Below are 99,462 nucleotides of genomic sequence, written 5' to 3'. Positions count from 1 at the left end.
GCATGGAAGAGAAGCGCCCCGGGGGTCGTTGCGCCCCCGCCGCTCAGCAGGCTCGCCGTACGGTTCATGTAGCTCATGAGCTGCCCAAAGTGTGCAAACTGGGGGTTTTGGCCATGCGCATAGAAATGCGGCGGGCAGTCCCAGTCGGGGAAGGCGGCCATGCTAAAGGCATGCGGCACAAACCAATTGACGCCGCGCACCAAAAAATGATCGGCGATCCACTTCATCTCGCGTAGGCCTTCGTGCCATCCAAATGCGCCAAAGACCTCGGCCATGCAGCGCCCCTGCTTTTTGGGGTCGAGGTGCGCTGCCGAGGAGCCCAGCTTGGGCAGCACGTAGTTATAGAACTCGAGGTCCCACACGCCGCGTCCGTAGCTGTGAAGGCCGCGGTCCATGCCGGGTACCAGCTGGTTGATCACGATGTCGACGCCCGCCATGTCCTGACCGCCCACGGCGCGGAAGTAGTGCCCGGCGCCCACGCCCAGGCGCGCGTGGCAGTCCTTGTCCTCGATAACGTGGCCGATGTACTGCACGCCGCGCGCGCGGCACCAGTCTCCGAGCTGGTCGCAGAAGCACTCCTTATAGAGGGTGCTCGCGATGTCCATATAGACGTGGCGTACGTGCGCGCCGGCCGGCTCGCGGTCCCACAGGTGCGGGAGCTCGGCCAGGTAGCGCTCGCCCAGTGCCGCGCGTAGGCGACGCTCAAGCTCGGCCGACCAGGGTAGGGGCGCGGTGGCCTTGCCGATGAGCGTGTCCGAGATGCCATCGGGGCCCGTGGTGCCCTTCTCGTTGGCAAATCCGGGCTCATCGGAGAAAAAGCCCAGGATCGTCTTGCCAAACTCATCGCCCAGATGCTCAAAATGCGGCTCGTAGACAGCATCGATGAGCTGCGCCACCGAGGCGCGGTCGACCATATTGATGTAGTCCTCGTTGTAGGAGGTCTTGCCGCTCGTGAACATCACGCATGCCTGCGTGAGGCCCGCAGGTGCATCGAAGACCAGGCGGCTGGGGTTGCCGTCTGCATCGTCGATTACTCGGTAAGCGACGTCGACGGGGCTGCCGTCCTGCATAAATGTCACGCCGTAGAAGCGCTCCGTTTTGTCGAGCATGTTGGCGAGCGCGATGCTCGCGGCGGACGTGGGGCCCACGATGTCGAACGTGCGGTGCGTGAGCACGATCTTGCGGAGCTCGGGCACGGCCTCCTTGACGGCGCCGTTGGCAAAGCCCGTGGGGAAGTGTGCGTCGTCCAAGATCCAGAGCTTAAGGCCCAGCTGCCTGCACTCGTCAATGACAAAGTGCAAGTCGCGCCACCAGCCCTCGCCGCAAAAATCGGGGTGTGGGCGGCTTTCGAGACAGACCTCGTGGATGTCGGCGCCGGCGATCTTTTCCAGATACTCGGCAATGGTCTTATGGCTCTCGCCCTTCATCCACAAAAACGGAAGCACGTGGTTGTCGTATGTGCCCTCGAGCACCTGCTGATAGTACGCGGTCATGGATCCTCCTTGGCTCGATCGATCTGCTGCATAGCACAGATTATGGACGCGTCGGCGCGTTCTGCTAATATCTGAATCACGACGAACTATGACTAAATCAACGATTGGCAAGCCATGGAGATCGACGAGCTCGAGCGTAGGCTCAGCGAACTGAGCGCCAGTGAGATCGCTTATAAAGACGGCATGGCATTTGATTGGTCGATTATGACCGAGCATGTCGAAATCGACGGATGCCCAGTGCGCAAGATTGGGCAGCCAGGGTTTGCCTATGCCCAGCCCGGCATGCCGCGCGGCCTGACGATAAGGAAAAACTCGCGCTTTAATGCAGTTCCCGAGCACGTGCATGATTACGTGGAGATGAGCTATGTGTATCGCGGGCGCTGCCCGCAGACGGTGGCGGGGGAGAGGCTCGAGTTGCGCCGCAACGAGGTGCTTTTGCTCGACGCCCTTTGCCCTCATGCCGTGGCGGCGCTCGGCGAGGACGACATCATGCTGAGCATGACCGTTTCACGCTCTTTTTTGCGCCGGAGTCTCGAGTCGAGCCTCTCGCGCGAGAGCGCGGTCTCGCGGTTTTTGTTCAACGCGCTCAACAGCGAGACGGACCATCGGGGCCATGTCCGTTTTCATTGCGGCGAGAGCCGTCGGATTCGGCGCTACATGCAGGAGATGCTCTGCGAGCTGTACGACCCGAGCCCCAACGGTCCCGAGATCGTCTTGCGTCTGTTTCAGCTGTTTTTGGCCGAGCTCATGGATTGCTACGAGCGCGAGCTGGTGCGCGGCGCGGCGGACGGCGCGGCGGGGCCCACTGCCCTGGTGACGGGAATGCTCGGCTATATCGATCGCGAATTCGCCGCGTGCTCCCTCGAGGGGATGGCGGCGGAGTTTGGCTTGAGCCCTAATTATGCGACGGCGCTCCTCAAGCGGCATGTGGGCAAGACCTTTAGGCAGCTTGTGCAGGAGCGACGCCTGGTACGTGCGGCCGAGCTTCTGTGCGGCGGCGCCACGGCCGGGGCGGCTGCGCATGCGGTGGGCTATGAAAACATGAGCTTCTTCTACCGTAAGTTTCACGACAAGTATGGCTGCACCCCCGCGGCATACCGCCGGTAAGCGCGGAGCGGATCGTCTTCGCTCCTTCGGTGTCAAAAAGTTTCAGCTGCAGCGCTGTTGCAGCGCGCGTCTGCGAAAAGAAGTGTCGGGTTTGGCACCCCTGCCCCTGTCTGTCGCGTGCGTGGGCGATACTCGGCCTATCGACCCGCAATGCAAAGGAGATGCTCATGGCAAACATCAAGTTCCCCGAGGGTTTCTATTGGGGTGGCGCCACGGCCGCCAATCAGTTTGAGGGCGCTTGGAACGTGGACGGCCGCGGTCCTTCGGTCGACGACCATTTCTTGGGCGGCAGCTACAAGGAGCCGCGTCAGATCACGATCGACATCGACCCTAACCGCTTCTACCCCAATCATGACGGCATCGATTTCTACCATCACTACGAGGAGGACATCGCGCTGTTCGCCGAGATGGGCTTCAACATGTTCCGCATGTCCATCTCTTGGAGCCGCATCTTCCCCAACGGCGACGACGCCGAGCCCAACGAGGCCGGCCTCGCCTTTTACGACCGCGTCTTCGACTGCCTGCGCGCTCACAATATCGAGCCGCTCGTGACCCTGTCGCACTACGAGATGCCCTATCACCTGGTCGAGAAATACAACGGCTGGGCGAGCCGCGAGCTCATCGGCTTCTTTGAGAAGTACTGCCAGACCGTCTTCGACCGCTATCAGGACAAGGTCAAGTTCTGGCTCACCTTCAACGAGATCAACTGCGGCACCCAGGACATGGGCAACCTCTTTGGGACCAGCATGATCCAGGGCTTTGAGGGCCCGGCTTCGGCGGTCCACACCACGCCGCAGGCCCGTATGCAGGCCCTGCATCACCAGTTTGTCGCCAGCGGCCGCGTCGTGCGCTATGCCCACGAGCACTATCCGCAGTTTAAGATGGGCAACATGGACTGCTTCATCCTCTCCTATGCCGCCACGTGCGATCCGGCCGACGTGTTCGCCACGCAGCAGGAGATGAATACCATGAACTGGTACTGCTCCGACGTGCAGGTGCGCGGCAAGTATCCGTTCTATGCCAAGCGCTTCTGGGCCGAGAACGATGTCGAGCTTGTGATGGAGGACGGTGACCTGCAGGATATCGCCGACGGCAAGGTCGATTTCTACACCTTTAGCTACTACATGTCCGGCACCGTGGGCACCCACAGGGATCACGAGATGACCGAGGGCAACATGACCTTTGGCGGCAAGAACCCCTATCTGGAGTCCACCGATTGGGGCTGGCAGATCGATCCGCTGGGCCTGCGCATCGCCCTCAACGAGATTTACGCCCGCTACGAGATTCCGCTGATGGTGGTCGAGAACGGCATGGGCGCCTACGATGAGGTCGAGGAGGACGGTTCCATCCACGATCCGTACCGCATCGCCTACTTGCAGAGCCACATCAAGGCCATGGGCGAGGCCATTGCCGACGGCGTCGACCTGATCGCCTACACCTGGTGGGGTCCCATCGACCTGGTGTCCGCCGGCACCGGCGAGATGCGCAAGCGCTATGGCTTCATCCACGTCGATAAGTACGACGACGGCACCGGTACCTACGAGCGCCGCCGCAAGGACAGCTTCTACGCCTACCAGAAGATCATCAAGTCCAACGGTGCCGAGGGCCTGGATTAATCGACAATATGAGTGCCACCGGGGAAAAGCGTTGGGATGGGCTCGCGATTCGAGTCCCCACCTTAGCATTTGAACCATTTGGCACTATAATCACCATAGGCATGCGCACAACGTTGCGCTTAATCAAGAGGAGAAAACGTATGGGTCTGTTTGACATGTTCAAGAAGAAGGCTGAGCCCGCGACTGCCGCTGCTCCGTCCTCCATCTCTGCTTCTGCCGGCGCCGACGTGCTGTGCTCGCCCGTCAAGGGCAAGGTCATCAAGATGGCCGATGTGCCCGATCCCGTCTTTGGCGGCGAGGTCCTGGGCAAGGGCTGCGCCGTGTGGCCCGAGGACGATCTGGTCTACGCTCCCTGCGACGGCAAGGTGACCGTCACCATGGGTCACGCCGTGGGCCTGCAGTCCGATAGCGGCATCGAGGTTCTGGTGCACGTTGGCGTCGATACCGTCAACATGAACGGCGACGGCTTCGAGGGCTTCGTCAAGGCCGACGATGTCGTTAAGGCTGGCCAGCCCATGCTCAAGATCGACCGCGCCAAGATCGCCGCTGCCGGCTACAAGGACTGCGTCGTCGTGGCTGTGTCCAACACCGCCGAGTTCGCCGACGTCGAGCTCGCCGTCGAGGCTGACTCCGCTGTCTCCGCTGGCGATGCCATCGTCAAGGTCGTCCGCAAGTAGTCTGCGGCAACATAAGGGTGTTTTGGGGTGGTCGGGTTATCTGGCCGCCCTTTTTTATTGCAATGCGGCGGAACGTTTTATTGCGCGTTGGGCGGACCGGTAAACCGTTCGGACGTTAAATCGAGCCGACTGCGCCTTTGCTTTGCCGGGGGTGTTCGTTATCGGCTAGTATGGCCTTATTGTTACGACGCGCACCGCGTCGGGAAGCGCGGTGCCGCTTGTTGGGAGGAATGTCATGAAGAAGAAGCTGCTGCTTGCGCCCCTGATGGCTGTTCTGGTCGCGTGCGTGGTTGTGCTTTCCGGCTGCGGAGGTCCTTCGGTTGAGGAGCTCATCACCGAGGATCTTACGACGCAGTTTGACGAGGTCAAGAACGGTGGCGACGACTTCCTCGCCGGCCTGGAAGAGGCCTCGGGCGACGAGTTTGAGCAGCTGGGCATCGATCCCAAGGAGTACGCCAAGAGCTATCTCGAGGGCTTTGACTACAAGATCGGCGACGTGACGGTCGACGAGGACAAGGGTACCGCAACTGCCGAGGTCACCATTACCTGCAAGTCCATGAACCAGATCGTTGAGGATTTTGCCACCCAGTATCAGGAGAAGGTCGCCGCGCTCGATTCGATGCCTTCCGATGACGAGCTGTACAAGATGGCCGGTCAGGTTATGGTCGATGTGACCAAGGCTGCTAAGACCAAGGACACCAAGGTCACCTTCAAGTATTCCTGCAATGACGACGGCGAGTGGTCTGCCGACGATTCCGCAACCAACGAGATGATGAATGCCATGATGAGCTAGGGGAGTTACGTGGCAGTTCGTTGCGGCGTTTTACCAAACGCCGCAACTGCTCGACGCTGCGCGCCGCCCAGGACGACAATTTGTCATTCAAAAGGCGAGGCATGACCAGAAGGTCTATGCCTCGCCTTTTTCATGTCAACTTGTTCGTCCTGGACGTCGCTCGCTGTCCGTCCTCTACCCGTGACGTTACCATCGCTGGAGTAGTCATTGGGAAGGCGGTGCTTGGGGACGTTCCTTTTCTGCCGGCAGTTGGGGACACTCCTTGTATCAGCGCCGCATCAAATGCTCGGGAAAATGCGACCCGGTTTTTGCCCGAATTCCGGGTCGCGGTTTCCGGATGGGGCGGGTTGCGGAAACCGCGACCCGGAATATTGCTCCAAAACGGTATGCACTTTCCGCGTGGAAGAATTGTCGCAGCTGCGTTAAGCGGTGTCGCTCGCTACTCGCCCAAGATTAGCTCGGCGAGTTCGTCCTGCGTATCTACCACGTAGTCGGCGCCGGCGGCCTCCAGCTCTGCGCGGCCGCGGAAGCCCCAGCTGACGCCGGCGCTCTTAAGGCCGGCGTTGTGGCCGGTCAGAACATCGACATTCGAATCGCCCACATAGAGCGTGGATGCCGGATCGGCGCCCAGCTCTTTCATCACATGCAACGTGACGGGTGCCTCGGGCTTGGGCGGAAATGCGCCCACACGGCCCTGTACCAGCGCAAAGCGATCGGAACCAAAGTATTTCTCGATAAGCGGGGCTGCCGAAATATGATCCTTGTTGGTGAGCACGGCAAGCTGAACGCCCGCTGTGCGCAGACGGTCGAGCATCTCAATCGTGCCGGGGTAGGGGGCGGTGTGGTCTTCCTTGTGCTCGCCGTAATAAGCTCTAAACTCGGCAAGCGTCTGCTCAAACATACGGCCGTCGCCCGCGTACTCGGCGGGCATAAAGCGCTCGACCAGCTTAAGCATGCCGTTTCCCACCTTGTAGCGGTACTCGTCCATGGCAAACGTGGGCCAGCCGTGCATCTCGCAGGTGTGGTTGCCGGCGGCCGCCAGGTCCTCGAGCGTGTTGAGGATGGTGCCGTCAAGGTCAAAGATCACGGTGGAAAAAGCTGCTGCCATGAAAGCTCCCGTCATTGGGTTTAAAACGCACCCCATAATACTGGGCTTCCGCGTCGGGCGTGCTCGGAATCTGAACATCTCCAGGGATATCAAGCCACATCGCGCCAGCCGTGCAATTCCGCCCTAGCAAATTCTCGGCAGCTGCTCTCCTACGAGCATGTCGAGGATGCGGGTCGATCCCCAGCCGGTGCGTACGCGCACGGCGGGTCGAGTGCTTTCGGCAAGCGGCAGCACGCGACCGATGACGGCGGCGTTCTCGCCGTAGCGGGCGGCGCGCATGGCGGCCAGCGCGGCATCGGCCTGCTCGGCCGGCACTACGGCGACCATCTTGCCCTCGTTTGCCACCTGCAGCACATCGTAGCCGAGCATCTCGCAGGCGGCCTGCACGTCGGGGCGCACGGGCACAGCATCCTCGTCGATCTCCATGGCAACGCCGCTGGCCTGGGCAAACTCGTTGAGCGTGGATGCCAGCCCGCCGCGCGTGGGGTCGCGGAAGCAGCGGGTGTCGGGGGCGGCGGCGAGCACGTCGGCAATCAGATGATTGAGCGGTGCGGCGTCGCTTTCGATGGTGCTCGAAAACGCCAGGCCCTCGCGTTGGCTCATGATGGCGATGCCGTGGTCGCCTAGCGTACCCGATACCAGGATGGCGTCGCCGGGCCGGCAGTTGGCACCGCTGAGCGTCACGCCTGCGGGTACCTCGCCCACGCCGGCGGTATTGATGTAGACGCCGTCGGCACCGCCACGCTCGACCACCTTGGTGTCGCCGGTGATTATGGACACGCCCGCCTCGCGCGCTGTTTCGGCCATGGTCTGCACAATCTGGCGCAGCTTGTCCATGGGATAGCCCTCTTCGAGGATAAAGCCGCATGAGAGATAGCGCACGTTGGCGCCCGAGGTCGCGACGTCGTTGACGGTTCCACATACGGCGAGGCGGCCGATATTGCCGCCGGGGAAGAACTGCGGCGTTACCACAAAGCTGTCGGTCGACATGGCGATTCGCCCGCTTGCGGGCAGCGCAGCGACGCCGGCATCGTTGCCCGCGAGCAGCTCGGGCGACCCAAAGGCATCCAGAAAGACCTCATCGATAATGCGCTTCATCATCTGGCCGCCGGAGCCGTGGCCCAGCAGGACAGTGCTATCGGTGGCATTACGGGACATATCGAAAACTCCAATCGTGGGTGGTGCCGGTACGCGGGGGCGTCCGGGCTAGTCGCGGTATCTAAAGTACGCCGCGCAGCTGCCTTCAGAGCTCACCATGCAGGGGCCGACGGGATGCTCGGGCGTGCAGGTGCGGCCAAAGAGCGGGCAGCTGCTCGGCGTAATGGCCCCGCGCAGCACGTCGCCGCAGCGGCACCCACGCGGCTCGACCGTCGCCTCAACGGGCACGTCAAAGCGAGTGCGGGCATCAAAGCGCGAGAACTCGGGGCGGATGGAAAGGCCCGAGTTGGCAATCGGCCCCAGCCCGCGCCACGTGGTGTCGCATGGCTCAAACACCTGCTCGACCAGCTGGCGCGCCACGGGGTTGCCGTCTGCATTGACGCCACGGCGGTAGGCGTTGTCGATCGCGGGCCTGTTCTCGACGGCCATCTGGACCAGCATGCAGATGCCCTGCAAGATATCGACCGGCTCAAACCCGGTGACTACGCCGGGGGTCTCGAACTCATCGACCAAAAACCCAAAGGGTGCCAGGCCTGTGATGGTAGCGACGTGACCAGGCAGGATAAAGCCGTCGATGGTCGTCTCGGGGTCGTTGGAGATCGCACGCAGAGCCGGCGGCGTGGTCTTGTGAGCACAGTAGACCGAGAAGTTCTGGAGCCCGCGCGCGTCGGCCTCCAGGATAGCGGCGGCAATGGTGGGCGTTGTGGTCTCAAAGCCGACACCCATAAAGATGACCGGGCGTTCGGGATTTTGCTCGGCAATGTCGAGTGCGTCGAGCGGAGAGTAGACGATGCGGATGTCGCGCCCCGCCGCCTTTTGCGCGGCAAGCGAGGTGGACGATCCGGGCACGCGCATCATGTCGCCAAAGGTGGTGATGATGGCGCCGTCCATGTTGGAAAGCGCGATTGCGTGATCGATGTCGCGGTTGGCGGTAACGCAGACGGGGCAACCCGGACCGCTTAGCAGTTTGAGCCCGACAGGCATAATGGAGCGAAAGCCATAGCGCCCGATACTCACGGTATGCGTGCCGCAGACTTCCATAAGGTTGATGGCGCGGTCGCCGGCAACCTTATGAATGCGCTCGATGAGCTCGCGAGCCAGCTTGGGATCGCGGAATGCCGAGAAGTCGATACCGGAGCGCGCCGGCTGCTCGGCCGCCACTAGTATGCCTCGGCCGGGTTGGTGGCAAGCTGGTCTTCTTCGACCAGTTCGGTCATGGTATTGACGAGCTCGAGTGTCTCTTGGGCTTCCTGCTCGTCGACAATCTGAATGCCAAAGCCGGCGTGCACGAGAATATAGTCGCCTACCTGTGCCGTCGGCACGAGGCGCAGCGAAACGGGGCGCTCGATGCCCATCATGTCGACGGTCGCCTTAAGGTCGTCGTCGCGTTTGACCACTTTACCGGGAACGGCAAGGCACATAATGTTCCCCTTTTATACGTTTTGCGCTGGATAGGCGCCTAATTACCCATCAGTTGATGGTAGCGCTCGCGGGAGTCACGAGCAAACGCGTTACACCTGTGAGACGGCGGCGCACAGGCTGGCAAAACAGCCTATCGCAACGCCTTCTGCGCGAGGCGAGCGCGAGCGATGGCGGCCTGACCGTAGGCGATGCAGCCGTCGTTGGCGGGTACAGCGTGGGGGACCAAGACGGCAAGACCGGCGTCTTTGAGTTCGTGGGTAAGGAGCTGAAGCAAAAGCCGGTTCATGAACACGCCGCCCGAGAGCGCGACGGTATCAAGGCCTTCGCGCGCACAGATTTCGCGTGCGATGTGGGTCGTAGCGTGCGTAATGGCGATGTGAAACCCGAGGGCGAGCCGGTCGGCCGGCACGCCTGCCTCGATTCCATTCAGAAGAGCTTCGATGAGCGGTTGGGGGTCCAAGATGGGGGAGTCGTCGGCAGACGTGAATACGCCTGTATGATTGCCGTCGAGACGAACGGGCTTACCGTCAAGCGCGCGCCAGGCGGCGGCTTCGAGTTCTATGGCGGGTTCGCCCTCGTAGGTTGCCTTGTCGCAGATGCCCAGAATAGCTGCCGCGGCATCAAAAAGACGCCCCATGCTGCTGGTACGCGGGCTGTTGATGCCGCGCTCGATCATGGTGGCTGTCACGCTGCGTGTTTGCTCGTCGAGGGTGCCCAATAGCCCCGCGGCACCCGGATGCTCGCGCAGGCCGAGCTCGCTCAGCAGGGCAAAGGCATTGCGCCGGGCATCGCGCACGGATGCGGCTCCGCCTGGCAGCGCCCAGGTGCGCAGGTGCGCGGCGCGTTCAAAATCGGCAAGGCCGGCGATAAGAAACTCACCGCCCCATATGGTGCCGTCGGTGCCGGCACCCGTACCATCGAAGGCAATACCGAGGACGCGCGCATCGGGCGCAAGCCGGCCAGCGACAATCGCCTCCGCCATTACGCTCGCGATGTGAGCATGATGATGCTGGAGTTCGATAAGCGGCAGATCGTGCTCCCGTGCCCGCTCACGCGCCCACTGGCTTGACAGATAGCTGGGGTGCATGTCGCATGCCAGGGCGACAGGCGTCAGGCCAAAGAGGTTTTCTAGACGTGCGCGGGCGGCGCTCCAAGCATCGAAGGTCGCGCCGTTTTCGACATCGCCGATATGCTGCGACACAAAACAGGCCACATGGCCGTCGGCGTCCTCGCGCGTGAGCGCGATCGTGGCTTTTTGCTGCGGCCCGCAGGCGAGCACGCAGGGTGCAGTGCCGTCGAGCGTCGGCAACGACAACGGTTGCGGCGCATATCCGCGTGCGCGACGCACAGGCATGACGGTGCCGTCGACCACACGTACCACGGAGTCGTCGTAGCGTGAGAGAATCGCACGGTCGTTGCCAAGTAGCGCGTCGGCGATGCCGGCGGCAACAAGATGTTCCCATGCAAGGGCATCGTCGGTCTCGATAGGTTCCTCGCTCAGGTTTCCGCTGGTCATGACCAGCGCGTGCATGTCGTGCGACGCGGCAGCTGCAAGCAGCAGATGCTGAAGCGGTGTATAGGGGAGCATGACGCCGAGCTCGGGTAGATCGTGTGCGACGGATGGCGCGAGTGTAAGGCCGTCGGGGGAATCTCCCTCGCCAACAGCACGGCGGCGCAGCAGCACGATGGGGCGGATGCTACCGGTTAGCAAGCTGCGCTCGGCATCATCGACATGGCACAGGCGTTCAGTATCGGCAAGGCTGCGCACCATAACGGCAAGCGGTTTGTTACTGCGGCGCTTGCGACGGCGCAGCTCGACCACCGCCTGCTCATTGGCAGCGTTGCAGGCCAGATGGAATCCGCCCAGGCCCTTGATGGCGACAATACCGCCGCCTGCCAGCAGCTCGATGCAGCGTTCGATGATGGCATCGCTGGCCTCGCGCGTGGAGCCGACGGCTGGTGTTGCGTCGACCGCCGTTGGCACAACACCGTGGTCCGCTTCGCGCCAGGTAATATGTGGCCCGCAGTCAAAGCAGGCATTGGGCTGCGCATGAAAGCGCCGGTCAAGCGGGTCGCCATACTCTGCGGCGCACTCGGGGCACATAGGAAAGCAATCCATCGACGTGGCCGCTCGGTCATAAGGCAGCGACCGGATGATGGTAAAGCGCGGCCCGCAGTTGGTGCAGTTGATAAAGGGGTAGTGATAGCGTCGGTCGGCGGGGTCGAACAGTTCGCGCAGGCAGTCGTCACAGGTGGCGATATCGGGGGAGACGAGCGTCGTGTGCATGGTCTGATCCCGCGACGCTACGATACGAAAGGCCTGCTCATCGTCGGCATCCCAAGCATCGGGCTCCAGGTCTGCAACAGCGACATGCTCAACGCGGGCCGCGGCAGGCGCGTGCTCCGACAGCGCGGCGACAAAGCCGTCGAGTGCCTCGACCGAAGCATGCGCCTCGATGTGTACGCCATCGCCCGCGTTGAGCACCCAGCCGCAAATGCCATGCGCCATAGCCTCGCGATACACAAATGGCCGCATGCCGACGCCCTGCACAATGCCCGTTACATGGATATGCACATGTCGCATGCGACCCTCCTTCGTTGAAACCTGTCCCTTTTTGGCAGGTGCGCTGCGGGAAATCCCGTTACAGCCCCAGGCTTTGCTTGGTGGCGGCGCAGGTGAGCTCGCCGTGCTTTACGCCGCGCAGCCCCAGCAACCGGTCCGCCAGCTCGTAGACACGCTCGCCGCGACCCTTGAGCGCCAGAATCTCCAGGCAGTTGTGGTGGTCCAGATGCACGTGCATGGTAGAGACGATCTCGTCGGTATAGTCGTGCTGCACCTCGTCCAGACGGCGCGTCAGATCGCCGGTATGGTGGTCATAGATCATGGTGAGCGAACCGATGACCTGCTCGTCGGGCGTGCGCATCTGCTCCTTGGCGATCGAGGCGCGAATCAGATCGCGTACGGCCTCGGATCGGTTAGCCACGTCACCGCGGCGCGCGATCTGCTCGTCAAAGCGGCGCAGCAGGTCGTCGGGCGCGGTGACCGAAAAGCGGACCAGCTCGGAGCTGGAGCCGCTGCAGCGGCAGCTCGCATCGTCGTCCGCACCGTGATTGTGCGCGTGCTCGTGCTCGGCCACGCTACACCAGCTTTACGGAGCCAACAGAGTTATGGTCGGCCTCGATGGCCTCCTCGTAGCCCTCGAGCGCATCGTGTGCCTCGTGCAGCGCAGACATGGCGGCTTCGAGCTTGGCGCCAATGCGCTCCATATCAAAGTTCTCGGTCGCATGCAGCAGCTGATGGCTCCACTCGTGAGCGAGCTCAATGGTGTCGTCGACCTGCTTGACGCTCATGGCAAGCTGGCTCATGTTCATTCCGACGTCATGCATGGGAATCTCCTTTTGTACGGGGCGATATGGTGGTTCAGATTCTACTACGCCCGCCTTGAGCGCCGCCGCATAAGAAAACGGGTGCGAGTCCGTCTGACCCGCACCCGTTCACTGGGGGCTGTTTGTATCTACCATACTATCCGTGGTCGCATACCTTGCGTTTGGCACTCCGGCGAGCGGTGCGAAACCGCTCATGGACGGCAGATGGGTAACAAGCGTATTACAGATGTTTCTCCAGCAGTGCCTGAAGTCTTGCCTTGGGTAGGGCGCCAACCGAGCGGTCGACCTCCTCGCCGTTCTTAAAGACGATCAGCGTGGGGATGCTCATGACGCCAAACTTCATGGCCAGGTCCTGGTTGTCGTCGACGTTGCACTTGGCCACAGCCAACTTGCCGGCCAGCTCGTCGGCAACCTCGTCTACGATGGGCGAGAGCGAGCGGCAGGGGCCGCACCACGGGGCCCAAAAATCAACCAGTACGGGCAGGCTATCGTTGACGACAGCGCCGAAGTTCTCGGGGGTAATCTGCTTAATGTCAGCCATGGTGACCTCCATAATACGACGCGGCTCGGCCGCGTAAAACTCAGTACGACCGTGCTTATACCCAGCGGCCCGCAAAGCAACCACTCGCGGGCGGCTCTTTTATATAATGGTGGGCACGCAAACGATTGGAGAGCGCATGCCCACGTCACAAAGCCAGAAAAAAGAAGCCATCGCTCAGGCGACCGAGCAGGAGCTCGCGTCGCTTGCAGATCGCGGTGTGCGCATCGCGGGCAACGCGTGCTCGCCGATTGTGCTGGTCAAAGGCGATTTGGATGAAGCCGAGTGCTCGGGCGGCGAGCTGGCCGCCGGCGCGGATGGCGCCGCGTTGCGCAAGGCGCTCGGTGCCATCGGATATGCCCCCGAGGATTTTTGTGTGCTGGCAAGCGTCGCCGGCCCGGGCGACGGAGCGGTCGCGGCGGGCGAGGCCCTGACGTGCGACCTGTTCCGCGAGGCGCTGGAGACCTTGGACCCCGAGGCGGTGCTGCTGCTGGACAACAGTGCGGCCGATGTCATGCGCGAGACCTATGCCGATATGCTTGTGGCAATTGATGACTTTGACACCGCCATGCTCAAGCCCGGCCTGGTCGCCCATGTGCAGGGGCGCCGCGTGCTGGCGCTCGACGGTTTTGAGGCGGCGCTCACCGACAAGGCCGCCAAGCAGCGCATGTGGGCCTACATTAAGCAGCTGACCCCGGCGGCTGCACCGCTGTAGCGAGGTTGGCGGCAGCCCCTACATCACGGCGCGCAGCTCAAACCGGTCGCCATTAATGCGGAACTGGCAGTTGCCGTTCATGCGCTCGACGGCAAGCATAATGCTCTTGGTGCCAAAGCCGTGCCCAGTGTGCTGAGTCACGGGCATGCCGTCGACCATGTGCGGCGCACGGCCAAACGTGTTGGAAACCAGCAATAGAAGCTGACCGTCTTCGTAGCGAAGGTCCAGGTCGACAAACCGCTTGCCTTCGGGGGCGGCGCTCGCCGCGGCGATGGCATTGTCCAGGGCGTTCGATACCACACTGAATAGATCGACATCGCCCACGTGGACGGTTTCGGGCACGGCGGCGTGCAGGTCGGCGGTGATGCCGTGCGCGTTGATGTCCGCGGAAAGCGACGAGAGCGCAATGTTGACCGTTTCGTTGGCGCAGTAGCGGCGCACGGCGGTGCGGTCGTTGGTCTCGCAGAGCGCGTCGATGCGCTCGAGTGCCTCATCGGTGTGACCCTCTTCGATCAGGGCCGCTAGACCGCGCAGGTAGTGGCGCATGTCGCATCACATTGAGACCAAGTCAAGAAGAATCGCTTCGGTCGAATCGCGTCTTTTGGGTGAGTTCTCAACGTCCGCTGCCGCTGGTTTCCACCGTATGCCGAAAACACCCGGACGATGCCGTGCAGATCGCTTCGCTCTGCTATAGTCTCCCAAATTCACGTTTTCTATTGGGATGGTGGTTAATATGGGCGACATACTCGAATCGTTCCTGCGCGTGGCGATGGTGGTGTTCATCGTCGGTCCGCTCACTGCATGGGTCGCCCGTCGCGGCGCGCGTGAGCGCAGTGAGGCGACGGACAGCCTCGATCGCTTCACGGTGCGCATGCCCGCTGCCATCCGCACGATCATCGCCTGCTGCGCGGTCGCGTTCGAGCTGCTCATGTTGGGTGTTTACGTCTGGCAGGGCGTTTCGCTGGGCGAGTGGGGCCACGAGCTTGTGTGGTTCGGCCACGCCATGGCACTTGCGGGCATGGCCATCTGGGCCCTGCTGAGCATCCCGCGCATCGACGTGGACGGTGAACGAATTCTCTCGCGTAACGCCTTCGGCATCCGCAAGGAGACGACGTTCGGCAACATCACCCATGCAACGCTTCACACGCAGATGATGAGGATCGACCTGTTCGAGGGCGATCGAAAGTTCTGCTCGATAAGCCTCGAGGGGGTGTGCTCGCTCAACCTCCTCGCCCGTCTGGAGGAAGAGGGCATCGAAGTCTCGGACGCCGTCGACGGTCCCATGACCAAGGCGGGCCTGTGTTGGTCTGCCGTCAAGCCGTTGACGATTGTTTTCAACGGCATGGCGCTCGTCTTCTCGCTCGTGATCGCCTTCATGGCTGTTTTCACCGATGCCGGAGCCCGCTTGCTCTTGCTCGTTCCGTTCCTCTTCCTGTTCATAGGGGGACTCCTGCCCCTGCTTATGCTCAGCATGCCCGCCCGTGGTATCTACGAGATCGGCAGGCAGGAGCGCGAACTCGGTTTCTCCTTCGCCGAGGAGATGGCAAGTCGAGGTGCCACGGGCACTTCGCTTGTCGACGACGATTGGTTCATCGAGATCAGCAATGCCCGCGTCGTGGCGTTCCGCCGCGATTACCTCAAGAAGGTCACGGCGCACGAGGACAGCGAGAGCGGCGACCGCTGCACGGTGACTACGAAGGGCGGTCGAAAAATCAAGGTGTATGCAGCGGGCAGCACGCTCGAGGACCTGCGCACGTGGTTCAAACAGGGTGCCAAGGCCAGAAGCACGCTCGACCGTGCAGAGGACGCGCTCGAGACGACGTCTGATTGGGTTGTCTGACCTGTATCGTCTTTTCGGACACGCATGCTAGAGGCCCAATCCTTTAGAATGCATTCATCGACGACCGAGAGGACGGTATGCTATGTCCAACCCAGCCGCCAAGTACACCGACGAGTTCAGGCGCGAGACCGCCGACTACATCATCTCGACGGGCAGGCCGATAACGGAATGCTGCGCAGAACTGGGCCTGAATTCCAAGACCGTGAACAAGTGGGTGCAGAACCGCCGGCGCGAGCTTGCCGGCGGGCCCGACCCCAAGGCCGAGGACCGCGAGCTTCGCGAGGCGAAAAGGCGCATACGCGAGCTCGAGATGGAGAACGCCTTCTTGAAAAAAGCCGCGGCCTTCTTCGCCAAAAGCCAGGCGTAGCCGCATGCTACCGGATGATGTTGGCGGAGAAGGCCGAATTCCCGGTGAAAATGATGGCCCGCGTGCTCGGCGTGAGCCGATCGGGCTTCTACTCGTGGCTCTCCAACGGCTGCCCGCGAGAAAACTGGTCGGCCGAGCGCGAGGCGGTCCGGCGCGTGTGGCTGGAGTCGGACCGCAGGTTCGGCTTCCGGTTCGTGAAATGCTTCCTGCCCGGCGAGTTCTCCGGATTGACCCTGTACAGGGTGCGCAAGCTGATGCACGAGCTGGGAATACGCGGCTGCACGCCCAACGCCAGGAAGCGCACCACCATCCCCGACCCGAAGGCCAGGCCCCGGCCCGACCTGGTGAGCCGCGACTTCACCAGTCCCGTTCCAACCTACAAGCTCGTGGGCGACATCACCTACCTGCGCACCGGCGAGGGATGGCTGTACCTGTCGACGGTCATCGACCTCAACACCCGCATGGTGGTGGGCTGGTCGCTCTCCGAGCGCATGGCCGCCGACATCGTGGTTTCGGCGCTGGCGTCGGCCAAATCGCGCGGCTACGTGGCCGGCAACGCGATATTCCACGCCGACCGCGGCGCCCAGTACACCAGCAGGCTTCTGGCCGAATGGGCGCGCGACAACGACGTGCGGCTGTCCTGCAGCCGCACCGGCAACTGCCACGACAACGCGGTGGCCGAGTCGTTCCTCGCCACGCTGAAGAACGAGATGTACTACAGGCGCAGCTTCCCGACCAGGGATTCCGCCAAGCACGCGGTGGTCGAGTTCATCGAGGCGTACTACAACCGCCGAAGGCCCCGCTCGACGATCGGCTACAAGGTGCCGGCCGAGGCCATGGCGGCCTTCTTCGAGAGAACCGAGCCCAAGCCCGAGGCCATGCCTATGGCCGCTTGATTCCTCGAGCTTGCGTGTCCGAAATCTTGACACAGGTCAGAAGGCCTCGATGCCAGCGCTGCGCCGATATGGGGCAGCGGCCCCCCCGTTGGCCGCCATGGCCCTGACTTCCGAGCGTATGCTGGCGCCGCTCGTCTTAAGACGTCGACCTCCATCCGGAGCCTGCGGTTCTCGCGCTCGGGCTCCAGGATCCGGTTCTACTCGGGCGTGCGGTTGTCGGCGGCGCGCGGCGAGCCGGTCTCGTTTATCGACTTGCCCCGCCTCTCCACGGTGCTCTTGTCGAGGTCGCACTCGTCCATGGCCTCGCGCCTGGGCTTTCCGGCGTTGTGGAGATCGACTATCTTCCTCTTGAACTCGTCGGTGAAATGCCTCGGTCTGGGGCCGGTCGAGGCCGAGCCCCCGGTCCGGCTGGGGTAGCATGTCGCTGCGGACCACTGTCTTTCCTCTCGTTGAATATCTAGGCGCTGACGATTCTAGGCGATGGCCCTCTCTTGCTTCTTACACCTCGATTGTGCTCGCTACCCCCAGCGGGTCCGGATCGAGCGATCCGGACCCGCTTTTGGGGTTTGCCGGAAACCCGGTGGTCAAAAAAGGCCAAATATGAGTACTGTTACCAGTTTGGTGGCAGCCAAATGGCCTCAAAAATCGGTGCCAGAGGCCAAAAGTGCATCGATTTTCGTTCTTCAGAGTCGCGATCGGGCTCCAAACAAGGCGATTTTGCTGCTCTGGACCGGAAAATCGATGCTACTAATTTGGTGACAGTACTCATATTTGGCCCTTTTTGACCACTGCCCCTTGGTCCAGGACAAAACGGGCTGCCCGAATCATGGGGCGGGTCCATTTTCGGCTGTCCTCAGCTTGCCAGTTCGAAAATGGACCTGCCGCATGATTGAATCTTTATTTCAACTTTACACCTAGGTTTACAGCTGTCTTGTCAGCTGTAAACCTAGGTGTCATACTAAAGCCCCAAGATTCGCCAAAAGAGAGGGGCCTTGATGGCACAGAGCGCGAACATGGATGCATCGGAGCTTGCACGCGATATCGCGGCCGGCCTAGCATCGGCAACGACGGCAACGGAGCGCGCGGCACTGGTGCCCGCAGAGCTCGTCGAGGCCATTCAGCAACTAAAAGCCCAACGTGACGCGGTAATCCTGGCGCACTACTATGTGGCGCCCGAGGTCCAAGCCGTTGCCGATTACGTCGGCGACAGTTTCTACCTGGCAAAACTCGCCAAGAGCCTGCCGCAGCAGACTATCGTGCTGTGCGGCGTGGAGTTTATGGGCGAGAGTGCCAAGCTGCTCAACCCCACCAAGACCGTGCTGCTGCCCGAGCCGGGCGCGGACTGCCCCATGGCTCACATGGTCAAGCGCGAGACGGTCGACGCGGCGCGCGCCGAGTACGGTGACGACCTTGCCGTGGTCTGCTACGTCAACTCCACGGTCGAGATCAAGAGCTGGAGCGACGTGTGCGTCACCAGCTCCAACGCCGTCAAGATCGTGTCCGAGCTGCCGCAGCAGCACGTCCTGTTCATCCCCGACCAAAACCTGGGCCGCTTCGTAGCCGAGCAGGTGCCGCAAAAGCACGTCATCCTCAACAACGGCTACTGCCCGCGCCATCACATCATCACCGTCGAGCAGATCGTCGACGCGACGGAGGCCCACCCCGACGCGCTCGTGCTGGCGCATCCTGAGTGCAAGGCCGACGTCCTGGCCGAGGCCGACTACATCGGCTCCACCGCCGGCATCATCAAGTATGCCGAGGAGTCCGACGCCAGCGAGTTCATTATCGTGACGGTCCGCGGCGTGCTCTACGAGCTCGAGCGCCGCTGCCAGGGCACCGGCAAGAAGTTCCACTTCCCCGCGGTGCAGCCCACCTGCGTCAACATGGACCTCATCACGCTCGAAAAGCTCGTGCGCTGCCTGGAGACGGGCGAGGGCGAGGTGCAGATCGGCGTCTCGGACGAGGCGGCAGACCAGGCCAAGCTCACGCTCGACCGTATGCTCGAGTACGCAGCGCGCTAGAACAATGTGACATGAGGGACAGTCCCGCATGTCACATTACAAGGGAGAGGATTCCTGTGGAAACCAAACAATACCCCGACATGGAGTGCGACGTCGTCATTGCCGGCTGTGGCGTGGCGGGCCTGTACGCGGCCCTCAATCTGCCGACGAGCACGCGCGTGATCATGCTCTCCAAGGGCGCTGTCGACGAGTGCGATTCGATGCTCGCGCAGGGCGGTATCTGCGTACTGCCCGAGGGCTCGGACTACGATGCCTTCTTTGAGGACACCATGCACGCCGGCCACTACGAGAATCGCCGCGAGAGCGTCGACATCATGATCCGTTCGAGCCGTTCGGTCATCAACGACCTGCTAGCGATGGGCGTGGATTTTGAGCGCAAGGCCGACGGCAGCCTCAACTTTACCCGCGAGGGCGCGCACAGCCGTCCGCGTATTGCCTTCCATGCCGACATTACGGGCAAGGAGATCACGACCAAGCTGCTCCAGGCCGTTCGCAAGCTGGATAACGTGCAGATTTTGGAGCACGTGGCCATGACCGACATCCTGACGGGCGAGCGTGACGGCGTCACGGTGTGTGTCGGTGTCGTCGCCGTTTCCGTGGACGAGGACAACTCGGTTCGTCCCGCCGACGAGCTGGCAAATGCCGCCGAGGGCGTGCATGCCGGCGAGCCGTTTAAGATTCATGCCCGCCGCACGCTGTGGGCGACAGGCGGTATCGGCGGCGTGTACGACCATTCGACTAACTACCCGCAGCTCACGGGCGATGCATGCTACATCGCTCAGGAGCATGGCATTAAGATGGAGCACCTGGACTACGTGCAGATTCACCCCACGGGGCTGTTCTCGCCGCAGCCGGGTCGCACCTTCCTGATCAGCGAGAGCTGCCGCGGCGAGGGCGCGATTTTGCTCAACGCCGCCGGCGAGCGCTTTACCGACGAGCTTCAGCCGCGCGATGTGGTCGCTGCCGCTATTCGCGAGCAGATGAAGCAGGACGGTACCGAGCACGAGTGGCTGAGTTTTGCCCCCGTCGAGCGCGATGTGGTGACCGGGCACTTTGCCAACATTCGCGCGCGCTGCCTGGAGGACGGCCGCGACATCTTGGACGAGCCCATCCCCGTTACGCCCACGCAGCACTACTTTATGGGTGGCGTATGGGTCGATAAGGACGGCCGCACCTCGATGCCCGAGCTCTACGCCGCGGGCGAGACGGCCTGCAACGGCGTTCACGGCAAGAATCGCCTGGCTTCCAACAGCCTGCTCGAGTCCCTGGTTTGGGGCCGCCGTGCCGCCTGGTGCATGCGCACCGGCGAGTCGCTCGCCGTGGAGCAGGCGGGCGAGCCCGCGCTTGACGGGCGTCATCGCGCCCTGGGCGCCGAGACCCTTGCAATCGATGATTTGGCCCGTGCGGCCGGCACGCAGGCCGTGGAGGAGTAGACCATGAATCCCATTACCATGAAGCTCGTCGTCGATGATCTGATTTTGCAGGCTCTGCGCGAGGACATCACGTTTGAGGACGTGAGTACGGCGAGCGTGTGCCCTACGGCGCGCCCCGCTACCGTTGAGCTCATCGCCAAGGCCGATGGCATCATCGCCGGCTTGGATGTGTTCGCTCGCACTTTTGAGCTGCTGGATCCGCAGAGCTCCGTGTTGTTCGATGTCGCGGACGGCGACGAGGTGCACGCCGGTGACCACGTGGGCCAGGTGCGCGGCGATGCGCGCGTATTGCTTTCGGGCGAGCGCGTGGCGCTCAACTACCTGCAGCGCATGAGCGGCATCGCTACTTACACGCATCGGATGGCGGCCGCGCTCGAGGGCACCAAGACCGTGCTTGTCGACACGCGCAAGACCACGCCGGGCATGCGCGTCTTCGAGAAGGCAGCAGTCGAGATCGGCGGTGGCAGCAACCATCGCTACAACCTGTCGACGGCCGTCATGCTCAAGGACAACCATATTGACGCCGCCGGTGGTGTGACGCGTGCGATTGAGATGGCACGCGCCCACGCATCGTTTACCACGACGGTCGAGATTGAGTGCGAGAACCTGGACATGGTACGCGAGGCCGTGGAGGCCGGTGCCGATATCATCATGCTCGACAACATGACCCACGACGACATGGCTGCAGCGATTGAGCTTATCGCCGGTCGTGCTAAGACCGAGTGCTCGGGCAACGTAGACGCCGACAACATTCGTGCCCTGGCCGACCTGGGTGTTGACTTTATCAGTTCGGGGGCGTTGACGCACTCTGCGCCGATTCTCGACCTCTCGCTCAAGCACCTGCGTCTGCTGGACGGTAAATAATGGACGCCCGCGAGCGTCGCCGTGCCATCATGGCCGTGCTCGAGGGGGCCAAAGATCCTGTCTCGGGCAGTGCGCTTGCCCGCGAGGTGGGCGTGAGCCGTCAGGTCGTGGTGCAGGACATCGCCCTGCTGCGCGCTGACGGGCACGATATCGTCGCCACCAATCGCGGCTATGTACTACAGGAGGCCCCCAGCAGCCCCGCCGTGCCCACGCGCTTGGTCAAGGTTCGCCACAGCGTGGAGCAGGCAGGCGATGAGCTCACGAGTATCGTCGACGCCGGTGGCGCCGTGCTCAACGTGATCGTCAATCACCGCGTGTACGGTAAGATCACGGCCGACTTGGACATTCGCAATCGTCGCGATGTTGAGCGCTACCTGCACGATATCGAGAGCGGCAAGAGCTTTCCACTACTAACGGTGACGAGCGGCTACCACTTCCATCGCATTGCGGCAGAGGATGAGCAAACCCTCGACGAGATCGAGGCCATGCTCAAGGAGAAGGGCTACCTTGCCGATTTAATGCCCTACGAGGATGATTTGTCCTAGAACACATGCAAAAGGAGGCCTCCGCGGCGATGCGGAGGCCTCCTTTTTGTTTGTGCACGGTGTACTTTTGAGTGTGCAGGTGGGGGAGTTGTTACTCCTCGACGATCTCGGTGATCGCGCCAGCGGGGCAAGCGTCCTGGCAAGCGCCACAGGCGACGCAGGAGTCCTCGTCAGCGACGGTAGCGACGTCCTGGAGCTCCAGAACGCCAGCGGGGCAGGAGTCGACGCAAACGCCACAAGCGATGCACTCGTCGGCATCAATTACGGGATGAGCCATGGTAGTTTCCTCTCTGTTGACCGACGCTACAGACGATGCGCGCCGGTTTGATTCGGGCAAAAACATACCACGGGAGCGACCGTTTGCAATACCCTCTGGCCGGCATCTTCATACCGTTCGCCGAGTATGCCAAGGTTTACTAAAAAACGCGCAGGTGGGGCCGTTGAGCTGCGCAAATGTTAGCTAAAGGTGACTTGAAATATTGAGCTATTGAGCGCGCTTTTGGAAAGCGCATCCCGGAATCGGCGCTCAAAACGGGTCGCGCTTTCCTCGGGGGTGCCCCAAGATCGTTCCGTGTGGCTCCGGTCCAAACCTCAGCCATCTCTACATAGATTTCGATAGATTTGCCGAGAACTCAATCAGCGTATCTACCTGCGCATTTGAGAACCTAAACTCTCGGCAATAAGAAATCTTATATGAATTGACTTAGATTTTGTATATTCCGGCCCATAAGGGGATACACTACATCCTGAAAGACAAGCCGAAGCGCCGCGTGACAGACCGTCGAGGCGGCGCGAACGCAAAAGAGAGAGGGAATTTCTAATGGGCAAGATTCTTGGTATCGACCTTGGTACTACTAACTCCGCTATGGCCGTCCTCGAGGGCGGTTCTCCGACCATCATCGTGAACGCCGAGGGCGACCGCACCACGCCGTCCGTCGTGGGCTTCCGTGCCGACGGCGATCGCGTCGTGGGCAAGGCCGCTAAGAACCAGGCGGTCACCAACCCCAAGAACACCGTGTTCTCCATCAAGCGCTTTATGGGCCGCAAGTACTCCGAGTGCACCTCCGAGCTCAAGACCGTGCCGTATGAGGTCAAGGAGGGCCAGGGTGGCCGTGCCGTCGTCGACATCGAGGGCAAGGATTACACCGCCGAGCAGGTGAGCGCCATGGTGCTCGCAAAGATGAAGGCCGACGCCGAGAAATACCTGGGCGAGACCGTCACCGACGCCGTCATCACCGTCCCGGCCTACTTCAACGACGCGCAGCGCCAGGCCACCAAGGACGCCGGTAAGATCGCCGGCCTTAACGTCAAGCGTATCGTCAACGAGCCGACCGCTGCTGCTCTGGCCTATGGCCTGGACAAGCAGGGCTCCGACCAGCGCATCCTGGTCTTCGACCTGGGCGGCGGCACCTTCGACGTCTCCATCCTCGACCTCGCCGACGGCGTGTTTGAGGTTCTGTCCACCTCGGGCGACAACCACCTGGGCGGCGACGACTGGGATCAGCGCGTCATCGACTGGATGGCCGATAAGTTCCAGCAGGAGAACGGTGTCGACCTGCGTCAGGACCCCATGGCCCTGCAGCGTCTGAAGGAGGCCGCCGAGAACGCCAAGAAGGAGCTCTCCGCCGCCCAGCAGACCACCATCAACCTGCCGTTCATTACCATGAACCAGTCCGGCCCGCTGCACCTCAACTACACGCTGACCCGCGCCGAGTTCGAGAAGATCACCCGCGACCTGCTCGAGCGCTGCAAGCAGCCTGTAACCAATGCCCTGCGCGACGCCAAGCTTAAGCTCTCCGATCTGACCGAGGTCATCCTCGTCGGCGGCTCCACCCGTATGCCCGCCGTCCAGGAGCTCGTCAAGACCATGACCGGCAAGCAGCCCAACATGTCCGTGAACCCCGACGAGGTCGTTGCCGACGGCGCTGCCGTCCAGGGCGGCGTGCTCACCGGCGACGTCGAGGGCATCCTGCTGCTCGACGTTACCCCGCTGTCGCTGGGCGTCGAGACCATGGGCGGCATCATGACCAAGATGATCGACCGCAACACCACGATCCCGACCTCCAAGACCGAGGTCTACTCCACCGCTGCCGACAACCAGACCAGCGTCGAGATCAACGTGCTCCAGGGCGAGCGCGAGCTTGCCCGCGACAACAAGTCGCTCGGTAAGTTCCAGCTGACCGGTATCCCGGCTGCCCGCCGCGGCGTGCCGCAGATCGAGGTTACCTTCGACATCGACGCCAACGGCATCGTCAAGGTCTCCGCTAAGGACAAGGGCACCGGCAAGGAGCAGCAGATCACCATTTCCGGCTCCACTGCTCTGTCCGACGACGAAGTCGATCGTATGGTCAAGGACGCCGAGGCTCATGCCGAGGAGGACAAGAAGCAGAAGGAAGAGGTCGAGGTCCGCAACCAGACCGACAGCCTGTGCTACTCCACCGAGCAGACCCTCAACGAGCTGGGCGACAAGGTTTCCGCTGATGTGAAGTCCAAGGCCGAGGCCGCTATCGCCGACGCCAAGAAGGCGCTCGAGGGCTCTGACGTCGAGGCCATCAAGGCCGCCGGCGAGTCCCTGCAGTCCGTGGCCTACGAGCTGGCCCAGGTTGTCTACGCCGACGCTCAGCAGCAGACCGACGGTGCCGCCGGTGCCCAGCCTGCCGACGATGACGTTGTCGACGCCGACTACGAGGTTGTGGACGACGAGGACAAGTAATCATGTCCGCCCGTAAAGCTCGCACGGAGGCGGCTGCCGCTGGCGCCGCCCCCGTTGACTCTGAGGAGAAGGACGTGAAGATTCCCGTAGAGGCCGTCGACGATACCGAGGTCAACGAGGCCCCGGCCGCCGAGGCTGCCGAGAACCAGGTAGAGGATTCCAACAAGGAGGCGACGATGACCGAGGACGAGATGGTGGAAGCCGCTATCCGTGCCGGTGAGGAAGCCGCCGACAACGACTTTAAGCTCAAGTTCGAGCAGGCTCAGAAGGAGCTTGCCGACGTGCGCAGTGAGCTCGATGCTGCGGCAGAGGCCCAGAAGGCCGCCGAGGACAAGGCGAAGGACGCCACCGAGCGCACCGCTCGTCTGCAGGCCGACTGGGAGAACTTCCGTCGCCGCACCGCCAACGAGCGCATCGCCGAGCGCGAGCGCGCGACCGAGAAGCTTGTCACCGCGCTGCTGCCGGTGATCGACGATATCGAGCGCGCGATCGACCATGCCCGCAGCCAAGAGCTTTCCGACGACTTTAAGCAGTTCGTCGATGGCGTTGACGCGGTTCATGCCAAGCTGCTCGACGTGTTTGCGCACGAGGGCGTTGAGCCCATCGACCCCAAGGGCGAGGCGTTCGATCCGCTCGAGCACCAGGCTGTGGGTCGCGTCGAGGACGCATCGCAGTACGACGAGACCGTCAACGACGTGTACCAGAAGGGCTACCGCATGGCGGATCGTATTTTGCGTTCCGCGATGGTGACGGTGACCTACGGTGGCGAGAAGCGCCCCGCACCGGAGCCCGAAGCGGCGCCCGAGGATGCTGCGGCCGATACGGCCGAGAGCACCGAGGAGTAATTGAGAAGGGCCCCGGGGCAACACCCGGGGCCCTTTCTGACCTAGTGCCATATGAAAGCATGAGCCGCCGTCCGCTGGACGGCGGATGAAACAGGAGAGGAGCTACGATGGCTGCAGGCAAAACCTTCTATGACATCCTGGGCGTATCCAAGAGCGCCTCCGACAAAGAGATCAAGAGCGCGTTTCGCAAGCTCGCGCAAAAATATCACCCCGATGCCGGCGGCGACGAGGCCAAGTTTAAGGAGATCAGCGAGGCCTACGAGACGCTTTCGGACGAGAAAAAGCGCAAAGAGTACGACCAGATGCTCATGTTTGGCGGCATGCCGGGCGCGGGCGGCGCGTATGGCGGTGGCTACGGCGCCGGTGCCGGCGCGAGCGGCTGGGGCGATATCTTCGACAGCATCTTTAGCGGCAACGGCGCCTGGGGCAGCGATTGGGGCTCGGGCTTTGCCGGGGCCGCGGGCGCTGCCGGTGCGGGCGCGGGCCGCAGCCGTGCTCGCAAGGGCGGCGACCTGTCGCTGACCGTCGATGTGACGGCCGAGGACGCGTTTCGCGGTGTGACGCACAAGGTCACCTACCGCATTCCCTCGACGGGCGAACAGCAGACCATTACGGTCTCGGTGCCCGCGGGCGCGGTCGACGGCGGCAAGCTGCGCTACAAACGTCGCGGCGAGTATGGCGTTGCCGGTGGCGAGCGCGGCGACCTGGTCGTGACCACACATGTGGAGGAGCACCCGCTGTTTAAGCGCAAAGGCGCCGACGTGACCATGGAGGTACCGGTCTCGGTCTACGAGGCGGCGCTCGGCTGCACGGTGGACGTGCCCACGCCCGGCGGTGCGACGGTTCGTTTGAAAGTGCCTGCGGGCACCCAGACGGGCAAGAAGTTCCGCTTTAAAGAGATGGGCGCGCCCGACGTTAAGCACCGTGGCCGTACGGGCGCGCTGCTCGTCGAGATCAAGGTGCAGGTTCCCACGAACCTGTCCGATGACGAGCGCGATGCCATGACCAAGCTGCGCGAGGCCGACACGCGCGACTATCGCGAGAAGGTCAATCGTTACAAGGCGACGTACTAGGGCGGTCGCGGCGCACGCCCACGCCCGCGGGCTTATGATGGACGATAACGAGACGGAAAGGGGTCAGGTAGCATGGCCGAGGACAATAGGAACAAACCGCTGTACATGATCAGCGTGGCAGCCGAGCTGACCGGCATGCATCCGCAGACTCTGCGCGTCTACGAGTCCAAGGGCCTGGTGAATCCCCAGCGCTCGGGCGGCAACACGCGTCTGTATTCGCGTGCCGATATCGAGCGCCTGGAGCTCATCAACCAGCTGACCGATGAGGGCATCAACCTTGCCGGCGTGGTGCGCATTCTCGATATGAAGGAGCGTGCCGAGGAGCGCGAGCGCGAGAACGAGAAGCTCCGCGCCCGCGTTCGCCAGCTCGAGGACGAGCTACACGAGTACAAGATGCAGAAGAAGATCACCGCCCTGGCTCCGCGCGACGGCTCGGTTAACCCCGAACAGGTCATGCGCAAGCTACTGGGCGCCGGCGGGGATCTGTAGGTTACGCCGTTCTGCCGAACGGCGTAACGGCTCGACGCTGCGCGCCGCCCAGGGCGACAATTTGTCATTCAAAAGGCAAGGCATGACCAGAAGGTCTATGCCTTGCCTTTTTCATGCCAACTTGTTCGCTCTGGACGTCGCTCGCTGCCCGTCCTCTACCTGCGGCGTTGCCTTGCTCCGGATGCGGTAGTCATTGGGAATGTTCTTAAATGACTACCCGAAAGATTGCCAACCTGGCAGTTAGGGACGTTCCTTTTGTGCCGGCACTTTGGGACATTCCTTGTCAAGAGATTGGTGCAAGATGCTCGTCCTTTACTTTACCGAGATAAAGTGAACGTGCAGATTCGTAACCCACTCGCAACCGTTCTATGGCACGATATTGAACGAATGTATGCTATGCGCCCAAATCTTTTGGGCAGAGTGGGAGACAGTATGGTCAAGCTGTACGAGGACGGCATTTACCTGCGCGGCGGCAGCGAGGTTGTGCCTGCGGCCGAGGCTGCCGAGCGCGGTATTACGCAGACGCCCGAGGATGCTAAGCGCGGCACCATCGCGTATTCGATCCTCCAGGCACACAATACGTCCGGAGATCCCGAGGCGCTCAAGATTCGCTTCGACGCTATGGCGAGCCACGACATCACCTTTGTCGGCATCATCCAGACGGCGCGCGCCTCGGGCATGGAGCAGTTTCCGCTGCCCTACGTGCTCACCAACTGCCATAACTCGCTGTGCGCCGTGGGCGGCACCATCAACGAGGACGATCACGTCTTTGGCCTTTCCGCGGCCAAGAAGTACGGCGGCATCTTCGTTCCGCCGCACATCGCCGTCATCCACTCCTTTATGCGTGAGAACTTCGCCGGCTGCGGCAAGATGATCCTGGGTTCCGACTCGCACACCCGCTATGGTGCCCTGGGTACCATGGCCGTGGGCGAGGGCGGCGGCGAGTTGGCAAAGCAGCTGCTGCGCGACACCTACGATGTCGCCTATCCCGGCGTCGTGGCCATCTACCTCACGGGCGCCCCGCGCCCCGGCGTCGGCCCGCACGATGTGGCGCTCGCCATCATTCGCGCCGTCTTTGCCAAGGGCTACGTCAAGAACAAGGTCATGGAGTTTGTGGGCCCCGGAATCGCGAGCATGACGACCGATTACCGCAACGGCGTTGACGTCATGACCACCGAGACCACCTGCCTGTCGAGCATTTGGGCCACCGACGAGGACACGCATGCGTTTTTGGCCATGCACGGCCGCGGCGACGACTACCGCGAGCTCAAGCCCGCCGATGTCGCCTACTATGACGGTTGCGTCGAGGTCGACCTGTCGAGCATCAAGCCCATGATCGCGCTGCCGTTCCATCCTTCCAATGGCTTTGAGATCGACGAGCTCAACGAGAACCTCGAGGACATCCTGCATGAGGTGGAGCTCGAGGCTGCCAAGATCGGCGAGGGCAAGACGCACTTTAGCCTGCTCGACAAGATCGTCGACGGCAAGCTGCACGTACAGCAGGGCGTTATCGCCGGCTGCTCGGGCGGCAACTACGACTCCGTGGTCCAGGCTGCCCGCGTGCTCAAGGGCGCCAACACCGGCTGCGGCGAGTTCTCGCTGTCGGTCTATCCCACAAGCCAGCCCGTGGCGCTCGAACTTACGCGCCGTGGCTATATCTATGACCTCATTGAGGCCGGTGCGATCGTGCGCACGGCGTTCTGCGGTCCGTGCTTTGGCGCTGGCGACACGCCTGCCAACAACGGCCTTTCGATCCGCCACACTACGCGCAACTTCCCCAACCGCGAGGGTTCCAAGCCGGGTAATGGCCAGCTGAGCGCCGTGGCCCTGATGGATGCTCGCTCCATTGCGGCAACGGCTGCCAACGGTGGCGTCCTGACGCCGGCGACCGACCTGCCCGAGGAGACTTGGGACGAGGCCTGCGAGTACACCTTTGACGACGCGCCGTACAAGAAGCGCGTGTACTGGGGCTTTGGCAAGGCGGAGCCTGCCGATGTGCTGGTCGAAGGCCCCAACATCAAGCCGTGGCCCGCGATGGAGCCTCTCGGCGACGATATCCTGCTCAAGGTTTGCTCCAAGATCATGGACCCGGTCACTACGACCGACGAGCTCATTCCCTCGGGCGAGACGAGCTCCTTCCGCTCCAACCCGCTGGGTCTGGCCGAGTTTACGCTGAGCCGTCGCGACCCGGCGTACGTGGGTCGCAGCAAAGAGGTCGACGCTGTGGAGAAGCGTCGCGTTGCCGGCGAGTCCGCGGGCGACCTGGCCGCGCTCGATGCCGAGCTTGCCGGTGTGTTCGAGGCGCTGGCTGGTGCGGGCGTCGCGGCAGATGCCAAGGCGACCGAGTACGGTTCCATGCTCTATGCCAAGAAGCCCGGTGACGGTTCTGCCCGCGAGCAGGCCGCGAGCTGCCAGCGCGTGATCGGCGGCCTGGCCAACATCGTCCACGAGTACGCCACCAAGCGCTATCGCTCCAACGTGATGAACTGGGGCATGGTGCCCTTCCAGATGGAGGCCGAGCCCAGCTTTGAGGTGGGCGACTACGTCTTTGTGCCGGGGATTCGCACTGCGCTCGATGGCGACCTAAAGGACATCGCCGCCTACGTGGTGCGCGCCGACGGTGCGGTCGAGCAGATTGAGCTCTACATTGCCGATATGACGGCCGAGGAGCGTGCCATCGTCAAGGCCGGCTGCCTGATCAACTACAACAAGTTCAAGGCCGCTGCCGAGTAACGCACTTAATTGTCCGCCCGGGGCCACCCTTTCCCGCCCGCTCACGCGCTTCGCGAGGGTCGCGTTCGGCAAAGGGTGGCCCCGGGCTACGTTTCTGCGTTCTCGTTGGGTCTTGAGGGACGCTAATAAATAGACTTGCTTGATGCCGCCTCTGTTATCGGGGCGGCTTCTTTTTGTTGAAAACCACCACAAAGGGGGCAGGCACCTTTGTGGTGGTGGGGACGAGCTCGATGCTGTTGTGATCGTTGAGCGGCATGTTAATGGGCGGCTCTACAGAATTTCATCTGGGCTGGCGGGTTTGGTTGTTTTGGGGATGCCGAGTTTGGATGACGCGAAATCGTCAACATTGTCCTTAATTCCGTCTTTGGTGTAGACAGTGACCATATAGGTGCTGTGTCCGAATTCGCCCTTGTCGCGTGTTGCCCAGGCATCCCAGTAGGCGGCCCCGTTTCGCCCTTTGATTTTTCCGACACGGCGGAGTTCTGTTCGCTTTAATTTCTGGTTGCTATAGATGGTTCGACCGGCCTCCTCGGTGAGCCCGCACTGTCCAAGCATCTTGTCGAGGACTTGGTTCATGTGGCGCTCATCGGTGTTTGGTGCGTAGTCGTAGGCGAGGGTGATGAAGTCGAGTGGCTGGTCGTCGATTAGATAGTTTAGCGTCTGAGGTCCAAGGCAGAAATAGGGGGAGCATCCGTCGATCTGACCGAGCAGTGGCAACTTTGACTGCCAACTTCCGGTGGGAATTCCATCTTCGTAAAACACGCCGCGACAGATAAAGGAGAGCGAGGTGGCACGCGAGCCGGCGTCGACCATTCCGCATAAATCGAAGGGCGAGGTGATACCAAGGGAAAAGGGCGTGATGACGATAAGGAAGAGCATCACGATGGGTATGGCGAGAATGGCGATGACGTTGCGACCGGTGGAATGAGGCGGCTTCATATGCGCTCCTCGAGACAAAGATCTGTTGAGGATAGGCAGAAATGGATATGTTCAGAGAACAATTCAAGTTTAATCTCATTGCGCGAGATGGTCGACCGTTAGCGTCGAAAACCACCACAAAGGTGCCTGTCCCCTTTGTGGTGGTGAGGAGCGCGCGGCTTCTTTTGGTAATAGTGTTAGCTGGCGGTATCATTAGTGCAGGTGGCGAAGGTTTGCATTGTGGGGTGTTTTGCCGTGAGCCGTTCTGCCCGTATTGGATTGATTGTTTTGGCGCTTGCGATTACCGTGGTTGGCGCGGGCGTTGTCGGCATGGCATTTCTACCTGCTGCGGTGACGGAGTCGGTGGTCAAGCCTGTGACTCAATCTGTCGAACTTCTGACCGGCGACGACAAGCCCGAGACCATTGCCGTTGATTTTGATGAGCAGCCGGCTGTGCTGGGTATTAGCAATTATCCGCGTATTCAGCTTGGGGCCATGCGCTATACCACGGATACAAGCCTGATCGATAGGGCGTCCGAGCTACTCAAGGGCAAAACATTTAAGCGTTGGTACGGATATGCGTCCTATCGGGCAAAAGCGAACGACATGGTTGGCGGATGCCACTCTTCCATCGAGCTGGACACTGCAAACGGCGCAAAGTTATGTGATGTCTCGTACGATCCGGGCTACGAGGGCAATGAGGGTCCGGGCATCTACATCATGGACGGCGATGTCGCCTATGTCATGGAGGGCGACCAGACCGAGCTCAACGATTTTATGGGTCAGTGTATCCAAGATGCCTATAAACAGACCTGCTTGCCTGACCCGCAGACTGCACGCGATAGTGGGTCTGCCCGTACATGGCTGTTCGAGGATGAGATGCCCTGGACCGTCGAATCGGGAAGTACGGGTTCGGCGAAGGAGTAGAGACCGCGACCACCACAAAGGGGACAGGCACCTTTGTGGTGGTTTTTGGTTTGTCTCGATTTGTAACATCTTGGCCGCTAAAAGTGGGCCTGGTGTTACAGATTGAGATTTTCGATTCGGGTGTCTTCTGTTCGTCTCGATCTGTAACAGTTAGACCCTAATTTGCCGAGTAGATGTTACAGATTGAGACAAACGGGTGCCGCTGGTCATTTCATCTCGATCTGTAACATCTAGAGCCATAAACAGCCGCTAGATGTTACAGATTGAGATAGTAAGGGGACGAGGCCGTAGCGGGTGAGCGCACCTGCTCCCTATCTTTCAATCACTCAGAAAATCTTATATATAGAGACTTAGATTTGTGTATAAGATCGCACAAAGCTGGCAACAATACTTCTCGAACAACGTGAAGCCGCCCCGTAGGGCGGCCGCCCCAAGAGAGGTGATTCCATGAGAATCGATAAGCTAGCAATGACGTCGCGCGAGGCGCTGCAAACCGCCATGAGCACGGCTGCCGACGCGCAGGCCGGCGCGGTGGAGCCGATTCATCTGCTTTCTGCCCTGCTCGGTGCCGGCGAGCGCAATATCTCCGTGATCATCGAGCGCATCGGTGCCGACCCGGCCCAGCTTGCGCGTTCCACGCAGGACGCCATCGACCACGCGCCCAAGGTTTCGGGCGAGGGTCAGCAGATGGGCCTGTCCAACGAGCTCGTCCGCGTCATCGAAAAGGCCGAGAAGAAGGCCACCAAGATGGGCGACAGCTTTGTGGTGACCGAGCATCTGCTGATGGCACTTGCCGAGGACAAGGGCGAGGCCGGCCGCGTGCTGCGCGATGCCGGCGTCACCAAGGAGCGCATCGAGCAGGTCTACGAGGAGCTGCGCGGCGATGACCGCGTGACGTCTGCCGAGGACAAGACGCAGTTTGAGGCGCTGGAGCAGTATGGTCGCAACATCTGCGACCTCGCCCGCGCCGGCAAGCTCGACCCGGTCATCGGCCGTACCGACGAGATCCGCCGTACCATCCAGGTACTGTCGCGCCGCACCAAGAACAACCCCGTGCTCATCGGCGAGCCGGGCGTCGGCAAGACGGCCATCGTCGAGGGCATCGCCCAGCGTATCGTGGCCGGCGACGTGCCGAGCACGCTGCGCGACCGCGACCTTATCGAGCTCGACATGAGCGCGCTGGTCGCCGGCGCCAAGTACCGCGGCGAGTTCGAGGACCGCTTAAAGGCCGTGCTCAAGGAGGTACAGAAGTCCGAAGGCAAGGTCATCCTGTTCATCGATGAGCTCCACACCATCGTGGGCGCGGGTGCCACCGAGGGCTCCATGGACGCCGGCAACATCCTCAAGCCTGCGCTCGCCCGTGGCGACCTGCATGCAATCGGCGCGACCACGCTCGACGAGTACCGTAAGTACATCGAGAAGGACGCGGCGCTCGCCCGTCGTTTCCAGACGGTGATGGTGAGCGAGCCCACCGTCGAGGACACCATCTCCATCCTGCGTGGCCTCAAGGAGAAGTACGAGATCTTCCACGGCGTGCATATCACCGATAGCGCGCTCGTGGCAGCTGCCGACCTCTCCGATCGCTACATCGCCGACCGCTTCCTGCCCGACAAGGCCATCGACCTGGTCGATGAGGCGGCAAGCCGCCTGCGCATGGAGCTCGACAGCATGCCGGTCGAGATCGACGCCACCACGCGTCAGCTCACCCAGCTGCAGATCGAGGAACAGGCGCTCATGAAGGAGACCGACGACGCCTCCAAGGAGCGTCTGGAGGCCCTGCGCCAAGAGATCGCCGAGGTCCAGGAAAAGCTCAACGTGCAAAAGGCCGGCTGGCTCAACCAGAAGAACGCCATCGACCACGTGCAGGAGCTTAAGGGACAGCTCGACGAGGCCAAGAGCGAAGAGGAGCGCGCGACGCGCAACGGCGACCTGGGCCGTGCGTCCGAGCTGCGCTACTCCGTGATTCCGGGCCTGCAGCAGCAGATTCAGGATTCCGAGGCCGCGCTCGAGGCACAAAAGCAACAGGACGGCGAGGGCCTCAACGAGCAGGTGACCTCCGACGAGATCGCCGAGGTCGTGAGCGCCTGGACCGGCGTGCCCGTGTCCAAGATGATGCAGGGCGAGCTCGACAAGCTCAAGGGCTTGGAGGGCGAGCTGCATAAGCGCGTCATCGGCCAGGATGAGGCCGTCTCCGCCGTCGCCGCAGCCGTGCGCCGCAGTCGTGCGGGCCTCTCCGATCCGGACAAGCCCATCGGCAGCTTCTTCTTCCTGGGCCCCACCGGCGTAGGCAAGACCGAGCTCGCCAAGGCGCTGGCCGAGTGCCTGTTCGATGACGAGCGCGCGCTCGTGCGTATCGACATGTCCGAGTACATGGAGAAGTTCAGCGTCCAGCGTCTGATCGGTGCGCCCCCGGGATATGTGGGCTACGACGAGGGCGGCCAGCTCACCGAGGCCGTGCGCCGTCGTCCGTACTCCGTGATCTTGCTCGACGAGATGGAGAAGGCTCACCCGGATGTCTTCAACGTGCTGCTGCAGGTGCTCGACGACGGTCGTTTGACCGATGGCCAAGGTCGCCAGGTGTCCTTCAAGAACACGATCATTATCATGACGTCCAACGTGGGCTCCAAGGCTATCGCCGAGCTTTCCGGCAAGGACGAGGAGGAGATGCGCCATCAGGTCGACGCCGCCATGGCTCAGACCTTCCGCCCCGAGTTCCTCAACCGTATTGACGATATCGTGGTGTTCCATCCGCTCGTCATGGCGCAGATCGAGAAGATCGTCGATATTCAGCTTGCCGACGTCCGCGCACGTCTGGCCAAGGAGCGCATGACGCTTGCCATCACCCCGGCGGCCAAGCAGATGCTCGCCGTGGGCGGCCTGGACCCGGTCTTTGGCGCCCGTCCGCTCAAGCGCCTGGTCCAGCGCGAGGTCGTGGATGCCATCGCGGCCGCTATCATCGATGGCACGGTGCGCGAGGGCGATCAGGTGACGGTCGATGTCGACAAGGACGGTGGCTTTACCGTCGTGTGCGACAACACGCCGGCGGCCACCTACGAGGTCCCCGACGCCGAGTAGATCTTTAGGACATGCCTTAAAATCTGCCTTTAGAGCCAAACGCCAAGGGCGGCGGATCCGATTGGGTCCGCCGCCCTTTTTCGTGCGACAATCGATGGTGTTGAACGTGAGTACATGGCAAGGAGCTATGCAGACGATGGACAAGAACAAGACGAACACGCCGGCGACCGATGCCGCACCCGCCGCACCCAAGCCTGCGCCTAAGCCGGCACCCAAGCCGCGCGACCCCTATATCCGTGCCGAGAACGAGGACGACGACGGCTACGATCCCTACAGCGATCGTCGCCCCGAGCGCGAGCCGCTGTTCGAAGCCGACCCGTGGCGCTGAGTGCCACCCAATAGGCCACCAATAAGTTGCGGTGAAATAGGGACTGTTTTGCGGTTTGACCAGCAAAAACAGTCCCTATTTCACCGCAACTGCGTTAGAGATGTGGGTGTTGGGCGGCTGTCTTCGGGCCGGCTAGTCCTGGGCTTTGATGCTCGGCAGGAGAATCTGAGCGAGGTAGTCGGTCTCGAGTTTGGTCGCGGCGTCCGCCTTGCCGTCTTTGCCAACCAGGTCGTTCTTGATCTGGCTATAGGTATAGCGGTTGCCGGTCGTAAGCTCGACAAGCTCAATGGCCGTGTCCATGGGGTAGGTCGACACGGGGTCTTGCGTGCGCCCGTTGATGGTCTGGGGCACCACATACGGATAGACGGGGCCGCTGGCGTAGACCGTGTAGCCGTTACCAAGGTTTGCCGTACCCAAAACCGTATCGCCCTCATCGGGGGTAAAGCTCTCGCCGTCGCGCACCGCAACAAGCGTCACGATCGGCGTATTGCTGTCGCCGTCCAGATAAATGCACAGCGTGCTGCCGTTTTGCCAGGTTGCGACCTTGCCATACCACTCAACCGGAATATCGAGTTGATACAGGTCCGTCGCCTTATGCCGAGCGTCGGCATCGCGGGCGGACTGTGCCTCGCTCGCGCTTACGGCGTTGGCGGCGGCATCGCGGCGTGTAATTGCCGCCTGCTGGAGTATCTTTGCCGCGGCGGCAGAGCTACAACCGCCCTCCTCGGCGTACTTGGCCGCGGCATCGATCTGGTCGTCAGTCACCGTGTCGGCCGAAGGTACCTTGAGCTTAAAGGTGGCCTGGGCACTCAAATCCTGCCCATCGCTCTTAATGGTGACCTGCGCCTTGGTGGTCGGGACGGTGTAGATGGTGCCGTCGGCCGCGATGGGGGAGGCGGCGATGGAGAACGTGTAATCGCCGGGCAGCAGCTTAATGCCACGACCGTGCTCATCAACGTAGAGTGTTTCGCTCACGGAAGAACCGTCGGAATCCTGCCCGCTCACCTGTACGGGAATCTTGGAGCCAGTTGAGCAGTCGAGGCCCGCGGCATGTATGCCAATTTGCACCGACATCATGGTATGGGCGTTTGCGGCAACCACGGCGGCCTGCTCTTGCTGGTATCCGTTCCAAGCCGCATAGCCTGCGCCGCCGGCGACGAGCGCGACGGCCACAACGCCGGCAACCATCAGGTTGCGTCGCTTGGGCGACATCTTCCGGTGACGGGCCTCGGCCTCATGTGCCGAGGGAACGGACGGCAGGGGAATATCGCCCATGGCGATGGTCTCGTCCACGGCCGGCGCAGAGCCTAAGCCAGGGAGCTCGCGGGTCAGCGAATCTTCGGCCGGCAAGTTGTCGAGCAAGATGGTTTCCTCGCTCGTGTCGGATTCGGTCTGGTCGTCGGCCTCACATTCGGATTCCTCGTGCCCCGCCTCGTCTTCGGTGGGCACGACGCCATCGTCTTTTGCATCCTGATCATCGGGCTGCGACTCGATTTCCGGCTCATCCTGCACATCAACGATCGAATTGTCAAATGTAATCTCGGCCAGCGCGATCTGGTCCAGGCTCTCCAGGGCCTCGGCACACGCTTCTGCATCTTGGACCGCATCCTCTTGGCCCATCGTTTCATCTTTCATATATCCCCCAAGCTCAATATCGGGACAACAATGTACCCAAAATTGGGGTCACATAGGGCTGTCAGTCGGTTGGAAATCTGATTTTATCTGTGAGAGAGGTTTTGCATATGTGCGTGAATGCGCGCAACAACAAAAAGCCCCGGAAAGCGGGCGAATCGCTTTCCGGGGCTGCGCATGACGCGCGATTGCGGCGTCGGCTAAGTTTGCCTACATCCAAATGTGGGCGGAATAAACACGTTACTCGGCGTGCGCGTAATCAACCTTGGCGCGGCGAGCGGTGGCCTTCTCCCAATCGCTGGTGCCCTCAAAGACATCCTGCTTGTAGGGATTGCGGCCGAGCTTCTTGGCGCGGTAGGCGATGTAGATGATTGCGGCGACGTTGGCGATCAGCGCAGCGATCGAGACCGCGGTAGCGGCGCCGGGGTCGAGCGTGGAGTGGGTCACAAAGATGGACTCCTCCTGGAAGTAGGGGAACACCTGGGCAAACATGCACCAAATGGCCAGCGTAAAGGCGCGGTTCTGAATCCAGCCGCCCTTGTTCCAGATAAAGGCGGCGACGGTGGGCGCCAGCAGGAGCGCAAAGCCGCAGAACCAGGAGTGGGTGGGCAGGCAGTTGTAGGTGTAGCAGAAGTTCCAGATATCGTAGGCGATGATGTAGACCCAGGTCATGTCGGGCCACAGCATATCGGTCTGATCCTCGGAGGCGTAGACGCTCCACCAACCGGTCATGCAGAAGATGTTGATGATACCGGCGATGCCGTTGAACACGTTGTTCCAGCCGGCCAGTTGCGTGGCGCCCTCGGAGGTGACCCAGGTGGACTGGCCCAGGACAAAGAAGTGATAGGCGCTCTCGAAGTCGGACACGACGGCGATCATGATGTTGATGGCGACGATCACAAACGGCCACGCGCGGAACCAGTGCGCCTTGCCGATCTTTCCCCACTGGTACTTAATGGCGATGAAGCCCCAGCAACCGGCCAGCGCCGCGTACACCTTGGCGTAGTGGAACCAGCTGTTCTGGTACACATGGGTGGGGTTGGTGAGCGCCCACTCGGCACCCTGCGAAACGCCGACGGCGATGGCGACGCAGTAGATGGTCATGGCCAGCGGAGCCACGCCAAAGATGATTGCCGCGCCCAGCTTGGTGCGGCGGCCGACCTCGTTGAGCACGATGAGGCCAATAAAGACCATGGCCCAGCCGGCCCAGTGGATAAGGGTATCGCTACCCCAAACATCGAACAGCATGCTGCTCTCCTTTCACAAGCCCGCGGCCCCTCTTCTGATCGCGGGCAGTTTGGCCAAATGTCGTCAGTTCTGGGGCTTGCGCTCCGGATACTTGGCGGTATAGCCCTCGATATGGAGTGTCGAGGCGATGATTTCCTTGACCGTCTCGACGGGCACATCGGGGTGCGTGCGGATATACATCAACAACCCCATGATGAGGGTGTAGAACGTCTCGTAGACATGGTCGATGCGTAGCTCATGATGGGCGACAAAATCCACCACGGTGGTATCGCAGATATACTGCGCCACGCGCTGGACCACGTTGTGCAAAAAGCCGCCGTAGAGCGCGCCGCTGCTCGAGGTGAGCGTGCTCGGCAACTCGTGGCCGCTCACGACCAGGCGCTTAAAGAGCGGAGCGACGGTGTCGAGTGCGCCTTCGATGTCGCCAACCGTGCGGCTGGCGTTCCACTGCTCGAGCTCGGCGATAAAGCCGTCGATCGCCTCGTCCATAACGGCAGTGACGGCGGCATCCATATCGGCAAAGTAGTGGTAGAACAGCGAGCGCGTGCAGCCAGCCCGCTTGGTCACGGCCGATACGGAAAGATGGGACACACCAAGCTCGGCGCTCACGGCGCGCACAGCGGCGAGGATCTCGCGACGGCGCTCGTCGCCCGTCAGGCGTTTTGCCGCGCTGTCAGGCGCGGGGACGGCGTCGACCACAGAGATGTTTGCTATGCCATCGCTCATGCGTTTGCCGCCTTTCATCCGTTTGGGCCTGACCGTTCGCCTAACAGTCTTGAATATTGTTGACGATTCGTCAATACTGTTTTTGACACAATGTCAACAATAGCGGGTGAACGGCATGGGGGCATGTCGGGCCCGTACAAAGAGGGGCGCTGCGGCCTCGCCGGGCTGCGGCAAGAGAAGGGACAACCATGATTCTCAACGGACCGGGAATTAGCTATACCGAGCCCGATATCGGTGCGGAGTTCGTGCCGCCGATACCGGAGCATCCGCGCGAGGCCATCGTCAAACTGTGCGAGCATTGCACCAACCGCCTGTTGCACCGCGACGAGCTGCTGGGCTACGAGTACTGGTCGTTTGCCGAGGCCGCAACCGACGAGCAGGCCGAAGCGCTCTGCAAGATGAAGATGCGCCGTCCCTATACGCTGCCCGAGATGGTCAAGCTCACCGGCATGCCCGAGGCTGATATCGAGAAGATGCTCGACGACATGAGCTACACGGGCCTGCTCGAGTACAACTGGGAAAACCCCCAGCGCGCCAAGCAGTGGGTGCTGCCCATGCTGGTGCCGGGTTCCGCCGAGTTCCTCAACATGCGCGTGAGCCAGCTCGAGGAGCATCCGGTCTATGCCAAGTTCTTTGAGCAGGCGTCCAAGGGACCGCTGTCCAAGGCCACGCCGATGGTACCGCCCGGCGGTGCCGGCATCGGCATGCATGTCATTCCGGTCGAGAAGGCCATCGATGCCGCGAGCACCTCGGTGCCGATCGAGCATATCGAGCACTGGCTTGACAAATACGAGGGCAAGTATGCCGCCAGCACCTGCAGCTGCCGCGCGAGCCGCCGCGTGATGGGCGAAGGCTGCGCCGACGATCCGGCCGACTGGTGCATCGCTGTGGGCGATATGGCCGACTACGTGGTCGAGACCGACCGTGGCCATTACGTGACCCGCGACGAGGTTTACGACATCCTGCGCCAGGCCGAGGACAACGGCTTTGTGCACCAGATCACCAACATTGACGGCGAGAACAAGATTTTCGCTATCTGCAACTGCAACGTTAACGTGTGCTACGCCCTGCGCACCTCGCAGCTGTTCAACACGCCTAACCTGTCGCGCTCGGCCTATGTCGCCAAGGTCGAGAAGGACAAGTGCGTGGCCTGCGGTCGCTGCGTTGAGGTGTGCCCGGCCGGTGCCGCCAAGCTGGGCCAGAAGCTCTGCAGCAAAAAGGCGGGCGGACAGGTGCCCGAGTATCCGCGCCAGGAGCTGCCCGATGCCACCAAGTGGGACCACACCAAGTGGTCGCCCAACTACCGCAACGACAACCGCATCGAGACGCATGAGTCCGGCACCGCGCCCTGCAAGACAGCTTGCCCCGCGCATGTTGCCGTTCAGGGCTATTTGAAGCTCGCGGCTCAGGGTCGCTATGACGAGGCCCTGGCGCTCATCAAGCGCGAGAACCCGCTGCCCGCTATCTGCGGCCGTGTGTGCAACCGCCGCTGTGAGGATGCCTGCACCCGCGGCCGTGTGGACGCCGCCGTGGCTATCGACGAGGTCAAGAAGTTTATCGCCCAGCGCGATCTGGATGCCGCGACCCGCTATGTCCCACCTGTGGTGACCCCGACGCGTGCCGGCGGCTTCGATCAGAAGATTGCCATCATCGGTGCCGGTCCGGCCGGCCTGTCCTGCGCTTTTTATCTGGCCGAGAAGGGCTACAAGCCCGTCGTGTTCGAGAAAAACGAGCGCCCGGGCGGCATGCTCACCTACGGCATTCCCAGCTTTAAGCTGCAGAAGGACGTCATTGAGGCCGAGGTCGAGGTCATTCGCCTGATGGGTGCCGAGTTCCGCTATGGCGTGGAAGTCGGTCGAGACGTGACGCTCGACGAGCTGCGCGCGCAGGGCTTCAAGGCCTTCTACGTTGCCATTGGCTGCCAGGGCGGCCGCCTTGCCGGCATTCCGGGCGAGGACGCCGAGGACGTGACCGTGGCCGTCGACTTTTTGCGCGAGGTCAACAGCGGCAAGATCGATGCGCTGCCCGGCCGCACCATCGTGGTGGGCGGCGGCAACGTGGCCATCGACGTTGCCCGCAACGCCTGCCGTCTGGGTTCCGAGCATGTTGAGATGTTCTGCCTGGAGAGCGAGGCACAGATGCCCGCCAGCGAGGAAGAGCGTCGCGAGGCCATCGAGGACGGCGCACACATCAGTTGCGGTTGGGGCCCCAAGGAGGTCCATCTGGACGAGGCCGGCCGTGTGTGCGGCATCACCTTTAAGCGCTGCACGCGCGTCTACGATGACGAGGGCCGTTTTGCGCCCGAGTACGACGAGAACGACCTGCGCCGCGTCGATGCCGACCGCGTGGTCATGTCCATCGGCCAGTCCATCGTGTGGGGCGACCTGCTGGCTGGCTCCAAGGTGGAGCTTGGCCGTGGTCAGGGCGCCCTTGCCGATCCCCAGACCTACCAGACCGCCGAACCCGACATCTTTGTGGGCGGCGACGTCTATACCGGTCCGAGCTTTGCCATCGATGCCATCGCCGCCGGTCACGAGGCCGCCGTGTCCATCCATCGCTTTGTGCAGCCGGGCTCCACGCTCACCATCGGCCGCAACCAGCGCCGCTACGCCGCGCTCGGCCGCGACGATGTCGTGATCGAGAGCTATGACAACGCGAGCCGTGAGGTTGCCCACGTGGACCACGAGCGCGAGAAGGCCGCGCCCTTCAGCGAGTACGTCGAGACCTTTACCGAAGAGCAGGTGCGCGCCGAGACCGCCCGTTGCCTTGGCTGCGGTGCCTCAATCGTCGACCCCAACAAGTGCATCGGCTGCGGCCTGTGCACCACCAAGTGCGCGTTCGATGCCATCCATCTGGATCGCGATCGCCCCGAGTGCTCCACGATGGTCAAATACGAGCAAAAGCTCCCGAGCCTTGGCAAGTATGCTTTAAAGCGTGCAATCAAAATCAAGTTCGGTCGTAAATAGGTAACCATGGCGGGTAAGGGGACGGCGCAGACTAGATTTCGCCGTCCCCTTGCTTTGAGTTTGCATCGCATCAACCGTTGTTGAAAGGTTTCTACCTTGCATGAATTGGGAATCGTTTATCACATTATTCGCGATGTTGAGAACGTGGCGCGCGCCAATGGCGTGCGTCGCGTTTCGAGCGTCACGCTGCTGCTGGGCGAGGTCTCGGGCGTCGTTCCCGACTTGCTGCTCGACGCTTGGCGCTGGGCGGCAGATAAAAAGTCCATCACGCAGGGCGCGGAGCTTATCGTGGAGCCCGTCGAGGCCGTGACGCATTGCGAGGCGTGCGGCCGCGACTATGCGACAGTCGAGCACGGCAAGACCTGCCCCCATTGCGGCAGTGGCGATACCTATTTGCTCCAGGGCCAAGAGGTCATGATCAAGCAGATCGAGACCCCCGACGAGGATCCGGCAGACGCTGCCCCCGGCGGCCCTTCTGACGCCCCCGACGCCGTCGACGCCGCTAACCCTCTCCACATCGTCTAGCCCCTAGTCGTTGGGGACGTTCTTGTTTGACTAGTCGTTTAAGAACGTCCCCAACGACTACTTGCGCTAGAGCATAAGTTATACAATTAGTCAAGTTATGTCTGTTTAAACAAAATAGCGGCACGCAGGCGCATTGGGATTAACCTAAAAGCGGCGTTAATGAACAGAGTGTCTGTATATATCTGTGAAAGTAATTGGGAAATCACGTTTTAGTAGGCAATGAGCTGTAAATCAGCAACGTAATCAATTTGTAACAAACTTAGACGTTTAAACAAATAATGCAACCGTTTGCGAATTTAGCTATAAATCCACAAGGCGAACAGGTATACTCCTTTATTGTCGTGTAGGAAATACGTAGACAAAAAGGAGGTTATGTGATGGTAAGTATTGTTCTTGCTAGCCATGGTGACTTGGCGGCTGGAATCAAGCAGACGGGCTCGATGGTCTTTGGCGATCAGCCGTCTGTTGCCGTGGTCTCGCTCGAGCCGAGCATGGGCCCCGACGACTTCCGTGCCAAGGTCGAGGAAGCAATCGCTTCCTTCGAGGACCAGGAGCAGGTGCTCTTCCTCGTTGATCTGTGGGGCGGCACGCCGTTCAACCAGATCAGCGGGCTCATCGAGGGCCACGATTCCTGGGCTATCGTCACCGGTGTCAACCTGCCTATGCTCATCGAGGCATATTCGCAGCGCTTTGACGCAAAGAACACTGCACATGCGATCGCAAAACATCTCGTGACTGAGGCTAAGGCCGGCGTGCGCGTCAAGCCCGAGTCTCTGGAGCCCGAGGAGAAGAAGCCGGCTGCGGCCGCCGCTGCTCCTGCGGGTGCCATTCCTCCGGGAACGGTGATCGGCGACGGGCACATTAAGATCGCCCACGTCCGTATCGACACGCGTCTGCTGCATGGTCAGGTGGCCACCACGTGGACCAAGCAGATCAACCCCAACCGCATCATCGTGGTCTCCGACGGCGTTGCTCACGACGAGCTCCGCAAGACCATGATCGAGCAGGCTGCCCCTCCGGGAGTCCACGCCAACGTCGTGCCCATCAAGAAGATGGCCGAGGTCGTCAAGGACACGCGCTTTGGCGACACCAAGGCGATGCTGCTGTTCGAGAACCCGCAGGATCTGCTCAGGGCCATCGAGGCCGGCGTCGACATCAAGGAAGCCAACATCGGTTCCATGGCCCACTCCAAGGGCAAGGTCGTCGTCACTAACGCTGTCGCTATGGGCGATGACGACGTCAAGACCATCGAGGCTCTCAAGGCCAAGGGCGTCAAGTTCGAGGTCCGCAAGGTTCCTTCGGATTCCTCCGAGGATCTCGACGCCATGTTGAAGAAAGCTAAGGCCGAACTGGCCGCTCAAGCATAGTAAAGGAGGGTCCGATACATGTCTGCAATCACTATTCTGCTTGTTGCGATTGTCGCGTTGCTTGCCGGTATGGAAGGCATTCTGGATGAGTTCCAGTTCCATCAGCCGCTCGTGGCATGCACGCTTATCGGTCTCGTAACCGGTCACCTTCAGGAGGGCATCCTCCTGGGCGGTTCGCTCCAGATGATGGCCCTTGGCTGGGCTAACGTCGGTGCCGCCGTCGCGCCTGACGCCGCTCTGGCCTCGGTCGCTTCTTCGATCATCATGGTGCTCGCCCTCAACGGTGGCGCCACCGATTCGGCCAAGGCCGTTACCGCCGCTATCGCCGTCGCCGTCCCGCTGTCGGTCGCTGGTCTGTTCCTGACCATGATCTGCCGTACCCTGGCTACCGCTATGGTTCACGGCATGGACGCCTGCGCCGAGAAGGGCGACTTCGCCGGCATCGAGCGTTGGCAGTACGCCGGCATCCTCATGCAGGGTGTTCGTATCGCCATCCCGGCAGTACTTCTGTGCATCATCCCGGCCGAGGCTGTTACCAACGCGCTTAACGCTATGCCCGATTGGCTGTCCGGCGGCATGGCTGTCGGCGGCGGCATGGTCGCTTCCGTCGGTTACGCCATGGTCATCAACATGATGGCCACCAAGGAGACCTGGCCGTTCTTCATCCTCGGCTTTGTCCTTGCTGCCATCCCTCAGCTCACGCTGATCGCCCTTGGCCTCATCGGCATCTCCCTTGCCCTCATCTACCTTGGCCTTAAGGATCTGGCCAAGCAGGGTGGCGGCATGGGCGGTGGCTCCGGTGACCCGCTCGGCGACATTCTGAACGATTACGAGTAGGAGGGGAGTGATACATATGGCAGAGAACAAGATTCAGCTCACCAAGGCTGACCGTAAGAAGGTTTGCTTCCGTCATCAGTTCCTTCAGGGCTCGTGGAACTACGAGCGTATGCAGAACGGCGGCTGGTGCTTCGCAATGATCCCTGCGATCAAGAAGCTCTACACCAGCAAGGATGACCAGATTGCCGCTCTTAAGCGCCACCTGGAGTTCTATAACACCCACCCCTATGTTTCCGCCCCCGTCATTGGCGTTACCCTCGCCCTCGAGGAGGAGCGCGCCAACGGTGCTCCGATTGACGACGTCGCCATTCAGGGCGTCAAGGTCGGTATGATGGGCCCGCTCGCCGGCGTCGGCGACCCCGCCTTCTGGTTCACCCTTCGCCCGATTCTGGGCGCACTGGGCGCTTCCCTGGCCCTGTCCGGCAGCATCGCCGGTCCGCTGCTGTTCTTCTTCGCGTGGAACATCATCCGTTACGCCTTCCTGTGGTACACGCAGGAGTTTGGCTACAAGGTCGGCTCCTCCATCGCCAAGGACCTCTCCGGCGGTCTGATGGGCAAGGTCACCGAGGGTGCTTCCATCCTGGGTATGTTCATCATCGGCGCCCTGGTCGAGCGTTGGGTTTCCATCTCCTTTACCCCGATCGTCTCCAAGGTCACGCAGTCCGCTGGCGCCTATATCGACTGGGCCAACCTGCCCGCCGGTTCTGAGGGCATCAAGCAGGCATTGACGATGTACAGCTCTGTCGGTGCCAACGCACTCGACCCGGTGAAGGTCACCACGCTTCAGGCCAACCTCGATCAGCTCATCCCCGGCCTTGCCGCCGTGTGCCTGACCCTTCTGGTCTGCAAGCTCCTCAAGAAGAAGGTCAGCCCGATCGTCATCATCCTGGCTCTCTTCGCCGTCGGCATCATCGGTCGCGTCTGCGGCTTCATGTAAGCACGCTTCGGCTTAAGACCGAGAGTTGCTAGGCAAGGGCTTTTGAGCCATTGAAACGGACCGCACCCGGTGGGTACACTGGATGCGGTCCGATTGTTTTTATTGGAGGGCGAGGCGCGTATGGCGCAATCTCAGAACAGCACGGTCGATTTGGCAACGCCGGCAACCTGCCTGATGGGGCTTACCAGCCACGGTAGCGTGATGGTGGGCAATAAGGCGTTTGAGTACTATAACGAGCGTAATCCCGAGGATTATATCCAAATCCCGTGGGACGAGGTCGACTATATTGCCGCCGAGGTTTTGCGCGGCACCAAGAAGATTACGCGTTTTGCCATCTTTACCAAAGAGAATGGCCACTTTACGTTTTCGACGCGCAATGACAAGGAAACGCTTCGCGCGGTGCGTAAGTACATTGACGAGGACAAGCTCGTTCGTTCGCCCGACTTTATCGATGTGACGGCCAAGGGCGCCAAGAGCATCCCCTCCGTCATCAAGAACCTTTTCCACAAAGGCAACTAGTCATTAAAGAGCGCCCCCAAAGCGGGGCGCAGTTTCCCATGGGACTCGATCGGGAAAGTGCATCCCAGTTCGAGCGCCGATTGCGGGATGTAGTTTCCGGAACGGGCCCGTTTGGGAAACCGTGTCCCGTTTCGAGCCGAAATTCTGGGACACAGTTTCCCGGCTAGGTCTCATGGGGAAAGTCTGACCCAGAATTTGCCTGGATAGTGGGGCGCACTTTCCGGAGGGCTGTTCCACCGCAACTTCGAAGAGTGGCTATACGTAGCATTACAGCGGCGTAAATCTGCTACACTAGTACAACATGCCTCCGTAGCTCAGGGGATAGAGCACCGCTCTCCTAAAGCGGGTGTCGACGGTTCGAATCCGCCCGGGGGCACCAGAGATTTGCCGAGCCCGGTACCACCACGGTGCCGGGCTCTTCTGGTCTAAGGGCAGGATTCGGACCGTCGACACCCGCGTCACTCATTTCCCCGCGGGGGGGAGTTTTCGAATCCGCCCGGGGGCACCAGAGGAATATCGAGCCCGGTACCGCTACGGTGCCGGGCTCTTCTGGTTCATGCCATGTCAAAAATGAAGCGCCCGCTTGCTGGGGGAGCAAGCGGGCGCCTGTGAGCGAATATGTTTGCGGCGAGAGCCGTAATGAGCGGTTGGGTGGCGACTAGTTGGTCGTACCGGAATCGCCGCCCGTACCCGAACCCGAACCCGAGCCAGAAAGCGCAACCGTCAGCGTAATCGTGCTGTCGGTGGACTGCTTGCCGGTGGGGGAGACGCCCGTAACGGTGGCATCCTCGTTACCGCTCACGGGATTGCCGTTCTGGTCACAGAAGCCAATGTTATAGAAACCGGCGTTGTTGAGCGCGGTAACGGCGGCGGAAATGCTCTTGCCGTATAGGTTGCCCGGGACGGAGGCCTTGCCGGACTTCTTGGCAATGACGACGGTAATCGTGGCGCCGGGCTTCTGCTTGCCGCTGGGGTTCCAGCTGATCACGGTGCCCTCGGTAACCGAGTCGTTCTCCTGGTAGCTCACGTCGACGCCAAAGCCTGCCATATCGAGGGCGTTGCGCGCCTGGGCCTCGGTCATGTCGGTCAGGTCGGGGACGGACGTGGTATCCGGGCCGCTCGAGACCTTGTACGAGATGGTCGTGCCCTTCTCGACTTCCTTACCGGCGTCGGTGCCCTGCTCAAAGACCTGGCCTTCGTCGGCCTCGTTGGCCTCCTCGGTGGCGTTGCCCTTCAGGCCAACGCTTGCCAGCGCGGCTTCTGCCTGGTCCTTGGTCAGGCCGACAAGCCGGGGAACCTCAACCTTCTCGGAGGGCTTTGGGCCCTTGGAGATTACCAGGTTCACCTTGGTGCCCTTGGCCTTCTTGGTTTTGCCGTTGGGCGTCTGCTCGGCGACCTTGCCCTCGTCGATATCGTCGTTGTAGCTTTGGTCGATGGTGCCGACCTCGAGGCCGGCTTCCTTGATCTGCTCGACGGCAGTCTGCTGGTCCTTGCCCAGCACATCGGGCACGGTGACCTGCTCGCCGCCAAAGAGTCCTGTGGCAAAGGCCACCACGATACCGATGACGGCAACGGCTGCCACCACGGCGGCGATGATCTTGTTCTTGTTGGATTTGGGCTTTTCGACCTCGTAGGAGCCGGTGGAGCCCGAAACCGAGCTACGGGCGGTATTCTGGCCGCTCACGCCCGAGACGGGACGTACCATGGCGCGCGTCTGATCGGAAAGCTCGCGAGTCTTGGTGGCGCCCAGTTCACCGGGTGCACCGATGATGCGCGTGGGCTCCGAGATGTTGACGGCACGGCCCGACAGGTAGCTGTTGAGCACCTGACGCAGCTCGTCGGCGGTCTGGAAGCGGTTTGCCGGGTCCTTCTCCATGCACTTGAGGATGATACGCTCAAGGTCGGCGTCGACACCGGAGTTGATCTGGCTCGGCGGAATAGGCAGCTCGTTGACCTGCTTGAGTGCGACTGAGATGGCGTCATCACCGTCAAAGGGCACGCGGCCGGTGGCGCACTCGTACATCACGACGCCCAGCGAGTAGATATCCGAGGTGGGGCCGAGGTCCTGACCACGGGTCTGCTCGGGACTGACGTAGTGGGCGGTTCCCAGCACGTTGTTGTCTTGCGTGAGGTGGCTGTTCTTGGCGCGCGCGATGCCAAAGTCCATCACCTTGATGTTGCCGTCGGGCAGCACCATGATGTTCTGCGGCTTGATGTCGCGGTGGATGATCTCGTGCTTGTGGGCGACCGAAAGCGCGGAGCTGATCTGCGAGCCGATCTGGGCGACCTTCTTGGGGTCGAGGGCGCCGTGGCTCTTGATGCCGCTCTTAAGGTCGGTGCCGCGCAGGTACTCCATGACGATGTAATAGGTGTCGCCGTCCTTGCCCCAATCGTAGACGCCCACGATATAGGGGGAGGAGAGACCGGCTGCTGCCTGGGCCTCCTGCTTAAAGCGTGCGGCGAAGGTTGCGTCGCCAGCATACTGCGGCAGCATGATCTTGACGGCTACCGTGCGGTCGAGGACCTGGTCCTGTGCACGGTAGACGGTCGCCATGCCGCCTGTTCCCACCTTATCCTTGAGGAGGTATCTTCCCCCGAGGACCCTCTGTTCCATTCCTGCTCCTAACATAACTATTCGCTCAACGATGTGTGTAGTACCTACGATGTGGCCGCTGGGGCCGTGTGGCGCGTTGCCGCTAACTCTTCGGCCGCGGCGCGCCTCGGGTGTCCGATTCGATCATGGGCATCACGCTCCCTGTGCGGCAAGCGCCGCGGTCAGGACGATGCCGGCGATCTTGGCGGCCTTGACGTCATGCTTGTCGTAATCCTCTAAGGCCACCGAGATAGCGACCGTGGGTGAATCGTAAGGTGCAAAGCCAACGAACATCGAGTTGACGTTGGTGCCGCCGGTTTCGGCCGAGCCGGTCTTGCCGGCGACCTTGACGCCGGGGATTTGGGCATCGGTGCCGGTGCCGGACTGGACGACGGCAAGCATGGCCTGCTTGACCTGGTCGGCCGTGGCGGAGCTGACGGCCTGACCCAGCGAGCGGGACTGCGTGGTCTTGACCACGGTTCCGTCCGGGGCGAGTACCTGGGCTACAAAGTACGGGTCCATGACTACGCCGCTGTTAGCGATGGCGGCGGCAATCACGGCGTTTTGCATGACGGTGGTCTGCGGGCCGGGCGTGTGGTCCATGCCGACAGGCTGGCCGGCGCCGGCCCAGGCGGTCTCCCACTCGGTCATGAGCGACGGGTCGGCCATGATGGAGGCCGCGGAGGTCAGGTCCTGGCCGAGCTTTTGGCCGTAGCCAAAGGCGTTGGCAAACTGCACGAGCGTGTTTGCGCCAACTTCGTTTGCCACCTGGCCAAAGACGACGTTGGAGGACACGGCAAAGGCCTGCTGCAGGCTGATGGTGCCGTAGCTCTCGTTGGCATAGTTGGTGACCGGTGCGTTGCCGATGTCCATGGAGCCGGGCGCCTGGTAGGTGCTGGTAAGGCTGGCGGTACCGGTCTCGAGTGCCGCGGAAAGCGTAACGACCTTAAACGTTGAGCCCGGCGTGTACAGCGCGTCCATGGCGCGATTGTACATGGAGCCGTCCTCGCCGCCGCCCGTCTGCAGCAGGGCATCGATGTTGGTGTTGTCGTAGGTGGGCGAGCTGGCACATGCGAGCACCGCGCCGGTACGCGGGTCGATGACCACTACAGCGCCCTTAAAGCCCTTGAGTGCCTGCTCGGCCGCCGTCTGGATGCGCGAGTCGATGGTGAGCTTGGCGGTGTTGCCCGGCTGGGTCTGGCCCGCGAGCGACGCGATGGCGTTGTTCCAGCTGGAGTAATCCTTAGAGCCGGTGAGCGTGTCGTTCATGACACTCTCGATGGCGGTGGTGCCATACTGCTGGCTCACGTAGCCAACCACGTGCGCTGCCAGGTTGCCGTTGGGGTAGGAGCGTACGTAGGTGCCGTCCTCCTGCTGCAGCGACTCGGCCAGCGTCACGCCGTCGGACGTGATGATGGAACCGCGCTGGATGTACTTGGAGCGGGCGATAGTGTGGTTGTTGGTCGGCATATCCTGATAGTCCTTGGCCTTGATGACCTGGACATAGGTGAGGTTGCCGATAAGGATGGCGAACAGCGCCGTAAAGGCGAGCACCGCACGGGTTAGACGGTTGGCGAGCGCAACGCGGCCGAGCACACCGGATTCAGGCGTGTCGAGCAGGCGACGGCGCATGCGCGAGCCGACGGAATGGCTGCCGCTGCCGTAGGAAGACGAGGTGGCAAAGCGCGTGCCCGTCGGGGCGGCGGCAGATGCGACCTGATCATCGGTGATGGCGGCCATAGTGCCGGTGCCGGTAAGCTCGGCCTCGCGTCCGGTCGCTTCGTCACCGGCGCGCAGCAGGAGCGCGACGATGATAAAGCTTGCCAGCAGCGAGGAACCGCCCTGGCTCATAAAGGGTAGGGTGACGCCGGTCAGCGGGATCAGGCGGGTAACGCCGCCCACGATTAAAAAGGCCTGGAAGCTGATGGCGGCCGTAAGGCCCGTGGCGCTAAAGGCGGCGAGGTCGGATTTAGCGCGGGCAGCCGTGGTGAGGCCACGCACGGCAAAGAGCATAAACAGGATGAGCACGGCGCCGCCGCCCAAAAGGCCCATCTCCTCGCCGATGGCCGAGAAGATAAAGTCGGACTCGACGACAGGGATGTTGTTGGCCATGCCGTTGCCGATACCAACACCGACCAGACCGCCATCGGCAAGCGAGAAGAGCGACTGGACGATCTGGTAGCCCTGGCCCTGGGCGTCCTTAAACGGATCGACCCAAACCTGGAAACGCACCTGAACGTGAGACAGGAACTTGTAGGCGCCCACGGCTCCAACGGCTAAGAGCGCAAGGCCGATAACGACATACGAGAATCGTCCCGTGGCAACGTAGAGCATCAGCAAGAAGATGGTGTAGAACAGCACGGCCGAACCCAGATCGCGTTCGAAGACGACGACGAGCAGGCACACACCCCACACGGCAAACAGCGGCAGCAGCAGTCGCAGGCGAGGGATCTTAAGACCTAAGATCTTGCGGTTGGAGATGGAGAGCAGCTCGCGGTTCTCGGCCAGGTACCCGGCCAGGAACAGCACGATAAAGACCTTGGCGAACTCGCCGGGCTGGATGGTAAAGCCCGCGATGCGAATCCACAGCTTGGAGCCCGAGATCGTGGTGCCGATAAAGATAGGCAGCATCAACAGAATGATGCCGATAATGCCAAAGGTGTACTTGTAGCGCATGACTACGTCGAGGTTCTTAACCAACGCGAGCGTTCCCACCATCAGGGCCACCGAGACAAACAGGATGATGAGCTGTGAGATGGCGAGAGCGGGGGCGAGACGCGTCACGAACGTGATGCCGATGCCCGAAAGCACAAAGACAATGGGCAGGATGGCGGGGTCGGCACCGGGCGCCAAGATGCGCACGGCAATGTGGGCCGCGGCAAAGGCGGCAAAGAGGCCGATCGGTACGGCGAGCGTCTCAAAGGAGATGGCAGCGCCCGCGGTGAGGACGTACATCGCATACAGCAGGATGACGGGGAACGCCGAGGCGATGAGCAAGAGCAGCTCGGTGTTGCGGCGACTCATAAGCGGCACTCCCTTTCTAGTTCTTTTCGGAGGCTTCGGCCTCGGCGGACTGTTCGGCGGTTTTCTCGGAATCTGATTCGGAGGTCGATCCCTGGTCGGTGTTGTCGCGAATCGTTTGCGCGTCGATCACCTGGCGGGTCTGCTCCTCGTCGATCTGGTGGCGGTACTTGGATATCGTGTCCTGCGCATCGTCGACACTTGTTTGCGGAATGCCCGCCTTGAGGCGGTTTTGCGTGTCTTCGGGCAGGTCGGACAGCTTGATACTGGTTTCGCTTTCGAGCCAGTGGAGCTTGAGTCCGAGCGGCTTGCCGGGCAGGCCGCGCCAGACGGCGACATTGCCCTGGTAGGTACCCAGGTAGTACGAGCCGGTGACACCCGTGTAGGCCCAGATGGCAGCCGCCAGCACCAAGACGAGACCTAAGACGACGCCGATGGTGACGTTGCGGCGACGCACGCGTTGCGCCTCGCGCATAACGCCATCGTCAACCAGGTCAACGACTACTACGGTCACGTTGTCGTGGCCGCCGGCGGCAAGCGCCGCGTCCACTAGGTTGTCGACGCAGATTTGCGCGGTTGAGGACTGCGTGGCGATGTTCTCGATATCGCTATCGGGAATCATGCTCGAAAGGCCGTCGGAGCACAGGATCAGGCGGTCGCCTTCCTCGATATGCAGAGTGAAGTGGTCGGCATACATGGCGGGGTCCGAGCCCAGCGCACGGGTGATGACCGAGCGGTTGGGGTGGACGCGAGCCTCGTCTGCCGTAATCTCACCGGCGTCCACGAGCTCCTCCACGTAGGAGTGGTCGCGGGTCACGCGGATGAGCGTGCCCTCGTGGAGCAGGTAGGCGCGAGAGTCACCCACGTGGGCGATGGCGAGCGTGTCGTTTTCGATATAGGCGCAAGTGGCTGTGCAGCCCATGCCGGGCTTGCCCAGGCCGTTCAGGGCCGCCTCGATTACGGCGGCGTTGGCTGCCTCGACGGCTGCGGCCAGGCGTGCTGCGTCGGCGGACTGCGGGGCCGTCTTGGCAATAGTCTCGACGGCAATGGAAGAGGCTACCTCGCCGGCGGCGTGACCGCCCATGCCGTCGCATACGCAAAAGAGCGGCGACTGCACCAGGTAGGAATCCTCATTGTGCGGGCGTACGCAGCCAACGTCAGAGCGGGCGCCCCACATGAGTTGCGTGGTGGTGCCGGCATCATAGGTCGAGTCGGTCTCGATGCGCTCCTCGGTCAGGGGCTCAAAGCTCATGGTCGAGCCGGGGTCTTTGAGCTTGGTCTCAACGGCGGCAACGTCGATCTCGGCTGTGTCACCGGGAGAGACGGTGTCGGTCTCGGCGTTTGATTCGGAATCGCCGGTGTCCGGGGAGCCGGGCTCCTCGGGCGCGCGGGCGGTCGACTCGTCGTCTTGCGGGCTGACGTCTATAGGCTCGGGCGCCGGCGTAGACGCGGGCGCAACCTCGGATGCCGGGGCTATGGGAAACGCCGGCGCGGCGGGCTCGGGTGCCGCAAACACCGCAGCGCTCTCGTTGATTGCCGCGGCGACGGGCTCTGCAAAGTGAGCCGGCGCCGGGGTTGCTTCGGGCGCTGTGGGCTGTTCCGCAGCATGTGCGCCGATGGGCGCCGCTACGGCATCCTCTTCGTCCTCGTTATCGGCGAGATCCGAAATATCATGCGTTACATGCGAAAGAGGCAGGGAGAACACGGTGTCCTCGGGTTCCACGGGTGCGGAGCCCGCCGGAGCGGCGTGGGCCGGCGCAGCTGTGGCGGCAGCCGGTGCCTCGGTCATAGTTGCGGACTTGTTCTCCTCGTCGATCATCGACGGTTCACCTTCATGACCACGTCGCCAATCTGGACTTCGTCGCCCTCACGCAGCGTCGCGGGCTCCACGAGCTGGCGGCCGTTGACGAGCGTGCCGTTAAGCGAGTTGAGGTCCTCGATGATGAGCGCCGGGCCCTGCAGCGAAAAGCGCGCATGCGAGGCCGAGACGAACGGTTCGTTGATGCAGATGTCCGAAGATGGCGAGCGACCGACGATGACGGGGCCGAGCATGTCTACGTGGATGCCACGGATGCCGCGCGGGCCCTTGTCCACATCGATCGTCCAGATAGCCGAGTCGCGGCGCTGTCCGCGCACAAGTCCCACGCCGGTCTTCATGACGGCGAACAGGAAGATATAGAGCAGGGCGACCAGGACGATGCGGCCTGCAAAAAGGACGATATCGATGTTCATAAGCGACTATCCCCTAAATTCAAAGGTGCTCAGGCCAAACGTCAGCAGATCGCCGTTGCGCAGCGGGCAGCGCGTAATGCGGCGGTTGTTGACGAGCGTGCCGTTGGTGGAATTGAGGTCCTCGATCGACCAATCCGAGCCCGTAAAGGTGAGCTGGGCGTGGCGGCGCGACACGTTGGGGTCGCGCAGGGCAATATCGGAAACCGAGCGCTCGCGACCGATAGTCACCTGTGCGGAGGTGATGCTATGGCTCTCGCCGCTCACGACGTCGACGAGCTGGGCGAGCGGGCGCTGCGGGGCGCGAGTGCTCGCCATGTTGGAGGCGATGCCGGCTGCGGCGCCTAGGCCCACGGCGGCACCGGTCGCGGCGGCTCCGCCCATGCCGGCAAGCGCGTCGCGCGAGACGGTCTGCGGCACCGGGATGGGTGCTGCGGCGGGGTCGGGGACGCTAGGCGCGAAGGGGTCTGCCACGGCAAGCGGGTCGGGAGCGGCGGCGCGAGGCGTCGGCTGCTGCTGGGGCATGGCGGCGGGGCGCTGCTGCTGCGGGGCAGCAAACTGCTGCTGGCCGGCGCGCGGGGCGCTGGCGGCACGGCTTGCCGCGGAGTTGTTTTGGCCCAGACCGTTTTGATAGGCGCGCTCTTCTTCGTACAGGCGGCCGAGCGTGGGGGCATCGACGTTCTCGGCAAAGACCGAGAACTTGCCGGCGCGCAGCTGCGGATCGATCATAAAGCGCACGAGGGGCTCGCCGACAAAGACATAGCGGCGCTTTTCGGCCTGCGCCTTCACAAACTCGCGGACCTCGCGCGAAAGCTCGGGGTAGAACGGGGCGAGCATGGGATCGTCGTCGGCGGCGATCAGGATGGTATAGAGTGCCGGCGCCGTGTTGACGCCGTTGATCACCAGAGTCTGATCCTCCATGTCGCGAGCGGCCTGCTTGGCAAGCTTCTTAAAGGAGAACGGGGCACGGGTGGCACCGAAGATGCCGGCCACGTGGTCCTCGAAGATGTTCAGGAAGTTCACGAAAGATCACTCTCCGTATAGGTTCTTTGGTATCCGAGCAAATATAGGCATATCCCAACGATTATAGAGGATAGGGTTCCCGCAACCGCCGCCTTGGCGACGACCGCGGCTGCAAGGCTGGCAATTTCCATATGGTGTGCAAGACAGGACGCCGCTGCGCAGCCGATGCCGGCGACAGCGATGGCGGCGATTACGGCAAGGTTTGAGCCCTGATCGGCACGCTTGGCATGGGCGTTGAGCAGCGCAGATGACGCCGCGGCAGTTGCCGCTACCAGCACAAAGGCAGCCCAAAGGAGTGGGTCTCCCAGCGCTGCGGCAACGTTACCGAGCCCCAGCACGCCTCCGGCTGAAAGCGCGACCGTGGCCAGACGGGCAAAAAGTGCGCCCATGCCCGTTGCCGCGGCGGCGCTTGCCGGGCCGAGCCAAAATGACGCGACGCCGGCGGTGACCCCAGCTGCCAGGAAGGTATTGCCGGTCAGACAGCCAAGCGCGAGTGCACAGGTGAGTGCGGCGCTCGCGGCAGCCTCGGTGCGACCCCAGGCGATCCACCAACCGGACATGGCGGCGGCAAAGATCACCGCGACGGGCAACATCGACAGGACGCCCTGTGCCTGCATGGTGGCGTTTGCCATGAGCACCAAAAAGCCCACAGCCGAGATGGCCGAGCCAATCTGGGGGGCCAGGCCGGCCGCCGCTCCGATCGCGATAGCCGCAATGACCAGGCCGGGAAGCGCCGCGACGCCGGCCGTCTGCATCAGCAAAAAGCTAAAGGCGCCGCACGTTAGCGCCGAGATAGCGTGCATGGCGTAGTCGCGCGCATGGCTCCAGCGCGTGCCTGCCCAGCCGAGTGCGGGGTCGACTTCGATGGTGTCGTCCTCGTAGTGCGACGGCTCGATATCGTCGAGCTCCTGCTCGTCATCCGAAAGTTCGCCAACCATTTGCTCCAGGCTGCGACGGCCTTCGCGCACGCTGCCCAGACCGGCAAGGAGCTGGTCGCAAAATGCCTCGATGCTGTTGGGGCGGTCCTGCGGCATGGGGGAGAGCGCGCTCATGAGCGCGGCCTCGGCTCCCGGGGGAAAGTGTGGTATCAGCTCGCTGGGATAGGTGGCGCCGCCGATGATGCGGCCGAGCGAGTCGGCGGGCGTGGCCGCCATAAAAGGAGCGCTGCCGCACAGGCCCTCGTAGATCACACAGGCGAGGGCAAAGACATCGGCGCGCTCGTCGACCGTGCCGGTCTCGATATCGAGCTGCTCGGGCGGCATGTAGCCGATGGTGCCGCCGCGTGAGCCGCCAAAGCCACCGGCGGACGACAGCCGCGCCATGCCAAAGTCGGTGAGCTTTACATTGCCCGAGTGGTCGATGAGCACGTTGGCGGGCTTAATGTCCAGGTGGAGTACGCCATTACTGTGGGCGAAGGTGAGCGCCTGGCCCAGGGCATCGGCAATGGCCGCGGCCTCGTCAAAGGTAAGTGAGTGGCCGTCCGCGCGGTGCAAAAACTCGGCCAGCGACATGCCATCGACATATTCCATAACCAGGTAGGCATAGGCTGTGTCGTGCGTAAAGTCGATAACCTGCACGATGTTGGGATGTTGAAGCATGGCGGCAGTGTGCGCCTCGCGCAGGACATCCATGATGTCGCTAGCGGGCATGCCGGCACCGTTGATAAGGGGGATGCGTTTAATGGCGACGCGGCGGCGCAGGTGCGTGTCGCGGCAGATCTCGATGGAGCCAAAACCGCCGGTCGCAAGTGTCTCGAGCGGCTGGTACCGCTTGAGCAGCTCGCGAGAGCTGGTGCCCTCCAAAGGAACGTCCGGCGAGAACCGGGCGGTATGTTGCGAGAAAAGCGGCATGGCCAACCCTCGTGCGTTTAAAGTTCGTTTGCGAGCGGCGGGCGCGGGGCCGAGCCGTTCGCGGTGGCATAGATGCTGCTAGTGTAGCACGCTCGGGCAGATGGCGAGGATAGCGGGATGCGAGGTGGCCCGATCGATTCGGCCCGTTTCGGCTCGTTTGGAAAGCGCATCTCAGTTTTCAGCCAAATTATGGGATGCGCTTTCCAAATGGGGTGGGCTGCGGAAACTGCATCCCAGAATATTGCCCTGGAACGGGATGCGCTTTCCGAACCGGCGTCCAAAAGGAAACCGCATCCCGCTTTGATGTGGGGACTGCGAACAAAAGCCGGACCGTGATCTGGCGCGGATTGGAGTTCGCCTGAATCATTGATGCTGGCTGGTGTGAGAACAGAGATAAACGAGCGGCTCGAGCGATATAATGACACGCTATGGAGGCCGTATGCTCTTTTCCCGCCGTTCTGCTACATTTGCCTGCGCCATTGCGCTTGTCGTAATGGCGGTCACCCCTTATCACCGGTTTTCATCTTCAATCGGCCTAGCGTCAGGTGCAATGACCTGGCTCGTTATCCTGGGCGCATGCCTCGCGGCGTTTGTTCATGGTGCTGCGCTATGCAAGGGGGGAATGAGAAGGCCGAGGCATCTCGGTGCCATCGGTGTTTTCCTTGGTGTTATTGCAACGGTTCCCGAATGGGCCGACCTGGCTTTCTATGCTCGCGGAGACTCTATTCCAATCGTGTTTGCACCGATTTGGTTGTTACATGGCGTTTCGTGTGTCTCGTGCTTTGTTGGGTCGCTGCTTCTCTCATATGTTATTTGGGGCACGGCGGACTCTCCTTTGACGCAGAGGTCGACACGGACTGACGAAAGGGAAACTCGTCACCCGCAGGACGCGATTTTTACAGAAACAATAGCCGTCATGTCTTGCCTGCTGTTTTGCTGTCGAGTTTCATGGAGAGTCGTTCCCGAGCCATGGGGGATGCCCCCTGTAACGGCCGCGTCAATTGGCCTTGCGCTTTTAATTCCGTTGGTCTATCTCGCATTGACTGTGGCCCCGCCGTTTTGCCGCCCTCGTGCCTTTGGCCATGGGCGGCGCGACGTGTTTGCCTGTTCTGTGCTCGTAGCAGTTCCTATTGGTCTTATTCCGGCTGTTGAGGCGGCATACTTCGCAAGCGATGCCGTGGTCATTGCATTGCTGGCGATGGGGTCCGTTATCGCTGCTGCCTTCGTATGCATGTTGCTAAGGGGGAAACGGGACAACAATTCGGATATCGCCTGTGCGTCCGACACATTCGATGCGGGGGTGTTTTCCCCTGCCCTGTCGCCTAGAGAAGAGCAGTTTGTTCGACTGCTGCTCAAAGGGAAAACGCCGGCGGAAATTGCCAAGGAGACGGATACGAAGCCATCGACGGTGAGAACAACGCTTCACCGAGCATACGGGAAGGCGTCGGTTGCGGGCTCACGCGAGCTCGTGGCGCTGTTTGCGGGTGAGGGCGATACTGTAGGGCATGAGCTACCGCAGCGGCATGCTGACGATATAGTGGCATCAGCTCGAACGCGCCGGCTGTTTCGATACCTGCTCACATTATTCTTTATCCTCCTTGCGGCGGGGCCCTTGGTAATGGCGGATAGCGATTGGGGGTCCGGTGTTTCGCGGGCTGTCGCCTTTTCCCTCTTAAGCTACGCATTGGGTCTCGGACTGCTTCTGTCGCTACGCTACGCGGGTGGAAAAGCGAATCGTGGCGCTGCGCTGGATAGAGCGGGTGAAGCGATTTGGCTCGGAAGCCCGTACGTATGGGCGGTGCTATCTGCTGTGGAATGGTCTTTTATCTATATCGCGGCATTGATGTGCATACGCGTTCCGTTGATGGCTGTGCCGGTCCTGTTTTGCGGCGTGGCGTCTACGGCTTCGCTCGCTGTTGGGCTGCGTCCGTTTAAGGTGCATGCCCATGCTCGGGCTATCGTGCCGTTGGTGTCAATGGGCATGGTTGCCTTAATCTATGCGGTCGCTAGGGGGCGAATCCATGGACTTGCGGTGCTGACGGGGGTGCTGCTCACATATATAGTGATGCGAAGCTGTCCGCAGCGCAAAATGCTTGGGATATGGATGCTTTGCTTCGGGGCGACGGCTCCTGTTTGGGCTGTCTTGCTCAATATGGTGCAGGATCTGACGGTTTTCGAGCCGTTGTTCCTCGCGTCGTTGTTGGGGCAAAGTTCGGCTGTCAATGTCGTCGTGGCAACGGTGATTGTTTGCTGGTCTGTGCCCATGTTCGTTGCGCACATCGCGCTCGCCCGCTCGGTTGAGGACGAGAAGGCCGTCTTGGAGTACCGGGCGAACGGGTCCACCGAAACGGCCCGCGTGCGCCAGCTGGCCCTGCTTACGTCGCGCTCCCTTTCTGATGTTCAGTCGCAAATTTTGCTGATGACGGCAGAGGGGGCAACGACAAAGGCCATTGCGGAGGATGTCGGTTACGCTGCATCTACGGTGCAAGCGCTGCGGTCTGCATCTTACCGCCAGTTGAAGATCAAGAATAAGGCGGAGCTAATTTTATTGTTATCGCAGGTAAATAACGTGTAAACGCCTGAGCAATCAACTCAATAGCGGGTGTTTACAGACATTTTTCTCTATTCATGCGAAGGTTGCCGTGCGTCGACGCATTGTTAACCGCTTTTGATTGGAGAAGGCCATGATTAAGCCAAGGAGCGCTATTGCTCTAATCGGAGTCGGCTTGGTGATTGCAGCTGGTCTGTCCCTAGGGGTTCCCGCTGCATCGTTTGCACAAGAGGAGTTTGACACCTCTCAGGTTTCCAGCATTACTCAAAACGCCGATACGGGAATTACGACCTGTACGAACAATGCCGATAAGGCATTTAGTTTTCAATGTGCCGGGACGAGTGCAACTGGCTACCGTCAAAAGGATGATTCCTCATCGCTCTATCTGGATATCCAGGGCCATACGGGAAATCCGCTTCGGTTATATACAGACGGTGCGTATAACACAAGCGGTAGCGGCAGCATGAATTGTACTCAGGGAACGTATCGTTCGAATCACAAGGGACAGTGGGAAATGTATAACCTCGTCCGTGAGAACGGGCGATCTGCGGCGCGACTGACTGCATGGGCGGAGTCTGGCTACGGCACTGTTATTGGTGTATGGAGCCCCGACTGCGTCGGGCATTTCCACAAGCTTCCCGCATAGTTGTTTGAAATGGCTCCCTTCCGGCTTTCTGGGTCGGAAGGGGGAGGAGGACGTATGAACCAAAAGCTCGCAAGATACGAACTGTCGAAAACGATTAGACGTCCAGCTTTTATCCTTGCTCTCTTGATTGCGGTCGCAGTTGCAATAGCTGCCGCGCTGGAGCCGTGGGCAAATTTGGAAAAAGAGCGTCACAACCTTCTTTCTTTTGGTTACGGCGTTGGCGTGCAAGCCGAAAATTATCTCGGTCAAACACGTGAAAGCAGCTTCGGTAACTGGATTGTTGTGAGCGCGAACGCGCCACTGTCTGCGTCGGTGTTTTTCTATGCACTGCCCCTGCTTGCAATGTTGGCTGGATCTTGGTCGTGTCTCTTTGAGCGTTTGAGTGGTTATGACATGCAGATATGCACGCGCGTTTCCAGAAAGGCGTACGTGAACGTAAAGATGCTGTCTGCTTTCCTCTCCGCGTTTACAGTGACTGCCATTCCTCTGCTCGTCAATTTCCTGATCGTCTCGATGCTTTTTCCTGCGTATCTTCCTCGGGTCGATGAGTCGACTTACGTAGGACTTTACCTGCATAGCTACTTCTCCGGTCTATTTTATTCGCATCCTTTGTCATATGTGCTCGCATACACGCTGTTCGATGCTGTCACGCTCGGGACTTTATCCATGGCTGTAACTGGCTTCTCAATTTTGTTTCGTAGCAGAATCAAAGCGATAATTGTCCCGTATCTGCTAATGGTTGCGTGGCATTTTGCAAATGGCTGGATCTTCGGCGTAATGGCTTGTGTGGGGTTTAACTGCAATATCCTCAACAGCATCAGGTCGGAATCGCTGAATAACTGGCCAGACATTCGAGCCGGTTTTGCGGAAATCATATTATTGACCCTTGCTTCGTTGGCTTTTTCTGGGGCGTGGAAAAGACGCGAGGTGGTCTGATGCTGTTTAGGCTGGTCGCCGCGGACCTGAGGACCGTTTTGAAGAAGAACATCATCACTTTTATTGCAATTGCGGCAGTGACCGTTGCGAACTTGGTGTACGCCTACGGATTGTCTTCTGTGTATGGGGTTAGAACGGATACCTTGGGGTTTGCGGATAATCTTGCGCTCGTGTTTGCCGGATCTGCTCCGTTTGAGCCTAGGCCCGGGGTCATGTTTGTGCCTCCGCTAGGATGGCTATTTCTCATTCTGCTTATTCTCTATACAACACTCGACTATCCGACCGAATCGTTGCACGGGTTTGGTTTGCAAGCGCTTGTTCGATGCCGGGCAAGAACCCTTTGGTGGGTCTCGCGTTTTATCTTGGTGGCGGCAGTAACGGCATTTTCACTGCTCGTGGTGGTTTGCTCTGTTGTGATTTGGAGCTTGGTGGTGAGCTCCTCGTTCAGCGCGGTCATTCATGGTGAGTCGCTTCAACTGGCTAATTTGGCGCCGTGGTTTCTCAAAGCTGCCGAGGCAGATGCGCTGCCGTTTTTCATAGGTCTCTTATTTGCTTTTGAGGCGCTTGCGTTTGCGCAGGCAGCGGTTGGGTTTGTGCTTGGGTCGTCAGTCTCGTTTGTGGTTTTAATGAGCTACCTGATCTGCTCGGCATATGCACGACATTGGGCGCTATTGGGTAACGCCTTGATGCTGTTGCGCTGGGGTGGAATTGTCAAAGAGGGAATCGCGGCGGGCTCGAGTGTCTTGTCATCAATTGGGCTTATGTCGTTATGCCTATCGTTGGGTGGACTGTGGTTTCGAAGGGCCGACCTTATAGAAAAGGGGGACAAGATATGAGTGTGATCGTAAGGGGCGTATCGAAGCGCATGGGTAAAAACGATGTCCTGCGCAACGTGTCCATCGAGGTTGACCCTGGGACTGTGGTCGGGCTTCAGGGGATAAACGGTTCGGGTAAGACCATGCTCATGCGAGCGGTTTGCGGGTTGATCAAGCCTACCGAAGGCGAAATCTCTATCGATGGCCAAAGGCTTGGGGCGGACATCTCGTTCCCGCCGAGTCTGGGGATGTTGATCGAGGCGCCTTCCTTTTTGGGATATCTGTCTGGCTACGACAATCTGAAGCTCATCGCTCAGATCAAGGGCGTTGCCACCCCCGAGGACATTCGCTCTGCCCTGCGGCTCGTGGGGCTCGATGCAGACGAAAAAAAGAAGTTCCGAGCATACTCGCTTGGGATGAAGCAGCGTCTGGGGATAGCTGCGGCAATTATGGAGAAGCCGAAGCTGCTTGTTCTCGATGAGCCAACGAATGCCCTCGACGAAGCGGGCGTTGAAATGCTCAAGCGCGTTGTGGCGATGGCGGCATCAACGGGTCGTGAGGTCCTTCTGTCCAGCCATGACGGAGAGGTGCTCGAGGAACTGGCCGATCGGGTTTACTGCATGCGCGACGGTGCCGTTGTGAAAGTTCGGGAAAGGTCGTGAGCGCGATGAAGAAGACCCTGTGGACGAGAAGATCGGCGCTCGCGCTTTTTTGCTGTGCTGCTACCGGCCTTGCGGGCATGAGGGTGAGCGTCGTTAACGGGAACCGGACGGTCATTCCTGAGAAATATTACGCGGAGGGCGAATGGCTCTCGATGGATGGAGCGTTTCTGGGGTCGAAGGATGTGGTGACTGATGGGTATTCGTTTTGCATAGACGGGGCAGAGTTGCTCACGCCGCGCGAGTATCTCAAACGAGCACATGACGATTATTCAAAATATGGCACCGTGGATACGAAAACGAGACTGAAGGATGCCGACATCACGTGCGTTATCGCCGTAAAGATGCGTGTCAGAAATAGGGATAATATCGACGGTGGAATCAAAGCGTATGTTTGGCATCTGGTTCCGGAGTCTGCGCCAAACTATGATTTTGTAGTCAATACCGATCTGATAACGCAAGCCATGCCGGTCCTTGGCGGCTCTGCTGCGTTTGCCGTGGAGGTTGGGGCAGAAAACGAGTTGCTCGTCCCATTTATGATGCAGAACACCAACGACTATTTCGAAGGTTACGAGACCGTCCGTTTTGAGAAAGCATTTCCCGGGACTTACACGATGAAGATGACCGATCTGCCGGAGCGGAGGCTCTTAAGGTTTGAAGTGAAATAGCTCGAGAGCAAGGCAAAACGGGTCCATTGGCGGTACGCGTGCCCGATTCCAGGCGCCCCGGCCCGGAATCGGGCGCGGGACGAGGCGCCTTCGGTGTCGGCCGGCCTACCGCTTCTTCTTGCTCTTCTTCTGCTTGCGCTGCTTGCCCTTGGTCTCCTGGGGCTTGTCGCCCTGTTTTGCTTCGGCAGCGGCCTTTTCTGCCTTCATCTTCTTGCGTTTGGTCTCGATGCGGAGTTTTTTGTTGATGCGCGTCTTAAGGAAGGGACCGAACTGCTCGGCATCGCCGCGGACAAAGGTGTCCTTAGGGATCGTCACGCCCTGGTCGGCGAACATGGCCACAAAGATGCGCTCGCCGTCGAGCACGTGGTCGAGCTTTTCAAACGGGAAGAACTGCGACTTGCCGCTCGTGCCCCAAACCATCAGGCCGTCCTCGTTGGCGGCGACGCGGCGATAGCGGCCACCCATGGACTCGTCGGCCTCAACGGCGTCGATAAAGTCGCGGGCGAGGGTGTGGTGCAGGTTTTTGCTCCACCAGGCCAAAAAGGCGCCGAATACGATCAAGACGACGCCAAACTTGATCCAGTTGCCGCCGGCCACCAGCATGCCGATGCCGATGAGCGCGGCAATTGCCGCGGCGACATACAGCGAGCCGCGACGCCTGGGCGAGGCGACCAGGCGGGCGAAGTCGGTGACGAGGTCGTTTTCGTATTGGTACTCGTTGAGGTACAGGATGCCGTCGTCGGCTGCGGCCTGCTCCTCGAGCGCGACCTCGACCTGGTCGGCTGCTTCGGAGGGAACGAGGTTGCTCTCTGCGTCTGCCATGCTCTTTGGACTCCTATCGCGGCGGGCTCGCCGTACGGGTTATTATGGAATGCAGTATGCCGTGCGACCGCATGGCCGCCGCGGCAACAAGACTCAGTATACCCGGGGGAGCACCCATGGAATCGTTGTACCGAAAGTATCGCCCGCTCACCTTTGACTCCGTGGTGGGCCAGCAGCATATCGTCTCGACGCTCGAGCACGCCATCACCGAGGGGCGCCTGTCCCACGCCTACCTGTTCTGCGGACCGCGCGGCACGGGCAAGACCACCATGGCGCGCATTCTGGCCAAGGCGCTGCTGTGCCGCAATGCCGAGGCGGCGCGCGCCGAGGGTGCAAGCGGCTGCATGCCCGACGGTACTTGCGAGGAGTGCGAGCTCATTGCCGAGGGTAACCACCCCGATGTCTACGAGCTCGATGCCGCCTCCCGCACGGGCGTGGACAATGTGCGCGAGGAAATCATCAACTCCGTCAACTTTGCCCCGGTGCGCGGCAAGTACAAGATCTATATCATCGACGAGGTCCACATGCTCACGACGGCGGCGTTCAACGCGCTGCTCAAGACGCTCGAGGAGCCGCCGGCACACGTGATCTTTGTGCTGTGCACCACCGACCCGCAAAAGATTCTGGAGACCATCCTCTCGCGCTGCCAGCGTTTCGATTTCCATCGCATCGGCAACGAGGATATCGAGCGTCGCCTGGCATACGTGTGCGAGCAGGAGGGCTTCGATTACGACGATGAGGCGCTGGCTATCGTGGCGCGCCATGCCAAGGGCGGTATGCGCGACGCGTTGTCCACGCTGGAGCAGCTGAGCGTCTTTGGCAACGGTTCTGTGCATGCGGACGACGCCCGCTCGCTTTTAGGCGAGGTTTCGGACCAGATTCTGGGCGAGTTTTCCCGCGCCATTGCCGATCGCGATGTTGCCGAGCTCTATGGACTGATCCGTGCGCAGGTCGAGGAAGGAAACGACCTGCTGGAGCTGACGCGCGACCTGGTGGCGCATGTGCGTGACGTGTACGTTGCCTGCGTTGCCGGTGCCCGTGCCGAGCTGTTTGAGGGCGGCTCCGAGCAGGCCGAGGCGCTTGCTGCCGAGGCCGCTGCCTTTGGCGAGCATCCTGCCGACCGCCTGGCCCGTGTGCTGACGGTGCTCGACGATGCCGCACTGGAGATGAGGGGCGCGAGCGACGTGCGCCTGGTGCTCGAGATCGCCTGCACGCGCCTGGCACGTCCCGAGGCCGATTTAACGATTGAGGCATTGGCCGAGCGCGTGGCCCGCTTGGAGGCCATGGTTGCCAACGGCGCCGTGCCGGCGAGCGTGGCTGCTGCTCAGGCCGCCGCGCCTGCAGCATCCGTACCCGCTGCTGCCCAACAGCCGACGCTAATTTCGGGCGCTCGTGCTGCCGCTCCGGCGGCATCCGCTGCCCCCGCTGCTACGTCCGCGCGCCAGGGCGGTATGCCTTGGGACCGTGGTGCTGCTGTTCCGGCTGCCCAGCCTGCGTCCCGTTCTGCGTCCGTGTCAGCTTCCAAGCCTGCAGCGCCTGCACCTCAGCCTGCGCCGACTCCGACGCCTCAGCCCGTTGCGGCTCCCGCGCCTGCCACCGCTCCGGCACCTAAGCCCCAGTCCAACAATGCCGCCCAGGTTGCCGCCGCCGGTACTGCCGAGACGCCCGCGGTCGAGGATGCCGGAGAGCTGCAGCGCAAATGGGCCGAGGTTGTCGAGCGTGTCAAGGCGCGTCAGGCTTCCTACGCGGGGCTTTTGCTCAATGCCCGCGCCACGGCTGACGACGGCTCCAGGCTCACGGTCTCGTTCCCCGCGGGCTCGACCTTTGCCATCAAGATGCTTGGACGCGCCGACACGCAGTCGGTGGTCCTGCCGACAGTCAGTGCGGTCTTCGGTCGTCGTACCGTCGACTATGTCCTGGATGGGGGTGGCACGCCGGCTCCTCAACATGAGGAGCATTCTCCATCTGCACGGGCTGCGGTATCTGCGGACCCGCAACCCGTGTCCTCGGCGGCCCCTGCATCCTCGAGCGCCAGCGCGACGCAGCCAAAAGCAGCACCGATAGCGGCGCCGACCCCGTCGGCGCCTAAGCCCGTCATGGCCAAACCGGCTGCTCCGACACCCGCGCCCAAGCCTGCCTCGCCCGCGCCCAAGTCGTCTGACCTGGGCAAAGCCCCCTGGCTGCGCTCCGACAACCCCGCCGGCGCTCCTGCCACGGGCAAGCTCCCGACCGAGCCCGCGCCCCGAGCGCCCGAGCGCGCGTCCGCTCCCAAGGCTCAGCCCGCCGCGCCGTCTGCGCCATGGGAATCCGAGCAGGTTCCCTACGACGATGCCATGGTTGGCGGTTTTGTTGCCGATGCTGGTGGGGACGATCTGCCTCCGTTCGACGTGCCGGGTGCGGCGTCCGCGCCCAAGTCCGCTGCAACTGCCCCCAAAGAGGAGGACGCTCCTGCAGCTCCCTGGGAGTCCAACTCCGGTGCGGGCGGCCCCTTCGGCCATCAGGGTGCAGCCCCGAGCATCCCGCAGACCGAGGACGAGGCCAAAGCCCTCATCCGCAGCGTCTTCGGCCAGTCCACCATCTTCAAGCCGGTGGAGTAGCTGCGCAGGCGGGTATACTGCTCAAGAAGAGAACCCCTTGCCCGGGCGCATCTGTATTTCGGACATGTGCAACGTGGTGCCGCGTATATCGCATTCGAGCAGACAGGCGCGTGACGGTCGGCCTAGGATGCTGAGGTCGATACGATACGTCGCATGGCTGTCCGTGTACTCGACTTGCTCGGCGTTGACGGTTGCTCCGATTGTAAATAAAGAGCCCAGTTCGGCATCGACAATCTTGGAGTCCTTTATCTTGACCTTGAACTCTTGGTAGAGGGACGGGCTGTTGTAGTAAATGGTTCGGGTTCCGTCGGTGCATTCATCGGTCGTCTCCCATTTGACGACGGGCTGGTCCGAGCTGGCTATCAGCAGTTCTGCTCCAAAAGCTATGGCATGGGTGATGATAACCAGTAATACCCAGACGACAAAGAGATAGAGAACCACATATGCAACGGGGTGTTTTGAGCGGATGTTTTGGAGTACGGCTGGGACATTCACGAGGGCACCTCCAAATCGTCATCTATGACAATCAAATTATACCCAGCCGCCATGCGTGCCGCCTCGAGCAGCGGCTCGGCATTTTGCCATGTAGCCTTGTAGCCCTACGCATAAACTGCCTGGTTCCAGCTCTGCTAGATGTAGCTTGAGATAATTATGCAACCTTGCATAATTCGACCTTGCATAATCTTGGGCGTGCGTCACGCTCAAGGACATGTATATCGACTGAGGTAGCGTGTCCGCCCCGCTTGCTTGCCCCGCGCCGTGGTACGATTTTTGAGTTTGAAAGTCCCGTCGCGCTCCGGCTGCCCTTGCAGCTTGTCGCGCGGCCGCACGTAAAGGAGCCATCATGGCCGGTATGAACATGCAGCAAATGATGAAGCAGGCTCGCAAGATGCAGGAGCAGCTTGCCGCCGCGCAGGAAAACCTTAAGTCCCAGACCGTCGACGCCTCTGCCGGCGGCGGCATGGTCAAGGTGACCGTTAACGGCGAGATGGAGCTCGTCAACCTCACCATCGACCCCGATGCCCTCGATCCCGAGGACGTCGATATGCTGCAGGACATGATCATGGCTGCCGTCAACGAGGCCGTCCGCGGTGTCAACGAGCTCGCCAACAAGCAGATGGGCGCCATCACCGGCGGCCTCAACATCCCGGGCATGCCGTTCTAAGACACGCATATATATGAGTGCCAACCATAGTCTGCAAAAATTGCTCGATGAGCTGGGCCGTCTGCCGGGCATTGGTCCCAAGTCGGCCCAGCGCATCGCCTATTACCTGCTCGAGGCCGATGCCGAGGAGGCGCGCCGCCTGGCCGAGGCTATCCTGGAGGTTAAGCAGGAGGTTCACTTTTGCAGCCGCTGCTTTAACTACGCCACGGCCGACGAGTGCTCCATCTGCCAGGATTCGATGCGCGATACCACTCGCATTTGCGTGGTGGGCGAGCCGCGCGATGTCCAGGCGATTGAGCGCACGGGCAGCTATCACGGTCTCTACCACGTATTGGGCGGCGTGATCAGTCCCATGGACAAGATTGGCCCCGAGCAGCTGCACATTCGTGAGCTGTTGGCGCGCTTGGGGCACGAGGATATCCACGAGGTCATTATCGCCACCAACCCCAATATCGAGGGCGAGACCACGGCGAGCTACCTGGCGCGTACCATTAAGCCGCTGGGCGTTGAGGTGTCGCGTCTGGCGAGCGGCCTGCCCGTGGGCGGCGACCTGGAGTATGCCGACGAGCTTACGCTTGGCCGCGCCATCGAGGCCCGTCGCGCGATTTAGGTGGCGAGCCTGCTCCTGCCGTATGTTTTCCTCGCGACGCACGGGGTAGCCATAATTTCCCCGTGCGACTGTAAGTTTGTTGTGCAACAAAGATGCTTTGTATCCGCTTATCGCATGGATGCTTCCACTCGCATCCTTAATTTGCCCATTCGTTGCGCAACCTTTTGGATTCGCTGATACACTCAAATATGGATTCGAATGAATGCGCCGCTCCCGAGCGGCGTGTTTTTGTTGGAGGAGAACGCATGCGGCCCGGTGGCACTCAGACAAAGCGCGGCGCCGCGGTGCGCATGCGACGCCGACTGGGCTTGGCGCCGCGGGCGTACGCACTGCTGTCTTGCTCGCTGGTGCTGGTCATAGCTGGCGTTTCTGCCTATGGCATGACCGTGCCGTCCATGATGCAGGCACATGCCGCACGCGAACCGCGCGTGGGGCATGAGGTCAAAAGTGATCTGGGCACCACGACTGGATATGCTTGGGCAAGTGTGGTCGCGCATATTGTGTTTGGCGCCGACGACGCGGACGGCGCCGAGGCCCCGGACAACGAAGTCACGCTTGCCAATGGCAAAACCATCGTGCTCACCAACACCAAGATCATCGATCGATTGTCCAACAATAGCGTGGCGGCAACGGTGAATAAGGTCGAGCGGCAGAAGGAGCAGGACGCCCAGCAGTCCGGAAAGCCCGGTAGCTCGGATACTTCTGGCTCCGGCTCGGATTCGTCGAGTTCGGGCGGCGGCTCTGGGTCGGGTTCCTCTGCCGGAGGGTCTGGAAACGGCGGCTCGACGGGCGGCAACGCTGACAACGATGCAAACTCCGGTGGCCTTTCCGCTGCTGAGGAAGAGAGCATTCACAGTTGGCTTGTGACCAAGTACAACATGCTCGACGGCTATGTTTCTCGTGCCAATGACGTGGTCTCGACCTATAACTCTACGGGAGATCCCAGGCCGTGCGACAGCCTGGTCGGGGAGATGTTTGTCATTCGAGCCGAGTTTGGTCGTCAGACATTCTCGCCCCGGTCAAAGTGGTATCAGCAGTATGCCAATCTGTGGGGCTGTTACACCAACCTATGTCAATGGGTCGGCCATTACGGCGATGATGACGTCGCGCTCGGTAACTTCAACAATAACGTGGCGGCGCTTGCCCTATGATGACCGATCTTGCATCCACCACACCACAATCGCTCGGTCGCGATCCCATGGTCGGCCTGCGCCTGGCGCGTGTCGACGGGTTTGAGCCGGCCATTGCGCTCGGTCAGGACGAACTGCCTGCCTATCTGCGTCGTTTTACGATACTGTTTGCCGACGATGCCACCATGCGCCGTGGCGGTATCGGCCGCGTGACGCGTGCCGTCAACGCCCAAGGCGAGGCCGTAGCACTCAAACAGCTCATCTTGCCGACGCGCGATGAGTTTGACGACGATGCCGCCCATGAGGCGCTGGTCGCCAAGTTCAAAGCGGCATTTCGCGAGGAATATGAATGCCATCGCGCCCTTTCGGGCCTTAAGGGCTTTCCCCGCCTCTATGGCTGGGGCGAGGTCGACGGTGTGCCTGCAATTGTCATGGAATGGGTCGAGGGCGAGACGCTTGCCCGCTTGCGCTCGCGCTTTGCCGTGGACGATGCCGGCCGCCTATCGCCGCTTGTGGCGGCGCGCTTGGGGCGCGACCTGTTCGACCTGCTCTGCCGCATGAGCCTGGTGGGGGAGGGCTTTGTCCATCGCGATATCTCGCCCGCTAATATTATGGTGCGTACGGCGCGTCTACCGCTTGACCGGCAGCTTGCCGAGGGCACCTTTGACCTGTGCCTGATCGACTTTGGCTCGTCGCTGGCGCTCGAGCCTGCGTCGGCCGTGGCCGGTACCGGCGGCAAGGCGTCGTTTACGGAGCGCTATGCCACGCTGCGTCGCGCGACGGTTGCCTATGCCCCGCCCGAGATGCTCACCGACGATATTCCCGACCTGCGCGCTTTGCGTATGTCGCCGGCGATCGACGTCTATGCCGCAGCAAGCACGGTTTACGAGCTCATTGCCGGCGCCGCGCCATACGAAGCCGCGCCGAGCACTTCGGGCACCTCGGGTTCGCGCAAAAAGACGCGCGACATCGCCAGCCCCTACCGTCTCAAGATGGACACGCTGCCCGACTATCCCATTGGTGCCCATGCGCCCGGTTGCGATTTGACTCAGCTGCTTCGTCGTGAGCCCGATGTGGCGCTCGCTGCGGCCGAGCAGGCCCAGCAGCTGGGGCTTGAGCCGGATTCCGAGGAGCTACGCGATGCGCTGGCGTTTGTCGATGCCCAGCTGTTCGACGTGGTGATGGCCTGTCTGTCCAGCCATCAAAAAGATCGTCCCGAGCCGGCGGCGGTCGAGGCGGCGCTCTCGGCGTTTTGTGACCACTATGCGCAAAATGTCGGTCGTTCGCTCCGCGGCGAGCCGCTCACGCCGTGCCCCATGGATGCGTCTGGCCGCGCGGTTCGTCGCGCGCTGATGGTCGGCGCGACGGTCGTCTGTGGCGTGGTTTGGGCTGTGGTCGTGGTTTCGGCCGCGCTGCTGGCGTCGGGCGCTCGCGTGACGGCGACTTTGGGATCGCTCGTGTGGTCTGGGCCGCTACCGGGTATTATTGCCGCACTGGCGTTGGCGCTGCCAGGCATAGCCGGCGTTGTCGCGGGGGCACTTGCGCGCAATCGGCGCTCGGGCTTCCTGCAGGGTGTGCTTGCGCTTTCTGCCTGCGAGGTTCCGGTGCTGGTTGTGGCTGCATGTAGCGTATTTTCCCAACGCGCCGTGATGGGCGGCCTTGTTGCCGCTCTGGTTGCAACCTATACGCTTACGTGGTTTTTGCTTGCGATGGGCTTTGCCTTTGAACTTTCCGTTTCGGCACCGCGACGCACAAAAGCCCAGATGGCGACTCCGCTTGCCGGTGGAGCCGCGGCTGCCCGTACTTTTGGCGGACCTGTCGAAGTATCGTCCGGTTCTATTTCTACGACCAAGGAGGCCTAGGTCATGGCATCTCAAGTTGAGCTCACCCCATGCGGGGCCATGTTTGACATCTTTAAGCGCGCGGCGCATCTGAGCCATATCGAGCTGTGCGGCTTGGTGCTTTCGTCCCGTCCGCTCGCAGACGGTCGCAGCCCGCAGAGCCGGGCCGCCGATCGCTCTTGGGTTTCCCGCTTTATCGTTCGCGCGCCGGTCGGCACGCTTCAGCAGCGCTACTTTGCCGAATACGGTACCTCGGCTGCGCGTATTATGTCGCAACTGGCCCTGCGCCAGCGCAATCCCATGGACTCCACGGCTGTGATCAATATGGTGTGCGGCCCTGCAGGTGAACCGATGGTACGCGCGCTCGAAGAGTGTCACCAGGACACAAATCTCTATCGCAACGCGCTCGATCGCCTGTCCCAGGCGGCGGAGCTCATGCCCGCCGAGCGCGCCGAGGCCGTGCTGGTGCTGTTTGTCGCCGTCGGTTGTTCGGCGGATGTGCGGTCCTCGGTGAACTATGCCATCGACTACGCGAACGCGACCTGTGGCGGAGGCACATCCACGCCGCGTTCGCTTGGCATGTCGATGACCGCGGGCGAACGCGAACCCGCCCCGGCGCACCCCTTGGGCTTGCTGCGTATACAAAACAGTTTTGTCGTGAGCGCCCCGCGCTGGATTCAGCCGAGTGAGCAGGGTGTTGAGATTGGCGCGCTGGCCACTGGTGAGGGCGATATTACCGACGTCGGCGACGATGTCTCGGCCCGCCATGCCCATATCTGGTGCGATGCTCAAAATATCTGGCACGTCGAGGACTTGTCGTCCACCAACGGAACCGTGGTGGTAAACGGGGCCACGCGCGTCTGCATTCAGGTCGAGCCCGGTCGTTCCGCCCAACTCAATCCCGGCGACGAGCTCAAGCTCGGCGAATCCACTACCTACGCCGTCCTCTTCGGTGCCCTCTAGCCGGCAGATAGGGACGTTCCTTTCCTGCCGGCACTTTGGGACACTCCTTGGCGCGCCAGAGCCAGTCGCCCGGGGATGGAGGGACCATTTTGGCCCTTGGCGGTCAGTCGGGGCGAAACTAGAAGATCTTTCCGATTCGCGGCTGTTCATGCTTGTAGAGCATCTAAAACAATAGGATGTTATTCTGGAATATGCCGGGTGCGTGAACTTGCCTGTCTTAGCCTTAATAAGGTATAGGGGAGTTTGGCTCAGGGGTTCCGTGTTGTTCTTCAGCGCAGTATTGTGGGACAGATTTGCTGAGATTGGCGCCTTACACCGCAGAGCGCACGGAAGGCTCTCGATTTGTGTTCTGGCCCCAGAATACAGGGCCTGATACTTACCAACTGTGGCATGGATGTAACATCTGTAGAAATCAACCCTTTTGTTGTCGACCTTTGTAAGAAAAACACTGCCATCAACTCTTTGGATGACGAAACTAGGGTGCTTGAGGGGAGCCTTTACTCCCCTCTGAGAGATGACTCATGTTTTTCGCTTGTCGTTGTGAATCCTCCGTTACTGCCGATTCCGGATGAGATTCCTTATCCCTTCGTTTGAGATGGAGGACAATCGGGTCTGGATAAAACACTTCGTATTCTTAAGGGTGGCGATACGCATTTAGAGAAAAACGGTAAATACTGCTAATAGGGGTGACGACGATGGTGCGGGGGCGACCCGCGATGCTCTCATCAATACGTCGGATACTTGGGAAATCAGGTCTAGATGCATGTATGATGATGCTGTGTGGCTATTCAATTAATCCGCGTTCCGAATGGGTGCAGGGTATAGCTGCGACATCGTATGCTTTTGACCCGGCGCGATACTCAGATATTTCTGAGGCGGTTGACGAAGTTTATACGCACTATGCCGCGCAAGGCGTTTCGGAAGTTTGCACATCTACGTTACGGGCTTAGGTTTCTTCAAGCGAGCAGGCCGGTTGCGTTATTTCGAGCGATTTTTCTAGTCTAGACGACAAAAGGCAAAGGATTTGATGGGTATAAAACGCGGACGTTTGTGGGCGGATGCTCAAATCTATTGTGGCAATCGGGCGGTTGAAAAAGATATTTCAACCGCCCGATTGCCAGGTTCGTCGGAGGAGATGTCCGATTCCGACTCTCTTGTAGGAAGAGCTTGAGATCGTATTGGCCCAAGGCAATCTTAAAGCAGTCTCATTGGCAAATCTTCGCTCCTGTTGTGTTGAGGTGTAAGGTATCAGTGATTGATGTTTTGTGGCGGGTAGATTGGGGCCTTCCTTGATTCGATGCGTTCTCTCGAGGTTCATCAGAGCAAAAGGGGCTTTCGTCTTCATTGCTATCACGGTGATTGGAACCGCTCTCTCCTATGCCATGCCATACGTGAACGGGAAATTCTTAGATTTTCTTCTCGGTAACCGCAGCGAAAGAGACGCCGTACTCTTCGCGCTCCTGGTTGCGTCAATAGGAGTTTTCTCCACCCTCTTTACTTATTTTGCAGGAACACTTTCCATTCGCATAACCACGAGACTTTCCTTTGATCTTCTCAGGGAGGCCGTCTTGCGTTTTGAAAGAGACGATTACTTGGTGAGTCGGACCATCGATCCAGCCTATACAACGCAACGGATTATTTCCGACTCCAGCGTGGTCTCATCCTTCGTTTTGGCGAATTTTATCAGTGCGCCGCTGTCCATTGTAGCCATTCCCATCGTATTGCTTATCATATGGTCAATTGATTCAACTCTCGCGGTGTTTTCCATCATTCTCCTCATCGTGTATTTCTGTGTAATTACTGGGTTGAGGAAACTTTTGTATAGGGTCACGTATGAGAAGAAAGAGGCGGACAGCGCCTTTTACGCCGCAATTGCATCGCAGCTTAATCAGATTCTCAACATTCAACTGACATCTTCGTACGGCAAGAGCGAACAAGCGCTCGACGCTGGGTTTAAGAGCTATTTTCCCAAAGTTTTGCGCTCCGGAAAGCTATCATATTCTCTGACATCGCTCGATGGTCTTTTCGCAGCGTTGTTTCAAGCGGTGATACTTGTTGTTTCCGGAGTACGAATCATTAACGGAACTATGTCAATAGGCGAGTACACTATCATCGGTACATACTTCGCGGTTCTCTTTAAGACTTTGAAAAGTATGATGTCATTGTTCAAATCCTATCAAGATGCCAAAGCATCATGGGATAGGACGGCTATCGCGACGAGAGAAAAGGAGAGATCGGGGTGGAATCGGACCGATTTAGCTAAACTCGATGAAATAAATGACATTTCGGTATCTGATTTGGAATTCTCGGTTGCCCTTCCAGACGGATCTGTCCGAGAGGTCCTCGGCGGGTTTTCTTTCAAGTTTTCCGGTCCTGGTACATATTGCATAGTTGGGGAAAACGGAAGAGGCAAGACGTCACTTCTTTACTTGATGCTCGGGCTATACTCATCGAAAGGCAAAGTAAAATACAACGGCGTGCCAATCGAAGAATGCGACTTGGATTACATACGTGCGAGAGAGATATCGTGCTGCCCACAGTCGTGCTTCGCGCCGGACGAAACGGTGAAAGAGCTGTTAGAGTATTTCGACACGCCCTTTTCTTCCTATCACCGGGGTGTAGATGGCCTACTTTCGCTGGAAAACAGCGTGAAGGAGTTGCTCGGGAAACGTTGCTCCGCGCTTTCGGGCGGTGAGCTGCGCCGAGTGTACTTATGGTCGGCGATTTCACGCAAGTCGTCAGTTTTGGTACTCGACGAGCCCACGACTGGGTTAGACGCTGTAAGCCGCGCCGAGCTTGCGGCCTATGTTAAGCGCAACAAGCAAAGCCAGCTGATCATCATTGTCTCTCACGATGACGAGATGGTCGGCGCGGTAGAAGGGGTAGTGGATTTAGGCAGCATGTACCGGGGTAAATGCTGACAAGTGTAGTGCTACCCAACTGACAGAGATAACAAAAAAGCGATGCAGATGCACGTAGCATTCAGTCGGTTCGGACTCGGTGCCTTCACGCCATCGCAACGCTTTCAGATATAGTTCTCATTCTCTTACTAAAGGAAACTTTAGTCTACGTTGTCTTGTCGAGACAGAGGTGAAGCGAAGTGTTGTCGCGACGTATCTTATTCCAGGTGGCTCAGTATCATCGTGAGAATCACACCAAAGTGTACTTACAATTCTCGTGTCCCACGGACAACATGAGCTGAGCATTGAGGTTCCACCCTTTGCTGCAACTACACGGGGTTGGACGGCAATGAATATGCCGGGCCGCATGCCACGCGCAGCGGGGGTCCATGCCCCAGTATGTTGCCTACAGCAGCCTCGATGTCCACGCACACATCATCTCTGCCTTCGTGTTCAATCCGTTTGCCGGAGAGTGCGAGGGTTACAAGGCCGTAGAATACGAGCCGAACAAATGAAATGCGGTATCGACGCATAGGATTAAACTGACGATTGCTTTGCACCGAAAATACGCCCGGAAAGCCGCTATGGGTGGCGGCCCGGGTTAAATTGAGAGGCCCGTCCGATCACTTTCATGTGACGAACGGTCGGGCTTCTTATTCCACTTGCCAATGCTCGGCTCATATTGGAAGAAAGCTACGCTAATGTTTGCGTGATACTCCTATTTTTTCCGAAGAAAGAATCGGATAATGAAGAATAACAATAAAAAAGGTGCCAGATATAAAGCAAGTACAAAGGTTAATCCAACGAGACCTTGCAATAATGGCATAACTCCTCCCAGACACGAGATTTTGGTATTTGTCCCCATCTTATTTTGAATTGGACCAAATAGTTCCTAGACACAAAAACTACTCGTCAACTGGATCGCACCAATCTGCTGGCAAAACACAGCTTGATTCTTTATCGACATAGCACCAATCCGCAACAGGGCACTCGGCGATGTCGTAAAAATTGCATATATCAACTCCAAGACAACAAGGCTCAACGGGAGTATGTTCATTTGAACCAACAGGATGGATATGCTTCATAACAGCTCCTCACCTTAATCCAATTAGAGACTACGTTTGATCAATGCCACAGTGATCTACAACGCAGATGCTGCCGCCATCCATGTCATAGTCGCAGTAATCGTATGCACCACAGCCATCTGCTTTATCATAAACAGTACAGATGTCAGTAATGCCCAAGAGGCAGTCAAAAGACATCGGCTTCACGCCTGCCTCGTCGCCACTTCCTGGATTAATCGGATGAATATGCTTCACGACTACCTCCCTTTGAGTGCAGAAAAACCTCAATATTGTGTATAACAAACCAAGATGTCTAGTTCACCATATTTCTAGAATGGTTTCGGCGAACGTAGCAATAAGCTTCGCAGACGGTAATCAGAAGAACGAACACCTCCACAATGGTGACAGCAATGCGCTGAACCGCTTATTCCGATACAGTAGCTTCTCGTTGATTTTTCTCCTGCGAAGATGAGTGGCGGGAAATAAGGTCAAAAGCCATCTCGTAGCACATCTTTCTATATTCACATGATGCAGGGTGTAGACTCTTGGGCAAGTAGCCGTGCTCGTCTGCAGCCTCCCAGCTACAGCCCCCACCACAGAAAGACCGAGCCCAACAGTCCGTACAGTCAATTCTTTTTTCGACACCCTGACTCCAGTTTTCAATATACCTAGTTTCGTCAATTCCGGTGACGATGTTGCCCATTTTGACTCGCATCATCCCGACAAACCTGTGACAGGGGTATACGTCCCCTTCGGGAGTCACGGAAATAAAACGCCTGCCAGCCCCGCATCCGACAAAGGCGATCCTGTTGCTCATAATCAAATCAACTGCAGTTTTCAATGTTCTAAACAAGGGCTTTTCCCCTTGATCAATCTGTTTGAGATATTGATCCGCCAAATCTATTAGGCCCGCCCTGATTTTGTTTAATGAGTGTTCGTCGAGTTTGATATTCTCATCGAATGAGCTCACGGGCGAGAAGTAAATCCTTCTGAAGCCCATCTCTTTAAACTGAAGATAGTCTTCAACAAGGTTACAGTTATTATTTGTTAAGGTCGCTCTTGCGCCGAAGGGGAACGACTCGGAAAAACGACGAACGTTTTTGTCGATATCGGAGAAAGAGCCGCCTCCCGTCTTGTACGGGCGCGATGCATCGTGCTTGCATCCTGTACCATCGAGACTAATCAGAACAGAAAACCCGTGCTCCTTGAAAGAATTCACAGCAGTGTCATTCAAAAGCGTTCCGTTGGTCGTAATAGAATAGGTAAAGTTTCTATTGGGGTATATTCTTTTTGAATAGTCGACCGTTTTCCATATCAGCGGCTCGTTAATCATGGGTTCCCCACCAAAAAAGACGATCGCAAGCGTTTCGTTTTCCGATGAACTTGCGACGAGGTAGTCGACCGCCTTGAAGGCTATCTCGTCTGTCATCAGCAGAGGAGACGTTCCATAATCTCCTTTACCGGCAAAACAGTAACTACAACCAAGGTTGCATGCATGTGAAACGTGGAGTTCGATGGATCTAAGTTTTCGAGGCGTGTCTTTTGTTAAGAAAGTCCGCTCAGACAATCGTTGATACTCATCAATGTCGTCTTCAAGTTCTGCTATGGTCGTTTGGTCGTAGCCTTTCGCAGCAAGTGACTTTGTTAGCAACTTCGAGTTGACCGTTCTTCCCGATGCTTCAAATATGCGAAGCGCATCTTCTGATGCTTGGTCAACCTGAAAGCAATTGCGAGTGACCTCATCGAAGCAGTAACGACGATCACTTACTGAGAAAAAATGCATACGTTCCTCAATTTCATGCTGGACTGGCACTAACCTTGTTTATTGTTGCGCAGCTATAAAAAACCACCAGCGGGGATTCGGTGTGCGGCCCAATCGGACTCCCAAAAGGTTCTATTTGAGACTGGCAAGCTTTGTGTTGTTGGCACTTCGACAGCGCTCTTTATTCCAACATGGAGCCTTGCAGTTTGAGTCGACTTGCCTCTGGAAGGTCCGATCTTAACTTGATTTAGGATGAAAACAGATTACAGGCGCGCTCCTCTAGAAAGAAAGGAAACCAATCGCCGCCTTTCACCAGGAAAGTTTTTATAGCCCACCTCGAGCAAAATGAAAGATGCGAGAGCGATTGGGGAACAACGCGAATCTCCCCTTTTGGGTGGGAGCGAGCCTTCAGCCACCGGCGAACGACTCGCCCTGGTCAGAATCTGGAAGTGGTGCCGGGCCGCTTGGGCCTCCCCGGTGACTTCGTGGGGCTTACCTGCCTGACGTCGAGGAGTACATCCGCAAGATTCGTTCCCTATGCCGTTTGCTCTCACGCCCGCCTTGGTTCCAAGTCGGGCGAGCACGAGGTCGCGCCGGCGCATCCGCTGGGACTGCTGCGCGTGCAAAACGGCTACGCGGTGAGCGTCCCGCGCTGGATTCAGCCGAGTGAGGAAGGCGTCGAGATCGGCGCGCTGGCAACGGGGGAGGGCGGCATCACCGATGTGGGCGATGACGTTTCGGCTCGCCATGCCCACGTGTGGTGCGATGACCAAAATGTCTGGTACGTTGAGGACCTGTCGTCCACCAACGGAACCGTGGTGGTAAACGACGCGACGAACGTCTGCACCCAGGTCGAGCCCGGCCGCTCCGCCCAGCTCAACCCCGGTGACGAGCTCAAGCTCGGAGAATCCACAACCTACGCCATCCTCCTCGGCGCCCTCTGACTCATCTCCTAAATAAGTTGCGGTGAAATAGGGGCTGTTTGGGGGTGCGGCCGGCAAAAACAGTTCCTATTTCACCGCAGCTGCCATTTGGTCCCTCGGTGACGGAAGGATCAATTTTGCCCTTGATGGTCACCCAAGGTAAACCTTTACCGCCCGCCTATATTTGCCGAAATTACACTTGACGGCGGGGTACAATAAACCCGCATGCGGATTTCCGTTGCGGGCGCTTCCCATCGCCGGGGCGTGCCCGGGAGCATCCGGCATGCGGCCTTTGCGGCGCTCGGTCATGTGCAAGACGGGTAGCTGGGCTTGTGGAGCGCGTGCAGCCCTCCTCGCCTCGGCATGCCTTCTCTCCACGCCATGTACCTGCTGCTGAGCCTGCCTGCCAGATGATTGGAAGCAACAGCGAAAATCCCATCACGCCAACATCCCGGCGATCGCCGGGGCCTGTATACCTATATGAGAGGAGAGGGGTATATGGCGCGTAAGTTTAAGTCTATGGACGGCAACGAGGCGGCCGCATATGTTTCGTATGCGTACACCGAGGTAGCGGGAATCTATCCCATTACGCCGTCCAGCCCGATGGCCGACCATGTCGACCAGTGGGCGGCCCAGGGTCGCAAGAATATCTTCGGCACCCCGGTCAAGGTCGTCGAGATGGAGTCCGAGGCAGGTGCAGCCGGTACCGTTCACGGTTCGCTGGGCGCCGGTGCTCTGACCACCACCTACACGGCTTCTCAGGGTCTGCTCCTGATGATCCCGAACATGTACAAGATCGCGGGCGAGCAGCTCCCGGGCGTCTTCCACGTCTCCGCGCGTTGCGTCGCTTCCCACGCCCTGAACATCTTTGGCGATCACTCCGACGTCATGGCCTGCCGCCAGACCGGTTTCGCCATGCTCGCCGAGGGCAACGTCCAGGAGGTCATGGACCTCTCGCCGGTGGCTCACCTTGCCGCCATCGAGGGTAAGACCCCGTTCCTTAACTTCTTCGACGGCTTCCGCACCAGCCACGAGATCCAGAAGGTCGCCATGTGGGACTACAAGGATCTGGCCGAGATGTGCGACATGGACGCCGTCCAGGCTTTCCGCGACCACGCGCTCAACCCTGAGCACCCGCACACCCGCGGCAGCCACGAGAACGGCGATATCTTCTTCCAGAACCGTGAGGCCTGCAACAAGGTCTACGACGAGCTTCCCGCCGTCGTCGAGGGCTACATGAAGAAGATCAACGAGAAGCTCGGCACCGATTACGGCCTGTTCAACTACTACGGCGCTCCCGATGCTGATCGCGTCGTCGTGTGCATGGGCTCCTTCTGCGACGTGCTCGAGGAAGTCATCGACTACCTCAACGCTCACGGCGAGAAGGTCGGCCTGGTCAAGGTTCGCCTGTTCCGCCCGTTCTCCATCAAGCACTTTGTGGACGTTCTCCCCGAGACCGTCCAGAAGATCGCCGTCATGGACCGTACCAAGGAGCCGGGTTCCATCGGCGAGCCGCTCTACCAGGACGTCGTCTCCGCTCTCTACGAGGCCGGCAAGACGGGCATCAAGGTCGTCGGCGGCCGTTATGGCCTGGGCAGCAAGGACACGCCTCCCGCGTCCGCGTTCGCTGTCTTCGAGGAGCTCAAGAAGGACGAGCCCAAGCGCGAGTTCACCATCGGCATTGTCGATGACGTGACCAACCTGAGCCTGCCCGAGGCCGAGGATGCGCCCAACACCGCAGCCCCCGGCACCATCGAGTGCAAGTTCTGGGGTCTGGGTGGCGACGGTACCGTCGGCGCCAACAAGAACTCGATCAAGATCATCGGCGACCACACCGACAAGTACGTCCAGGCCTACTTCCAGTACGACTCCAAGAAGACCGGCGGCGTCACTGTCTCGCACCTGCGCTTTGGTGATTCCCCGATCCGCTCGCCGTACTACGTGACCAAGGCCGACTTTGTCGCTTGCCACAACCCCAGCTACATCGTTAAGGGCTTCAAGATGGTCCGCGACGTCAAGCCGGGCGGCACCTTCCTGGTCAACTGCCAGTGGAGCGACGAGGAGTTCGCCGAGCACATGCCCGCCGTGGCCAAGCGCTACATCGCGAACAACAACGTCAACGTCTACCTGATCGACGCTATCGACCTGGCGGCCAAGGTCGGCATGGGCAAGCGCACCAACACGGTGCTCCAGTCCGCCTTCTTCGCGCTGGCCAAGGTCCTGCCCGCCGAGAACGCCCTGCAGTACATGAAGGACGCGGCTACCAAGTCCTACATGAAGAAGGGCCAGGCTATCGTCGACGCCAACCACAAGGCCATCGATGCCGGCGCTACTGCTTTCCGTAAGTTCGAGGTTCCGGCCGACTGGGCTACCGCCGAGGACGCCGCTCCCGTCGAGCTCTCCGAGGAGACCAAGTCCGCCATCGCCCAGCAGGTCAAGAACCTGCTCGAGCCCATCGATCGCATGGATGGCGACAGCCTGCCCGTTTCCGCCTTCGTCGGTTGCGCCGACGGCCAGTTTGAGCTGGGCGCCTCCGCATACGAGAAGCGCGGCGTCGCCGTGGTCGTTCCCCACTGGGACGAGACCAAGTGCATCCAGTGCAACCAGTGCGCCTACGTGTGCCCGCATGCCACCATCCGTCCGTTCGCGATGACCGAGGACGAGGCTGCCGCCGCGCCCGAGGCTACCCGCACGCTCGACGCCATGGGCCCCAAGGCCAAGGGCATGAAGTTCACCATGGCTGTGTCCCCGCTCGACTGCATGGGTTGCACCAACTGCGTCAAGGTCTGCCCCAAGGGCGCCCTCGAGATGGTTCCCACCGAGCAGGAGATGGACCAGCAGCCCGTTTGGGACTACATGGTCGAGAACGTCTCCGAGAAGAAGGAGCTCATCGCGGCCAACGTCAAGGGCAGCCAGTTTAAGCAGCCCTACCTGGAGTTCTCGGGTTCCTGCGCCGGCTGTGCCGAGACCGCCTATGCACGTCTGGTGACCCAGGTCGCCGGCGACCGCATGTTCATTTCCAACGCCACCGGCTGCTCCTCCATTTGGGGTAACCCCGCTGCCACCGCTCCTTACTGCAAGGACAAGGACGGTCACGGCCCGGCGTGGAACAACTCCCTGTTCGAGGACAATGCCGAGCACGGTCTGGGCATGGCCGTTGGCTATGAGGCCGTTCAGCACAAGCTGATCGCCGCTACCCAGGACATCATCGCTGCCGATGGTCCGTCCGATGAGCTCAAGGCCGCCGGTCAGGCTTGGATCGACTCCGTCAACGACGCCGAGGCCTCCAAGACCGCTGCCGCTGCCTACGTTGCCGAGCTCGAGAAGTGCGGCTGCGACGCTTCCAAGGCAATCCTCGCCGACAAGGCTTACCTCACCAAGAAGTCCTTCTGGATCTTCGGCGGCGACGGCTGGGCCTACGACATCGGCTTCGGTGGCCTGGACCACGTCCTGGCTTCCGGCCACAACGTCAACGTCTTCGTCTTCGACACCGAGGTCTACTCCAACACCGGCGGTCAGGCCTCCAAGGCCTCGAACCTGGGCCAGGTCGCTCAGTTCGCCGCTGCCGGTAAGGTGACCAAGAAGAAGTCCCTGGCCGAGATTGCCATGAGCTACGGCTACGTCTACGTGGCGCAGGTCGCCATGGGCGCCAACCCGGCTCAGACCCTCAAGGCCATTCACGAGGCCGAGGCCTACGACGGTCCGTCCCTCATCATCGGCTACAGCCCCTGCGAGATGCACTCCATCAAGAAGGGCGGCATGCAGAACTGCCAGGCCGAGATGAAGAAGGCTGTCGAGTGCGGTTACTGGAACCTCTTCCGCTTCAACCCCGAGGCTGCTGCCGGCAAGAAGTTCTCACTCGATTCCAAGGAGCCCGCGGGCGGTTATCAGGAGTTCCTGATGAACGAGGCCCGTTACGCTTCGCTGACGCGTTCCTTCCCCGAGCGCGCCGAGGAGCTCTTCAAGGAGAATGAGCAGGCCGCTATGGACCGCTATCAGCACCTGCTGAAGCTCAAGACGGTGTACAACGAGGCCTAGGTCTCCCACCGCAGGATCTGAGGGCTAACCTTCGCGGACGTCCTCGGACATGAAAGAACCCCCGCTGCGCACTACGTGCGGCGGGGGTTCTTTCGTCCTGCGGAGTGTCCGCGAAGGTTAGACCTCAGATCCTGCTACGACTACGTCCTCGGATTGTGGGGCTGAACGAGGGGCGTGGTTGGTGGGGCCTTTTATCCCGGTCGCTGTTTCGCGGCTTTGCCGCGAAACCACGCGCTGCTTTGGGCATAGAGGGGGACCTGGTTGCGGACCCAGATGGCCTAGAGGGATATGGGTGCAAACGAGAAATCGTTGTTGGGGTCGTCCTTTTCCATAAACTCATCGAGACAGAATGTCATATAGATTGGAACGTAAAGGATCTTGCCCTCTTTGCAAAGGTTTTCGTGGCTCAGCACAACGGCCTCGGGAATTTTGTACTCGCCCACACTCATCAAACGGTCGAGGGCTGCATGTGCTCGAACTTTCTTGCCCGATTTGACTTCGATTGGGACAACATGCCCGCGGGCACCTTCGATTACAAAGTCGACTTCACCGACCTCACGCGTTTGGTAGTACCACGTATCTGCTCCGAGGGCAACGAGTTCCTGTGCGACCACGTTCTCATAGAGGCCGCCGAGGTTGGGGGTTTTCATGTCAAGGTAGACGGCGCGTGCCGTGCTGCCGGGATACCGCGATGCGAGCATACCTGTATCGGACTCGTATAGTTTAAAGGCCGTCGTTTTCTCCGTCCTCTTGAGAGGACTTCGTGCCTCCGTCACCTGGGGGACCATCAATCCAACGCCTGCGTTCACCAGCCATAGGAAATCCTGCTCGTATTTTTGAAGACGAGCTCCCTCGCCTAGAGACGAGACGATAAAGCGATGGGACTCCGCCTCAAGCTGAACGGGAATTTGCTCGAAAATGGAGCGAACGTTAAACGCTCGAGTCGATGCATATTTAGAGATATCGCTTTTGTACTGATCGACTAGCTGAATTTGAAGCTCACGCGTTCTCACGAGCGAATAGCCCGAATCGATATAGTTCTGAACGACCTCCGGCATGCCGCCGCAAACGATATAGGCTCTAAAGTTTTTGAGCATCGCCTCATGAATAAAATTTTCGACGGGACGCCTCTCGACAAGGCAGCTGCGGATGTCTGCAAGCACATTCTCGCTGACGCTGTTTGCCCAACAAAACTCTTCAAAATCCATCGGCCGCATAACAATGTGCTCGACATACCCTACCGGAAAAGAAGAGATCCCCTTAAACTCAGTCCCAAGCATAGACCCCGAGAAGACATAGCTAAAGCGTCCGTCCTCGACCAGCGCCTTCATAAGTGTAACGATCTGCGGATACTCCTGAATCTCATCGACGAAGATAAGCGTGTCTCCTTCAACAAGCGGTGCATCCGCAAGAAGGGCCACACGGTTGATGAAGTCAATGGAGTTCTTAGCGCCAACAAGTACGTCTCTTGCCTCGGCATCAAGTAGCAGATTGACCTCATAATACGAAGCGTAGTTGCTCTTTCCAAACGCGCGAATCGCATAGCTCTTGCCAATCTGACGCGCACCGGTAACAAGCAGGGCCTTATGGGAGTTATTCTTCCAGCTCAAAAGCCTATCAGTGACTTTGCGGCGTAGCATTAAAACACCTCATTGACAAAAATTGGCAAATAGATTTGCCCCTAATCATACAAAAATTGACAAATAGATTTGACCCAAATCATACAAAAATTGGCAAATAGCAAAGCTCACTTAGGCCTCAAAGCCAGCGAACCAGCACGGTACTTTGCGAAAAGGCTGGCGGCGCCGTTGTTGAGGGTGGCCAGGTTGACAGTGGCGCCGTTAGCGTTCTCGGCTGCTTGGGCGCGCAGGAGCGAAAGGGCGTCGGCAGCGTTCATGCAGAAGCCGACGGTAAAGTTCCATACTGCGAACTCGCAGTCGCTTGCCGCGGGGTGAAGCGCGATCGGCTATCCCTTATGTTGGATGAAAAGCCCCATGTTTTTGCAGGGGTGCATACTCGTCAAATTAATGTATAGAATCGCGTATAGTGCGAGTAAGATATTGCGCTGTCCGTTTTGTGTTTAGCAAAGATATAGTTTGCATAATCTGGTCTAATCCCTGCTCTATTTAAATAAAGTTGCACGTAAATGGCGTAGATATGCCTGAACTGGGCTTCTTTACGCTGAGCGGGTAAAATCGACCGTTCGCCGCTTAGGTATTTTCAAAATGAATAAAATGAGCGATAAAGAGAATATAAACCTTAATAAACTCGCGTATCGCACGGACGCGGGTTATTAATGGGTTGTAGGCCTTTTACAGAAAGGATTCCAGCAATGTCTAAGCCTCTTGGCAAGCCCGATCGTATTGTCGTCGCCCTCGGCGGCAACGCCCTCGGCAACAACCCCGTCGAGCAGATCGAGGCCGTGAGCAACACCGCCCACGCTCTCCTTGGTCTTATCGAGCAGGGCAACGAGATCATCATCACCCACGGCAACGGCCCGCAGGTCGGCATGATCCAGAACGCCTTCGCCGCCGCCCACGACGCCATCGGCACCCCCGAGATGCCGCTGCCCGAGTGCGGCGCCATGTCCCAGGGCTACATCGGCTACCACCTGCAGCAGGGCATCGGCCGCGAGATGCACAAGCGCTATAAGCGTTGGCACGCCGCCACCGTCGTCACCCAGATCGAGTGCGATCCGGATGATCCCGCGTTCAAGAACCCGACCAAGCCGATCGGCCCCTTCTACACCGAGGAGCAGGCCAAGGAGTTCATGGCCGAGGATCCCTCCAAGGTCTTCGTCGAGGACTCCGGCCGCGGCTGGCGTCGCGTCGTCGCCTCCCCCGATCCCAAGAAGATCGTCGAGGCTGACTCCATCCTCAACCTGCTCGACAACGAGTTCATCGTCATCGCCTGCGGTGGCGGCGGCATCCCCGTCGTCCGCGACTACGAGAACAAGGGTTGCTACAAGGGCGTTCCCGCCGTTATCGACAAGGACCTGGGCGGCGAGCTGCTGGCCGAGGACTGCGACGCCGACGTCCTGTTCCTGCTGACCGCCGTTGAGCATGTCGCCATCAACTTTGGCAAGCCCAACCAGGAGGAGCTCGAGGACCTCACCGCCGACGAGGCCGAGCGCCTGGCCGACGAGGGCCAGTTCGGCAAGGGTTCCATGGAGCCCAAGGTCCGCGCTGCCATCAAGTTTGCCCGTTCCCGCAAGGGCCGCACCTGCATCATCGGCGCCCTGGACAAGGCCGCCGAGACCATGGCCGGCCTCTCCGGTACCCGCATTCACGAGTAGTCCCTACTCTGTTGCCTCTCCCGTGGGCGCCAGGCAAAGCGCCCACAGACTAGCCTCTCTTCATGAGCCCCGCAGTCCGCTCCGACTGCGGGGCTTTTGCTATTCAGCTAGTCATTAGGGACAGACTTAAATGAGTAGCACCAATCAACTGCGGAAAGTGCATCCCAGAATGAACGTCCAAAACGGGATCTAGTTTCCCTTGAGGTCCTCAACGGGAAAATGCATCCCCGAATTTGGCCGAAAAGCGGGATGTTGTTTCCCAAACGGACCGCTAGCGGAAAGCGCATCTCACCATTGAGTTCCAAAGTGGGATGCGCTTTCCGTACCGGCGGTTCCTGGCAATCTGGGACTACTCATTTAAGTCTGTCCCCAATGAGTGCCCAATGACTAGTAGTAGGCCCACATGGCTTCGATTTCGTTGAGGACCTCCACCACGCCCCAGCGGCGGGCGCTGCGGCTGGCCGAGTTGGGGTCGTAGACGCCAATCTGGTTGGCATCGTCGATGCCGTAGAGCACGATGTAGTGGCCTACGTTGGTAAACGTACCGGGGCGCACTGCGGCGATGACGGGCGCACCCGAGCGAAGTGCTTGGGTAATCGATTCGCGATTGTTATAGAGCTGTGTTCCGTTGAGCCCCAGCTGCCACGCACCGCCTGTCATAAACGACCACTCGGTGGCACCAGTGGGGGCGTAGTTGCCGGCTTCGGCCAGTGCGCATATATCGACCGGCGTCTTATCGGTGTGGCCGGTCTTAAAGATATAGACCATGGTGAGGCAAGTGGGGCCGCAAGCGTTTTCGCGAATAGTGCCACCGGCATAGGGCAGCTCCGACCATGCGGGGTCAATTTGGTAGATGTGGGGCATGGTGCCGGCCTACCACTGCGAGCGTGGGGTCGAGAACGCAAAGGAGTAACCGGGTGCGACGGGAGCTTTAAGCAGCTTGTCCTCGGCAGTGGGCTCGAGACCGGCTGATCCGTGAGAGATACAGGATCCCAAAAACACAAAGACGAGGCAGGCGGCGATGGAGCAAAACGCAAGGCGTAGGCGGCGGGCCGGAAGCGCGTGACTTGTGGTGTGCGACGCGGGGCGAGGGGCGGAATTGCCGCGATCGCGTTGAGGTCGCGAAAAGGAGCGCTTAACGTAGTAGTCGGTCTTACGGCGATCGTAGCGGCGTGGCTGCGATGTGTCGGTCTGGCGTTGGCGTGTGCTCGTACTCATTCGGTCTGACTGCTGCACGGTACGGCTTTGTTGCCGCGAAGAAGCCCCGAGCTGCTCTTGGGGGCGCTGCGGGTTGTCGTTGTCGGAGGTGCTTCTGGGCGTTGGCGTGGTGCGGCCGGCAAGGCGCACGCTTTGTGGCCGTTGGTCGCCGTCATTGTATCCATATGCCATTCGAATCACCTTGCCTCATGTGTAACTTGTCTATCCTACATAAAAAGATGCACGACACATGGGCATGTGCGCCAAAAGCCTGACAAATGGTATGAACGTTGCCGCGCCGCGCGCCAAGCGTCACGGCAACAGGTATTCAAAAGCAGCCAAGATGAAAGCGTCCAAGACGAATGACGTCTTCCTCCGTTCGTCCCAAAAACGGCGCCGCTCGTTTTGCAGTTCTGCCTTCGGTCGAGCCACAAGCGGCGCTGCTGTGCCAAGGCCGTATCTTAAAGCCACGAAATAAAAGCGCGCGGCAAAACAGACCGCGCAAGGGGTGACGCCAAAGAGGCGTCAATAAGGAAAGGAGGGGAACAATGGCGGACAAGAACGCAGAAGTTGCAGTCGAAGGTAACGGTGGCATGAAGAAAACGCTTTCGCTCTGGAACTTCTTCACCATCGGTTTCGGTGCCATCATCGGTACTGGTTGGGTCCTGCAGGTCGGCGACTGGATGGTCGTGGGCGGCGGTCCCGTTCCCGCTATGATCGCATTCCTCTTGGGTGCAATCTTCCTCGTGCCCGTCGGAGCTGTTTTCGGTGAGCTCACGGCTGCTATCCCCATCTCGGGCGGCATCGTCGAGTATGTCGACCGTAGCTTTGGCCGTACGCTGAGCTACATCACCGGTTGGCTCCTGGCCCTGGGCAACGGCATCCTGTGCCCGTGGGAGGCCATCGCCATTTCGACCCTCGTGTCCGAGATGTTCGGCAGCCTGCCCGGTCTTGAGTGGCTGCGCGCCGTCAAGCTCTACACCATCTTGGGCGCCGACGTTTACCTGTTCCCGACGCTAATCGCGCTCGGCTTTGCAGTCTACGTCATCTTCCTCAACTTCCGCGGTGCCAGCTCGGCCGCCAAGCTCCAGGCCTTCCTGACCAAGGCTCTGCTCTGCGGCATGCTGCTCGCCATGGGTGTCTCGCTGTTCACCGGTTCGCCGGAACACGCCATGCCCGTGTTCTCCCAGGTCACCGGTGCTGGCGGCGGCAAGCCCGCTACCGAGGGCACCAGCCTGTTCGCCGGCATCGTGTCGGTCCTGGTTCTGACCCCGTTCTTCTACGCCGGCTTCGATACCATTCCTCAGCAGGCTGAGGAAGCAGCCGAGGGCCTCAACTGGAACAAGTTCGGCAAGATCATCTCCCTGGCCCTGCTGGCCGCCGGCGGCTTCTACATGGTCTGCATCTACTCGTTCGGCACCATCCTCGACTGGCATGAGTTTGTTAAGAGCCCGGTTCCCGCGCTTGCCTGCCTCAAGGGCATCAACATGCTCCTGTACCTGGCCATGCTCGTCATCGCCACGCTTGGACCCATGGGCCCGATGAACTCCTTCTACGGCGCCACGAGCCGCATCATGCTTGCCATGGGCCGCAAGGGCCAGCTGCCCGAGAAGTTCGCCGAGGTCGATCCCAAGTCCGGCGCTCCCAAGCTCGCCTGCGCCGTCCTGGGCGTCATCACCGTCATCGGTCCGTTCCTGGGCAAGAACATGCTCATCCCTCTGACCAACGTGTCGGCTCTCGCCTTCATCTTCTCCTGCGGCATGGTCGCCCTCGCTTGCCTGCGCATGCGCTTCACCGAGCCCGACCTGCCTCGTCCCTACGAGGTGCCCGGCGGCAAGTTTGGCATCAGCCTCGCTGTCGCTGCCTGCGCCGTCATCATCGGCCTGCTCGTGGTCCCGTTCTCTCCCGCCTCCCTCAACATGGTGGAGTGGAGCATCGTGATCGGCTGGCTGGCCGTTGGCCTGGCCCTCATGGCCTTCACCAATTCCCGCAAAAAATAACGCCTAGCCGGGGCGGATCGGGTGCGCGGACCCCTCTCTTCCGCGCACCGAACCCGGCACCACTTGGGTAGCTTTGTGAGGCCATAACCCAACATGGCCTCGCCCACTATATGGATCCATAAGGAGGAACCATGTCCACTAAGTATGCAATCGTTGGCGGCAAGCTCATCGACGGTACCGGTGCCGAGCCGGTCGAGAACTCCCTCGTTCTCGTCGACGACAACGGCAAGATCGAGTATGCCGGTACTATGCAGGACCTTCCCGAGGGCGTTGAGGTTATCGACGCCGCCGGCAAGACCGTCCTTCCCGGCCTGATCGACACCCACCTGCACTTCTCGGGCAACCTGACCGACGATGACACCGACTGGGTCATGCAGCCGCTCCTCGAGAAGCAGGCCGTCGCCGTCAAGCAGGCCTACGACTGCCTCACCCACGGCCTCACCACCGTCTGCGAGATCGGCCGCTTTGGTATCCAGATTCGCGACTGCATCGACAAGGGCGTCTTCAAGGGCCCGCGCGTTCTGGCCACTGGTCTTGGCTTCTGCCGCGTTGCCGGCCACGGTGACTCCCACCACTGCACCCAGGAGCTCAACAAGGAATCCCATCCCTGGGGCGACCAGGTCGATGGTCCTTGGGATCTGCGCAAGGCCGTCCGTCGTCGCCTGCGCGAGAACCCCGATGCCATCAAGATCTGGGCTACCGGTGGCGGCATCTGGCGTTGGGATTCCGGTCGCGACCAGCACTATTGCTCCGAGGAGATCCAGGCCGTGGTCGAAGAGGCAAAGATGGTCGGCATCCCCGTGTGGAGTCACTGCTACAACAACCACGCCGCCGCCTACGACTCCGTTCGCTTTGGCTGCGAGCAGCTGATTCACGGCTTCGATATCGATGAGCGCACCATGGACCTCATGGCCGAGCAGGGCACCTTCTTCACCCCGACGATCGCCTTCCTGCCCACCTGGTACGCCACCTATCCGCCCGTCTACGTCCCCGAGCTGCACGACAAGTACGAGGGCACCCTGGTCGAGAAGGAGCTGCAGCGCAACTACGACTGCCTGCGCGAGGCCAAGAAGCGCGGCGTCGTCATGACGATCGGCTCCGACTCCTTCTCCTTCGTCACCCCGTACGGCACCTGCTCCATCGAGGAGATGTACGAGTTCGTCGACAAGATCGGCTTCACTCCGGTCGAGACCATCACCTGCGCCACCCTCAACGGTGCCAAGATGTGCCACATCGAGGACGAGACCGGTTCCATCGAGGCCGGCAAGTGCGCCGACCTGCTGGTTGTCAACGGTGACGTCGCCGCCGACATCCACGTGCTCAACACCGACAACATGGACGTCATCATGAAGGATGGCTGGATCATCGAGGCTGGCACTTTTGGTGAGGCTAACAAATACAGCGCCTAAGATACCGTTTGTCGATGGCTTGATGTAAAACACAGTTTTTGATTGCATAATGCAATGGAGAGGGTCGCTTGCGGCCCTCTTTATTGCTATGGGTGCTAAGGACAAGAGGGGATGACGGTGGATTTAAACAGGCTGATTCTGGGCAAGAGCTACAACTCTACCAAGGTCTTTCGTACGGCCCAGCATGTTGTTCAGGCCATCCTGCTCGGTATTGTCGTTCCGGCGCTTATCCTGCTGCTTATCTGGGATTTAACCGATAATCCCAATCCCGTTCCGGGCGTTGTCGTTATTGCCGGTCTGGTCATGCTGTGCTTCTTCTTCTCGTATGTCTTTGTGGTCCCCGACGACCTCACATCGAGCGCAACCGACCGTACGCTCGCCATCGCATCAAAAATATTCGCCTACACGTCGCGCGGCCTTACGCCCGAAGCGGCCCTGGGCGCCTCTAAAATTATCCTGTCCGAGACCATCGCCTCTGCCATCTGCTTTACCGATGGCAAACAGGTGTTGGCAAGCTGGGGCGAGGACTCGGCAAAGTGCCCTGCCGGCACCCCGGTTGTACTCAAGACCACGCTCAACGTGATCGAGTCCGGCGAGCAGAGTGTATTTTCGCGCGACGCCTCCAATGAGACGGACGGCTATTTTCCCCGCCTGCGCGCCGGCATTGTCGCGCCGCTTACCGTGCGCGGGCATTGCGTGGGTACGCTCGAGCTGTATTATCCCCGCCTGAGCAGCATCGATATGCGCCAGACGGCGTTGGCCTCGGGTTTTGCCGATCTCATCTCCACGCAGCTCGCCAGCTTTGAGCTCGAGCGCCAGGACGAGCTCACAGCCCGCGTGGAGCTGCGCGCCTTGCAATCGCAGGTCGATCCTCATTTTCTGTTTAACACCATCAGCACCATCGTGTCGCTCGTGCGTACCGAGCCGGACAAGGCCAGGTCGCTGCTCATCGACTTTTCCAATTACTACCGTCAGACACTGTCCGATTCCGATACCCTCACAACGCTCGAGCACGAGGTGGAACAGGGCACTCGTTACATCAACCTTATGCAGGCCCGGTATGGCGACGGCCGTCTGCGCGTCTCGGTCGATATCGACTTTGAGGTGCGCGACAGCATGGTGCCGCCGTTTATCTTGCAGCCGCTGCTCGAAAACTGCATCAAGCATGCGCAGCGCGAGACCGAGCCGCTTTCTATTCATGTTAGGGCTTTTGAGACCGATGACGGCTTGGAGATCATCGTCGAAGATGACGGCATCGGTATGAGCGAAGAAGTCTGCGCGCATCTGTTTGAGCAGCATCGCCGAGAGGAGCCCGAGAGCATTACCGCCGACGGCTCCATCAAGCGAGGCTGCGGCCTGGCGCTCTTCAACGTGCTTCAGCGCATCCATTTCTTTTACGGAGAAGATTCTGGCATGCGCGTGAAGTCCCAGGAGGGCGTGGGAACGCAGGTCATCGTCGAGCTGAACGGCGAGCCGCATGAGCCGGCGCCGATGAAGGTGTAGCGCGCGGTTGGATTGAGAGAAAAAAAGAGGGGAAGCGCATATGTCCGAGGGATGGAACATCTTGGTGGTTGATGACGAGCCTCCTATTAGGGCTGAGCTACGTTATCTGCTGGAAAAGGATGCACGTGTGGGACAGATTGCCGAGGCGGGCAATGTCACCGAGGCCGTGGAGTCGATTCTGTCGAACAAGCCCGACGTGCTGTTTTTGGATATCACGATGCCCGGCCGCTCGGGAATCGAGCTTGCCGAGACGCTGCAGAACCTAAAAACGCCGCCGGTCGTGGTGTTTGTGACGGCATTTGCCGAGTATGCGGCCGATGCCTATAACCTCGATGCCATTGATTACGTCGTCAAGCCGGTCGAGGATGCCCGCCTGTCAAAGGCGCTCGATAAGATCGAGGCCGCCCTGGGCGTTCGTCGTGTCGTCCATGCTCCGCGCCAGCCCTTGCGTCTGACGGTGGATCGCGGGGGCAAAAAGGTGTTCATCCCCGTGGCGGATGTCTGCTACTTTGAGGCGCGTGCCGATTTTTGCAACGCCGTCTGCGCCGAGGGAACATATCTGATCAATGAGTCGATCTCTTCGCTCGAACGTCGCTTGGGCTCCGAGGGCTTTATTCGCGTTCATCGCAGCTATCTGGTCAATTTGGAAGACGTGCACAATGTTGAGATTGGCTCCACGGGGTTGATGGAGCTCAGGCTCGACCGCGTGAGCTCGACGGTGCCGGTGTCCCGTCGTCGTGCCGCCGAGGTCAAGTCGCACCTGGGGCTTGCGTAAGAGGCTTGCGTGCCGTCGTTTACCATCGCAGGTTTGGCATGGGCGCGCGGTGGGCATAATGGGTGGCATCGAATGAAATCGAAAGGATCATTATGCCCGCGCTTATCACCCATCATCTGTTTGGCGAGGAAAGCATCGACCGTCTTCCGCAGGGCGTCATCACGTCCGATGAAGAGCGCATTGCCTTTATCTTGGGCAACCAAGGCCCCGACCCGTTTTTCTTTCACATTCTGACACCGCGTGTTTCCGACTGCACGCTGCTGGCGCAGGTCATGCATCGGTCGCGCATGTCTCGCCAGTTCGCGTGCCTGCGCGATGGCGTGTCGCATCTGCTGCCGCGCGACGCCAGCTTGGGTCGTGCCTTTGCGCTGGGCCTGCTGTCTCATTACGTGCTCGACCGCAACGCTCACCCCTTTGTCTATGAGCAACAGTTTGGCATCGTGGAGTCCGATTCAGAGCTTGAGGATTCGAGCAGTCAGGTCCATGCCGTGATCGAGAGCGACCTGGATGTACTGATGCTGCAGCTTAAACGCGATGGCGCTACGGTTGACGATTACCCGCCGGCGGGCGAGATCGTCACCACCGATCGCATCAATCGCGTGGCCGGCGTGCTGATGAGCTATGTTGCCGGACGCGTGTACGGCATTGACATTCCGGCGGGGGAGTACGGTGCTGCCGTTGCCAATATGCAGCGACTTTACCGCGCGATTGAGCCGGCCGGCTCCGCAAAGACGCGCGCGATCTCGCTGGTTGAGGGCTTGGTGCACGACTACTCGCTGCTCGACGGCCTTGCGCACCGCGTGACGACCGAGCTGCCCGAGCGTACCGGCAACCTGGGCCACTTGGCATGGAAGAACCCCTTTACAGATGAAGTCTCGACCGAGAGCTTTCCCGAGGTCTTTGACCGCGCGCTGCTCGATTACGAGTGCACGGTTGCCCGCTTTATCGAGACCGGCGATATGGAAGCCGTGACCAACCATGTCAATTACAGCGGTCGCGTGCTCAATGCCGATGAGGAGTTCGACCGCGAGGAATAGGGCTCATGCGTGCCCCTTTGCCGAATCCTTACCGGTGCTTCTGGACAATTGGGGTACGATGAACTAACTGCATATCGGGCAAATACGAAGGGTCCCTGTCCATGAAATACACCAAGCTCGAGCGTAACTGGGTTATGTACGATGTGGGCAATTCGGCCCTCGTGCTGCTCAATACCTCGGTGGTGCCCATTTACTTTAACGCCATCAATACCGGCGCTTCCTCGGCCGACCTGGTGGTCGCTTGGGGCAATGCGCAGACGATCGCCTCGCTGGTCATCGCCATGCTCATGCCCATTCTGGGCGCACTTGCCGACTACGCCGGCAACAAGATCAAGTTCTTCTTGGGCTTCTTCCTCACGGGCCTGGTGCTTTGCCTGGCGCAGGCTATCCCAATGTCCGCCATGGCATTTTTGACCGTGTACGTGCTGTGCACCATCGGCCTTAACTCTTCTATGACGTTCTACGACGCCATGCTGCCTGACATTACCACCGACGAGCGCATGGACGCCGTGTCCAGCTCGGGTTATGCCTGGGGCTACATCGGTTCCACCGTGCCGTTCGTCATCTGCCTGGCGCTCATCATGGGTGGCCCCGCTCTTGGCATCCCCACCATGCTGGCAACGCGTCTGTCGTTTATCATCACTGGTGCCTGGTGGCTCATCTTTACCCTGCCGCTCATTCGCGCCTATAAGCAAAAGTACGGTCGCGAGCGCGGTCCCGAGGATACTATTGGCCACATCGTGGGCGGTGTGTTCTCCGAGGTCGGACACACCATGCGTGAGATCGCCCACAATAAGACCGTGCTGGTCTACATGATCGCGTTCTTCTTCTACATCGACGGTGTGCACACGGTTATTTCCATGGCAACCAGCTACGGATCGGCTCTGGGCATCGACTCGACCCAACTGGTGCTGGCTCTGCTCGTTACGCAGTTTGTGGCCTTCCCGTCCGCCATCATCTACGGTAAGCTCGCCGGCCGCGTGGGCACGCTCAATATGATCTTGGTGGCAGTCGCCGCCTACATGGGCATCGTGCTCTTTGCCGCGTTCTTCCTCAAGACTGCCTTTGAGTTTTGGGTGCTTGCCATTATGGTCGGCCTGTTCCAGGGCGGTGTGCAGGCGCTCAGCCGTAGCTACTTTGGCCGCATTATCCCCAAGGAAAAGTCCAACGAGTACTACGGCTTCTTTGACATCTTTGGTCGTTATGCAAGCGTTATGGGCACCTTCCTGGTGTCGGTCGTCACCTCGCTGACCGGCAACCCGTCGCTGGGCGTCCTTTCCATTGGCGTGCTGCTGGTCGTTGGCTTTATGCTACTGGTCCGCCTGTCCCGCATGACTCGGGCGGCAGAGCATGCCGCATAGGAGCGAGCGGCTATTGTGCCTGTCCACGGTACTCTTTTGGGGTTATCCGCAATAAACATTGCGACTTGCGAGCAATGATTTGCCCAAGTGGGTATGATGGAATCAGCTAGGTCGCGGGGCGTCGCCTGTGTTTGGCGGCGTCCCGTTTTTGTGTTGCAGGGAGGGTAAGGCATGAACGCCACGGTCGTGATTCCAACGTATTGGGCGGGCGATGACGCTTGCGCAAACGCCCCTGGCACCTATGACCATTCGACGCGACTCAACGCCGACAATCCCGAACTCGACCGCTGCCTGGCCTCGCTTGAGCAGGTGTGCGACATCCCGCGCATCATCCTTTTGGTGGTCTGTCCTGTTTCTGCCACAGCCGATGTGTCGCTGCGCGTGCACGAGATTGTCGACGCGCATCCCACGCTCAAGGTCACCGTTGTCACCAACACCCAGGCCTCGCGCATCGCAGACCGGGTTGCTCAGATCGCGCCCAAGGGTTCGGGCGAGTGCGTGAGCCTGCGAGGCTACGGTGCCATCCGCAACATGGGGCTAGCCTGTGCCGCTGTGCTGGGGCATGACGCGGTTATCTTTTTGGATGACGATGAGACTGTCATCGATGCCGACTTTATGAAGCGCGCGACCTACGCGCTGGGTCAGCAGACGCGCCAGGGCCTGCCGATCTTGGTCAAGAGCGGCTATTTCTACGATCGCGACGGCTCGCCGCTGGCTCCCACGGACAAGGCGGGCATCTGCCATCGTTGGTGGACCAAGCGCATCGAGTTCAACCGTTGGATGAAAAAGGCGCTCTCGGGCACCCGCATCTCGCGCTCCAACTACGTGTGCGGCGGCCTGATGGCCCTGCACGCCCGCGCCTTTACGCGTGTGGCCTTTGACCCGTTTATCACCCGCGGCGAGGACTTGGATTACCTCTTTAACATGCGTATGTTTGGCTACGACGTGTGGTTTGATAACGAGTGGACCGTGCGCCATCTGCCTCCGGAGTCCGAAAAGCGCTCACCGCGCTTTATGCAGGATGTATACCGTTGGTACTACGAACGGGCCAAGTTGACGTTCGCCGCGCATCAAAAGGAGCTCATCCCCGTTACGGCGGCATCGCTCATGCCCTACCCGGGCCCGTGGATTTCGCGCGAGCTCGACGACCGCGTGCGCAAGACCGCTATGGTCCGCAGCGTGTTTACCCGCGAGCATGAGGGCTACCTGCGCATCTGGCGCCATGGTATCGACGAGGCAAAGGCCTATGCGCGCCAAAACGCTGCAAGCTATCTGCGTTTCCAGAGCTTTTGGCCCAAGATTATGGACGGGCTTTGGCGTGACGCACAACTGATCAGTATTCTGGAGGGGGCCGAATGATCGACCGCCGCGCCCAGCGCGATAGTTCAATATCAATCTTTCGCATCATTGCCGTCGCCTGCGCCATTTGCGTGCTGGTGTACTTTATTTTCGCCTTGGTGACCGGTATCGAGCCGATCGCCACGGTGATTGCCTGCGCGCTGCTGTGCATCTTTCTGTGCATCTTTATCTTTTTGACGCTCAATCCCGATTCGGTGCGCTCCCAGTACACCGAGGAGACGCTCTCGGTGGCCTCGGCCATGCTCGAGGACATTAAGGGCGGTCTGACGCAGGAGTCGGCGCGTTTGGTGTGCCGGCGCATTTTGCCCGAGACGCGCGCCATGACGGTGGCCATCACCGACGAGGACAACGTGCTTGCCTGCGCGGGCGAGTTTGAGGAAAAACTGCTGCCCGATACTCCCATCCACACGCTTGCCACACGCTACGTTATCGAACATGGCATCGTGCAGTCGTTCAACCGTATGGTGGATGTCGTGGGCTCGGACGGCTCGCACAACCAAGTCCCCGCCGGCATTATCGCCCCCATCAAGGTGGGCGATCGTACCGTCGGTACGCTCAAGTTCTACTACAAGACCCCGCGCGCCGTCGACCGTACCCAGTACGCGCTTGCCTCGGGCTTTGCCGAGATCTTGTCCACGCAGCTCGCCATCCACGAGCTCGAGGTGCAAAAGGAGCTCACGGCGCGCGCCGAGGTGCGTGCGCTGCAGGCGCAGATTAACCCGCACTTCCTGTTCAACACGCTGAACACCATTGCATCGTTTACGCGCACCGACCCGCTGCGGGCCCGCGAACTGCTTCGTGAGTTCTCATCGTTCTATCGTGCCACGCTCGACAACTCGGGATCGCTTATTCCGGTCTCGCGCGAGGTCGCACAGACCAAGCGCTACCTTACCTTTGAGAAGGCCCGCTTTGGCGAGGACCGCGTGCTTGCGACGTTCGATGTGTCCGAGGACGTGGAAGATACGCTGGTGCCGGCGTTCGTGATCCAGCCGATTGTCGAGAACGCCGTACGTCATGGTATGGGCGATGACGACGCCCTGAGGATCGACGTGACCGTTCACCAAGACGGCGAGGATGCAATCTTGATTGCCGTGGCCGATAATGGCGTGGGCATGGATGAGGGTACCGCCGCCAGACTGTTTGACGAGCGCTCTGCCCGTCCCGACGCCAGCTCTCCCCAGGGTGGCGGCGCCGGTGTGGCCATGCACAATATTTCGGAGCGCATCCATCGCTTTTATGGGCCGCACTCCTATACGCGTGTCGAATCGGCGCCGGGCAAGGGCACCAAAGTGCTCCTTCATCTTGATTTGTCAGAGAGCATCTTTGACATTCAAGAGTAAAATAAAAGGCTACGGGCTCAACGTCATGCGACGGATGCCCGGCGTAGTTAGTTGACGAAAGGTTTTATCCCTATGCTGCGTGCGATGATTGTGGATGATGAGGCGCCGGCTCGCTCGGAGCTTCGCTTCCTGCTCGAGCAAACGGGCAAGATCGGCACGATCACGGAGGCGTCGAGCGTCCGCTCCGCCATCGAGATGCTTATGGAAAGTCGCGTGGATGTCGTGTTTCTCGATATCTCGATGCCCGGTGCCTCGGGCCTGCAACTTGCCGAGGCGCTGCATAAGCTCAAAAATCCGCCGGCGATTGTGTTTGTGACCGCGTATAGCGATCATGCCGTCGAGGCGTTCGACGTAGATGCTGTCGATTACCTAATGAAACCGGTTGAGGAGGCACGCCTGGATCGCGCGATCGAGAAGGTCATGCAACGCGCCAAGCCGGTTACGGACAGCAAAGTGACCATCGAGCGTATCCCGGTGGAAAAGGGCGGCCGCAAGGTGCTCATTCCCGTGGATGACATCCGCTTTATCATGGCAAAGGACGATTACTCCTGCATCTATACCGTCGATGATCGCTTTTTGTCGACGACCTCGCTGGCGCAGTTTGAGGCCAAGCTCTGCGACTTTGGCTTCTTCCGTGTTCACCGCCGCTATATCGTCAACCTAGCGTGCGTCACGGACGTTGAGACGGTGCCCTCGGGCGCCATCCAGCTGGGCATTACGGGCGTCGACGAACGCGTGCCGGTTTCGCGCCGCCGCGTCGTGCCGCTCAAGAAGGCTCTGAGTCTCTAGCACACTGGCCCCGCAGCCCTGTAGACCCATCGTCTGCGGGGCCGTGGGGCCTTTTTTGTATGTATCTGCCGAATCGTTTTTTGCGGAAGGGATCCCATGAACAGCGCAAGCGCCAAGCGCATCGACATCATCTCGGACACCCACGGCTATTTATCGCCTGCGCTCTTGGATGAGCTTGAGGGCGCAGACCTGATCATCCACGCCGGCGACCTTACGTCAGAGATGGACTACGAGCACCTATGCACCATCGCCCCCGTGCGGGCCGTATTGGGCAACAACGATTACTACCGCGACTACGGCCCCGATGTAGACCGTCTTGCGCTCTTTACCTACGAAGGCCTCAAATTCGCCGTAGCCCACTACCGCGAAGACCTTCCGGTGGGATCCGTAGACGTAGCCATCAACGGCCACACCCACGCAACCAAAGAAGCCCAAGTGGGCCGCTGCCTAGTCCTCAACCCGGGCAGCGCCAGCTATCCCAGAGGCACCCGAGGCCCCACCATGGCCAGAATGCTCGTTAAAGACGGCAAGATCCTAAGCACCAAGTTTATTGACTTGGAGTAACCGCAACAAAAGGCAGAGCTTCAGCGACAACCTTAGACAACCCCGCCGAGGAGAACGGGGACCTCGAGCCGCGGAAGCGGCGAGGAACAACAACGACTCGAACAAAGTGACGGCAGGGAGGGTCTCCGGGGCTGGGGGCGGGGGTTAAGTTTGTCGCGAGTTCCGCACGCAAAGGAAAGCACTTAATGT

Annotated in this window: 82 protein-coding genes, 1 tRNA gene and 2 pseudogenes; 55 read left to right on the top strand and 30 right to left on the bottom strand. The window is 60.2% G+C overall.

All coding sequences use genetic code 11. The features are described 5' to 3' along the window. On the bottom strand, positions 1-1,493 hold a 1,493-nt coding region (locus tag DW037_RS10670), incomplete at its 3' end, for a hypothetical protein (protein WP_199578314.1). 114 nt (positions 1,494-1,607) lie between these two features. On the opposite strand from DW037_RS10670, the gene DW037_RS04565 reads away from it, so the two are divergent. From DW037_RS04565 to DW037_RS04550, 4 genes are all read left to right on the top strand, one after another. Continuing rightward, positions 1,608-2,600 (top strand): helix-turn-helix domain-containing protein, encoded by a 993-nt coding sequence (locus DW037_RS04565; protein WP_118372905.1) that lies wholly within the window; start codon positions 1,608-1,610, stop codon positions 2,598-2,600. A 167-nt stretch (positions 2,601-2,767) separates the two neighbouring features. Beyond that, positions 2,768-4,216: a glycoside hydrolase family 1 protein gene (locus DW037_RS04560; protein ID WP_118372904.1), complete on the top strand. Its 1,449-nt coding sequence runs from the start codon at positions 2,768-2,770 to the stop codon at positions 4,214-4,216. A 140-nt stretch (positions 4,217-4,356) separates the two neighbouring features. Beyond that, positions 4,357-4,893, top strand: coding sequence for a PTS glucose transporter subunit IIA (locus tag DW037_RS04555; RefSeq protein WP_117790320.1), 537 nt, complete (start codon positions 4,357-4,359; stop codon positions 4,891-4,893). Between the two features lie 235 nt (positions 4,894-5,128). Then, positions 5,129-5,686, top strand: a complete 558-nt coding sequence (locus DW037_RS04550; protein WP_117634513.1) for a hypothetical protein — start codon at positions 5,129-5,131, stop codon at positions 5,684-5,686. Between the two features lie 439 nt (positions 5,687-6,125). Here the strand turns inward: DW037_RS04550 and DW037_RS04545 are convergent, their stop codons facing one another. From DW037_RS04545 to trxA, 8 genes are all read right to left on the bottom strand, one after another. Beyond that, positions 6,126-6,794, bottom strand: coding sequence for an HAD family hydrolase (locus tag DW037_RS04545; RefSeq protein ID WP_233542255.1), 669 nt, complete (start codon positions 6,792-6,794; stop codon positions 6,126-6,128). A gap of 123 nt (positions 6,795-6,917) precedes the next feature. Then, entirely contained in the window at positions 6,918-7,952 is a 1,035-nt protein-coding gene (gene hypE, locus DW037_RS04540; RefSeq protein ID WP_118372902.1) for a hydrogenase expression/formation protein HypE, read from the bottom strand. Positions 7,953-8,000: 48 nt separating this feature from the next. Beyond that, entirely contained in the window at positions 8,001-9,113 is a 1,113-nt protein-coding gene (gene hypD / locus DW037_RS04535; RefSeq protein WP_233542250.1) for a hydrogenase formation protein HypD, read from the bottom strand. Further along, on the bottom strand, positions 9,113-9,373 hold the full coding sequence (locus DW037_RS04530) for a HypC/HybG/HupF family hydrogenase formation chaperone (protein WP_118288916.1): 261 nt from the start codon (positions 9,371-9,373) through the stop codon (positions 9,113-9,115). Before DW037_RS04530 ends, hypD begins: the two co-directional genes overlap by 1 nt. 131 nt (positions 9,374-9,504) lie before the next feature. Then, on the bottom strand, positions 9,505-11,958 hold the full coding sequence (gene hypF, locus DW037_RS04525; protein ID WP_118372901.1) for a carbamoyltransferase HypF: 2,454 nt from the start codon (positions 11,956-11,958) through the stop codon (positions 9,505-9,507). Positions 11,959-12,016: 58 nt separating this feature from the next. Next, on the bottom strand, positions 12,017-12,511 hold the full coding sequence (nikR, locus tag DW037_RS04520; protein WP_118372900.1) for a nickel-responsive transcriptional regulator NikR: 495 nt from the start codon (positions 12,509-12,511) through the stop codon (positions 12,017-12,019). Between the two features lies 1 nt (position 12,512). Continuing rightward, positions 12,513-12,761 carry a hypothetical protein gene (locus DW037_RS04515; protein ID WP_117564540.1) on the bottom strand — a complete coding sequence of 83 codons (249 nt, stop codon included), beginning with the start codon at positions 12,759-12,761 and terminating at the stop codon, positions 12,513-12,515. Positions 12,762-12,981: 220 nt separating this feature from the next. Then, the gene (gene trxA, locus DW037_RS04510; RefSeq protein ID WP_117629728.1) at positions 12,982-13,302 is read right to left on the bottom strand and encodes a thioredoxin; all 321 of its coding nucleotides are present in this window, start codon (positions 13,300-13,302) and stop codon (positions 12,982-12,984) included. 136 nt (positions 13,303-13,438) lie between these two features. On the opposite strand from trxA, the gene DW037_RS04505 reads away from it, so the two are divergent. Then, positions 13,439-14,014: a hypothetical protein gene (locus tag DW037_RS04505; protein ID WP_118372899.1), complete on the top strand. Its 576-nt coding sequence runs from the start codon at positions 13,439-13,441 to the stop codon at positions 14,012-14,014. An 18-nt stretch (positions 14,015-14,032) separates the two neighbouring features. Here the strand turns inward: DW037_RS04505 and DW037_RS04500 are convergent, their stop codons facing one another. Next, positions 14,033-14,560: a GHKL domain-containing protein gene (locus tag DW037_RS04500; RefSeq protein ID WP_117797306.1), complete on the bottom strand. Its 528-nt coding sequence runs from the start codon at positions 14,558-14,560 to the stop codon at positions 14,033-14,035. A 187-nt stretch (positions 14,561-14,747) separates the two neighbouring features. On the opposite strand from DW037_RS04500, the gene DW037_RS04495 reads away from it, so the two are divergent. The 7 genes and pseudogenes from DW037_RS04495 (at position 14,748) to DW037_RS04465 (ending at position 21,980) form a co-directional block, all read left to right on the top strand. Beyond that, positions 14,748-15,854: a hypothetical protein gene (locus tag DW037_RS04495; RefSeq protein WP_233540030.1), complete on the top strand. Its 1,107-nt coding sequence runs from the start codon at positions 14,748-14,750 to the stop codon at positions 15,852-15,854. An 82-nt stretch (positions 15,855-15,936) separates the two neighbouring features. Beyond that, positions 15,937-16,164 (top strand): annotated as a pseudogene (locus tag DW037_RS10745) (transposase); the annotation flags it as partial. Further along, the gene (locus DW037_RS04490) at positions 16,065-17,117 is read left to right on the top strand and encodes an IS3 family transposase (RefSeq protein ID WP_158571936.1); all 1,053 of its coding nucleotides are present in this window, start codon (positions 16,065-16,067) and stop codon (positions 17,115-17,117) included. The pseudogene DW037_RS10745 and the gene DW037_RS04490, both read left to right, overlap by 100 nt. Positions 17,118-18,112: 995 nt before the next feature. Continuing rightward, complete coding sequence (gene nadA / locus DW037_RS04480; protein ID WP_117806540.1) at positions 18,113-19,138, top strand: quinolinate synthase NadA; 1,026 nt, start codon at positions 18,113-18,115, stop codon at positions 19,136-19,138. 56 nt (positions 19,139-19,194) lie between these two features. Further along, positions 19,195-20,571, top strand: coding sequence for an FAD-binding protein (locus DW037_RS04475; RefSeq protein WP_233540029.1), 1,377 nt, complete (start codon positions 19,195-19,197; stop codon positions 20,569-20,571). Between the two features lie 3 nt (positions 20,572-20,574). Beyond that, positions 20,575-21,435: a carboxylating nicotinate-nucleotide diphosphorylase gene (gene nadC / locus DW037_RS04470; RefSeq protein WP_117806539.1), complete on the top strand. Its 861-nt coding sequence runs from the start codon at positions 20,575-20,577 to the stop codon at positions 21,433-21,435. Continuing rightward, entirely contained in the window at positions 21,435-21,980 is a 546-nt protein-coding gene (locus DW037_RS04465) for a transcription repressor NadR (protein WP_117806538.1), read from the top strand. The genes nadC and DW037_RS04465 overlap by 1 nt, the downstream gene beginning before the upstream one ends. Positions 21,981-22,071: 91 nt before the next feature. On the opposite strand, the gene DW037_RS04460 is transcribed toward DW037_RS04465, so the two are convergent. Further along, positions 22,072-22,257, bottom strand: a complete 186-nt coding sequence (locus DW037_RS04460; RefSeq protein WP_006235216.1) for a DUF362 domain-containing protein — start codon at positions 22,255-22,257, stop codon at positions 22,072-22,074. A gap of 543 nt (positions 22,258-22,800) precedes the next feature. Here DW037_RS04460 and dnaK point away from each other — a divergent pair. The 5 genes from dnaK to DW037_RS04435 all read left to right on the top strand — a co-directional run bounded on the left by dnaK (position 22,801) and on the right by DW037_RS04435 (position 29,833). Then, positions 22,801-24,693: a molecular chaperone DnaK gene (dnaK, locus tag DW037_RS04455; RefSeq protein ID WP_117848336.1), complete on the top strand. Its 1,893-nt coding sequence runs from the start codon at positions 22,801-22,803 to the stop codon at positions 24,691-24,693. 2 nt (positions 24,694-24,695) lie between these two features. Continuing rightward, positions 24,696-25,538, top strand: coding sequence for a nucleotide exchange factor GrpE (locus DW037_RS04450; RefSeq protein WP_118372897.1), 843 nt, complete (start codon positions 24,696-24,698; stop codon positions 25,536-25,538). A 107-nt stretch (positions 25,539-25,645) separates the two neighbouring features. Then, positions 25,646-26,611 carry a DnaJ C-terminal domain-containing protein gene (locus DW037_RS04445; RefSeq protein ID WP_055285310.1) on the top strand — a complete coding sequence of 322 codons (966 nt, stop codon included), beginning with the start codon at positions 25,646-25,648 and terminating at the stop codon, positions 26,609-26,611. A 72-nt stretch (positions 26,612-26,683) separates the two neighbouring features. Then, a complete protein-coding gene (locus DW037_RS04440) occupies positions 26,684-27,100 on the top strand; it encodes a heat shock protein transcriptional repressor HspR (RefSeq protein ID WP_006235210.1) in 417 nt (138 codons plus the stop codon). A 432-nt stretch (positions 27,101-27,532) separates the two neighbouring features. Beyond that, positions 27,533-29,833: a hydratase gene (locus DW037_RS04435; protein WP_118372896.1), complete on the top strand. Its 2,301-nt coding sequence runs from the start codon at positions 27,533-27,535 to the stop codon at positions 29,831-29,833. A 270-nt stretch (positions 29,834-30,103) separates the two neighbouring features. Here DW037_RS04435 and DW037_RS04430 read toward each other — a convergent pair whose 3' ends face one another. Then, positions 30,104-30,772, bottom strand: coding sequence for a hypothetical protein (locus DW037_RS04430; RefSeq protein WP_117583635.1), 669 nt, complete (start codon positions 30,770-30,772; stop codon positions 30,104-30,106). A 234-nt stretch (positions 30,773-31,006) separates the two neighbouring features. On the opposite strand from DW037_RS04430, the gene DW037_RS04425 reads away from it, so the two are divergent. From DW037_RS04425 to DW037_RS04415, 3 genes are all read left to right on the top strand, one after another. Next, a complete protein-coding gene (locus DW037_RS04425) occupies positions 31,007-31,678 on the top strand; it encodes a hypothetical protein (RefSeq protein ID WP_147345477.1) in 672 nt (223 codons plus the stop codon). Between the two features lie 447 nt (positions 31,679-32,125). Continuing rightward, complete coding sequence (gene clpB, locus DW037_RS04420) at positions 32,126-34,753, top strand: ATP-dependent chaperone ClpB (RefSeq protein WP_118372894.1); 2,628 nt, start codon at positions 32,126-32,128, stop codon at positions 34,751-34,753. A 136-nt stretch (positions 34,754-34,889) separates the two neighbouring features. Beyond that, positions 34,890-35,081: a hypothetical protein gene (locus DW037_RS04415; protein WP_233542248.1), complete on the top strand. Its 192-nt coding sequence runs from the start codon at positions 34,890-34,892 to the stop codon at positions 35,079-35,081. A gap of 132 nt (positions 35,082-35,213) precedes the next feature. Here the strand turns inward: DW037_RS04415 and DW037_RS04410 are convergent, their stop codons facing one another. The 3 genes from DW037_RS04410 to DW037_RS04400 all read right to left on the bottom strand — a co-directional run bounded on the left by DW037_RS04410 (position 35,214) and on the right by DW037_RS04400 (position 38,687). After that, positions 35,214-36,716, bottom strand: a complete 1,503-nt coding sequence (locus DW037_RS04410) for a hypothetical protein (RefSeq protein ID WP_147352007.1) — start codon at positions 36,714-36,716, stop codon at positions 35,214-35,216. Between the two features lie 237 nt (positions 36,717-36,953). Beyond that, on the bottom strand, positions 36,954-37,961 hold the full coding sequence (locus DW037_RS04405) for a DUF5692 family protein (RefSeq protein WP_118372892.1): 1,008 nt from the start codon (positions 37,959-37,961) through the stop codon (positions 36,954-36,956). Between the two features lie 63 nt (positions 37,962-38,024). Continuing rightward, positions 38,025-38,687 (bottom strand): TetR/AcrR family transcriptional regulator, encoded by a 663-nt coding sequence (locus DW037_RS04400; RefSeq protein ID WP_118372891.1) that lies wholly within the window; start codon positions 38,685-38,687, stop codon positions 38,025-38,027. Between the two features lie 188 nt (positions 38,688-38,875). On the opposite strand from DW037_RS04400, the gene DW037_RS04395 reads away from it, so the two are divergent. From DW037_RS04395 to DW037_RS04365, 7 genes are all read left to right on the top strand, one after another. Then, complete coding sequence (locus tag DW037_RS04395; RefSeq protein WP_199578310.1) at positions 38,876-41,653, top strand: FAD-dependent oxidoreductase; 2,778 nt, start codon at positions 38,876-38,878, stop codon at positions 41,651-41,653. A gap of 96 nt (positions 41,654-41,749) precedes the next feature. Further along, a complete protein-coding gene (locus DW037_RS04390) occupies positions 41,750-42,178 on the top strand; it encodes a hydrogenase maturation nickel metallochaperone HypA (RefSeq protein WP_117736762.1) in 429 nt (142 codons plus the stop codon). Positions 42,179-42,555: 377 nt separating this feature from the next. Further along, positions 42,556-43,545 (top strand): PTS sugar transporter subunit IIB, encoded by a 990-nt coding sequence (locus DW037_RS04385; protein ID WP_089573275.1) that lies wholly within the window; start codon positions 42,556-42,558, stop codon positions 43,543-43,545. Between the two features lie 18 nt (positions 43,546-43,563). Continuing rightward, on the top strand, positions 43,564-44,382 hold the full coding sequence (locus DW037_RS04380; protein ID WP_089573274.1) for a PTS mannose/fructose/sorbose transporter subunit IIC: 819 nt from the start codon (positions 43,564-43,566) through the stop codon (positions 44,380-44,382). 16 nt (positions 44,383-44,398) lie between these two features. Next, on the top strand, positions 44,399-45,319 hold the full coding sequence (locus tag DW037_RS04375; RefSeq protein ID WP_118372890.1) for a PTS system mannose/fructose/sorbose family transporter subunit IID: 921 nt from the start codon (positions 44,399-44,401) through the stop codon (positions 45,317-45,319). A gap of 120 nt (positions 45,320-45,439) precedes the next feature. Continuing rightward, a complete protein-coding gene (locus DW037_RS04370) occupies positions 45,440-45,838 on the top strand; it encodes a DUF956 family protein (protein WP_118372889.1) in 399 nt (132 codons plus the stop codon). A gap of 303 nt (positions 45,839-46,141) precedes the next feature. Further along, a tRNA-Arg gene (locus DW037_RS04365) sits at positions 46,142-46,217 on the top strand. A 279-nt stretch (positions 46,218-46,496) separates the two neighbouring features. On the opposite strand, the gene pknB is transcribed toward DW037_RS04365, so the two are convergent. The 6 genes from pknB to DW037_RS04335 all read right to left on the bottom strand — a co-directional run bounded on the left by pknB (position 46,497) and on the right by DW037_RS04335 (position 56,554). Beyond that, positions 46,497-48,452 carry a Stk1 family PASTA domain-containing Ser/Thr kinase gene (pknB, locus tag DW037_RS04360; protein ID WP_118372888.1) on the bottom strand — a complete coding sequence of 652 codons (1,956 nt, stop codon included), beginning with the start codon at positions 48,450-48,452 and terminating at the stop codon, positions 46,497-46,499. Between the two features lie 132 nt (positions 48,453-48,584). Beyond that, positions 48,585-51,455, bottom strand: a complete 2,871-nt coding sequence (locus tag DW037_RS04355) for an FtsW/RodA/SpoVE family cell cycle protein (protein ID WP_118372887.1) — start codon at positions 51,453-51,455, stop codon at positions 48,585-48,587. Between the two features lie 16 nt (positions 51,456-51,471). After that, positions 51,472-53,271 carry a Stp1/IreP family PP2C-type Ser/Thr phosphatase gene (locus tag DW037_RS04350; protein WP_117584198.1) on the bottom strand — a complete coding sequence of 600 codons (1,800 nt, stop codon included), beginning with the start codon at positions 53,269-53,271 and terminating at the stop codon, positions 51,472-51,474. Further along, positions 53,268-53,684 carry an FHA domain-containing protein gene (locus DW037_RS04345; protein ID WP_006235180.1) on the bottom strand — a complete coding sequence of 139 codons (417 nt, stop codon included), beginning with the start codon at positions 53,682-53,684 and terminating at the stop codon, positions 53,268-53,270. Before DW037_RS04345 ends, DW037_RS04350 begins: the two co-directional genes overlap by 4 nt. 6 nt (positions 53,685-53,690) lie before the next feature. After that, positions 53,691-54,704 carry an FhaA domain-containing protein gene (locus DW037_RS04340; RefSeq protein ID WP_035136732.1) on the bottom strand — a complete coding sequence of 338 codons (1,014 nt, stop codon included), beginning with the start codon at positions 54,702-54,704 and terminating at the stop codon, positions 53,691-53,693. Next, positions 54,701-56,554: a serine/threonine-protein kinase gene (locus DW037_RS04335; protein WP_117584196.1), complete on the bottom strand. Its 1,854-nt coding sequence runs from the start codon at positions 56,552-56,554 to the stop codon at positions 54,701-54,703. The genes DW037_RS04340 and DW037_RS04335 overlap by 4 nt, the downstream gene beginning before the upstream one ends. Before the next feature lie 439 nt (positions 56,555-56,993). Between DW037_RS04335 and DW037_RS04330 the strand changes: the two genes are divergently transcribed. The 6 genes from DW037_RS04330 (at position 56,994) to DW037_RS04305 (ending at position 62,829) form a co-directional block, all read left to right on the top strand. Then, positions 56,994-59,129 carry a LuxR C-terminal-related transcriptional regulator gene (locus DW037_RS04330; protein ID WP_158571934.1) on the top strand — a complete coding sequence of 712 codons (2,136 nt, stop codon included), beginning with the start codon at positions 56,994-56,996 and terminating at the stop codon, positions 59,127-59,129. Between the two features lie 109 nt (positions 59,130-59,238). Continuing rightward, entirely contained in the window at positions 59,239-59,751 is a 513-nt protein-coding gene (locus DW037_RS04325; RefSeq protein WP_118372885.1) for a hypothetical protein, read from the top strand. A 54-nt stretch (positions 59,752-59,805) separates the two neighbouring features. Further along, positions 59,806-60,687, top strand: coding sequence for a hypothetical protein (locus tag DW037_RS04320; RefSeq protein WP_089573265.1), 882 nt, complete (start codon positions 59,806-59,808; stop codon positions 60,685-60,687). A 38-nt stretch (positions 60,688-60,725) separates the two neighbouring features. Continuing rightward, a complete protein-coding gene (locus tag DW037_RS04315) occupies positions 60,726-61,523 on the top strand; it encodes a hypothetical protein (protein WP_147326479.1) in 798 nt (265 codons plus the stop codon). Continuing rightward, positions 61,520-62,164: an ATP-binding cassette domain-containing protein gene (locus DW037_RS04310; protein ID WP_089573263.1), complete on the top strand. Its 645-nt coding sequence runs from the start codon at positions 61,520-61,522 to the stop codon at positions 62,162-62,164. The genes DW037_RS04315 and DW037_RS04310 overlap by 4 nt, the downstream gene beginning before the upstream one ends. A 5-nt stretch (positions 62,165-62,169) precedes the next feature. Further along, the gene (locus DW037_RS04305) at positions 62,170-62,829 is read left to right on the top strand and encodes a DUF5028 domain-containing protein (protein WP_117773741.1); all 660 of its coding nucleotides are present in this window, start codon (positions 62,170-62,172) and stop codon (positions 62,827-62,829) included. 105 nt (positions 62,830-62,934) lie between these two features. Here the strand turns inward: DW037_RS04305 and DW037_RS04300 are convergent, their stop codons facing one another. After that, positions 62,935-63,651, bottom strand: a complete 717-nt coding sequence (locus DW037_RS04300; protein WP_117776365.1) for a hypothetical protein — start codon at positions 63,649-63,651, stop codon at positions 62,935-62,937. 116 nt (positions 63,652-63,767) lie between these two features. On the opposite strand from DW037_RS04300, the gene dnaX reads away from it, so the two are divergent. Then, positions 63,768-66,248 carry a DNA polymerase III subunit gamma/tau gene (gene dnaX, locus DW037_RS04295; RefSeq protein WP_158551940.1) on the top strand — a complete coding sequence of 827 codons (2,481 nt, stop codon included), beginning with the start codon at positions 63,768-63,770 and terminating at the stop codon, positions 66,246-66,248. Positions 66,249-66,269: 21 nt separating this feature from the next. On the opposite strand, the gene DW037_RS04290 is transcribed toward dnaX, so the two are convergent. Continuing rightward, positions 66,270-66,743 carry a hypothetical protein gene (locus DW037_RS04290; protein ID WP_117648547.1) on the bottom strand — a complete coding sequence of 158 codons (474 nt, stop codon included), beginning with the start codon at positions 66,741-66,743 and terminating at the stop codon, positions 66,270-66,272. Positions 66,744-67,092: 349 nt separating this feature from the next. On the opposite strand from DW037_RS04290, the gene DW037_RS04285 reads away from it, so the two are divergent. From DW037_RS04285 to DW037_RS10840, 8 genes and pseudogenes are all read left to right on the top strand, one after another. Next, positions 67,093-67,413 (top strand): YbaB/EbfC family nucleoid-associated protein, encoded by a 321-nt coding sequence (locus DW037_RS04285; protein WP_006235174.1) that lies wholly within the window; start codon positions 67,093-67,095, stop codon positions 67,411-67,413. A gap of 13 nt (positions 67,414-67,426) precedes the next feature. Beyond that, entirely contained in the window at positions 67,427-68,023 is a 597-nt protein-coding gene (gene recR, locus DW037_RS04280; RefSeq protein WP_099432550.1) for a recombination mediator RecR, read from the top strand. Between the two features lie 245 nt (positions 68,024-68,268). Beyond that, positions 68,269-69,174 carry a hypothetical protein gene (locus DW037_RS04275; protein ID WP_118270929.1) on the top strand — a complete coding sequence of 302 codons (906 nt, stop codon included), beginning with the start codon at positions 68,269-68,271 and terminating at the stop codon, positions 69,172-69,174. Further along, positions 69,171-71,015, top strand: a complete 1,845-nt coding sequence (locus tag DW037_RS04270) for a hypothetical protein (protein ID WP_118372884.1) — start codon at positions 69,171-69,173, stop codon at positions 71,013-71,015. The genes DW037_RS04275 and DW037_RS04270 overlap by 4 nt, the downstream gene beginning before the upstream one ends. A 3-nt stretch (positions 71,016-71,018) precedes the next feature. After that, positions 71,019-71,957: an FHA domain-containing protein gene (locus DW037_RS04265; protein ID WP_118372883.1), complete on the top strand. Its 939-nt coding sequence runs from the start codon at positions 71,019-71,021 to the stop codon at positions 71,955-71,957. A 327-nt stretch (positions 71,958-72,284) separates the two neighbouring features. Further along, positions 72,285-72,551 (top strand): annotated as a pseudogene (locus DW037_RS10880) (methyltransferase); the annotation flags it as partial. A gap of 695 nt (positions 72,552-73,246) precedes the next feature. Then, entirely contained in the window at positions 73,247-74,878 is a 1,632-nt protein-coding gene (locus DW037_RS04255) for an ABC transporter ATP-binding protein (protein WP_055310069.1), read from the top strand. A gap of 368 nt (positions 74,879-75,246) precedes the next feature. Continuing rightward, a complete protein-coding gene (locus tag DW037_RS10840; protein ID WP_255413194.1) occupies positions 75,247-75,372 on the top strand; it encodes a hypothetical protein in 126 nt (41 codons plus the stop codon). Between the two features lie 390 nt (positions 75,373-75,762). Here DW037_RS10840 and DW037_RS10495 read toward each other — a convergent pair whose 3' ends face one another. The 3 genes from DW037_RS10495 to DW037_RS04250 all read right to left on the bottom strand — a co-directional run bounded on the left by DW037_RS10495 (position 75,763) and on the right by DW037_RS04250 (position 77,704). Then, positions 75,763-75,942, bottom strand: a complete 180-nt coding sequence (locus DW037_RS10495) for a hypothetical protein (protein WP_128620790.1) — start codon at positions 75,940-75,942, stop codon at positions 75,763-75,765. 30 nt (positions 75,943-75,972) lie between these two features. Further along, complete coding sequence (locus tag DW037_RS10490; protein WP_124785779.1) at positions 75,973-76,176, bottom strand: hypothetical protein; 204 nt, start codon at positions 76,174-76,176, stop codon at positions 75,973-75,975. 169 nt (positions 76,177-76,345) lie between these two features. Next, positions 76,346-77,704 carry a radical SAM/SPASM domain-containing protein gene (locus tag DW037_RS04250; RefSeq protein WP_118372882.1) on the bottom strand — a complete coding sequence of 453 codons (1,359 nt, stop codon included), beginning with the start codon at positions 77,702-77,704 and terminating at the stop codon, positions 76,346-76,348. Between the two features lie 443 nt (positions 77,705-78,147). Between DW037_RS04250 and DW037_RS04245 the strand changes: the two genes are divergently transcribed. After that, positions 78,148-78,627 (top strand): FHA domain-containing protein, encoded by a 480-nt coding sequence (locus DW037_RS04245; RefSeq protein ID WP_187361855.1) that lies wholly within the window; start codon positions 78,148-78,150, stop codon positions 78,625-78,627. A gap of 477 nt (positions 78,628-79,104) precedes the next feature. Next, positions 79,105-82,644: a pyruvate:ferredoxin (flavodoxin) oxidoreductase gene (gene nifJ, locus DW037_RS04240; protein WP_117770643.1), complete on the top strand. Its 3,540-nt coding sequence runs from the start codon at positions 79,105-79,107 to the stop codon at positions 82,642-82,644. A 278-nt stretch (positions 82,645-82,922) separates the two neighbouring features. Here nifJ and DW037_RS04235 read toward each other — a convergent pair whose 3' ends face one another. After that, positions 82,923-84,284: an ATP-binding protein gene (locus tag DW037_RS04235; RefSeq protein WP_117634440.1), complete on the bottom strand. Its 1,362-nt coding sequence runs from the start codon at positions 84,282-84,284 to the stop codon at positions 82,923-82,925. Positions 84,285-84,391: 107 nt separating this feature from the next. Then, positions 84,392-84,541 (bottom strand): hypothetical protein, encoded by a 150-nt coding sequence (locus DW037_RS10600; RefSeq protein ID WP_156333784.1) that lies wholly within the window; start codon positions 84,539-84,541, stop codon positions 84,392-84,394. Positions 84,542-84,976: 435 nt separating this feature from the next. Between DW037_RS10600 and arcC the strand changes: the two genes are divergently transcribed. Further along, a complete protein-coding gene (gene arcC, locus DW037_RS04230; RefSeq protein WP_006235166.1) occupies positions 84,977-85,939 on the top strand; it encodes a carbamate kinase in 963 nt (320 codons plus the stop codon). Positions 85,940-86,326: 387 nt separating this feature from the next. Here arcC and DW037_RS04225 read toward each other — a convergent pair whose 3' ends face one another. Further along, the gene (locus DW037_RS04225) at positions 86,327-86,803 is read right to left on the bottom strand and encodes a C39 family peptidase (protein WP_117564962.1); all 477 of its coding nucleotides are present in this window, start codon (positions 86,801-86,803) and stop codon (positions 86,327-86,329) included. 9 nt (positions 86,804-86,812) lie between these two features. After that, positions 86,813-87,328, bottom strand: a complete 516-nt coding sequence (locus tag DW037_RS10485; RefSeq protein WP_147352006.1) for a hypothetical protein — start codon at positions 87,326-87,328, stop codon at positions 86,813-86,815. Positions 87,329-87,684: 356 nt separating this feature from the next. On the opposite strand from DW037_RS10485, the gene DW037_RS04220 reads away from it, so the two are divergent. The 10 genes from DW037_RS04220 to DW037_RS04175 all read left to right on the top strand — a co-directional run bounded on the left by DW037_RS04220 (position 87,685) and on the right by DW037_RS04175 (position 99,273). Further along, positions 87,685-89,136: an APC family permease gene (locus DW037_RS04220; protein ID WP_117646630.1), complete on the top strand. Its 1,452-nt coding sequence runs from the start codon at positions 87,685-87,687 to the stop codon at positions 89,134-89,136. 131 nt (positions 89,137-89,267) lie between these two features. Next, a complete protein-coding gene (locus DW037_RS04215; protein ID WP_117770285.1) occupies positions 89,268-90,545 on the top strand; it encodes an amidohydrolase family protein in 1,278 nt (425 codons plus the stop codon). Between the two features lie 117 nt (positions 90,546-90,662). Further along, on the top strand, positions 90,663-92,048 hold the full coding sequence (locus DW037_RS04210) for a histidine kinase (protein WP_233504650.1): 1,386 nt from the start codon (positions 90,663-90,665) through the stop codon (positions 92,046-92,048). 40 nt (positions 92,049-92,088) lie between these two features. Next, positions 92,089-92,823, top strand: a complete 735-nt coding sequence (locus DW037_RS04205; protein ID WP_117716143.1) for a LytTR family DNA-binding domain-containing protein — start codon at positions 92,089-92,091, stop codon at positions 92,821-92,823. Positions 92,824-92,915: 92 nt separating this feature from the next. After that, on the top strand, positions 92,916-93,860 hold the full coding sequence (locus DW037_RS04200; protein ID WP_117634430.1) for a zinc dependent phospholipase C family protein: 945 nt from the start codon (positions 92,916-92,918) through the stop codon (positions 93,858-93,860). A 101-nt stretch (positions 93,861-93,961) separates the two neighbouring features. After that, positions 93,962-95,221, top strand: a complete 1,260-nt coding sequence (locus tag DW037_RS04195) for an MFS transporter (RefSeq protein WP_117770287.1) — start codon at positions 93,962-93,964, stop codon at positions 95,219-95,221. Positions 95,222-95,392: 171 nt separating this feature from the next. Further along, the gene (locus tag DW037_RS04190; protein ID WP_117638136.1) at positions 95,393-96,580 is read left to right on the top strand and encodes a glycosyltransferase; all 1,188 of its coding nucleotides are present in this window, start codon (positions 95,393-95,395) and stop codon (positions 96,578-96,580) included. Then, positions 96,577-97,920 carry a histidine kinase gene (locus tag DW037_RS04185; RefSeq protein WP_006235157.1) on the top strand — a complete coding sequence of 448 codons (1,344 nt, stop codon included), beginning with the start codon at positions 96,577-96,579 and terminating at the stop codon, positions 97,918-97,920. Before DW037_RS04190 ends, DW037_RS04185 begins: the two co-directional genes overlap by 4 nt. A gap of 72 nt (positions 97,921-97,992) precedes the next feature. Next, positions 97,993-98,709 carry a LytTR family DNA-binding domain-containing protein gene (locus tag DW037_RS04180; RefSeq protein WP_006235156.1) on the top strand — a complete coding sequence of 239 codons (717 nt, stop codon included), beginning with the start codon at positions 97,993-97,995 and terminating at the stop codon, positions 98,707-98,709. A gap of 96 nt (positions 98,710-98,805) precedes the next feature. Then, positions 98,806-99,273 carry a YfcE family phosphodiesterase gene (locus DW037_RS04175; RefSeq protein WP_118372881.1) on the top strand — a complete coding sequence of 156 codons (468 nt, stop codon included), beginning with the start codon at positions 98,806-98,808 and terminating at the stop codon, positions 99,271-99,273. Positions 99,274-99,462 lie beyond the last annotated feature (189 nt).

This window comes from Collinsella sp. AF39-11AT (assembly GCF_003474585.1).
Lineage (GTDB): Bacteria > Actinomycetota > Coriobacteriia > Coriobacteriales > Coriobacteriaceae > Collinsella.
Note: the sequence above shows the minus strand (reverse complement) of the source record. Positions and strands in the feature narration are given on the sequence as shown.

Excerpts from the sequence above, each read along its gene's own strand:
- DW037_RS04565 (WP_118372905.1), top strand. The coding sequence starts at position 1,608 with ATGGAGATCGACGAGCTCGAGCGTAGGCTCAGCGAACTGAGCGCCAGT.
- DW037_RS04560 (WP_118372904.1), top strand. The coding sequence starts at position 2,768 with ATGGCAAACATCAAGTTCCCCGAGGGTTTCTATTGGGGTGGCGCCACG.
- DW037_RS04555 (WP_117790320.1), top strand. The coding sequence starts at position 4,357 with ATGGGTCTGTTTGACATGTTCAAGAAGAAGGCTGAGCCCGCGACTGCC.
- DW037_RS04550 (WP_117634513.1), top strand. The coding sequence starts at position 5,129 with ATGAAGAAGAAGCTGCTGCTTGCGCCCCTGATGGCTGTTCTGGTCGCG.
- DW037_RS04545 (WP_233542255.1), bottom strand. The coding sequence starts at position 6,794 with ATGGCAGCAGCTTTTTCCACCGTGATCTTTGACCTTGACGGCACCATC.
- hypE (WP_118372902.1), bottom strand. The coding sequence starts at position 7,952 with ATGTCCCGTAATGCCACCGATAGCACTGTCCTGCTGGGCCACGGCTCC.
- DW037_RS04530 (WP_118288916.1), bottom strand. The coding sequence starts at position 9,373 with ATGTGCCTTGCCGTTCCCGGTAAAGTGGTCAAACGCGACGACGACCTT.
- hypF (WP_118372901.1), bottom strand. The coding sequence starts at position 11,958 with ATGCGACATGTGCATATCCATGTAACGGGCATTGTGCAGGGCGTCGGC.
- DW037_RS04515 (WP_117564540.1), bottom strand. The coding sequence starts at position 12,761 with ATGCATGACGTCGGAATGAACATGAGCCAGCTTGCCATGAGCGTCAAG.
- trxA (WP_117629728.1), bottom strand. The coding sequence starts at position 13,302 with ATGGCTGACATTAAGCAGATTACCCCCGAGAACTTCGGCGCTGTCGTC.
- DW037_RS04505 (WP_118372899.1), top strand. The coding sequence starts at position 13,439 with ATGCCCACGTCACAAAGCCAGAAAAAAGAAGCCATCGCTCAGGCGACC.
- DW037_RS04500 (WP_117797306.1), bottom strand. The coding sequence starts at position 14,560 with ATGCGCCACTACCTGCGCGGTCTAGCGGCCCTGATCGAAGAGGGTCAC.
- DW037_RS04495 (WP_233540030.1), top strand. The coding sequence starts at position 14,748 with ATGGGCGACATACTCGAATCGTTCCTGCGCGTGGCGATGGTGGTGTTC.
- nadA (WP_117806540.1), top strand. The coding sequence starts at position 18,113 with ATGGCACAGAGCGCGAACATGGATGCATCGGAGCTTGCACGCGATATC.
- nadC (WP_117806539.1), top strand. The coding sequence starts at position 20,575 with ATGAATCCCATTACCATGAAGCTCGTCGTCGATGATCTGATTTTGCAG.
- DW037_RS04465 (WP_117806538.1), top strand. The coding sequence starts at position 21,435 with ATGGACGCCCGCGAGCGTCGCCGTGCCATCATGGCCGTGCTCGAGGGG.
- DW037_RS04460 (WP_006235216.1), bottom strand. The coding sequence starts at position 22,257 with ATGGCTCATCCCGTAATTGATGCCGACGAGTGCATCGCTTGTGGCGTT.
- dnaK (WP_117848336.1), top strand. The coding sequence starts at position 22,801 with ATGGGCAAGATTCTTGGTATCGACCTTGGTACTACTAACTCCGCTATG.
- DW037_RS04450 (WP_118372897.1), top strand. The coding sequence starts at position 24,696 with ATGTCCGCCCGTAAAGCTCGCACGGAGGCGGCTGCCGCTGGCGCCGCC.
- DW037_RS04445 (WP_055285310.1), top strand. The coding sequence starts at position 25,646 with ATGGCTGCAGGCAAAACCTTCTATGACATCCTGGGCGTATCCAAGAGC.
- DW037_RS04440 (WP_006235210.1), top strand. The coding sequence starts at position 26,684 with ATGGCCGAGGACAATAGGAACAAACCGCTGTACATGATCAGCGTGGCA.
- DW037_RS04435 (WP_118372896.1), top strand. The coding sequence starts at position 27,533 with ATGGTCAAGCTGTACGAGGACGGCATTTACCTGCGCGGCGGCAGCGAG.
- DW037_RS04430 (WP_117583635.1), bottom strand. The coding sequence starts at position 30,772 with ATGAAGCCGCCTCATTCCACCGGTCGCAACGTCATCGCCATTCTCGCC.
- clpB (WP_118372894.1), top strand. The coding sequence starts at position 32,126 with ATGAGAATCGATAAGCTAGCAATGACGTCGCGCGAGGCGCTGCAAACC.
- DW037_RS04415 (WP_233542248.1), top strand. The coding sequence starts at position 34,890 with ATGGACAAGAACAAGACGAACACGCCGGCGACCGATGCCGCACCCGCC.
- DW037_RS04410 (WP_147352007.1), bottom strand. The coding sequence starts at position 36,716 with ATGAAAGATGAAACGATGGGCCAAGAGGATGCGGTCCAAGATGCAGAA.
- DW037_RS04405 (WP_118372892.1), bottom strand. The coding sequence starts at position 37,961 with ATGCTGTTCGATGTTTGGGGTAGCGATACCCTTATCCACTGGGCCGGC.
- DW037_RS04400 (WP_118372891.1), bottom strand. The coding sequence starts at position 38,687 with ATGAGCGATGGCATAGCAAACATCTCTGTGGTCGACGCCGTCCCCGCG.
- DW037_RS04395 (WP_199578310.1), top strand. The coding sequence starts at position 38,876 with ATGATTCTCAACGGACCGGGAATTAGCTATACCGAGCCCGATATCGGT.
- DW037_RS04385 (WP_089573275.1), top strand. The coding sequence starts at position 42,556 with ATGGTAAGTATTGTTCTTGCTAGCCATGGTGACTTGGCGGCTGGAATC.
- DW037_RS04380 (WP_089573274.1), top strand. The coding sequence starts at position 43,564 with ATGTCTGCAATCACTATTCTGCTTGTTGCGATTGTCGCGTTGCTTGCC.
- DW037_RS04375 (WP_118372890.1), top strand. The coding sequence starts at position 44,399 with ATGGCAGAGAACAAGATTCAGCTCACCAAGGCTGACCGTAAGAAGGTT.
- DW037_RS04370 (WP_118372889.1), top strand. The coding sequence starts at position 45,440 with ATGGCGCAATCTCAGAACAGCACGGTCGATTTGGCAACGCCGGCAACC.
- pknB (WP_118372888.1), bottom strand. The coding sequence starts at position 48,452 with ATGGAACAGAGGGTCCTCGGGGGAAGATACCTCCTCAAGGATAAGGTG.
- DW037_RS04355 (WP_118372887.1), bottom strand. The coding sequence starts at position 51,455 with ATGAGTCGCCGCAACACCGAGCTGCTCTTGCTCATCGCCTCGGCGTTC.
- DW037_RS04350 (WP_117584198.1), bottom strand. The coding sequence starts at position 53,271 with ATGATCGACGAGGAGAACAAGTCCGCAACTATGACCGAGGCACCGGCT.
- DW037_RS04345 (WP_006235180.1), bottom strand. The coding sequence starts at position 53,684 with ATGAACATCGATATCGTCCTTTTTGCAGGCCGCATCGTCCTGGTCGCC.
- DW037_RS04335 (WP_117584196.1), bottom strand. The coding sequence starts at position 56,554 with ATGCCGCTTTTCTCGCAACATACCGCCCGGTTCTCGCCGGACGTTCCT.
- DW037_RS04330 (WP_158571934.1), top strand. The coding sequence starts at position 56,994 with ATGCTCTTTTCCCGCCGTTCTGCTACATTTGCCTGCGCCATTGCGCTT.
- DW037_RS04325 (WP_118372885.1), top strand. The coding sequence starts at position 59,239 with ATGATTAAGCCAAGGAGCGCTATTGCTCTAATCGGAGTCGGCTTGGTG.
- DW037_RS04320 (WP_089573265.1), top strand. The coding sequence starts at position 59,806 with ATGAACCAAAAGCTCGCAAGATACGAACTGTCGAAAACGATTAGACGT.
- DW037_RS04310 (WP_089573263.1), top strand. The coding sequence starts at position 61,520 with ATGAGTGTGATCGTAAGGGGCGTATCGAAGCGCATGGGTAAAAACGAT.
- DW037_RS04305 (WP_117773741.1), top strand. The coding sequence starts at position 62,170 with ATGAAGAAGACCCTGTGGACGAGAAGATCGGCGCTCGCGCTTTTTTGC.
- DW037_RS04300 (WP_117776365.1), bottom strand. The coding sequence starts at position 63,651 with ATGGCAGACGCAGAGAGCAACCTCGTTCCCTCCGAAGCAGCCGACCAG.
- dnaX (WP_158551940.1), top strand. The coding sequence starts at position 63,768 with ATGGAATCGTTGTACCGAAAGTATCGCCCGCTCACCTTTGACTCCGTG.
- DW037_RS04285 (WP_006235174.1), top strand. The coding sequence starts at position 67,093 with ATGGCCGGTATGAACATGCAGCAAATGATGAAGCAGGCTCGCAAGATG.
- recR (WP_099432550.1), top strand. The coding sequence starts at position 67,427 with ATGAGTGCCAACCATAGTCTGCAAAAATTGCTCGATGAGCTGGGCCGT.
- DW037_RS04275 (WP_118270929.1), top strand. The coding sequence starts at position 68,269 with ATGCGGCCCGGTGGCACTCAGACAAAGCGCGGCGCCGCGGTGCGCATG.
- DW037_RS04270 (WP_118372884.1), top strand. The coding sequence starts at position 69,171 with ATGATGACCGATCTTGCATCCACCACACCACAATCGCTCGGTCGCGAT.
- DW037_RS04265 (WP_118372883.1), top strand. The coding sequence starts at position 71,019 with ATGGCATCTCAAGTTGAGCTCACCCCATGCGGGGCCATGTTTGACATC.
- DW037_RS10840 (WP_255413194.1), top strand. The coding sequence starts at position 75,247 with ATGCCCCAGTATGTTGCCTACAGCAGCCTCGATGTCCACGCACACATC.
- DW037_RS10495 (WP_128620790.1), bottom strand. The coding sequence starts at position 75,942 with ATGAAGCATATCCATCCTGTTGGTTCAAATGAACATACTCCCGTTGAG.
- DW037_RS04250 (WP_118372882.1), bottom strand. The coding sequence starts at position 77,704 with ATGCATTTTTTCTCAGTAAGTGATCGTCGTTACTGCTTCGATGAGGTC.
- nifJ (WP_117770643.1), top strand. The coding sequence starts at position 79,105 with ATGGCGCGTAAGTTTAAGTCTATGGACGGCAACGAGGCGGCCGCATAT.
- DW037_RS04235 (WP_117634440.1), bottom strand. The coding sequence starts at position 84,284 with ATGCTACGCCGCAAAGTCACTGATAGGCTTTTGAGCTGGAAGAATAAC.
- DW037_RS10600 (WP_156333784.1), bottom strand. The coding sequence starts at position 84,541 with ATGAACGCTGCCGACGCCCTTTCGCTCCTGCGCGCCCAAGCAGCCGAG.
- arcC (WP_006235166.1), top strand. The coding sequence starts at position 84,977 with ATGTCTAAGCCTCTTGGCAAGCCCGATCGTATTGTCGTCGCCCTCGGC.
- DW037_RS04225 (WP_117564962.1), bottom strand. The coding sequence starts at position 86,803 with ATGCCCCACATCTACCAAATTGACCCCGCATGGTCGGAGCTGCCCTAT.
- DW037_RS10485 (WP_147352006.1), bottom strand. The coding sequence starts at position 87,328 with ATGGCATATGGATACAATGACGGCGACCAACGGCCACAAAGCGTGCGC.
- DW037_RS04220 (WP_117646630.1), top strand. The coding sequence starts at position 87,685 with ATGGCGGACAAGAACGCAGAAGTTGCAGTCGAAGGTAACGGTGGCATG.
- DW037_RS04215 (WP_117770285.1), top strand. The coding sequence starts at position 89,268 with ATGTCCACTAAGTATGCAATCGTTGGCGGCAAGCTCATCGACGGTACC.
- DW037_RS04205 (WP_117716143.1), top strand. The coding sequence starts at position 92,089 with ATGTCCGAGGGATGGAACATCTTGGTGGTTGATGACGAGCCTCCTATT.
- DW037_RS04200 (WP_117634430.1), top strand. The coding sequence starts at position 92,916 with ATGCCCGCGCTTATCACCCATCATCTGTTTGGCGAGGAAAGCATCGAC.
- DW037_RS04195 (WP_117770287.1), top strand. The coding sequence starts at position 93,962 with ATGAAATACACCAAGCTCGAGCGTAACTGGGTTATGTACGATGTGGGC.
- DW037_RS04190 (WP_117638136.1), top strand. The coding sequence starts at position 95,393 with ATGAACGCCACGGTCGTGATTCCAACGTATTGGGCGGGCGATGACGCT.
- DW037_RS04185 (WP_006235157.1), top strand. The coding sequence starts at position 96,577 with ATGATCGACCGCCGCGCCCAGCGCGATAGTTCAATATCAATCTTTCGC.
- DW037_RS04180 (WP_006235156.1), top strand. The coding sequence starts at position 97,993 with ATGCTGCGTGCGATGATTGTGGATGATGAGGCGCCGGCTCGCTCGGAG.
- DW037_RS04175 (WP_118372881.1), top strand. The coding sequence starts at position 98,806 with ATGAACAGCGCAAGCGCCAAGCGCATCGACATCATCTCGGACACCCAC.